The organism is Arthrobacter sp. UNC362MFTsu5.1, from assembly GCF_000685965.1.
In the GTDB taxonomy this organism is placed as follows: Bacteria; Actinomycetota; Actinomycetes; order Actinomycetales; family Micrococcaceae; genus Arthrobacter.
The window spans coordinates 1-114,173 of sequence record NZ_JMLE01000002.1 but is presented as its reverse complement, the minus strand read 5'-3'; the positions used below and the strand labels follow the sequence as shown (position 1 = coordinate 114,173).

101 protein-coding genes and 1 tRNA gene (1 of these 102 running past the window's edge) are annotated in these 114,173 nt (G+C 65.8%); 66 read left to right on the top strand and 36 right to left on the bottom strand.

The features are described 5' to 3' along the window. Together BS38_RS0103255 and BS38_RS0103250 are read left to right on the top strand one after the other, a co-directional pair. Positions 1-809: the end of a glycoside hydrolase family 3 N-terminal domain-containing protein gene (locus tag BS38_RS0103255; protein ID WP_081818803.1), read on the top strand. It extends 856 nt beyond the left edge of the window; the window shows 809 of its 1,665 coding nt (coding positions 857-1,665); its start codon lies off the left edge, out of view; its stop codon occupies positions 807-809. A 57-nt stretch (positions 810-866) separates the two neighbouring features. Further along, positions 867-1,697, top strand: coding sequence for a shikimate 5-dehydrogenase (locus tag BS38_RS0103250; protein WP_269319485.1), 831 nt, complete (start codon positions 867-869; stop codon positions 1,695-1,697). Positions 1,698-1,723: 26 nt separating this feature from the next. Here BS38_RS0103250 and BS38_RS0103245 read toward each other — a convergent pair whose 3' ends face one another. Further along, positions 1,724-2,959, bottom strand: a complete 1,236-nt coding sequence (locus BS38_RS0103245) for a class I SAM-dependent methyltransferase (RefSeq protein ID WP_028269511.1) — start codon at positions 2,957-2,959, stop codon at positions 1,724-1,726. 55 nt (positions 2,960-3,014) lie between these two features. Between BS38_RS0103245 and BS38_RS0103240 the strand changes: the two genes are divergently transcribed. From BS38_RS0103240 to BS38_RS0103215, 6 genes are all read left to right on the top strand, one after another. After that, positions 3,015-3,413 carry a hypothetical protein gene (locus BS38_RS0103240; RefSeq protein WP_028269510.1) on the top strand — a complete coding sequence of 133 codons (399 nt, stop codon included), beginning with the start codon at positions 3,015-3,017 and terminating at the stop codon, positions 3,411-3,413. A gap of 206 nt (positions 3,414-3,619) precedes the next feature. Next, positions 3,620-3,913 carry a co-chaperone GroES gene (groES, locus tag BS38_RS0103235; protein ID WP_003805290.1) on the top strand — a complete coding sequence of 98 codons (294 nt, stop codon included), beginning with the start codon at positions 3,620-3,622 and terminating at the stop codon, positions 3,911-3,913. A gap of 84 nt (positions 3,914-3,997) precedes the next feature. Further along, positions 3,998-5,608, top strand: a complete 1,611-nt coding sequence (gene groL, locus BS38_RS0103230) for a chaperonin GroEL (RefSeq protein WP_028269509.1) — start codon at positions 3,998-4,000, stop codon at positions 5,606-5,608. A gap of 221 nt (positions 5,609-5,829) precedes the next feature. After that, complete coding sequence (locus BS38_RS0103225; RefSeq protein WP_028269508.1) at positions 5,830-7,470, top strand: response regulator transcription factor; 1,641 nt, start codon at positions 5,830-5,832, stop codon at positions 7,468-7,470. Between the two features lie 94 nt (positions 7,471-7,564). Next, on the top strand, positions 7,565-7,930 hold the full coding sequence (locus tag BS38_RS0103220) for a hypothetical protein (protein WP_028269507.1): 366 nt from the start codon (positions 7,565-7,567) through the stop codon (positions 7,928-7,930). Continuing rightward, positions 7,927-9,042, top strand: coding sequence for a flavin-containing monooxygenase (locus tag BS38_RS0103215; RefSeq protein WP_028269506.1), 1,116 nt, complete (start codon positions 7,927-7,929; stop codon positions 9,040-9,042). Before BS38_RS0103220 ends, BS38_RS0103215 begins: the two co-directional genes overlap by 4 nt. Before the next feature lie 37 nt (positions 9,043-9,079). On the opposite strand, the gene BS38_RS0103210 is transcribed toward BS38_RS0103215, so the two are convergent. Next, entirely contained in the window at positions 9,080-10,048 is a 969-nt protein-coding gene (locus BS38_RS0103210) for a DUF389 domain-containing protein (RefSeq protein ID WP_028269505.1), read from the bottom strand. A gap of 211 nt (positions 10,049-10,259) precedes the next feature. Here BS38_RS0103210 and BS38_RS0103205 point away from each other — a divergent pair, with 211 nt between their 5' ends. From BS38_RS0103205 to BS38_RS0103190, 4 genes are all read left to right on the top strand, one after another. Continuing rightward, positions 10,260-12,314 carry an acyltransferase family protein gene (locus tag BS38_RS0103205; protein ID WP_028269504.1) on the top strand — a complete coding sequence of 685 codons (2,055 nt, stop codon included), beginning with the start codon at positions 10,260-10,262 and terminating at the stop codon, positions 12,312-12,314. Continuing rightward, a complete protein-coding gene (locus tag BS38_RS0103200; RefSeq protein WP_081818798.1) occupies positions 12,311-14,395 on the top strand; it encodes an acyltransferase family protein in 2,085 nt (694 codons plus the stop codon). Before BS38_RS0103205 ends, BS38_RS0103200 begins: the two co-directional genes overlap by 4 nt. Before the next feature lie 210 nt (positions 14,396-14,605). Continuing rightward, a complete protein-coding gene (gene guaB, locus BS38_RS0103195) occupies positions 14,606-16,117 on the top strand; it encodes an IMP dehydrogenase (RefSeq protein ID WP_028269502.1) in 1,512 nt (503 codons plus the stop codon). A gap of 133 nt (positions 16,118-16,250) precedes the next feature. Then, positions 16,251-18,110 carry an ABC transporter ATP-binding protein gene (locus BS38_RS0103190; RefSeq protein ID WP_028269501.1) on the top strand — a complete coding sequence of 620 codons (1,860 nt, stop codon included), beginning with the start codon at positions 16,251-16,253 and terminating at the stop codon, positions 18,108-18,110. A gap of 120 nt (positions 18,111-18,230) precedes the next feature. On the opposite strand, the gene BS38_RS0103185 is transcribed toward BS38_RS0103190, so the two are convergent. Beyond that, on the bottom strand, positions 18,231-20,153 hold the full coding sequence (locus BS38_RS0103185; RefSeq protein ID WP_043437549.1) for a S8 family peptidase: 1,923 nt from the start codon (positions 20,151-20,153) through the stop codon (positions 18,231-18,233). A 218-nt stretch (positions 20,154-20,371) separates the two neighbouring features. Here BS38_RS0103185 and BS38_RS0103180 point away from each other — a divergent pair, with 218 nt between their 5' ends. The 6 genes from BS38_RS0103180 to guaA all read left to right on the top strand — a co-directional run bounded on the left by BS38_RS0103180 (position 20,372) and on the right by guaA (position 27,203). Continuing rightward, positions 20,372-21,508: a GuaB3 family IMP dehydrogenase-related protein gene (locus BS38_RS0103180; RefSeq protein ID WP_028269499.1), complete on the top strand. Its 1,137-nt coding sequence runs from the start codon at positions 20,372-20,374 to the stop codon at positions 21,506-21,508. 143 nt (positions 21,509-21,651) lie between these two features. Next, entirely contained in the window at positions 21,652-23,403 is a 1,752-nt protein-coding gene (locus BS38_RS0103175; protein WP_028269498.1) for a glycerol-3-phosphate dehydrogenase/oxidase, read from the top strand. Positions 23,404-23,454: 51 nt separating this feature from the next. Next, entirely contained in the window at positions 23,455-23,943 is a 489-nt protein-coding gene (locus tag BS38_RS0103170; RefSeq protein WP_028269497.1) for a PTS sugar transporter subunit IIA, read from the top strand. A gap of 134 nt (positions 23,944-24,077) precedes the next feature. After that, positions 24,078-24,992 (top strand): SURF1 family protein, encoded by a 915-nt coding sequence (locus tag BS38_RS0103165; protein ID WP_028269496.1) that lies wholly within the window; start codon positions 24,078-24,080, stop codon positions 24,990-24,992. Further along, the gene (locus BS38_RS0103160; protein ID WP_028269495.1) at positions 24,989-25,516 is read left to right on the top strand and encodes a DUF3817 domain-containing protein; all 528 of its coding nucleotides are present in this window, start codon (positions 24,989-24,991) and stop codon (positions 25,514-25,516) included. The genes BS38_RS0103165 and BS38_RS0103160 overlap by 4 nt, the downstream gene beginning before the upstream one ends. 97 nt (positions 25,517-25,613) lie before the next feature. Then, on the top strand, positions 25,614-27,203 hold the full coding sequence (guaA, locus tag BS38_RS0103155) for a glutamine-hydrolyzing GMP synthase (protein WP_028269494.1): 1,590 nt from the start codon (positions 25,614-25,616) through the stop codon (positions 27,201-27,203). 3,798 nt (positions 27,204-31,001) lie between these two features. Here guaA and BS38_RS27875 read toward each other — a convergent pair. From BS38_RS27875 to BS38_RS0103135, 4 genes are all read right to left on the bottom strand, one after another. Further along, entirely contained in the window at positions 31,002-31,544 is a 543-nt protein-coding gene (locus tag BS38_RS27875) for a pentapeptide repeat-containing protein (RefSeq protein ID WP_331280038.1), read from the bottom strand. Between the two features lie 136 nt (positions 31,545-31,680). Then, on the bottom strand, positions 31,681-32,409 hold the full coding sequence (cpaB, locus tag BS38_RS24240) for a Flp pilus assembly protein CpaB (RefSeq protein ID WP_081818797.1): 729 nt from the start codon (positions 32,407-32,409) through the stop codon (positions 31,681-31,683). Between the two features lie 145 nt (positions 32,410-32,554). After that, on the bottom strand, positions 32,555-32,794 hold the full coding sequence (locus BS38_RS0103140; RefSeq protein ID WP_028269492.1) for an FmdB family zinc ribbon protein: 240 nt from the start codon (positions 32,792-32,794) through the stop codon (positions 32,555-32,557). 138 nt (positions 32,795-32,932) lie between these two features. Beyond that, on the bottom strand, positions 32,933-33,529 hold the full coding sequence (locus BS38_RS0103135) for a 5-formyltetrahydrofolate cyclo-ligase (RefSeq protein ID WP_156037051.1): 597 nt from the start codon (positions 33,527-33,529) through the stop codon (positions 32,933-32,935). A 112-nt stretch (positions 33,530-33,641) separates the two neighbouring features. Between BS38_RS0103135 and galU the strand changes: the two genes are divergently transcribed. From galU to BS38_RS0103105, 6 genes are all read left to right on the top strand, one after another. Beyond that, positions 33,642-34,547 (top strand): UTP--glucose-1-phosphate uridylyltransferase GalU, encoded by a 906-nt coding sequence (gene galU, locus BS38_RS0103130; protein ID WP_028269490.1) that lies wholly within the window; start codon positions 33,642-33,644, stop codon positions 34,545-34,547. A gap of 6 nt (positions 34,548-34,553) precedes the next feature. Next, positions 34,554-35,171: a GNAT family N-acetyltransferase gene (locus tag BS38_RS0103125; RefSeq protein WP_028269489.1), complete on the top strand. Its 618-nt coding sequence runs from the start codon at positions 34,554-34,556 to the stop codon at positions 35,169-35,171. A gap of 128 nt (positions 35,172-35,299) precedes the next feature. Next, positions 35,300-36,265 carry a hypothetical protein gene (locus BS38_RS0103120; RefSeq protein WP_231511018.1) on the top strand — a complete coding sequence of 322 codons (966 nt, stop codon included), beginning with the start codon at positions 35,300-35,302 and terminating at the stop codon, positions 36,263-36,265. Positions 36,266-36,470: 205 nt separating this feature from the next. Then, positions 36,471-36,543 (top strand) — tRNA-Ala (locus BS38_RS0103115). 104 nt (positions 36,544-36,647) lie between these two features. After that, on the top strand, positions 36,648-38,240 hold the full coding sequence (locus tag BS38_RS0103110; protein WP_028269487.1) for an ABC-F family ATP-binding cassette domain-containing protein: 1,593 nt from the start codon (positions 36,648-36,650) through the stop codon (positions 38,238-38,240). A gap of 181 nt (positions 38,241-38,421) precedes the next feature. Further along, a complete protein-coding gene (locus tag BS38_RS0103105; protein ID WP_028269486.1) occupies positions 38,422-39,258 on the top strand; it encodes a S1 family peptidase in 837 nt (278 codons plus the stop codon). Here the strand turns inward: BS38_RS0103105 and BS38_RS27005 are convergent. Continuing rightward, positions 39,239-39,622 (bottom strand): hypothetical protein, encoded by a 384-nt coding sequence (locus BS38_RS27005; RefSeq protein ID WP_028269485.1) that lies wholly within the window; start codon positions 39,620-39,622, stop codon positions 39,239-39,241. The two genes, BS38_RS0103105 and BS38_RS27005, sit on opposite strands and share 20 nt — an antisense overlap. Positions 39,623-39,776: 154 nt before the next feature. Between BS38_RS27005 and BS38_RS0103095 the strand changes: the two genes are divergently transcribed. Continuing rightward, entirely contained in the window at positions 39,777-42,497 is a 2,721-nt protein-coding gene (locus tag BS38_RS0103095) for a PEP/pyruvate-binding domain-containing protein (RefSeq protein WP_028269484.1), read from the top strand. Here the strand turns inward: BS38_RS0103095 and zapE are convergent. The 3 genes from zapE to BS38_RS0103080 are packed head-to-tail and all read right to left on the bottom strand — an operon-like array spanning position 42,494 to position 44,484. Beyond that, positions 42,494-42,967 (bottom strand): AFG1/ZapE family ATPase, encoded by a 474-nt coding sequence (gene zapE, locus BS38_RS24235; protein WP_051628700.1) that lies wholly within the window; start codon positions 42,965-42,967, stop codon positions 42,494-42,496. The two genes, BS38_RS0103095 and zapE, sit on opposite strands and share 4 nt — an antisense overlap. 11 nt (positions 42,968-42,978) lie before the next feature. Next, entirely contained in the window at positions 42,979-43,974 is a 996-nt protein-coding gene (corA, locus tag BS38_RS0103085) for a magnesium/cobalt transporter CorA (RefSeq protein ID WP_028269483.1), read from the bottom strand. Between the two features lie 15 nt (positions 43,975-43,989). Beyond that, positions 43,990-44,484 (bottom strand): Lrp/AsnC family transcriptional regulator, encoded by a 495-nt coding sequence (locus tag BS38_RS0103080; protein WP_028269482.1) that lies wholly within the window; start codon positions 44,482-44,484, stop codon positions 43,990-43,992. A 178-nt stretch (positions 44,485-44,662) separates the two neighbouring features. On the opposite strand from BS38_RS0103080, the gene BS38_RS0103075 reads away from it, so the two are divergent. The 3 genes from BS38_RS0103075 (at position 44,663) to BS38_RS0103065 (ending at position 47,034) form a co-directional block, all read left to right on the top strand. Further along, positions 44,663-45,904 carry an MFS transporter gene (locus tag BS38_RS0103075; RefSeq protein ID WP_028269481.1) on the top strand — a complete coding sequence of 414 codons (1,242 nt, stop codon included), beginning with the start codon at positions 44,663-44,665 and terminating at the stop codon, positions 45,902-45,904. Between the two features lie 162 nt (positions 45,905-46,066). Beyond that, a complete protein-coding gene (locus tag BS38_RS0103070) occupies positions 46,067-46,798 on the top strand; it encodes an ArsR/SmtB family transcription factor (RefSeq protein WP_231511016.1) in 732 nt (243 codons plus the stop codon). Then, complete coding sequence (locus BS38_RS0103065) at positions 46,795-47,034, top strand: hypothetical protein (protein WP_028269479.1); 240 nt, start codon at positions 46,795-46,797, stop codon at positions 47,032-47,034. The genes BS38_RS0103070 and BS38_RS0103065 overlap by 4 nt, the downstream gene beginning before the upstream one ends. Positions 47,035-47,054: 20 nt before the next feature. Here the strand turns inward: BS38_RS0103065 and BS38_RS0103060 are convergent, their stop codons facing one another. After that, positions 47,055-47,558 carry an Lrp/AsnC family transcriptional regulator gene (locus BS38_RS0103060; RefSeq protein ID WP_028269478.1) on the bottom strand — a complete coding sequence of 168 codons (504 nt, stop codon included), beginning with the start codon at positions 47,556-47,558 and terminating at the stop codon, positions 47,055-47,057. A gap of 133 nt (positions 47,559-47,691) precedes the next feature. On the opposite strand from BS38_RS0103060, the gene BS38_RS0103055 reads away from it, so the two are divergent. Beyond that, entirely contained in the window at positions 47,692-48,855 is a 1,164-nt protein-coding gene (locus tag BS38_RS0103055; RefSeq protein WP_028269477.1) for a trans-sulfuration enzyme family protein, read from the top strand. Here BS38_RS0103055 and BS38_RS24230 read toward each other — a convergent pair. After that, the gene (locus BS38_RS24230) at positions 48,852-50,141 is read right to left on the bottom strand and encodes an MFS transporter (RefSeq protein WP_051628712.1); all 1,290 of its coding nucleotides are present in this window, start codon (positions 50,139-50,141) and stop codon (positions 48,852-48,854) included. The genes BS38_RS0103055 and BS38_RS24230 overlap by 4 nt on opposite strands. Before the next feature lie 97 nt (positions 50,142-50,238). On the opposite strand from BS38_RS24230, the gene BS38_RS0103045 reads away from it, so the two are divergent. After that, a complete protein-coding gene (locus tag BS38_RS0103045) occupies positions 50,239-51,222 on the top strand; it encodes a LysR family transcriptional regulator (RefSeq protein ID WP_028269476.1) in 984 nt (327 codons plus the stop codon). Positions 51,223-51,300: 78 nt separating this feature from the next. Here the strand turns inward: BS38_RS0103045 and BS38_RS0103040 are convergent, their stop codons facing one another. Further along, positions 51,301-52,350 (bottom strand): nitronate monooxygenase, encoded by a 1,050-nt coding sequence (locus tag BS38_RS0103040; RefSeq protein ID WP_028269475.1) that lies wholly within the window; start codon positions 52,348-52,350, stop codon positions 51,301-51,303. Positions 52,351-52,386: 36 nt separating this feature from the next. On the opposite strand from BS38_RS0103040, the gene BS38_RS0103035 reads away from it, so the two are divergent. After that, positions 52,387-53,364 (top strand): BadF/BadG/BcrA/BcrD ATPase family protein, encoded by a 978-nt coding sequence (locus BS38_RS0103035; RefSeq protein WP_028269474.1) that lies wholly within the window; start codon positions 52,387-52,389, stop codon positions 53,362-53,364. 78 nt (positions 53,365-53,442) lie between these two features. On the opposite strand, the gene BS38_RS0103030 is transcribed toward BS38_RS0103035, so the two are convergent. Beyond that, the gene (locus BS38_RS0103030; RefSeq protein ID WP_028269473.1) at positions 53,443-54,534 is read right to left on the bottom strand and encodes a pirin family protein; all 1,092 of its coding nucleotides are present in this window, start codon (positions 54,532-54,534) and stop codon (positions 53,443-53,445) included. A 354-nt stretch (positions 54,535-54,888) separates the two neighbouring features. On the opposite strand from BS38_RS0103030, the gene rsgA reads away from it, so the two are divergent. The 7 genes from rsgA to BS38_RS0102995 all read left to right on the top strand — a co-directional run bounded on the left by rsgA (position 54,889) and on the right by BS38_RS0102995 (position 62,133). Continuing rightward, the gene (rsgA, locus tag BS38_RS0103025; protein WP_028269472.1) at positions 54,889-56,049 is read left to right on the top strand and encodes a ribosome small subunit-dependent GTPase A; all 1,161 of its coding nucleotides are present in this window, start codon (positions 54,889-54,891) and stop codon (positions 56,047-56,049) included. 247 nt (positions 56,050-56,296) lie between these two features. Then, positions 56,297-57,397, top strand: coding sequence for an ABC transporter ATP-binding protein (locus BS38_RS0103020; protein WP_028269471.1), 1,101 nt, complete (start codon positions 56,297-56,299; stop codon positions 57,395-57,397). Continuing rightward, complete coding sequence (locus tag BS38_RS0103015; RefSeq protein WP_028269470.1) at positions 57,397-58,107, top strand: ABC transporter permease; 711 nt, start codon at positions 57,397-57,399, stop codon at positions 58,105-58,107. Before BS38_RS0103020 ends, BS38_RS0103015 begins: the two co-directional genes overlap by 1 nt. Continuing rightward, positions 58,104-58,850, top strand: a complete 747-nt coding sequence (locus BS38_RS0103010; protein WP_028269469.1) for an ABC transporter permease — start codon at positions 58,104-58,106, stop codon at positions 58,848-58,850. The genes BS38_RS0103015 and BS38_RS0103010 overlap by 4 nt, the downstream gene beginning before the upstream one ends. Next, positions 58,847-59,803: an ABC transporter substrate-binding protein gene (locus BS38_RS0103005; RefSeq protein WP_028269468.1), complete on the top strand. Its 957-nt coding sequence runs from the start codon at positions 58,847-58,849 to the stop codon at positions 59,801-59,803. The genes BS38_RS0103010 and BS38_RS0103005 overlap by 4 nt, the downstream gene beginning before the upstream one ends. A 154-nt stretch (positions 59,804-59,957) precedes the next feature. Then, complete coding sequence (locus BS38_RS0103000) at positions 59,958-61,178, top strand: pyridoxal phosphate-dependent aminotransferase (RefSeq protein ID WP_028269467.1); 1,221 nt, start codon at positions 59,958-59,960, stop codon at positions 61,176-61,178. A gap of 100 nt (positions 61,179-61,278) precedes the next feature. Beyond that, positions 61,279-62,133, top strand: coding sequence for a polyphosphate kinase 2 family protein (locus tag BS38_RS0102995; protein ID WP_028269466.1), 855 nt, complete (start codon positions 61,279-61,281; stop codon positions 62,131-62,133). An 8-nt stretch (positions 62,134-62,141) separates the two neighbouring features. Here the strand turns inward: BS38_RS0102995 and BS38_RS0102990 are convergent, their stop codons facing one another. Both BS38_RS0102990 and xseA read right to left on the bottom strand, forming a co-directional pair. Next, complete coding sequence (locus tag BS38_RS0102990) at positions 62,142-62,372, bottom strand: exodeoxyribonuclease VII small subunit (protein WP_028269465.1); 231 nt, start codon at positions 62,370-62,372, stop codon at positions 62,142-62,144. A gap of 54 nt (positions 62,373-62,426) precedes the next feature. Beyond that, complete coding sequence (xseA, locus tag BS38_RS0102985; protein ID WP_028269464.1) at positions 62,427-63,713, bottom strand: exodeoxyribonuclease VII large subunit; 1,287 nt, start codon at positions 63,711-63,713, stop codon at positions 62,427-62,429. A 186-nt stretch (positions 63,714-63,899) separates the two neighbouring features. Here xseA and BS38_RS0102980 point away from each other — a divergent pair, with 186 nt between their 5' ends. Both BS38_RS0102980 and BS38_RS0102975 read left to right on the top strand, forming a co-directional pair. After that, positions 63,900-64,769 (top strand): hypothetical protein, encoded by an 870-nt coding sequence (locus BS38_RS0102980; protein ID WP_028269463.1) that lies wholly within the window; start codon positions 63,900-63,902, stop codon positions 64,767-64,769. 9 nt (positions 64,770-64,778) lie between these two features. Continuing rightward, positions 64,779-65,858 (top strand): 4-hydroxy-3-methylbut-2-enyl diphosphate reductase, encoded by a 1,080-nt coding sequence (locus tag BS38_RS0102975; RefSeq protein ID WP_028269462.1) that lies wholly within the window; start codon positions 64,779-64,781, stop codon positions 65,856-65,858. 58 nt (positions 65,859-65,916) lie between these two features. On the opposite strand, the gene BS38_RS0102970 is transcribed toward BS38_RS0102975, so the two are convergent. Then, positions 65,917-67,128 (bottom strand): DNA recombination protein RmuC, encoded by a 1,212-nt coding sequence (locus BS38_RS0102970; protein ID WP_028269461.1) that lies wholly within the window; start codon positions 67,126-67,128, stop codon positions 65,917-65,919. Between the two features lie 114 nt (positions 67,129-67,242). Here BS38_RS0102970 and ychF point away from each other — a divergent pair, with 114 nt between their 5' ends. Further along, positions 67,243-68,328, top strand: a complete 1,086-nt coding sequence (gene ychF, locus BS38_RS0102965) for a redox-regulated ATPase YchF (protein ID WP_028269460.1) — start codon at positions 67,243-67,245, stop codon at positions 68,326-68,328. Between the two features lie 54 nt (positions 68,329-68,382). On the opposite strand, the gene BS38_RS0102960 is transcribed toward ychF, so the two are convergent. Next, on the bottom strand, positions 68,383-69,423 hold the full coding sequence (locus BS38_RS0102960) for an LLM class flavin-dependent oxidoreductase (protein ID WP_028269459.1): 1,041 nt from the start codon (positions 69,421-69,423) through the stop codon (positions 68,383-68,385). 397 nt (positions 69,424-69,820) lie between these two features. Here BS38_RS0102960 and BS38_RS0102955 point away from each other — a divergent pair, with 397 nt between their 5' ends. The 3 genes from BS38_RS0102955 to BS38_RS0102940 all read left to right on the top strand — a co-directional run bounded on the left by BS38_RS0102955 (position 69,821) and on the right by BS38_RS0102940 (position 74,418). Continuing rightward, positions 69,821-71,599 carry an ABC transporter family substrate-binding protein gene (locus BS38_RS0102955; RefSeq protein ID WP_028269458.1) on the top strand — a complete coding sequence of 593 codons (1,779 nt, stop codon included), beginning with the start codon at positions 69,821-69,823 and terminating at the stop codon, positions 71,597-71,599. Positions 71,600-71,779: 180 nt separating this feature from the next. Continuing rightward, on the top strand, positions 71,780-73,321 hold the full coding sequence (locus BS38_RS0102945; protein ID WP_028269457.1) for an ABC transporter permease: 1,542 nt from the start codon (positions 71,780-71,782) through the stop codon (positions 73,319-73,321). Beyond that, positions 73,318-74,418, top strand: coding sequence for an ABC transporter permease (locus BS38_RS0102940; RefSeq protein WP_028269456.1), 1,101 nt, complete (start codon positions 73,318-73,320; stop codon positions 74,416-74,418). The genes BS38_RS0102945 and BS38_RS0102940 overlap by 4 nt, the downstream gene beginning before the upstream one ends. Before the next feature lie 24 nt (positions 74,419-74,442). Here BS38_RS0102940 and BS38_RS0102935 read toward each other — a convergent pair whose 3' ends face one another. Then, positions 74,443-75,072, bottom strand: coding sequence for a PH domain-containing protein (locus BS38_RS0102935; RefSeq protein ID WP_028269455.1), 630 nt, complete (start codon positions 75,070-75,072; stop codon positions 74,443-74,445). 77 nt (positions 75,073-75,149) lie between these two features. Between BS38_RS0102935 and BS38_RS0102930 the strand changes: the two genes are divergently transcribed. The 5 genes from BS38_RS0102930 (at position 75,150) to BS38_RS0102910 (ending at position 82,655) form a co-directional block, all read left to right on the top strand. After that, entirely contained in the window at positions 75,150-76,985 is a 1,836-nt protein-coding gene (locus BS38_RS0102930; protein ID WP_043437543.1) for an ABC transporter ATP-binding protein, read from the top strand. A 238-nt stretch (positions 76,986-77,223) separates the two neighbouring features. After that, complete coding sequence (locus tag BS38_RS0102925) at positions 77,224-78,912, top strand: peptide ABC transporter substrate-binding protein (RefSeq protein WP_028269453.1); 1,689 nt, start codon at positions 77,224-77,226, stop codon at positions 78,910-78,912. Between the two features lie 134 nt (positions 78,913-79,046). After that, positions 79,047-79,976 (top strand): ABC transporter permease, encoded by a 930-nt coding sequence (locus tag BS38_RS0102920; RefSeq protein WP_028269452.1) that lies wholly within the window; start codon positions 79,047-79,049, stop codon positions 79,974-79,976. Then, complete coding sequence (locus tag BS38_RS0102915) at positions 79,966-80,916, top strand: ABC transporter permease (RefSeq protein WP_028269451.1); 951 nt, start codon at positions 79,966-79,968, stop codon at positions 80,914-80,916. Before BS38_RS0102920 ends, BS38_RS0102915 begins: the two co-directional genes overlap by 11 nt. Before the next feature lie 11 nt (positions 80,917-80,927). Beyond that, positions 80,928-82,655, top strand: coding sequence for an ABC transporter ATP-binding protein (locus BS38_RS0102910; RefSeq protein ID WP_028269450.1), 1,728 nt, complete (start codon positions 80,928-80,930; stop codon positions 82,653-82,655). A gap of 170 nt (positions 82,656-82,825) precedes the next feature. Here BS38_RS0102910 and BS38_RS0102905 read toward each other — a convergent pair whose 3' ends face one another. Then, on the bottom strand, positions 82,826-83,770 hold the full coding sequence (locus tag BS38_RS0102905; RefSeq protein WP_028269449.1) for an SGNH/GDSL hydrolase family protein: 945 nt from the start codon (positions 83,768-83,770) through the stop codon (positions 82,826-82,828). Between the two features lie 273 nt (positions 83,771-84,043). On the opposite strand from BS38_RS0102905, the gene typA reads away from it, so the two are divergent. Both typA and BS38_RS0102895 read left to right on the top strand, forming a co-directional pair. Continuing rightward, positions 84,044-85,972: a translational GTPase TypA gene (gene typA, locus BS38_RS0102900; protein ID WP_028269448.1), complete on the top strand. Its 1,929-nt coding sequence runs from the start codon at positions 84,044-84,046 to the stop codon at positions 85,970-85,972. Positions 85,973-86,020: 48 nt separating this feature from the next. Further along, a complete protein-coding gene (locus BS38_RS0102895; RefSeq protein WP_043437540.1) occupies positions 86,021-86,383 on the top strand; it encodes a hypothetical protein in 363 nt (120 codons plus the stop codon). 19 nt (positions 86,384-86,402) lie between these two features. On the opposite strand, the gene BS38_RS0102890 is transcribed toward BS38_RS0102895, so the two are convergent. Then, entirely contained in the window at positions 86,403-86,648 is a 246-nt protein-coding gene (locus BS38_RS0102890) for a putative acetyltransferase (RefSeq protein ID WP_028269446.1), read from the bottom strand. A 170-nt stretch (positions 86,649-86,818) separates the two neighbouring features. Between BS38_RS0102890 and fdxA the strand changes: the two genes are divergently transcribed. From fdxA to BS38_RS0102875, 3 genes are all read left to right on the top strand, one after another. Then, positions 86,819-87,145 carry a ferredoxin gene (gene fdxA / locus BS38_RS0102885; protein WP_028269445.1) on the top strand — a complete coding sequence of 109 codons (327 nt, stop codon included), beginning with the start codon at positions 86,819-86,821 and terminating at the stop codon, positions 87,143-87,145. A gap of 10 nt (positions 87,146-87,155) precedes the next feature. Then, positions 87,156-88,304, top strand: a complete 1,149-nt coding sequence (dapC, locus tag BS38_RS0102880) for a succinyldiaminopimelate transaminase (RefSeq protein WP_028269444.1) — start codon at positions 87,156-87,158, stop codon at positions 88,302-88,304. Positions 88,305-88,563: 259 nt separating this feature from the next. Then, the gene (locus tag BS38_RS0102875) at positions 88,564-89,847 is read left to right on the top strand and encodes a citrate synthase (RefSeq protein ID WP_028269443.1); all 1,284 of its coding nucleotides are present in this window, start codon (positions 88,564-88,566) and stop codon (positions 89,845-89,847) included. 81 nt (positions 89,848-89,928) lie between these two features. On the opposite strand, the gene galE is transcribed toward BS38_RS0102875, so the two are convergent. Beyond that, positions 89,929-90,942 (bottom strand): UDP-glucose 4-epimerase GalE, encoded by a 1,014-nt coding sequence (galE, locus tag BS38_RS0102870; RefSeq protein WP_028269442.1) that lies wholly within the window; start codon positions 90,940-90,942, stop codon positions 89,929-89,931. Between the two features lie 81 nt (positions 90,943-91,023). On the opposite strand from galE, the gene BS38_RS0102865 reads away from it, so the two are divergent. Both BS38_RS0102865 and BS38_RS0102860 read left to right on the top strand, forming a co-directional pair. Beyond that, the gene (locus tag BS38_RS0102865; protein WP_028269441.1) at positions 91,024-91,662 is read left to right on the top strand and encodes a TetR/AcrR family transcriptional regulator; all 639 of its coding nucleotides are present in this window, start codon (positions 91,024-91,026) and stop codon (positions 91,660-91,662) included. Between the two features lie 58 nt (positions 91,663-91,720). Next, entirely contained in the window at positions 91,721-92,332 is a 612-nt protein-coding gene (locus tag BS38_RS0102860; RefSeq protein WP_028269440.1) for a hypothetical protein, read from the top strand. Between the two features lie 29 nt (positions 92,333-92,361). Here the strand turns inward: BS38_RS0102860 and BS38_RS0102855 are convergent, their stop codons facing one another. Continuing rightward, the gene (locus tag BS38_RS0102855) at positions 92,362-93,213 is read right to left on the bottom strand and encodes a hypothetical protein (RefSeq protein WP_028269439.1); all 852 of its coding nucleotides are present in this window, start codon (positions 93,211-93,213) and stop codon (positions 92,362-92,364) included. 55 nt (positions 93,214-93,268) lie between these two features. Further along, entirely contained in the window at positions 93,269-94,300 is a 1,032-nt protein-coding gene (dapD, locus tag BS38_RS0102850; RefSeq protein ID WP_028269438.1) for a 2,3,4,5-tetrahydropyridine-2,6-dicarboxylate N-succinyltransferase, read from the bottom strand. 50 nt (positions 94,301-94,350) lie between these two features. Here dapD and dapE point away from each other — a divergent pair, with 50 nt between their 5' ends. Further along, positions 94,351-95,475, top strand: a complete 1,125-nt coding sequence (dapE, locus tag BS38_RS0102845; protein WP_028269437.1) for a succinyl-diaminopimelate desuccinylase — start codon at positions 94,351-94,353, stop codon at positions 95,473-95,475. A gap of 76 nt (positions 95,476-95,551) precedes the next feature. Here the strand turns inward: dapE and BS38_RS0102840 are convergent, their stop codons facing one another. The 4 genes from BS38_RS0102840 to BS38_RS0102825 form a co-directional block, all read right to left on the bottom strand. Beyond that, complete coding sequence (locus tag BS38_RS0102840) at positions 95,552-96,391, bottom strand: amino acid ABC transporter permease (protein WP_028269436.1); 840 nt, start codon at positions 96,389-96,391, stop codon at positions 95,552-95,554. Continuing rightward, positions 96,388-97,038 (bottom strand): amino acid ABC transporter permease, encoded by a 651-nt coding sequence (locus BS38_RS0102835; RefSeq protein WP_028269435.1) that lies wholly within the window; start codon positions 97,036-97,038, stop codon positions 96,388-96,390. Before BS38_RS0102835 ends, BS38_RS0102840 begins: the two co-directional genes overlap by 4 nt. Before the next feature lie 94 nt (positions 97,039-97,132). Beyond that, the gene (locus BS38_RS0102830) at positions 97,133-98,017 is read right to left on the bottom strand and encodes a glutamate ABC transporter substrate-binding protein (RefSeq protein ID WP_028269434.1); all 885 of its coding nucleotides are present in this window, start codon (positions 98,015-98,017) and stop codon (positions 97,133-97,135) included. Positions 98,018-98,086: 69 nt separating this feature from the next. Then, positions 98,087-98,842, bottom strand: a complete 756-nt coding sequence (locus BS38_RS0102825; RefSeq protein ID WP_028269433.1) for an amino acid ABC transporter ATP-binding protein — start codon at positions 98,840-98,842, stop codon at positions 98,087-98,089. A gap of 164 nt (positions 98,843-99,006) precedes the next feature. Here BS38_RS0102825 and BS38_RS0102820 point away from each other — a divergent pair, with 164 nt between their 5' ends. From BS38_RS0102820 to BS38_RS26635, 4 genes are all read left to right on the top strand, one after another. Next, positions 99,007-99,834 carry a TIGR00730 family Rossman fold protein gene (locus tag BS38_RS0102820; RefSeq protein WP_028269432.1) on the top strand — a complete coding sequence of 276 codons (828 nt, stop codon included), beginning with the start codon at positions 99,007-99,009 and terminating at the stop codon, positions 99,832-99,834. Between the two features lie 23 nt (positions 99,835-99,857). Continuing rightward, complete coding sequence (locus tag BS38_RS0102815) at positions 99,858-100,217, top strand: DivIVA domain-containing protein (protein WP_028269431.1); 360 nt, start codon at positions 99,858-99,860, stop codon at positions 100,215-100,217. A 68-nt stretch (positions 100,218-100,285) separates the two neighbouring features. After that, on the top strand, positions 100,286-101,497 hold the full coding sequence (locus BS38_RS0102810) for a hypothetical protein (RefSeq protein WP_051628698.1): 1,212 nt from the start codon (positions 100,286-100,288) through the stop codon (positions 101,495-101,497). 265 nt (positions 101,498-101,762) lie between these two features. After that, positions 101,763-101,930, top strand: coding sequence for a DUF3117 domain-containing protein (locus BS38_RS26635; RefSeq protein WP_009357720.1), 168 nt, complete (start codon positions 101,763-101,765; stop codon positions 101,928-101,930). A 45-nt stretch (positions 101,931-101,975) separates the two neighbouring features. Here the strand turns inward: BS38_RS26635 and BS38_RS0102800 are convergent, their stop codons facing one another. Continuing rightward, positions 101,976-102,608, bottom strand: a complete 633-nt coding sequence (locus BS38_RS0102800; protein ID WP_028269429.1) for an O-methyltransferase — start codon at positions 102,606-102,608, stop codon at positions 101,976-101,978. Between the two features lie 300 nt (positions 102,609-102,908). Here BS38_RS0102800 and sigE point away from each other — a divergent pair, with 300 nt between their 5' ends. The 3 genes from sigE (at position 102,909) to BS38_RS0102785 (ending at position 105,106) form a co-directional block, all read left to right on the top strand. Then, the gene (gene sigE, locus BS38_RS0102795; protein ID WP_028269428.1) at positions 102,909-103,538 is read left to right on the top strand and encodes an RNA polymerase sigma factor SigE; all 630 of its coding nucleotides are present in this window, start codon (positions 102,909-102,911) and stop codon (positions 103,536-103,538) included. Positions 103,539-103,750: 212 nt separating this feature from the next. Continuing rightward, positions 103,751-104,623, top strand: a complete 873-nt coding sequence (locus tag BS38_RS0102790; protein WP_051628697.1) for a hypothetical protein — start codon at positions 103,751-103,753, stop codon at positions 104,621-104,623. Between the two features lie 81 nt (positions 104,624-104,704). Next, positions 104,705-105,106, top strand: coding sequence for a protein translocase TatA (locus BS38_RS0102785; protein ID WP_028269426.1), 402 nt, complete (start codon positions 104,705-104,707; stop codon positions 105,104-105,106). Between the two features lie 76 nt (positions 105,107-105,182). Here BS38_RS0102785 and BS38_RS0102780 read toward each other — a convergent pair whose 3' ends face one another. The 3 genes from BS38_RS0102780 to BS38_RS0102770 are packed head-to-tail and all read right to left on the bottom strand — an operon-like array spanning position 105,183 to position 108,302. Continuing rightward, positions 105,183-106,310 (bottom strand): Mrp/NBP35 family ATP-binding protein, encoded by a 1,128-nt coding sequence (locus BS38_RS0102780; protein ID WP_028269425.1) that lies wholly within the window; start codon positions 106,308-106,310, stop codon positions 105,183-105,185. Between the two features lie 11 nt (positions 106,311-106,321). Then, on the bottom strand, positions 106,322-107,038 hold the full coding sequence (locus BS38_RS0102775) for a DUF1003 domain-containing protein (RefSeq protein WP_028269424.1): 717 nt from the start codon (positions 107,036-107,038) through the stop codon (positions 106,322-106,324). Further along, complete coding sequence (locus tag BS38_RS0102770; protein ID WP_028269423.1) at positions 107,019-108,302, bottom strand: magnesium transporter MgtE N-terminal domain-containing protein; 1,284 nt, start codon at positions 108,300-108,302, stop codon at positions 107,019-107,021. Before BS38_RS0102770 ends, BS38_RS0102775 begins: the two co-directional genes overlap by 20 nt. A gap of 76 nt (positions 108,303-108,378) precedes the next feature. On the opposite strand from BS38_RS0102770, the gene BS38_RS0102765 reads away from it, so the two are divergent. Next, the gene (locus tag BS38_RS0102765; RefSeq protein WP_197024886.1) at positions 108,379-109,260 is read left to right on the top strand and encodes a general stress protein; all 882 of its coding nucleotides are present in this window, start codon (positions 108,379-108,381) and stop codon (positions 109,258-109,260) included. A 76-nt stretch (positions 109,261-109,336) separates the two neighbouring features. Here BS38_RS0102765 and BS38_RS0102760 read toward each other — a convergent pair whose 3' ends face one another. Further along, the gene (locus tag BS38_RS0102760; protein ID WP_028269421.1) at positions 109,337-110,923 is read right to left on the bottom strand and encodes an aminopeptidase P family protein; all 1,587 of its coding nucleotides are present in this window, start codon (positions 110,921-110,923) and stop codon (positions 109,337-109,339) included. Positions 110,924-111,030: 107 nt separating this feature from the next. Here BS38_RS0102760 and BS38_RS0102755 point away from each other — a divergent pair, with 107 nt between their 5' ends. Next, positions 111,031-111,879, top strand: a complete 849-nt coding sequence (locus tag BS38_RS0102755) for a PHP domain-containing protein (protein WP_028269420.1) — start codon at positions 111,031-111,033, stop codon at positions 111,877-111,879. Between the two features lie 71 nt (positions 111,880-111,950). On the opposite strand, the gene BS38_RS0102750 is transcribed toward BS38_RS0102755, so the two are convergent. Next, on the bottom strand, positions 111,951-112,823 hold the full coding sequence (locus BS38_RS0102750) for a DNA-methyltransferase (protein WP_028269419.1): 873 nt from the start codon (positions 112,821-112,823) through the stop codon (positions 111,951-111,953). Between the two features lie 8 nt (positions 112,824-112,831). Next, positions 112,832-114,173, bottom strand: a 1,342-nt coding sequence (locus BS38_RS0102745) for a DEAD/DEAH box helicase (protein ID WP_028269418.1), incomplete at its 5' end; no start/stop codon positions are given.

The window sequence follows — 114,173 nt, the reverse complement described above, 5'->3', positions numbered from 1 at the left end:
AGGACTGGAAACCGTTCCAGGCTGCCATCGATGCCGGCCTGCCCATGGTCATGACCGGCCACATCTCCGTGCCCGCCCTGGAGCCGGGCGTGCCGGCGTCATTGTCCAAACCGAGCTACGCTGCCCTCCGGGGCATGGGATTCAAGGGTGTTGCCGTGACGGATGCACTCAACATGGGCGCGGTGCAGAAGCGGTTCCCCGGGGAGTCCGCCGCACCGCTGGCACTTGCTGCCGGGGCGGACCTGCTGCTGATGCCAGGGGACGTGGCAGCAGCGCATGCCGCGGTGGTCAGCGCCGTCAGCACCGGCGCCCTCCCGCCACAGCGCCTCGACGAGGCTGCGCAGCGGGTGGTGACCATGATGATGTGGCGGGCCCGCACCCCTGCACCCCCGCCCGCCGCGCCCGGAAGTGGCTCCGCCCTTTCCCAGCGGGTCTCAGCAGCAGCAGTCACCGTCCTGGCCGGACCGTGCCACGGACCGATGGTGCCCGGCAGTGTGCGGGTGGCCGGCGGCAACGAACAGGACCGCGCACGTTTTGCGCAGGCCGCCCGCGCGGCCGGCATGACGCTCGGCGCCGGACCGCTTGTGACGCTGATCGGCTACGAGGGGCCCCCGGCCCAAGGCGACGTGGTCGTGGCGCTTGATGCGCCGTGGCCGCTGGCCGGCTCGGCTGCCCCCGCCAAGGTGGCCCTCTACGGCCGTAGCCAGGAAGCGTTCAACGCCCTGGTGGCCGTGCTCGCGGGCAAGGCGCCCGCGCCCGGAAAGCTGCCGGCCGCCGTCGGACCTTATGCGCCCGGAACTGGTTGCTGACGCGTCGCTCCGTGGCGTAACAGTGCTGTCCGGGCTTCCGGGGCGTTTAATGGACCCGTGCCAATTCTGAATAAAGACATGACCCTGTGCATCTCGCTATCGGCCAGGCCGAGCAACAACGGGACCCGCTTCCACAACCACCTCTACGACCAGCTGGGCCTGAACTGGATCTACAAGGCTTTCGCGCCCACGGACCTTGGCCAGGCGATTGCCGGCGTCCGGGGCCTGGGTATCCGGGGCTGCGCGGTGTCCATGCCGTACAAGGAGGACGTCATTGCGCTGGTGGACGTGATGGACCCTTCGGCCAAGGCCATCGATTCGGTCAACACCATCGTGAACGACGGCGGCAAGCTCACCGCCTACAACACGGATTACACGGCGATCGAGCAGCTGTTGCAGCGCAACGCCGTTCCCGCGGACTACTCGGTGCTGCTCAAGGGTTCCGGCGGTATGGCGAAAGCGACGGCCGCGGCGCTCCGTGACGCAGGCTTCCGCGACGTCACCATCGTTGCCCGCAACGAGGCGTCAGGTAAGCCGCTCGCGGACCTCTACGGATTCAAGTGGAGGGCCGAACTGCCCGCGGCGGACGCCGGCGGCACGGCGGACATGATCATCAACGTGACGCCCGTTGGTATGGCCGGCGGTCCCGACGCCGACGCACTGTCCTTCCCCCCGGAGGCGGTGGACGCCGCGAAGGTGGTGTTCGACGTCGTGGCGCTGCCGGCCGAGACGCCCCTGATCAAGGCTGCCCGGGCTGCCGGGAAGACGGTCATCACCGGTGCCGAAGTGGCCACCATCCAGGCACTGGAGCAGTTTGTGCTGTACACCGGCGTCCGGCCCACGGACGAGCAGGTCCGCGCGGCCGAAGACTTCATGCGGGCCCAGTAACAGGGAATGCCCGGTAACGGGACAGGCTAAACCTTGGGCTGAACCGGCTCCACGGAAATGGCCACCCGGTCCTCGCCGATCCTGGTGAGGACCAGGGTGGCTGTCTTTTTGCCCTTGGACCCCTTCCCGCCCCCCGCGAGGAGCTGCTTGCGGAGCTCCTCCGGAGTGACCGACGTGCCGCGCTTCTTGATGTCCAGGACGCCGATGTTGTGCTCCTTCACCCAGGCTTTGAGGGCCTTGACGTTGAACGGCATGACCTCCAGGACCTTGTAGGCCCTGGCAAACGGGGTGTCCACCAGCTCCGGCGCGCAGATGTAGGCAATGTGTTCGTCCACGAGGTGGCCGCCCAGCCGTGCCGCGACATCCGCCACAAGCCCGGCGCGGATGACAGCCCCGTCAGGCTCGTACAGGTACCCCTCCACCGGGCCCACGGGGGCCACCGGTCCGCCGTCGAACCCTTCCGCGCTGGTGATTTCGGCAGCGCCCTGCGGGCCGAGCAGCAGGGCGGCGCGCCGGACGCCGGGGCGGCTGACGGCGTTGAACCAGAGCGCGACTTCGGTGACGTCGCCGCCCACCGAGACCCACTGCGCCTCGCAGCCGGCAGGGACTGATTCGTGCGGCATGCCGGGCCCCATCTTCACGCCCACCGCGCGGCCGGACTCGGCGAGGGATTCCACGAAGGACAGCGGCGGCGAGAATTCCTCCGGATCCCAGATCCGGCGCGTGCCCGAGGTGGAGGTGGTGCGGCGGGCGGGATCCAGCCAGACGCCGCCCACGCCGTCCAGCGGGACGGTGGTGGCATCGGAGTGGACCACGCTGGCGTGCGGGAAGGGAATCAGGTTCATGGTGGCGCAGGCGGCGGTGGTCTCGTCCATTTCCACTGCCGTGACCCGGATGTCCATGGAGGCCAGCGCCATGGCATCGGCGCCCAGCCCGCAGCCGAGATCCGCCACGTGCTCGATCCCCGCGGAGGCAAACCGTTCGGCGTGCCGGGCGGCGACATTGAGGCGCGTGGCCTGTTCGAGGCCCGCCTGGGTGAAGATCATCTGCCGGGCGAATTCGCCGAATTTGGCCTCAGCCTTGGTCCGCAGCCTGGACTGGGTGAGGACTGCCGAGACGAGCGCGGGGGAGTGGCCTGCTTTCCGGAGCGACTCATTGAGCCGGAACGCATCGTCCTCCCGGTACGGGCCCAGCGACGCCAGCAGCTCCCAGCCTTCGCTGGTCAGGAGCGGAGCGATCAGGTCCTGCGGTGCGTCAGCCATGTCATCAAGCCTAATCGAGGCGGCGGACACCCGCGGTGCCGCTAGGGTTGGAGGCATGGAAGACAGCGCAGGGCCGCAGCCACCCGTAGAAGACCAACGCAATGACCACCACCAGCCCACGGGCCTTGCCAGGTACGCCCGCCCCGCGCTGATCGCCGGTGCCGCCATCGCCGTCGTCTGCCTGGCGCTCCTGGTGATCATCTTCTTCCTGGACTCCTTCAACGCAACCGTTTACTCGGTGGGCGGCAAGAACATCCAGGACGACACCGACGAGGCGCGGCAAATCCGCGAGTCGTACGCCGCTGTCCGCGCAGGCGGCCTCGTGTTCCTGATCGCCTCGGTTGCGACGGCGCTCGCTGCCGCCGTCGTGCTGTACCGGAACCGCAACGTTACGAACGACGACGACACGGACGATGGCGACGACGTCGACTTTGATGACCTGGCGGGTCGCTAGGCGTTCACCGGTGACGAAATTCTGGCACTCGCCTTGACCGAGTGCTAACGACTACATAGAGTCTTCATTAGCACTCTCCCTAGGAGGGTGCTAACACATGGAGAACTGCCAGCCACGCTGCTGCCGGCACCGCGACGACGGTTTGCACGCACAGGCGCAACGGTTTTCCAGTCCATGAATTTGCTGACGTAGAAGGAGAGGTCCGAGTGTCGGTCTCTATTAAGCCTCTTGAGGATCGTATTGTTGTCCGCCCGCTCGAAGCAGAGCAGACCACGGCTTCCGGCCTGGTAATCCCGGACTCCGCACAGGAGAAGCCGCAGGAAGGCGAAGTTGTCGCAGTAGGCCCCGGCCGCTTTGAAGACGGCAACCGCGTTCCCGTCGACGTTGCCGTTGGCGACGTTGTTATCTACTCCAAGTACGGCGGAACCGAAGTCAAGACCGGCGGCACCGAGTACCTCGTGCTGTCCGCCCGCGACGTCCTGGCGATCGTCGTAAAGTAACTCTTTGACCCCGCGCCGCCGATCCGTCTGATTCATTTCTGACTGGTCAGCGGCGCGGGGTTTCTGTCTCGAAAGGACACAACCATGGCAAAGCAGCTTGCGTTTAACGACGCTGCCCGCCGGTCGCTTGAAGCCGGCATCGATAAGCTCGCCAACACTGTCAAGGTGACGCTTGGCCCGCGCGGCCGCAACGTCGTGCTGGACAAGAAGTGGGGCGCTCCCACCATTACGAACGACGGCGTGACCATCGCCCGCGAAGTCGAACTGGATGACCCGTTCGAGAACCTTGGCGCGCAGCTGGCCAAGGAAGTCGCCACCAAGACCAACGACGTCGCCGGCGACGGCACCACCACCGCCACCGTCCTGGCGCAGGCACTGGTCAAGGAAGGCCTGCGCAACGTTGCAGCCGGCGCAGCTCCGGGGCAGATCAAGCGCGGCATCGAGGTCTCGGTTGAGGCCGTCGCAGCACGCCTGCTCGAGAATGCCCGTCCCGTCGAGGGCACCCAGGTTGCGAACGTTGCAGCCATCTCCGCCCAGAGCGATGAGATCGGCGAGCTCCTGGCCGAGGCTTTCGGCAAGGTCGGCAAAGATGGTGTGATCACCATCGAGGAGTCCTCCACCACGCAGACCGAACTGGTCCTCACCGAGGGCATGCAGTTCGACAAGGGCTACCTGTCCCCGTACTTCGTCACTGACGCGGAACGCCAGGAAGCAGTCCTCGAAGACGCCCTCATTCTGATCAACCAGGGCAAGATCTCCTCGGTGCAGGACTTCCTGCCGCTGCTGGAAAAGGCGCTGCAGAGCTCCAAGCCGCTGTTCATCATTGCCGAGGACGTTGAAGGCGAAGCCCTCTCCACCCTGATCGTCAACCGCATCCGCGGCACCCTGAACGTCGTTGCCGTCAAGGCACCCGGCTTCGGCGACCGCCGCAAGGCCATGCTGCAGGACATCGCGACGCTCACCGGCGCACAGGTTGTTTCCCCGGAACTCGGCCTGAGCCTGGATTCCGTTGGCCTCGAGGTGCTGGGTACGGCCCGCCGCATCACGGTCACCAAGGACAACACCACCATCGTTGACGGCGCCGGATCGGCCGAGGACGTTGCGGCACGCGTTGCCCAGCTGCGGGCTGAACTGACCCGCACCGACTCGGACTGGGACAAGGAAAAGCTCCAGGAGCGCCTGGCCAAGCTGGCCGGCGGCATCGGCGTGATCAAGGTTGGCGCAGCCACCGAGGTTGAGCTGAAGGAAAAGAAGCACCGCATTGAGGACGCCGTGTCTTCCACCCGCGCTGCCCTCGAAGAAGGCATCGTTGCCGGTGGCGGTTCCGCCCTCATCCACGCCCTGAAGGCGCTGGACGAGGACCCGTCGGTCACCGCACTCGAAGGTGACGCAGCAGCAGCTGTGGGCATCGTGCGCCGCGCCCTGGTCCAGCCTGTGCGCTGGATCGCCCAGAACGCCGGCTTTGACGGCTATGTCGTCGCTGCAAAGGTGGCGGAATCCGCCATCCACCATGGCTTCAACGCCAAGACCGGCGAGTACGAAGACCTCATCGCGGCCGGTGTCATTGACCCCGTCAAGGTGACCCGCGCAGCCCTCCGCAACGCCGCCTCCATCGCAGCGCTGGTTCTCACCACCGAGACCCTCGTTGTCGAAAAGCCGGCCGACGAGGACGAGCACGCAGGCCACAAGCACTAGCGTGCAGTCAGCGCTGTACTAGCGCAGCAAAAATAGGCCGGTCCGGCCAGGCGGTTCCCAGGAACCGCCGACGCCGGGCCGGCCTTTTCGCGCCCATTTTGAACCCCTGCACATCCCGCTCTTACACCCCGGTTCGGCGCTTTCTGCCCGAGCTTGTGCACTCGGCACCCCCGGCGTACCGTGGCGCTTAGATGGAGCTTGGAACGGTGCGGGGAGGCATCATGGCAACGTCTGAAGCCGGCCTGGACAGAGGCCGTTCCGCCTTCGAGGAGCATCGCTGGACCGACGCCTTCGAGCACTTCCTCGATGCCGACCAGCACGGCGGGCTCCCCGCGGCAGACCTCGAGCGCCTTGCCACGGTGGAAATCCTGACCGGCAAATCCGACGCCGGAATCGAGACCCTCACCCGCGCGCACGAGGAGTACCTCGTCGTCGGCGACGTGGTGGGCGCGGCCCGCTGCGCCGGGTGGATCGGCATCCATCTGATGAACTCGGGCCAGCCGGCCCGGAGCGCGGGATGGTTCGCCCGAGCCGGACGGCTGGTGGCAGAGCTGAACGAACCCTGCGCAGTGGAGGGCCTGCTGCTGATTCCCACGGCACTGGGCATGCTGTTCGGGGGCAACCCCGAAGGTGCCCGCCGGGGGTTCACGGACGCCCTGGCCATCGGGGAGAAGTTCCAGGACCGGGACCTCATCTCGCTTTCGCTGCTGGGAACGGGCCAGGCCTGCGTGGCGCTCGGTGACATCAGCACCGGCGTCGGGCTCTTTGATGAGGTGATGGTCGCGGTAACCGCCGGAGAGCTCTCGCCTGTCCCCTCCGGGATCATCTACTGCGCCGTCATCGGCACCTGCCACCTGGCCTTCGATCTACGCCGCGCCCTGGAATGGACGGCCGCACTGGACCGGTGGTGCGGCGGACGGCCGGACATGGTCCTGTTCAGCGGCCAATGCCAGGGCCACCGCGCCGACCTGTACCGGCTCCACGGGGCCTGGGATGACGCCGTCAGCGCCGCGAAGGACGCGCAGCGGCTGTCCGCGGCGGGAGATTACCAGGCACTTTACGGCGGCTACTACCAGCAGGGCGAAGTGGAACGGCTGCGGGGTGAGTTCGTGGCGGCCGAGGAATGCTACCGGCAGGCGGCGCGCAGCGGCTATGAGCCCCAGCCGGGACTCGCGCTGCTGAGGCTGGCCCGTGGGGACGTCCCGGCCGCCCAGACCCTCATCCGCAGGTCAGCCGACGCCGCCGACCTGGCCACCCGCCGCCACCTGCTGCCGGCGCTCGTGGAAATAGAACTGGCTGCGGGTGACACGGCCGCTGCGCGCCGGGCCGCCGACGAACTGGCATCCGTGGCGCAGGACTGCGGGATGCCGATGCTGCAGGCTGCCTCCTGCCAGGCCACCGGGGCCGTCCTGCTCGCCGAAGGAGAACCCGCCCTGGCGCAGCCGGTCCTGCGACAGGGGTGGACGCTCTGGCGGGAACTGGGCGTTCCGTTCGAAGCCGCGCGCTGCCGCACCCTTGTGGGCCAGGCCTGCCGCGCATCCGGCGACGACGACTCGGCGGAGATGGACTTCGAGGCGGCACACGCTGAATTCCTTGCCCTCGGTGCTGCCCCCGCCGCTGCCTGGGCAGCCTCGCTCCAGTACACACCGGCGCACGACGCGCGGCCCGGACCCCTGACGCCGCGCGAACTTGAAGTACTCCGGCTCGTGGCCTCCGGGATGGCCAACCGGGCCATCGCCGGGGAGCTCTACCTGAGTGAAAAGACCGTGGCCCGGCATGTCAGCAACATCTTGCTCAAGCTGGGGCTGCAGTCCAGGGTGGCCGCCACCAAGTATGCCTACGACCACGGGCTCACACAGTAAGCCGCGGGCTGCATAGAACTGCCCAGCCCCGCCCGGGGCAAGATACATACTTCTGCCGACGCGGAGCGCAAGGACGCGGACCTAGTGTCGAACTATGAACCTTCCCGTCCTGGCCGGCACATTCTCGACCGTGCTGTTCGCCCTTGGCCTGCTGCCGATGCTTCTCAAGGCAGCACGGACCAGGGACCTGGCGTCCTATAGCCTCAGCAGCCTGGTCCTGAGCAACGTGGCCAACGCTGTCCATTCCGTGTACGTCTTCCACCTCCCGGCGGGCCCGATCTGGCTGCTTCACGCACTCTACGTGCTGGCCTCCGCGCTGATGCTGGTGTGGTGGCTGCGCTACCGGACGGAACGGCGCGGTGCGGAGGCCCTTCGCGGTCCGGAGGCCCTGCGACCGGGAAGCGACCGGGAGGGTTCATCGACTGAATCCATAGCGGTTGAACAGGAGGCACTGCAATGAGCAACAGCAACGACGACGCGGCGGCAGTCGAAGTGCTTGACACCCTGGTCATCGGAGGGGGCCAGTCCGGCCTTGCCATCGGCCACTACCTCAAGCGCCAGGACCGGAAATTCCTCATCCTGGATGCGAATCCGAGAATCGGTGACGCCTGGCGGCAGCGCTGGGACACCCTGAAGCTGTTTACACCGGCGAAGTACGACGGCCTTCCCGGCGTGCCGTTTCCGGGAGACAGGTTGTCCTTTCCCCGCAAGGACGACCTCGCCGACTACCTTGAAAACTACGCTGCCACCTATGACCTTCCGGTGCGTACCGGGATCCGGGTGGAGAGGCTGTGGCGGGAACAGGGGCGGTTCGTCGCGGTGTCCGGCGGCCGCCGGTGGGAGGCCGGCAACGTCGTTGTGGCGACCGGCTGCACGCAGGCGCCCAGGCTGCCGGACTTTGCGTCCGGGCTGGATCCGTCCATCGTCCAGCTGCACTCCAGCGAATACCGGAATCCGGGCCAGCTCCAGCAAGGCCGCGTCCTCGTCGTGGGACTGGGCAACTCGGGAGCGGAAATTGCCCTGGAAGTGAGCAGGACGCACCCCACGGTGGTGGCAGGGAAGCCGAGCGGAGAGCTGCCCGTGCGCCACGGCAGGAACGCCGCACGCTTCGCCCTGCCCGTGGTGCGGTTCCTGGGGATCCACGTGCTCACCGTCGACAACCCGCTGGGGCGTAAGGCCGCACAGCACAAACTGGCGCATGCCGACCCCCTGATCAGGACCAAACGCAAGGACCTTACTGCCGCCGGCGTCGACATTGTGCCCAGGGTGACCGGAGTGCAGGACGGGCGGCCTGTTGTCGCGGGCAGCCCCCTCGACGGTGTGTCCAACGTGATCTGGTGCACGGGCTACCGTGAGTCCTTTGACTGGATCGAACCGCAGGTATTCGACGACGGCGGGCGGCCCCGGCAGCGCCGTGGCGTGGCCACCGACCTGCCCGGCCTGTTCTTCCTCGGCGGGGAATTCATGTACGCCGCCACATCGGCGACCCTCATCGGTGCGTGCCGGGACGCCCGGTACCTGGCGGGAAAGATCCCGGCGGCAGCTTCGTTGGCCGCGCGGTCGTTGGCCTAGTGCCCTGCCTTGGCCCGTGAATGCCTTGGGCCGGAGGCTAGCTCTGGGCGCGCAGCGCCTGGCGCCTCAGCCTCCGGGCCATTCCGTCCGGCAGCCGTTTGGTGATGATGCGGTAGAAAATGAGCACGGCAAGCGCCGATGCCACGATGCCCACAAGGTTGAGCAGCAGCTGCAGGGCGGACCCCGCAGCTTTCTGGTACTCGCCAAGGACGAGCGCCACGGCCACGAACCCTGCGGCGGGAACGGTGGTCACGGAAATGAAGACCCCGATCAGGGCGGCCGAGCGCCGGCTGATGACGGAGAGCATCCCGGCGGCACCGGCCAGCACGGCAACGATCAGCGAATAGGGTCCGGGGTGGTAGATGAACTCGACGGCGGACCCGGTGTCGAGGGTGTTTGCGGGGAAGAGCCCCAGCGGCACGGACAGCCAGGCCGTCAGTGCAGCCAGGAGCATGGCCACGGGAAAGCCGACTCCCAACGCAACGGCGGCACTACGTCCCAGTTTCCATTTGCGCTGGGCGATGGCGACCGCAAGGGCTGCGAGCGGTCCGAATTCCGGTCCAACGGCCATGGCCCCGACGATGGCGATGGTGGAATCCGTGACAATACCGATCGCGGCCAGCTGCGTTGCCAGGACCAGGAATGCCAAATAGCTCCACGTGAGCCGTGAATCCTCCCCCGTCTGGCGCGTCACCTCGTCCCAGATCATGGCGTCGGCGCCGTCTCCCGGCGCTGCGGCTTCAGCCCGGTCGGCGCGCCGGGAGAGCATGAGCTCCGGCATGGAAATGGCAATGGAGCCAAGCTCCTGGACCTTCAGGACATGCAGCTTTTCCAGCAGCTCCTCGACTGCTTCCCGGGCCACGTGGACCACCACCACGTCGCCCGGCGGCTGGATGGACGCGCCCCTGTGCACGGCTACTTCCGCCGCACCGGTCTGCTGGGTGCAGCTTTCAACCACCAGGTCGGAGAGCTCAGCGGGAATGCACATACGCACCTGAACGATCACTTGGCCACTCCTCGCGTTTCCGGGTTCCAGCACCCGCTTCGTCACCAGCCTAGTTTCCCGGCCGCCGTCCGAAGGCGCCCTCCTCTGGAAACTCCCAGCTAGGAGTGCCTTAATGGAAGGCGGGGGTTCTTTTCGCCTGCTTCGGCGATTGGCGATGAAAGTTACGATTCGGTAACATGGATGCTTTGGTTATCCGCTTGAGGGGTTTTCTATGTCTGTGGCGAGAGCCCTAGCCTCGCCGCGCCGCAGTGGCGCCGGAGCTGAACCGAGCCGAAAATCAAAGTTCCGGCCTGAAATTCAAGGCCTGCGATCCTTGGCTGTGCTGATGGTTGTCAGCTATCACGTCTGGTTCGGGCGGGTGTCCGGCGGGGTGGACGTGTTCCTGCTGATCTCGGCTTTCCTGATGACCCTGCAGTTTGTGGGCAGGTACGAGCAGGGGAGGCCGATGGCGCTGTTCAGGCATTGGCTGCACCTGTTCCGGCGCCTCTTGCCGGCGGCGGTCACGGTCATGGTCGCTGTCCTCGCGGCGAGCTTCCTCCTCCTGCCCCGCACGCGCTGGCTGGATATCATCGCCCAGGGCTGGGCCTCCCTCTTCTATGTGGAGAACTGGCTCCTGCAGTCGCAGGCCACCGACTACTACGCAACCGACCACAGCCTGGCCAGCCCGTTCCAGCACTTCTGGTCCCTCTCCATCCAGGGGCAGGTCTTCATCCTCTGGCCGCTGATCTTTGCCGGCGCAGCGCTCGTGGCCAAACGGTACCGGCTGCACTACCGCATCCTGTTGTGCTACATCTTTGCCGCAGTATTCCTGGTGTCGCTGGTCTACTCGATCATCTTCACTGTGACCAACCAGGCCCAGGCCTATTTCGACACCGGGGCGCGGCTGTGGGAATTCGCCCTGGGCACCCTGGTGGCATTGATCCTGCCCGGCCTCCGGATCCCACGGGCCGGACGCATTGCCCTCGGCTGGTTCGGCATCGCGGCCATGCTGAGCTGCGGCATACTGCTCAACGTCCAGGCGGCGTTTCCGGGAGTGGCCGCACTGTGGCCCACGCTGGCTGCCGCGTGCGTCATTGCTGCCGGGCAAACCGGCAGCAGGTTCGGCGTTGACAGGATCCTGAGCACAGGGCCGCTGGTCCGGCTCGGGGACAACTCCTACGCCCTGTACCTGTGGCACTGGCCCATCCTTGTCATCGCCCTGGCCGCAACCGGCCGGGACCACGCCGGGCCGCTGTCCGGGACTGTCATCATCGTCGTGTCGATGGGCCTTGCCTACCTCACCACCCGGTTCATCGAGAAACCATGGCGCGAGTGGAAATGGCCGGAGGTCAAGCGTCGCCGGGCAGTCATCGCAGTCGCCGCCGCTGTAGCCACCGCTGCCGTTCCGCTCGCCGGCTGGCAGTTCCAAATCACCAGCGCCACGGCCGCGGCCGCCAGCCAGGCCTGGGCCAACAACCCGGGTGCACGGGTGCTGGATCCCGAGTACGTGGATGCCGCCGACAAGTCCGCTCCGCTGCTTCCCAGCCTCACCACCGTGGCCGAGGAATGGCCGAAATTCCAAGGCGGCTGCACCACCAACGACGCCGAGCTCATCAACGTGTGCACCAACGGAAAAGACGATGCAGACAAGACCATCATGGTTATCGGCAGCTCCCACGCCCACGTCTGGTCCACGCCGCTGCTTAACCTTGCAGACAAATACGGCTGGAAAGTGGAAGCCATCACCAAGGGCTACTGCCCGGTGACGGAGACCGACGCGCCTGAGCTCTCGGACGGCTGCGTCGACTTCAACAAGGAGACCATGAAGAAGGTCCTGGAGATGAAACCGGACCTTGTGGTCACCACCAGCACCCGGACGGACCCGAACCCGAACAAGACGGAATTCATGGACCCCGCGTGGCTCCCGGAGATCAAGGAAATCAACGACGCCGGGATTCCCGTCGTCGCCCTCCGCGACACCCCCCGCATGCCCGAGGCGGTGCCGGACTGCCTGGAACAGCACCAGGACGACTACGCGGCGTGTGCCTCGAAGACGGCCGAAAGCTATCAGCCGGCGTCCCCCGCCGCGGAAATAGCGGGCCAGGTGCCCGGCACGAAGTTCCTCGACTTCACGCCGTTCTTCTGCCCGGACGACACCTGCCCGGCGGTCATCGGCAACGTCATGGTCTACAAAGACGACAACCACGTCACCAGGACGTACATGGACAGCATCACCCCCTACTTCGAGAAGGAGTTTCTGGCAGCAACCGGCTGGAACAACGGATGACGACGACCCCCACAGAGCACCCGACGACCCCCGCAAAGCAACCGACGAATACTACGAAAGGCACGGACAAGGCAGCCGGGAAGGCGTACCGCCCCGAGGTCCAGGGGCTCCGGGCACTCGCCGTCCTGATGGTGGTCACGTACCACGTCTGGCTGGGCCGGGTGTCCGGCGGCGTGGACATCTTCCTGCTGATCTCCGCGTTCCTGCTGACCCTCTCGTTCGTGCGCAAGGTGGAAAGTGGCAGTCCGCTCAAACTGGTCAGCCACTGGCTGCACCTGTTCAAACGGCTGCTGCCGGCCGCCGTCGTCGTTATCCTCGGTGTCCTGGCGGGCACCTGGGCCATCCTTCCCCAAAGCCGCTGGCCGGACGTCCTGGAGCAGGCGTGGGCCTCCCTGCTGTACCGGCAGAACTGGTTGCTCGCGGATTCGGCGGTCGACTACTACGCCCAGGACCACTCGGGGGCGAGTCCGCTGCAGCATTTCTGGTCGCTGTCCATCCAGGGGCAGGTCTTTGTCCTGTGGCCACTGGTGTTTGCCGGAGCGGCCGCGCTGCACCGGATCCTGCGGCGCCCGGCCGTCAGCTACCGCCTGCTGCTGGCCGTTGCCTTCGGCGTGATCTTCGCGGCGTCGCTGGCCTACTCCATTGAACAGACCGGCACGAACCAGGCCTACGCCTACTTCGACACCCGCACCCGGCTCTGGGAGTTCGCGCTGGGATCCCTGCTCGCACTGGCTTTGCCTTACCTGAAGCCGGGAAAGCTGCTTCGCGTCATCCTGGGGTGGGCCGGCGTGGCCGCCATGGTGTCCTGCGGCCTGCTGCTGACAGTGGACCGGTCCTTCCCCGGCTTTGTGGCGCTGTGGCCCACGCTGGCGGCTGCGGCGATCATCGTGGCCGGCCAGAGCGGCAGCCGCTTTGGTGCGGACCGGCTCCTGAGCTGGAAACCCCTCGTGAAGCTGGGCGACAACTCCTACGCGCTGTACCTCTGGCACTGGCCGCTGCTGGTCCTCGCACTCGCCGGCACCGGTGTTGTCTCGCCCAACCTCGTCCAAGGGCTGGCCATCGTGGCGGCCTCCGTGGTGTTGGCCGTCCTCACAACCCGGTTCGTGGAAAAGCCCCTGCGGGAATGGCACTGGCCCCAGCGGCGGGTCTGGCGGAACGCCGTCGTTATCGTGGCGTGCGGAGCGCTGCTGGCCGGGCCGGTGTCCCTGTGGCAGACCAAACTGACTGCAGAGGAAGCGGCAGCCGCCGCGCAGCCCAGGGAACTGACTCCCGGCGCGGCCGCCCTGACCCCCGAAAACGTCGGAAAACCGACGCCGGAAGCGAAAATCATTCCAGCGCCGGCTGCCATGAAGAATGAGTGGGCGGATATTGACGGTCTCTGCACTGACGGAAATGTGCCGGACGATCCGCTGCTCTCCGGCTGCCTGCAGAACAGCAAGCCGGAGGTTGTCACCAAGCGGATCGTGGTGCTTGGCGATTCGCACGCGCAGCAGTACATGGCGGCGCTGGGCCCGATCGCCAAGGAACACGGCTGGGAGGTGGTCACGCTGCTCAAGGGCAACTGCCGCTTCGGTGCTGAGTCCACAGAGCGTGACGCCGAGTGCAACGCCTTCAACAAAGCAAGCGCAGAATATGTGCTGGAGCATCAGCCCGATGCGGTGTTCACGGTCGCGTCGCTGACCCTCAAGGATGCGCCGTTTGAGACGGAAGTTCCCGGCTACCTTGAAGGCATCAAACCGTTCACCGACGCCGGAATGGACGTGGTGGGAGTCCGCGACAACCCGCGGTTCGGGTTCAACATGCCGGAATGCGTACAAAAGAAGGGCGCAGACGCAGCTGACTGCAACCCGCCCCTGGGTGAATCGCTCGCGGATTCGTCGCCCCTGGACGCTTACCGCGGCAAGGTGGACGGGCTCCATTTGATGGACCTGAGCGACTTCATCTGCGCGGACGGAATCTGCCCGGCCGTGGTGGGCAATGTATACGTCTACAAGGATGACAACCACCTGACCAAGACCTACGTGCAGAGCATGATTCCCATGTTCGAGCAGCGGTTGCTGGCCGCCACCGGCTGGACCTGAGGCCAGATGCCGGGCCCGGCCCGGAGGAGGGCGTGCGGTTCCTCACATTGCCGCAGCGGAATATGGGGATCGCCGCCGAGGTTCTAGAATTTATTCAACACTTCCGCACCAAGGCATCACCATCTGCACAGGCCAGTCCCGTAATGACGGGCTGGTCATCAGCTGCAACCCCTACCCGTGAACCCCGGAATTAAGGTAAGAGGCGCACTTATGACCCAGCCCGAACACAACCCGTTCGGCTTTATCGGCCTGACCTACGATGACGTGCTGCTCCTGCCCGGGCACACCGACGTCATCCCGTCGGAGGCAGATACGTCCTCGCGCATTTCCAAGCGCATCTCCGTCCACACCCCGCTGTTGTCCGCTGCCATGGACACCGTCACCGAATCGCGGATGGCCATCGCCATGGCCCGCCAGGGCGGGCTCGGCGTGATCCACCGCAACCTGTCCATCCAGGACCAGGCCGACCAGGTTGACCGTGTGAAGCGCAGCGAATCCGGGATGATCACCAACCCGCTGACCATCGGGCCGGAAGCGACGCTGGCCGAACTGGACGAGATCTGCTCGCAGTACCGCGTCTCCGGCCTGCCGGTTGTGGACGAGGGCATGCGGCTGCTGGGCATTGTCACCAACCGCGACACCCGCTTCGTTCCGGAAGCGGATTTCCCCATCCGCCTGGTCAGCGACGTCATGACCAAGATGCCCCTGGTCACGGGCCACGTCGGCATCAGCCGCGAGGAAGCCTCGCACAAGCTGGCCACCAACAAGATCGAAAAGCTTCCGCTGGTTGATGACCAGGGCCGGCTCAAGGGCCTCATCACCACCAAGGACTTCACCAAGGCGGAGCAGTACCCGCTGGCCACCAAGGACGACGAAGGCCGCCTGCGCGTTGGCGCCGCAATCGGCTTCTTCGGTGACGGCTGGGAACGCGCCATGGCCCTGATCGACGCCGGCGTGGACGCGCTGTTCGTGGACACGGCCAACGGACACTCCCAGGGCGTGCTGGACATGATCCGCCGCCTGAAGTCCGATCCTGTCGCCGCCCACGTGGACATCATCGGCGGCCAGGCAGCCACCCGGGAAGGCGCCCAAGCGCTGATCGACGCCGGCGCCGACGGCATCAAGGTGGGCGTGGGTCCGGGATCAATCTGCACCACCCGTGTTGTGGCCGGTGTGGGCGTTCCGCAGATCACCGCCATCTACGAGTCCGCGAAGGCGGCCATCCCGGCCGGCGTTCCGCTGATTGCCGACGGCGGCCTCCAGTATTCGGGCGACATCGGCAAGGCGCTGGTTGCCGGCGCCGACACCGTGATGCTCGGCTCCCTGCTGGCCGGTTGCGACGAATCGCCGGGCGAGCTCATCTTCGTGAACGGCAAGCAGTTCAAGAGCTACCGCGGCATGGGCTCCCTCGGGGCCATGCAGACCCGCGGCAAGAACACGTCCTACTCCAAGGACCGTTACTTCCAGGCCGACGTCTCCGGCGACGACAAGCTGATCCCGGAAGGCATCGAAGGCCGCGTGGCCTACCGCGGCCCGCTGGCATCCGTTGCCTACCAGCTGGTGGGCGGCCTCCGCCAGACCATGTTCTACACCGGTGCGCCGACGGTTGCCGAGCTGAAGGCCCGGGGCAAGTTCGTCCGCATCACCCCGGCCGGCCTCAAGGAATCGCACCCGCACGACATCCAGATGACGGTGGAAGCGCCCAACTACGGTTCGCGCTAGCCCCCAGCGCCGCCCTGACCTGGCTTCGCTGCGGCCAGGGAACCCGGGCGCCGTGGGCCACCCTCTTCAAGCAGGCCGCGGGGAACTGACCCCGCGGCCTGTTTGTGTCTGTGCGCGGGATTAGGCTGGAGCCATGTCCGAACCACGCCACCCCGCCGAACTAAACCCGAAAAGGGAACCCCAGCGGCGGCTGGCCCTCAGGCCCTATGCGCGGGCCGTGGCGCAGGTGCTGCGAGTCAGCTTCCGGGCCTCTCCTGCCGCCGTCGTGATGAAGGTCGTGGGCTCGCTCATCTCGGCCCTCCTGCCCCTCGTCACCACCTACTTTGCGGCGCTGACCACCACCGCCCTGGCGGCCGCGTACGCCGGCGATGCCGCCGCCGGCCAGCAGGCGATTGTCTATGTCATCATCACGGCCGCGCTGGGGCTGTTCTGGGGCGCCTTCAGCAGCGTTGACCGGTACATCCAGCAGCTCATGAGCTTCCGGGTGGGGGCCATTGTGGGAGACCTCATGTATGAGCGGTTCCTGGCACTCGAGTTCTGGCGGTACGACGACAAGGAAACGGTGGACCTGTACGACCGCGCCAAGCGGTTTTCCGATTCCTATGCCCGGGTCCTTGACCGGATCGCGGCGATCTTCACGCAGCTTGTCTCGGTGATCCTTGCGGTCGGTGCACTGCTGCTGGTCAGCTGGTGGATCGCCGTGATCGTCCTGGTGGCCATCGTCCCGAGCGTCTACCTGCAGTTCAAACTCTCCCGCGAACAGATTGCCCACTGGAACACGCAGGTGGACTCCCGCCGCCAGCGCCGGATGATCGAAACGAACCTGCTTCGGCCGCAGCACATTGCCGAGATGCGCCTGTACGGAATCGTCGGGTACCTCATGGGGCTTCGCTCCCTGCTCCGGGACGCCGATGAGAAACGGCGGCTGGACTTCCAGAAGCGCTATATCCCCAAGCAGCTGGCGGCGGACGCCCTGCAGTACGGCGCCGAGGTCGTTTCGCTGATCTGGGTGGTGGGCCAGATCATCGCCCGCGCCCAGCCGGTGGGGCAGTTCCTTTACGTCCAGCAGATCGTCAGCAGGGCGCTCTCCACGGCCAACAACCTCGTTTCCTCGTTGAGCTCCATCGACGAGGACCTGGCGAACCTCAAAGACTACGAACTGTTCATGGCGATGCCGGTGCACACGGACCACGCCCCGCCGCTGCTGCAGGCTCCGAAAACCGTGGAGCTGCGGGACATCCGCTTCACCTACACAGGCAGCGACATCGAGGTGATCCGCGGCATCAGCATGACCATCCGCGAGGGCCAGCACATCGCCATCGTGGGGGAGAACGGTGCCGGGAAGTCAACGCTGATCCGGATTCTGGCGGGACTGTACCACCCCGATTCCGGCCAGGTACTGCTCGACGGCGTCGACCTCGCCGCCGTCGACGTCAAGTCCTGGCACCGGCACCTGGCGGTCCTCAGCCAGGAGTTCCTCAAGTACGAGTTCGCCACGGCGGCAGAGAACATTCTCTTTGGCGACATAGATTCGCCGCGGGACGAAGACCGGATCCGGCGGGCCGCGTCCGACGCCGAGGCCCTCGAGTTCATCAACAAACTGCCGAACGGCTTGGACAACCACGTCAGCAACTGGATGGAGGATCCGCGGGGCCGGAAGGGAAGCGGTTTGAGCGGCGGCCAGTGGCAGCGGCTGGCGATGGCCCGGAACTTCTACCGGAACGCATCCTTCATGGTGATGGACGAGCCGACGTCGGCGATTGACGCCCTTGCGGAGCACCGGATCTTTACCCGGCTTTTCGCCGACCGCAGCAGCACCATCATCGCCATCAGCCACCGGCTAGCCACCATCGAGAAAGCTGACATCGTCTACATGCTTGAAGACGGCCGGATCGTGGAACAAGGCACGCACCGCGAGCTTGTGGCGCTCCGTGGCCGGTACTTCCGGATGTTCGAATCCCAGCTCACCGTGGACGAAGCCGAGGGCATCTGACGCGTGCAGGACCGGCCGCGCCGCCGGGGACCCACGCCCGCACAGGGAACCGCCGTCCGCGCAGCATTGCGCGGACGGCGGTTCCGGACTTGGCTATGCCAGAAGCTGATATGGCGGATGCTAGGAAGTGGTCACGGCAGTGTCATCGAGGAAGAAGTACGTCGACAGCGATGAATCCTCGACGCCCAGGAAGCGCAGGGTCACGCTCTTCCCCTTGTAGGCGGAAAGGTCCAGCTGCTTCTGGACGTAGCCGGTGGACTCGTTGAGGTTGGAGTACGTGGCCAGCGTGGTGGTGGTGCCGCCGCTGATCACCTGGACTTTCAGGGTGTCATAGGCCGAGCTTGCGGTGGTCTCGTCCGACTGCACTTTGAGGTAGAAGGACAACGACGCGGCTGACACGGTGGAGGGGACTGCCAATGCCTGGTCCAGCTTGTAGGAGGTGGCCTGGCCCCAGCCGTTGAGTCCCGCGAAACCGGAACCCGTCCGAGCGTTCGTGCCGGTCTCAAAGGTATCGGCGTGGTCAGAGGTCCAGGAAGCTGCGCCCTCTTCGAAACCCGGGTTCAGCAGGAGGTTGCCCGACGGCGGGGGAGTGGTGCCGCCCAGCAGGCCCATGGTCTTGGTCGCGTCCGAGAGTCCCGCGCCGCAGCCGGTGGTGCAGCCGCCCGGCATGGCCCGGGTTCCCTGCTTGAGGGTGGATTCAACCTGGGCCGGGGTGAGCGAGGACGTCTTGGATTTCATCAGCGCGGCGAGTCCGGCCACGTGCGGAGCGGCCATGGACGTGCCCTGGTAGTTGGCGTAGCCGGCCGCGGACGGTGTGGTGGTGCCGGTGTTGATGGTAGAGAGGATTCCGCCGCCGGTTACCCTGACATCGCCGCCCGGCGCGGTCAGGTCAACCGAGGCGCCGAAGTTGGAGTAGTAGGAGAGGGTGCCGCTCGGATTGCTTGCGGCCACGCTCACCACGCTGTTGCAGTTGGCGGGACGGAAGCCGGAAGCATCCTGGTTGCTGTTGCCGGCTGCCACCACCACCGTGGCCCCGCGCGAGACGGCCGAATCGATGGCCGCCTGGTAGGTGCTGCCGCAGGCGCCGGAACCGCCCAGGCTCATGTTGATCACCTTGGCCGGGTTGGCGTTGGCCGGGATGCCCGAGACGGTGCCGCCGGCTGACCAGATAATTGCATCGGCAATGTCCGAGAGCGAACCGCCGCACTTTGCCAGGACACGGACCGGCACCACTTTTGCGTTGGGCGCGACGCCGGCCACTCCGGTGGCGTTTCCCGTCACAGCGGAAATGGTCCCGGCGACGTGTGTTCCGTGCCAGGAACTGTTGCCGGCCGTCGTCTGGCCGCATTCGCCGGCTGCGTACCAGTCGCCCTGGTCCTGGGCACTGGCGTCCCGTCCGTTCCCGTCCCGTGCCGCGGTGGCGTCCGAGACAAAGTCATAACCGGGGAGCACATTCGCATCCAGGTCCGGGTGGGCGGTGATGCCGGTGTCGATCACGGCCACCGTCACGCCGGTTCCGGTTGCAACGTCCCACGCACCGGGGATCCGCATCCCGTTCGTGGCCGTGAAGTCCCACTGTTCGCCGTAGCGCGGATCATTGGGCGTGAGCGCCACGGTCATCCGGGCGTCAGGCTCGACGGATTCGACTGCACCCGACGCCGCAATTTCGGCCATGAAGTCCTCGGCAGCCTGCCCGGACAGTGCCTTGTCCGCCTCGATCAGCGTTCCGCCGGTAGCCAGGGTGCGCACTTCCTTCACGGTCACGCCCTGTGACTTGGCCGCCTTGCCCCAGGCATTGGCGCGGCCGTTCGGGGTGGCATTCGCCGCACTCTCCTTGTAGTCCACGATGAACTTCGTATAGGCCTCGCCGGCGGCCACGCCCGGCACCGGAGAACTCTGGACCGCGGCTGGCGCGGATCCTTCCCCGGCTTCAGTCGTGGCGAACACCGGTGAGCTGGCGAAGGCCAGGGTACCGACTGCTGCGGCGAGCGACAGGGCCAGGACGCGGTGGCGCCTGATGGATGCACTAGCTGATCTTCCCAAGGGATCTTCTTTCTCGGATCGGGCACAGGGTGGCCCGGATGATGGAGTGATGGATGGTCACGTAGTGGATCAGGTGGTAACCGAGAGTAAACGTAAGGGTATTTTCTAGACTTGTAAACAGTTGACAAAAGTGGTCAATAAAGTGTGGACTATCAGTTTCCGGACCGTCTTGCGGGAGCCGCCCCGCCGTATCCCGCGTGGTCAAGTAAAGTGGTCACGTGACTTATGAGATTGAGATTGGCCGTGGCAAGCGTGGGCGTCGTGCCTACTCCCTGGATGACATCGCGATCGTCCCCAACCGTCGGACGCGTGATCCCAAGGACGTCTCCGTCGCGTGGCAGATAGATGCCTACAAGTTCGACATGCCCGTCATTGCGGCCCCCATGGATTCAGCCATGTCGCCCGAGACCGCCATTGCGCTGGGCCGCCTCGGCGGACTCGGCGTGCTGGACCTGGAAGGGCTGTGGACCCGGTACGAGGACCCCCAGTCCGTCCTCGACCAGATCGCGGCCCTGGAGGATGAGACCAACAGCCCCGCCGTCACCCGACGGATGCAGGAGCTGTACCAGGCGCCCATCCAGCCCGAACTGATTACCTCCCGCCTGGCCGAAATCCGTGCAGCCGGGGTGACCGTTGCCGGATCGCTGACGCCGCAGCGCACGCAGGAACACTACAAAACCGTCGTCGCAGCCGGCGTGGACATTTTCGTCATCCGGGGAACCACCGTCTCGGCAGAGCACGTCTCGAAGGACCACGAGCCGCTGAACCTCAAGCAGTTCATCTATGAGCTCGACGTCCCCGTGATCGTGGGCGGCGCCGCCGGCTACACGCCCGCGCTGCACCTCATGCGCACCGGCGCGGCCGGTGTTCTGGTGGGCTTCGGCGGCGGTGCCACCACCACCACCCGCCGGGCGCTGGGCATCCATTCGCCGATGGCCTCCGCCATCTCCGACGTCGCCGCCGCGCGCCGTGACTACATGGACGAGTCCGGCGGCCGCTACGTTCACGTTATTGCCGACGGCGGCATGGGATCCTCCGGTGACATCGTCAAGGCCATCGCCATGGGCGCTGACGCCGTCATGCTCGGCAGCGCGCTTGCCCGCGCCGAGGAAGCACCGGGCAAGGGCTGGCACTGGGGCCAGGAGGCACACCACCTCGAACTCCCGCGCGGCGACAGGGTCAATGTCGGCACCGTCGGTCCGCTCGAGGAGGTCCTCTTCGGGCCCGGCCACCACACCAACGGCACGTCCAACCTGATCGGTGCCCTGCGCCGGTCGATGGCCACCACCGGCTATTCGGACCTGAAGGAATTCCAGCGGGTCGACGTCGTCGTATCCCCCTACTCGGGAAACTGACGCACACTCCTGCTGAAGGCACCGTGGGTGCCGGTCCCGGGCCCGGAACCGGCACCCATAGTGCCTTAAGCGGGGCCTGCCCATCCGCATGCCTAGGAAGTAGTCTGGTGAACTACGAGGTTTGATGCGGATGGAGGCGTGAAATGAACAGTTCTTCCGGAGGTTCGTCCTTTGCCCAGGGGGCGCTCGGCCCCGCAGCCCGGGAGGCGTCAATGGCGGCGCTCAAGGCAACAATGGAGCCGGGCAAGGAACTCGACATCCTCATCGTCGGCGGTGGCATCGTGGGTACGGGCGCCGCCTTGGACGCCGTCACGCGCGGCCTGAGCGTAGGCATCGTGGAGGCCAGCGACTGGGCCGCGGGTACGTCGTCGCGCTCGTCCAAGCTCATCCACGGCGGTCTGCGCTACCTCGAGATGCTGGACTTCGGGCTGGTCAAGGAGGCGCTTCACGAACGCGGCCTCCTGCTGTCGGAGATCGCACCCCACCTGGCCCGGCCGGTGCCGTTCCTCTACCCCCTGACCAAGCCCTTCCTGGAGCGGCCCTATGTGGGCGCCGGAATTGCCCTCTACGACGTCATGTCCATCTCCAGCGGCCACCAGCGGGGCGTGCCCTTCCACAAGCACCTGAGCCGCCGCGGGACCCTGCGTGCGGCGCCAAGCCTGAAAGACGATGCATTTGTCGGGTCCATCCGCTACTACGACGGCCAGGTGGACGACGCCAAATACGTGGCCAACCTGATCCGCACGGCCGCGTACTACGGCGCCCACGCGGTCAACCAGACGGCTGTGGTCGACTTCCTGCGCGAAGGCGAGCGGGTGGTGGGCGCCAAGGTGGTCAACCGCGAGGACGGCTCCACGTTCAGCATCCGGGCCAAACAGGTCATCAACGCCACCGGCGTGTGGACCGATGAAACCCAGGCAATGGTGACCGACCGCGGGCAGCTGAAGGTGCGTGCGTCCAAGGGCATCCACCTCGTGGTGCCGCGCGACCGGTTCCAGTCCACCGTCGGCCTGATCCTGCGGACCGAGAAGTCGGTGCTGTTCGTGATCCCGTGGGGCCGGCACTGGATCATCGGCACCACTGATACCGACTGGCACCTGGACAAAGCGCACCCGGCGGCGTCCAGCAAGGACATCGATTACATCCTTGAACACGTCAACAAGGTGCTGAAGCGGCCGTTGACCAGGGAAGACGTGGAAGGAGTCTACGCCGGGCTGCGTCCGCTCCTTGCCGGGGAGAACGACTCGACCGCCAAGCTGTCCCGCGAACACGTGGTGGCCCACCCGGTGCCCGGCCTCGTGGTGGTGGCGGGCGGAAAATGGACCACGTACCGCGTCATGGCCAAGGACGCCGTCGATGAAGCGACGCGAAGCATGGACGAACGTGTCGCCCCCAGCTGCACCGATACGATTCCGCTGCTGGGTGCCAGCGGGTTCAAGGCGGCGTGGAACCGCCGGAACCGGACGGCCGAAGAGTACGGCGTGCACGTGGCCCGGATCGAGCACCTCCTCAACCGTTACGGATCGATGGCCACGGAGGTCCTGGCGCTCATCAAGGAGAACCCGGCCCTGGCTGAACCGCTGCCCGGCGCCGACGACTACCTGCAGGCCGAGGCCGTCTATGCGGCCACGCACGAAGGCGCGCGTCATGTACACGACGTTTTGACCCGCAGGACGCGCATTTCCATCGAGTCCTGGGACCGGGGTGTGTCCGCTGTCCCGGTAGTCGCTAAGCTGATGGGAGAAATTCTTGGCTGGAGCGATGCGCAGCGCGAAAGCGAAATCAAGCATTACCTTGCCCGGGTGGAAGCTGAACGGCTGAGCCAGGAGCAGCCCGACGATGAATCTGCCGACGCCGCGCGGCTGGGTGTGGAGGACATCGTCCCGTTGCGCTGACACAAGGCGGATGACTGACCCGCGCCTCCTGCCTCACTGAAGGGACAACTCTTGGCGGAACCACTGGACCGGTACGATGCCGAACTCACCACACCGGAAATGGTGATTCTTGAGCTTGATGCCAAGGACAAGACGGATGCGGCCACCCAGCTTGCTGAACGGCTCTACGCGGCCGGCCGCGTCTCGGACCTCGACGGCTTCCTGAAGCACGTCAACGCCCGGGAGCACCAGCTGGCCACGGGGCTGCCCGGCGGAGTCGGGCTGCCGCACGCACGCAGTGAGTTCGTGTCCCGGACGTCGATTGCCGTTGGCATCACCAAGTATGGACATGCCTTGGACTTCGGGGCGGCTGACGGGCCGGCAACGGTCATCCTCTTGATTGCGACGCCGGCAAGTTCCTTCTCGGACCACCTGGAAGTACTTGCCACGCTGGCCCGCTCGCTGTCCAAGGAGTCGTTCCGCGAATCCCTCCGCCGGGCCTATGACCCCGAGGTCATCGCCGAACTCATCAACTCCAGCCTGGTGTTCTTCGACCACTAGAGATTGGGGCAGGCCCTTTCGTGTCGACTTCGTCGCCACGTAGGGACCCGGCTGCCCCACTCTAGGGCCCGCAGCTGTCCGCTCGCGCAATCCGCGGTTCGTTGTTCTACACAAGGACGAAGTACGGTTAATGGGTGTTGAAAACTGCCCTCAAACCCCGCTGGATCGCAGGCCTGGTGTTTGCGATCGTCATTTCCGGGGTTTTTGTGCTGCTGAGCCAGTGGCAATTCGGCCGGTCAACCCAGCCGGAAGCACCCGTTTCGACCGGCACCGAAGAGAGCAAGCCGCTCACCACAGTGCTGCAACCGGGTGACTTCTTTCACGGCTCAGTGGCGGACCAAATGGTCACCGCCAAGGGATCCTACGACCCCGACAAGCAAGTGCTGGTCCCGGGACGGCTTTACGACGGCGCCACGGGCTACTGGGTGGTGTCGGCATTTTCGGTCCAGGACGCCCCCGTCCTCAACGGCGTCGGGGCGTCGCCCCAAACGTGGATCCCGGTGGCCCGCGGATGGGTGGAGGACCCCGCGGAAGCCGGCACGCCGCCGTCGGGCATTATTGAACTGACCGGACGGCTCCTGCCGTCCGAAGCCCCGCTGCCCAACATTGCCCCCGAAGCCGGACGCGCCACGGCAGTCTCCGTGGCGGAACTGATCAATGTCTGGGAAGTCAGCAGCTATCCGGGGTTCGTGGCAGCCACTTCCGAGCTGGCGGGAGGCACGGACGTCAGCCCGGCGGCTGTCAGCAGTGAACTGAAACCCTTGCGCATTGGTCCGCAGCCCCCGGCCCAGCAGGTGAACTGGCTCAACCTCTTCTACTCCGTGGAGTGGATCGTTTTCGCCGGCTTCGCGTTGTTCATCTGGTGGCGCATGGTGAAGGACGACTACCGCCGCGACCTTGAGGACGAGCTCGACGACGAACACGACGAACACGACGACGGGCCTCCGCCGGCCGAGCCCCACGCCAGCACAGCGGAAAATTCCAGCCCGCCTGAACAACCCAGCCCGTCTGAACAACCCAGCCCGTCTGAACAAAAGGTACAGCCATGATCGATCCCAAGCCGGCCATCCAGCCACAGCCAACCGAGACCAGCGGATCAGGCACCGCAAAAAAGGGCACCGTGAAGAAGCGCAGGTTCGGCGGAACGGAAGCCCAGATCCGGTCCGCACTCAAGTTCTACAAGGTCCTGGCGTACATGACGGGCGGAATGCTGCTGCTGCTCTGCGCCGAACTGATTGCGCGGTACGCCTTCGGCCAGTACCTGTTCGCCGGCGGAACCAACGCGGTGACGGGCCAGCCGTTTGGCTTCGGGTTCGCCGATGCCGAGCCGCAGGGCGTCCTCGGGGGAGTGAACCTCTCCGTGGCCGTGCTCATTGTGCACGGCTGGATGTACGTCGTGTACCTGATGTCCAACTTCCGCCTGTGGTCGCTGATGCGGTGGCCGTTCGCGAAACTGATCATCCTCGCACTGGGCGGTGTGGTTCCGTTCCTGTCCTTCTTCGTGGAGAAGAAGTTCCACGCAGAGGTGGAAGCGGAACTCGCAGCGAATCCGCAGGCGTCCAAGCGCTACTGACCCGCGCCGGTGTGAGATCCCTAACGCGGGAGTGGTTTTAGGCCGCGGACAGCCGTCTCAAGGTGCGACGGGGCAAGCGCCCAAGTAGTCTAGGACGGTGACTACTCCCACTGCATCCCAGACTTCCCAGAAGCCGGTGCTGGTTGTTGACTACGGTGCCCAGTACGCGCAGCTGATTGCACGCCGCGTCCGGGAAGCAAACGTGTATTCGGAAGTGGTTCCGCACACGTACAGCACCGAGCAGCTCCTGGCTAAGAACCCCGCTGCCATCATCCTTTCCGGTGGCCCTTCCAGCGTGTACGCGGAAGGTGCTCCAAGTGTGGGTGCCGACCTCTTTGAAGCCGGGATCCCCGTCTTCGGCATTTGCTACGGCTTCCAGGCCATGGCCAACGCCCTGGGCGGAAAGGTCGACAAGACCGGCCTGCGTGAGTACGGTTCCACGCAAACCACCCTCCTGGGAGAGGGCCGCTCGGTCCTCGAAGGAATGCCGCAGCACCAGAACACCTGGATGAGCCACGGCGACTCCGTGCACGAGGCGCCTGAGGGCTTCGAAGTGCTCGCGACGACGGCTGGCGCCGAGGTTGCCGCCTTCGCCAACGAAGAGAAATGCCTCTACGGCGTGCAGTGGCACCCCGAGGTAAAGCACTCGGCTTACGGCCAGCAGGTGCTCGAGAACTTCCTGTTCAAGGGCGCCAAGCTGGAACCGAACTGGACCACGGGGAACATCCTCGAGGAACAGGTGGACCGCATCCGCAAGCAGATCGGCGATGCCAGGGTCATTTGCGGCCTTTCCGGCGGCGTGGATTCGGCTGTCGCGGCTGCCCTGGTCCAGCGTGCCGTGGGCGACCAGCTGACCTGCGTGTTCGTGGACCACGGGCTGCTGCGCGAGGGCGAGGCCGAGCAGGTTGAACGCGACTTCGTGGCAGCCACGGGCGTCAAGCTCTACGTTGCCAACGAGCAGGAGCGGTTCCAGGCGGCACTGGCCGGGGTCAGCGATCCGGAGACCAAGCGCAAGATCATCGGCCGCGAGTTCATTCGCGCCTTCGAAGAAGCCGAACTGGCCATCATCGCCGAAGCCGCTGCGCACGGCGAAAAGATCAAGTTCCTCGTCCAGGGCACCCTGTACCCCGACGTCGTCGAATCCGGCGGCGGAGAGGGTGCTGCAAACATCAAGAGCCACCACAACGTGGGCGGCCTGCCGGAAGACCTGCAGTTCGAGCTCGTTGAGCCGCTGCGGGCCCTGTTCAAGGACGAGGTCCGCGCCGTGGGCGCCCAGCTGGGACTGCCGCAGGAAATCGTCGGCCGCCAGCCTTTCCCCGGCCCGGGGCTCGGCATCCGCATCGTCGGCGAAGTGACCAAGGAACGCCTTGACCTGCTGCGCAAGGCTGATGCCATCGCCCGTGCCGAGCTGACCGCGGCCGGCCTGGACAACGAGGTATGGCAGATGCCGGTGGTGCTGCTGGCGGACGTCCGCAGCGTCGGCGTCATGGGCGACGGCCGTACCTACGGCCACCCGATCGTTCTCCGTCCCGTGTCGTCCGAAGACGCCATGACCGCCGACTGGTCACGGCTTCCATACGACCTGCTGGCGAAAATCTCCAACCGCATCACCAATGAGGTGGAAGGCGTCAACCGGGTAGTGCTCGACGTAACCAGCAAGCCGCCGGGAACCATCGAGTGGGAATAGCAGTGTGAGTGGCCGGTCTCAGCGATGAGGCCGGCCACTTTGCTTTATTCTCGCTTTATCCGGCTCAATTTTGGCCCGCTCCAGTGTTGCGGACCCTCACTGGGCCCTGATTCGGGCTACGCTCGAAAGTATGCCGGTATGGTCCAGGGCGTCACGTGCAAGCGCAGAAAAGAAGGCAGTAGTGTCAGTTGGTCAAGGCCTCCCAGAGGGCTCCGAGGAGCTCAGGAAGTGGCTGTCCGGGCTTAAGCCGGTCACCGGAGCAGACACAATGCTTCGTTTCACCAAGACCCCGGAAGGCTCCATCGACCTCACGCATGCGCATCCCTCCGGACTGGCGCAGCTCATGGCGGGGCGGCGCACCCGCCTGTCCACGCTGATCCGCGACCACGATCAGTACGTGGTGGCCGCCCGGGCCTCGCGCAACCTCCGCTCCAAGATTTTCGAGCTCAGCAACGACCGCGGCATCGATGCCGGGTATTTTTCGGCCGGTACGGTGTCCTGGACGTCGGCGGTGGGCGGAAAGCCGCAGCGGGTGTCCGCTCCTGTGATGCTCACCGCCATTTCGCTGACCGTCCGTCCGGGCGAGGACGACTACGAACTCCAGCTCACGGAGCAGGCGCAGATCAATCCGGCGCTCATCCGGCACCTGAAGACCATCCACGGCATTGTCTTCGACGTCAACGCTGTGACCCGGATGGCCTACAGCACGGCCCGGTTCGACCCCCTGCCGGTCCTGGACCGCCTGGGCACGCTTATCAAGCCCATCCACGGGGCCGAGGTGGAGCACAACCTGCTCGTTTCAACGTTCGCGGACCTGTCGGGGAACCTTGAAGACCCGTGGATCAACCAGAACAACGCCCTCGTCGCTGCCCTGGCCCGTACCGCCGCCGGCGAGGCCGTGGACGTGGCCGAACTGGCGGAGGACCGCTTCCAGGACATCGACCAGCGCGACCCGGCCCAGGAACTGCTGCTTCTCGACGCCGACTCGGACCAGCAGTACGTGGTGGACGCCGTGCGCGCCGGGGACTCCCTCCTCGTCAGCAGCCCGCCGGGAACGGGCCAGACCCAGACTGCCATCAACACCATCGGCGCCCTGGTGGACGAAGGCAAGACCGTCCTTGTGGTGGGTGACCGCCGCGCCAGCCTCAGCGAGATCGGGGCCCAGCTTGAGACGCTGGGCCTGGAGTCCATCCTGTTTGCGCTCTCCGGAACGGTCACGCCCCTGCAGCTCAAGGGACAGCTGGTCCGGTCCATTATGCGGAACGAAAAGTCCCTTCAGCCCCAGCTGGAAAACCTGCACACCACCCTTGCCGAGCACCGCCACGCTCTCATGGACCATGTGGACTCCCTGCACAACGTCCGCCAGCGGTGGGGTTGCTCGCCCTACCAGGCCATGCAGTCGCTTGCTGAGCTGACGTCCATCCAGCCTGCTCCCGCCACCACAGTGCGCCTCAAGCGAAGTGTCCTGGACAATATCCGCGACCGTGAGGAACTGGCCGGCCGCCTTCACCGTGCGGCCGAACTGGGCAGTTTCAGCCGGGCCGCGACTGCCAGCCCCTGGCACGGAGCGCGGCTCCTGACCCGCAAGGAAACCGAGGAAGCGCAGGACGTTGCGCGTACGGTTGAGAAGAACCTCCCCGTGCTGCGTCACCGGATGAACGACGTGGCAGAGCACGCACAGATCCGCCTGGGTGCGACCTTCTCCGAATGGGGTGCCCAGCTCGAGTTGCTGATGGCAGTCAGGGAGAGCCTGGACAAGTTCACCCCGGACATCTTCGACCGTCCGGTCCACGACCTCATCTCCGCGACGGCCACCTCCCCGTGGCGCCGCGAACGCAACATCGAGATGCCCTCCATGCAGCGGTCCCGCCTCCGCCGCGTGGCCAAGGAATACGTCCGTCCCGGCGTGCACATCGCCGACCTCCACAGCTCCTTGGTGCTTGTCCAGGAGCAGCGGGCGCTCTGGGCGGACTACGCCACCACGCAGCGTCATCCGGCAGTGCCTTCCGGCCTGGGCGAAGTGAACGTGATGTACCGCAGCCTGGAACGCGAGCTGGCGCAGCTGGGTGCCGCCGTGAAGCACACGGCAGCAGGCGGGGACCTCCAGAACACTCCGTACGAGGAACTGATGGAACGCCTGGAGCGGCTTGTGGCCGACACCCGGACGCTCAAGACCCTCCCGGAGCGCACGCTGCTCATCGAGAACATGCGCGAGCACGGGCTCGGGGAACTGCTCGCCGACCTGGCGGATCGTGAAGTGCCCGCGGAGTCCGTTGCCTCGGAGCTGGAACTCGCCTGGTGGCAGTCGGCCCTCGAAGCAATGATCAGCGGCGACGACTACCTGGCAATGTCCGACGGCGATGCCCTGCGCCAGCTAGAAGCCGAATACCGCCTGGCGGACAATGCCCATATCGCCAGCGGTGCTGCCCGGCTGCGGTGGACACTGTCGGAGCGGTGGCGCGCCGGCATTGCCGAGAACCCGCGGCAGGCGGACCTGCTCCGCAGCCTCCTGAAGGACGGCCGCGTCACGTTGGCCGCCCTCACGGCGCAGGCCCCGGCACTGGTTCCCATGCTGGTGCCCGTGTGGTCCGTGAGCCCCTACCTCATGACCGGATTGCTGCCGGCGGAGCAGAAGTTCGACGCCGTGGTCATCCTCGACGCCGAAGCGACCTCCCTCCAGGCAGTCCTTCCGGCAATCGCCCGGGCCAAGCAGGTCATTGCCTTTGGCGACGACAAAATCGCAAGCCCGCGCACGTTCACGGTCGGCGTCGAGCGGCTCGCTGCCGGGGAGACCGCCCATCAGGCGGTGGAGAGTGCCTACACGGCGTTGTCCTCGGTGCTGCCGACCCGGCGCCTGACCTCCGCGTACAGGGCAGTGGACGAGGAGCTGGTGCTGCAGCTAAGCAAGAGTTTCTACGACGGCCGCCTTCACCGGCTCCCCGAGGGGCAGACGGCCACCGGGCTTGACCGCGCGTTGCTCGTGGAATACCTGCCGGATGGCACCGGCCTTCCGAGCGCCGACCAGGAGGGCGTGGAATCCGCTGTGGCCGAGGTCAACCGGGTGGTGGGCCTGGTCTTCGAGCATGCCCGACTGCGCCCGCGGACGTCCCTCGCAGTAGTCACGGCCAGCCTCCGCCACGCAGCCCGGATCGGCGAGGCCATCCGCCTTCAGCTGCCCAACTACCCCCTGCTGGCAAGCTTTTTCAGCGCCGGACCCGAATCTTTCCGCGTGGTGGACCTGGAACGGGCACAGGGCCTGGTCCGGGACCACGTGATCTTCTCTCCGGGTTACGGCCGCACACCGCACGGCCGCGCGCTGCACAATTTTGGTCCGTTGTCCGCCGAGGGCGGCCGGGCGAAATTCGCACTCGCCATGACCCGTGCCCGGCGTTCACTGCATGTGCTGACGTGCTTCAAGCCGGAGGACCTGGACGTCACGCGCCTCAGCCACGGCGCCCTCGACTTCTATGAACTGCTGAACCGCGAGATTGCCGGCAATACCGACCTGGGGACGCCGGCGTCCCGCGCAGCAGCGAGCGAGCAGGCACTGGGCGCCGATCCCCTGGTGGCAGACCTGGGTGACAGGCTGCGCGCCCGCGGAGCCCGGGTCTGGCACCAGTACGACGGCGTGCTTGACGTGGCCGCGGCCGCGGACCCGGTGCATTCCATCGGCCACGACGAAGCCGACATCCCCCGGCCGGTGGCCATCGAGTCAGACGGCACGGAGCAGTACCGGCGGATGAGCGTCCGTGAACGGAGCAGGCTCCGCCCACAGCTGCTGGAACGATTGGGCTGGCGCTACATGCCCTTGTGGACCATCGAGGTGTTCACGGACCCGTCCGCATGCGCGGACCGGATCGGCGGGTACCTGGGGCTGGAGAAGCCGGCTGTCACGGGCTTCACCTCCTCGTCGCAGGCGTTCTTCGAGGACGACGTGGACAACCTGACCTTAAACAGCGCCGACCGGCGCAACGGGGACGCAACGGCAGCCCGTTCCGGCAGCGGCGACTCCGGCAGCGCTGGCAGTCGAGAGCCGGGCGATTCCGGCGAATCCGCCGCTCCGGACGGGCACTCGGTATCCTTGGAACAGGGCGGCAACGACCCGGAGGAGTCCGTCAGGACCCGCACTAATGCAGTGGAAAATATCAAGGACAACGGCATGGACACGAACAACAGCGCAGCGGACAGCCAAGGCGCTCCGCACCGTGAGGCGGACAATTCCGCGCCCGGCAATTCCGCGCCCGGCAGGACAGCGCCCGACAGAACGGCACCCGAGAGGGTAGCGCCTGACCGGACCCCGCAGACGGCAGGCGCCGGCGTTCCCTCGGGAGTGCTGCCCAACAAGGCTTCCGAGGATGACCCGAAGCGCTGGGGCGATCAGGGCTCTGACTACGACCACGATGCCTGGCTTCAGGAACAGAAACCGCCGCACTGGGGCTGATTTCCCCTCTGGGGGAGTGTGCCGGTCCGGACGCAGCTAGCCCTGTGCTCCGACCATGACGAAAAAGAGTTTGCCCTGCGTTGACGAGCCGGCGAGTGCTCGTGCCTGGTCCGGATCCGCTGCAACCACAATGAGCCCCTCTGTTTCGCCGGTCCCCGGCCATGGTCCGGTTTGTCCGCCCTGGCCCGATGTCCAGAGAACGGGAACCGAGGCCGCCAGGACCTGCGATTCGGCGGCCTTGCCGTAGTCGCTGCCGTTCGTCATGACGATGTTGACGAGTTGGCCGGGTGCCACGAGCTGGATGGATGAAGGGTCCGCCATTCTCAGAGGCACGGCCGCCGATCCCGGGGGAGTGCCGGCCAGCAGGCCCGGGCCGAGCAACTGCGTATCGGAGATCAGCTGGCCTTTGCGCAGCGGTCCGGCCAACTGCTTGCCCACAATGGCGGCGGTGTCAGCGAACGCTCCTGCGGGCACCATCCCTGGCGGGACCTCGACCAGCACCACTTCGTTGCTTGAGAGGGCAGTGCCGGCGGGAAGGTCACGGGCGGAGGCCAGGGCAGTGACGGTGCGGGCAGGGGCCGGCGTCAGTTGCTGGACGGAAATGCCGGCAGCAGCGCACAGCAGAAGCGCGACCAGCAGCCTGCGATTGCGGTTGAGCCATGACGGGAATCGCTGCACGCCGGACACGCGCTGACGGCCGGGACGTCCCGACCGAAAGCCGGGCCGCGGCGAGGAAGGTCCGTTGTTGCGGAAGGTGAATGGCATGCCGTCAGGCTACGGTGGCGCCGTGTCGCGGTGACAGCCCGGGGAGGTCCTATGTGGAAAACCGCTAGCCGCAGCGCAGCTTCAGTGGCGGACCAACGCTGATGGCGCTCACGCGCCGGATATGGCGGCGGACGCCGGGTTTAGGTCAGCTTGCAGCTGCGGCAGCGGGAACGGCCGCCGGAGCGGCAGAGACGCTGCTGCCCTTGCTGTCGCGTGAGTCGGTCCGGTAAAAGCCGGAACCCTTGAAGACGACACCGACGCTGTTGAACTTCTTGCGCAGGGTCCCCTCACATTCGGGGCAGGAGGTGAGGGAGCTGTCGGTAAACGACTGCACGATCTCGAAGGCGTGGCTGCAGTCCTTGCAGGCGTATGCATACGTGGGCACTGGTAATCCTCCTCTGGGACAAACGAGCAGGTCCCGTGCTGCCTGGCAGGAATCGCCGCCGATTGTTCCTCGGCAGGTTCCTTCCCTTAGCAGTCGCAGGGCCTGAGTGCCAATTCTATCATCCGCGGCGAGCCGGCTTCACATCAGCTGCGCGAGGCGTGACGGTGTGACTGCCACCGGGATTTTTCGGTCGAAGGATTCAGCGGGGATACTGCCGGCGGGAAGGACTTCGTCGTCAAAGACCACCGCAGCGGCGGGCACCGGCAGGCCCTCATCTTCGAGACTCGCGAGGAACTTGTCGTAGTAGCCCCCGCCCTGGCCGATCCGGTTGCCCGATAGGTCTACTGCCGTGGCAGGGACGAAGATCCCTGCCGCTTCGCGCATGGCCTCGTTGCCGTGCTGTTTTCCGACCGGCTCATCGATGGGGGCGTAACTGCTGCGGATGAAGTCGGTCACCGGGGTCCAATAGACCCAGGAGAGTGTCCGGTCGGGTTGGCAGACCGGCAGGAGAACGCGGTGCCCTGTTCCGTGAAGCGCGGCAATGAGCGGCAGCGTGGGGGGCTCGAAGCCCACGCCCAGGTACACGGCAAAAGTGCTTCGTTCGCCGGCGGCAACCATGGTGGCCCACTGGAGGCCGTGGCGTGCAATACCGGCTCCGGCGGCTTCCAGGCCGACGGGAGGGATAGCTGCACGCCGGGTGCGGTGGGCTGAGCGGATCTCGTCCTTGGATGGCATCAACGCCCGTCCTTCCATGTCAGCAGGCCCGCCGGCGGAGGCCTTGGTGAGGGCCATCCGGGGCGGTCAATGCAATTACCCAATGTTTGGTCCCTGACGCTAGATTAGTCCAGTGACTACCACCAATACTTCCGTCCGCAAGGCTGTCATTCCTGCTGCCGGACTCGGCACCAGGTTCCTACCGGCCACCAAGGCCATGCCCAAGGAAATGCTGCCGGTCGTGGACAAGCCCGCGATCCAGTATGTCGTCGAAGAGGCCGTCAACGTTGGCCTCACCGACATCCTGATGATCACCGGCCGGAACAAACGCGCCCTCGAAGACCACTTCGACCGGGTCCCGTCACTGGAGTCAACCCTCGAAGCAAAGGGCGACACCACCAAGCTCGAAGCCATCCAGGCCGCCAGCAACCTCGGTGACATCCACTACGTCCGCCAGGGCGACCCGATGGGCCTTGGCCACGCAGTGCTGCGCGCCAAGCAGCACGTCGGCTATGAACCTTTTGCGGTGCTGCTTGGCGATGACCTGATCGATGCGCGGGACGAGCTGCTCAGCAAAATGATCGAAGTCCAGGCCAAGACAGGCGGCTCGGTGGTCGCGCTGATTGAAGTGGAGCCTTCCCAGATCAGCGCCTACGGTTGCGCCGACATCGACGAGACCGACATGAACGGTTTTGTGCGGATCCGCAAGCTCGTGGAAAAGCCCGACGCCGCGGAAGCACCGTCCAACCTGGCCGTGATCGGCCGCTACGTCCTCCACCCCGCGGTCTTCGATGTCCTCGAACGCACCGAACCGGGCAGGGGCGGGGAAATCCAGCTGACGGACGCCCTCCAGGAACTGGCTGCCGGAGAAGGCGAAGGGTACGGCGTCTACGGCGTGGTATTCCGCGGCCGCCGCTACGATACCGGCGACAAGCTCAGCTACCTCAAGGCCTGCGTCCAGCTGGCCTGCGACAGTGAGGACCTCGGCCCCGGCCTGCGCGAGTGGCTGCCGCAATTCACCGCTTCACTGGCCAAGTAACGTCCCATGCGGGGCAGCATCTGGCCGGCGACGCTGGAATGCGGCGATATTGTGCTGCGCCCTATCCGGTACCGGGACCGCAAGGAGTGGATGGCGGTCCGATCCCGGAATTCTGAGTGGCTGGCTCCCTGGGAGGCCTCGAATCCGGCCCCCGGAGGGGCGCTCCCCGACTACCGGCAGATGGTCAGGTCCCTCAACGCCCAGGCTGCGCAGGCCACGGCGCTGCCCTTCGTCATCACGGAGCGGACACCGGGCCAGCGGGATCCGGTCATCGTCGGACAACTGACGGTGTCATCGATCATCTGGGGCTCCGCCATGATGGCCACGCTTGGATACTGGGTGGACAAGTCGTGTGCCGGCCGGGGAATCGCTCCCACGGCTGTTGCCATGGCCACGGACTATTGCTTCGGCAGCCTCGGTCTGCACCGGATGGAGATCAACATCCGGCCCGAAAACGGGCCCAGCCTCCGGGTTGTGGAGAAGCTTGGTTTCCGGGACGAAGGCTACCGGCCACGGTTCCTGCACATCAACGGCGAATGGGCGGACCACCGCTCGTTCGCCCTGACGTCCGAGGAAGTTCCCGAGGGGCTGCTGGCCAGGTGGCTGAGGAGCCGGCCGGCCTGACCCCGCCCGGCGTTGCCCCGACATTCTCCAAGTGTTTTCCGTCATAAATCCATTGAATTGCCACCTGCCCTGCGACACACCGGAGCGAATGCCAGAGCTGTCGGCTAATTGCTCATACGGTTTTGAATGTGGACTTCCCCCTTAGCAGCTCAGTGATCCTTGTTGTCGCTGTCGCGCTCTGGATTGTGTGGGTGGCCCCGTATGTACTGAGAAACCGCCAGCATCAGCTCCAGCCCGCAGCCGAGTTGATCTCCGAAATCAACTTTGCCGAACCCGCAGACCCCCAAGCCGGAAACGTCATGAAAATGGCCGCCCAGCAGGAGAACTCAATGGAAACCAAGCAGGCCACCGGATCCGCGCAGGGATCCCGGACACCCGCCGTCGGCCCGGGGGCGGCGACGGCGCGCCCGGGCGCACTGAGGATCCGGTACGGACGATGTGCGCTCGCGCTGGTGGGACTGGTGTCGCTGCTCACCGGGCTTGTGGCCGGCGTCTTCCTCATGTTCGGGATGGGCTCGTCCTGGCTGCCTGTCGGGGCCCTCTTGGCTGCTGTAGCGTCCGTCGCCTGGCTCCGGCGGCTGGCTGTGCGGGACCGGCGCGCCCGAATGAACGCGGCCTTCCGCGCAGCCATGACTGCCCCCGAGCGGCAGATGCGGGTTGCCGTACCTCGTCCCAGCCGGGAACCGGCCGTGGACGCCCCGGAAAGCCAGCTTTTTGATGCCGAGGCGGGAACTAAACCAAAGGTCAAGCCGCTGACGGCCCAGGAACTGCGTGAAGCTGCCCTCGCCGAAGCCAGGGCCTCGGGCGACACCGCCTTGAGGACTGCCGCAGCACCGGGATCGGCTGTCAACGCCGAAGCCAAATGGGAACCTGTCGACGTTCCCAAGCCCATTTACGTGGAAGCCGCCAAGGCCGAACGGGCCGCCCCGGAGCCGCTGGACCTGCCGGAGGCTCCGAAAGCAGTTGGCAAACCGTCCCTCAAGCAGGGTCCGGCCGCGGCACCGGCAGCCAGCGGAAGCGCTCCCAAGACCCTGACCAAGGCTCAGAGCGCCCTGAGCAACCTGGACGACGTCCTGCAGCGCCGCCGAGCCTAGCCAGCCTCTCCGCCCCGGGCAGCCGATTGCTGCCCGGGGCTTTTTATGCCCAAAACGCGCGGACGGTGGCCGGGACCTGGTTCCCGAGCAGCCGTTCGGAAGCGAGACATTCCGGAGCTGGCTGGCGAAGCGCGCCGATAGTTTGTAGCCTAGGGACACCGGTTTGCCTGTTCCCGAAGTTGGTCCGAGGGAAGGGCAGCTGCCCGGGGCTATAGCTCAGTTGGTAGAGCGCTTCGTTCGCATCGAAGAGGTCAGGGGTTCGAATCCCCTTAGCTCCACAGAATAAGCTCCCTGATCCGGCGCCACCGCCGGGTGAGGGAGTTTTCTTGTTGCCGGTCCGGCACCACGCGCCCACGAACCACCCCTCGAGAGGACAGCAGCAATGAGCCTTGTCCGGCTGCATGACGTCAGCGTGCGATTCGATAACACCATGATTTTGCGGGAGGCGTACTTCCGTCTTGAGCCGGGCGACAGGGTGGGGCTCATCGGCAAGAACGGGTCCGGCAAGACCACCATGCTCCAACTCGTCCTTGACCGGATTTCCCCGGAATCCGGAACCGTTACGGTGGATCCGGGAACAAGGATCGGCTACTTTTCGCAGTTCTCCGAACTCAACGGGGAATCAACCATCACCGAGGTCCTGGACGGGCTGTTCTCTGGCATCAAGGCGGTCGAGGCCGAACTGGCGTCCATCGACACGGCCATCGCAGCAGACCCGGGCGGTGCAGAACTTGACCGGCTCATCACCCGGCAGGCCGAACTGTTCGAGGACATGGACCGCCTCGACGGCTGGGACTATCCCCGGCGGATCGACAAGGTCCTGACGACGCTGGGCTTCAGCGAGGCCCACAGGGTCTGCGCCATTGACGAACTGTCCGGCGGCTGGCGCAACCGGGCCGCCCTGGCAAAGATCCTCCTTGAGGACCCCGATGTGCTGCTGCTGGATGAGCCCACCAACTTCCTGGATGTGGCCGGCGTCGAATGGCTTGAAAGCTGGTTCCGGGATTTCAAGGGTGCCGCAATCATCGTCTCGCACGACCGGAAGTTCCTCGACGCCGTGGTCACCCGGATCATCGAAGTGGAGAACTTCCACCTGCATGAGTACCCCGGCAACTTTGGCGAATACATCGTGCAGAAACAATTCCGGCTCAAATCCCTGGAACAGCAGTTTGTGCACGAATCCGAACTGCTGGCCTTCGAGGCTGAAGGGATCGCCGACCGCCGCGAAGCCGCCAAGGCCGCCAGCCGCGGGCTGGGAAACCAACTGGCCAAGATCAAGAAGTCACGTACGCCCCGCCCGGTGGACCAGATCGTCACCGAGATCTACGGCGGCCTGCACGTCAAGGACGTACTCTGCCGCGTGGAGGGGTTGGCCAAGTCCTACGGTGACAAAGCACTCTTCAACGACCTTGGCTTCGAGATCAGGCGCGGGAACCGGATCGTGGTGCTGGGCGCGAACGGCAGCGGAAAATCCACCCTCCTGAAAGTGCTGACGGGTGAGGAAGAAGCAGACGCCGGCGTGGTCTCCTGGGCAAAGGGTCCCGGCTTCGTTTCCTACAACCGGATGCTTGAAGAGCTCGACGACGCCGACACCGTTTCGCACGCAGTCAACGCCCTGCCGGACAGCCTGGCTTTCAGCGCCACCAGAAAGTCTGTCAACCGGTTCCTGGCAATGTTCCAGTTCTCCGAAGCGGATCTCAAGCAGAAAATCGGGAACCTCTCCGGCGGCCAGAAAGCCCGGGTCGCGATGGCGCAGTGCCTGCTGTCCGGCGCGTCGGTCCTGTTGCTTGACGAACCCACCAACCACCTGGACCTGTCCAGCACCCAGGTCATGGAACGGGCCCTGATGCATTTTCCAGGTGCCGTGGTGGTGGTCAGCCATGACCGGTTCTTCAGTGAAAAGATCGCCAACCGTTACCTGGTCTTCGGTGCCGACGCGGCCCTGCCTGGTGAGGTCGAGGTGCGTGCCGCGTAGCTGTCACCGCCCCGGTATTTGAGGGCCCGCATCCAATCGCGCTTGACGGCCGCTTGCGGGGAGGAGCAGAGTTATGGTGCTGCGACTGGGGGGCAGATGTGTGATCTCCGGGGACCTGGGTTCGTTCCGGTTCCTTCACCACATCCGCAAATAGCTTCAGGCACTGATGAGGAGCAACCTCATGCGCAACAGAATCCCCCCGCAGACCACGCCCCGCGAAGGCGGAATATTCCTGGATTCCGAACGGCGGCACCGGCGCGTCGTGGCCAGGCTGCTGTCGTCGGTCTTTGCAGCAGTCCTTGCGGCCGCAACGGCCGCGCCGGCCCAGGCCGTTTACAACGGAAGCAGGGCGGACTCGGACGACTATGCGTGGGCCGCCAAGGTCCAGCTGGCCTACCCGGAAGGGATTGCTTCCTGTACGGGCTCCCTGATCAAGGAAGACGTGGTGGTCACGGCGGCGCATTGCATCAGCAACAACGGACGGAGTCCGTCCGCCATCGACGTGACATTCCACTTCGGCCAAAAGCGTTCCGCATACACCGTGGGGGTAACAAGGGCCGTTGCTTCGCCGCACTACAACCCCGCGCTGATCAAGGACGACATTGCCCTGCTTTTCCTGCAGTCTGCGGTCTCGGAGCCCACCGTTCAGCTGGCCTCCACGCCCGCTCCCGTCGGGGAGGAAGTAACGGTGGCCGGTTACGGCTGCACCGGGGACCCGTTCAACGCGGCAGAACCGTGCGACCCGGCGCGCCGGCTTATGGAAACCCAGCTCACGACAGTTCCTGCCGAATCTTGCCCGGACATTGCGGGACCCTGGCAGTTCTGCACGTTTTCGCCGCACACCACAGCCAACCGCGGCGATAGCGGTGGTCCCGTCGTCTGGTCCGACCACGGTGAACAGAAGCTGGTGGGTGTAACGAACGCCATCGAACTGCCGCCGTCACCGGCCTACCTGAACCTGTCGGCCTCGATTCCGTACGAGCTGGACTGGATCAAGGCTACCGCCGGCCTGCGCTGACCGTCTTGAGCACCCCGCGAACGGACATTCCCACGGCACATACCACCGGGACCAGTCCCAGCAGAAGGGTAAGCGTGTTGGCGCGGAACACCACCCGGCCCTGCGCGTTCGTCGTGTAGGCGCCGAGCGGGAGGACGAAGCCGCCTCCTCCGCCGCCTTCCGCGCCGCCGGCGCCCGTGGGAGCGCTTGCGACGGCGGGACTGCCTCCGCCCGTGGTACCGGAGTCGCCGCCGCCGCCGAACCCGAAGGACACCAGCGCCACGGGAACGAGTTCCTCACCGCCCACCTGTACCGGAGCGCCGTAAGCCCTCGCCACACCCACGTTCCTGAATGCCTCCACGAGGGAGGAAAATGCATCAGCCATGGACCCACCTTAGGGACCCGGGCCAGGCAGCGGAAGGGCCTCGGATCAGCTCCCCTTCCGGTGGCGTCGGGCCATGGCATGACGCCTCCCCACGTGCCAGTATGTTGTGAATCAGGGGCTGTGTGGCCCCCGCCGGACAGGAGGCGCCGCCGTCATGGACTACATCGATGATTTCAGCGAGGTCGGCAGGAGCGATGTCCCGACGGCGGGGGGCAAGGGTGCCGGGCTCGGCGAACTGGTTCGGGCAGGATTTCCCGTACCGCCGGGATTCCTGCTCAACACGGCCGCCTACGAGCTGTTCGTCCACAGCAACGAGCTGGCCGAACGCATCCAGGAGTACGCCGCGTTGCCGCCCTCCGCGAGCGCCCAGGACTACGAGGACGCCTCGGCACGGATCCGGGGGCTGTTCGCCGGCGGAATGATCCCGGAAGCGATAGCAGCCGAACTCCGCGCCGCCTATCACCAGCTGGGCCCCGCCCCGGACTCCGGCCCTGCCCCGGACTCCGGCCCCGGCCCTGGCGAGGGCGCCGGCCTTGGCGAAGGCACGGAACCGGCGGTGGCGGTACGGTCGTCGGCCACCGCCGAAGACCTCGCCTCGGCCAGTTTCGCCGGCCAGCAGGACACGTTTCTCAACGTGCGGGGCGCCGACGCCCTGATGGAGGCGGTCATCACCTGCTGGTCTTCCCTCTGGACCTCCCGCGCCATGGCCTACCGTTCGCGGGAGGGCATCCGGCCGGACCAGGTCCGGTTGGCTGTGGTGGTCCAGCAGATGGTGGACGCGGATGCCGCCGGCGTGATGTTCACTGCCAACCCCGCCACCGGTCGCCGCGACCAGATCGTGATCGGTGCCGCGTGGGGCCTGGGCGAATCCGTGGTGAGCGGAGCCGTTTCCACCGACGACGTCGTCGTCGAGGCTGCGACAGGGACGGTGGTTTCCCGCCGGACGGCCGACAAGGAAGTCATGACGGTCTATGCCGGCCGGGGCACGCGGGAGGAGCCCGTGCCGGCGTTCCGCAGGCATCAACCGGTACTGGACGATGCCGCTGCGGCCACCCTGGCGGGTTACGGGGCACGCATCGCCCGGCACTTCGGTTCCCCGCAGGACATCGAGTGGGCGCTGGTGGGCAACGAATTCTTCATCCTGCAGTCCCGGCCCATCACTGCGCTGCCCGAGCCGGCCGGGGAGACCCCGCGCGACTGGAGCGTGCCCTACCCCAAGGGGCTCTACTTCCGGGCCAGCATCGTGGAGCAGCTGCCCGATCCGCTCTCGCCCCTGTTTGCGGACCTGATCGATGGCTCGGTCTCGCGGTCCCTGAACGCCCTGATGGACGAGGCGTTCGGCAAAAGCAGCCTCCGCACCGGCGATCTGGGCCTTCCCGCGATCAACGGCTACGCCTATTATTACTACCGCACGGCGGCCTTATGGCGGCTGATGGGGAAAACGCCGGCCGCTGTCCGCGCCCTCATCCGGGGCGAAGCCCACATGGGGATCCAAGGCTGGCGAGACTACTCGCACCCGCGCTACGTGCGCGTGGTGGAATCCTGGTCGGCCAAGCCCGTTGCAGACCTCACCGGGCAGGAGCTCCTCGAGGGGGTGTCGGCCCTCCTGGATGCCGGAACCGTGTACTACACAGCAGTACAGTCCATTATTCCGGTCGCGACATCCAGCGAACTCGCCTTCCAGAAGTTCTACGACAGGTTCGTCCGGCAGGACGGCGACCCGACTGCGCCGGCGTTCCTGCTCGGCTACGACAGCGAACCCATCCGGGCGGAAAAGGCACTCTTCGACCTCGCCCGCTGGTCGCGCACAGTCCCTGGGCTCGCCGAAGCCATCCTGGGGACGCCAACCAAATCCCTCGCCCGGGCACAGGCTTCGGGGACGACTCCGGAGGAGATGGATCCAGGTCTGTGGGGGCAGTGGCAACACCGCTTCCAGCTGCACCTGGACCACTACGGGCACACGGTCTACAACCTTGACTTCGTCAACCCCGTGCCGGCGGACGACCCGTCGCCGCTGCTGGACACGCTGAAGTTCTACCTGCGCGGGCAGGGCAACGACCCCCACCGCCGGCAGGCGCTCGCTGCCGGCCGGCGCGAGGACAGCACCGAAACGATACTTTCCCGGCTGCACCCGGCCCGCAGGTCCGTCTTTGTGCGTTTGCTCCGGTGGGCGCAGGGGGCGGCGCCGATCCGCGAGGACGCCCTCGCCGACGTCGGACTCGGTTGGCCCCTGATGCGGCGCATGCTCCGCGAACTGGGGCACCGGCTGGCAGCCGCCGGACTCATCGCCGAGCCCGGCGATGTGTTCTGGCTTCGGTACGGGGAACTCAGCAGCGCCGTCGAATTCGGCCTTGCCGCCGCCAGCAGCCCGGCGGCCATCACCGGTGCCGGCCGGCCCGTCCTGGCGGAGGCAGTCGCGGAGCGCAAGATGCGGTGGCGGGGTCAGCGCAATGCGTCTCCGCCGCAAATGCTGCCCGAGATCCGGTGGCTGCAGAAATCCCTCGCGGGGATGATGCCGGAAGGGTCCCAGGACCAGGAAGGGAACACCATCAAAGGAGTGGGCGCCAGCCAGGGCCGGGTCAGCGCTCCGGCCCGGGTGCTGGCCGGTCCCGAAGACTTCTCCCGGATGCAGCCGGGGGAGGTTCTGGTGGCGCGCATCACCACTCCCGCCTGGACCCCGCTGTTTGCCATGGCATCCGCCGTGGTGACGGACGTTGGCGGGCCGCTGAGCCACGGCTCCATTGTGGCCAGGGAGTACGGCATCCCGGCAGTGCTGGGCACCGGGGTGGCAACCCGCCGGATCGCCAGCGGACAGCAGATAGAGGTCGACGGCGGCGCCGGCACCGTGACGCTCGTTCCGGCCGCCCGGGGCTAACTTCCGGACGAAGGCCCTTCCGGCAGGTCTTCGTCGGATGCAACGCGAAGCAGGAGGGACAGCGGGCTGCCGGCGCCGAAATCCGGGAGCGCCGCACTGACAACGAACAGCGTGACGTCCGCGGCAAACAGCAGCTCCACCACGTCGAGGAAAAGGCGCCACTCCGGCGTTCCGCCGGCAACAGCCTGGGCCGGGATGCCGTCCACCACCCACTCGCCGAACCGGGCAGCCAGCGCGGCAAAGTCCCCGGCGGACGCCGGTACGCCGGTGAGTTCGCCGAAGCCGACCCACAAGAGGTCGCCTTCGGCGCTTTTCACGGCCAGCGGCTTGCCGGCCACGTCAAGGGTTCGCCGCTGGCCGGGCGCGGGTTCAAACAGGCCGAACGTGCCCAGCTGGCGGGCTGTGCCGGGAATGAGCAGCCTGCCCGGCCGGTAACGGGGCTGCTGTCCGGCATCGAATGCATCCGACATGCCGGTGGCTCCTAGAGCCAGCCCTTCCGCTTGAAAATGGCGTACATCAGCGCGGCGGTGGCCGCCATCATGGAGATCGCCAGGGGGTATCCGAGCGTCCAGTGCAGTTCCGGCATGTGGTCAAAGTTCATGCCGTAGACGCCTGCCACGAAGGACGGCGCGAAGAAGATGGCCGCCCACGACGAGATCTTCTTGACCTGCTCGTTCTGCTGGGCGCTTGCCTCGTTCTGCCGGTTGGCGGTCAGGGTGCCGTCCAGGGTGAGCGCATTCTGGAGGATGTCCCGGAAGGTGTCGGCACGTGAAATCAGCCGCTCCACGTGGTCCTCGACGTCGCGGAGGTGGTGCTGCAGGTCCGTGTTGACTTCGTACTTGTCGAACCCGCGCCGGAGCAGCTGCATCATTCCCGGCAGCGGATGGATAGCCCGCTGGAACTGGATCACTTCGCGGGCAAGCTCGTAGATGCGCCGGGAGACCGCGGAGTCCCCGCTGAACAGCTGGTCCTCGATCTCGTCAATGTCGTTTTCCAGGCCCGCAACCACGGGTACGTAGTCGTCCACCACCCGGTCCATCAGGGCGTAGAGCACGGCCTCGGGCCCGTGGGACAGGAGTTCCGGGCGGCTCTCCAGCCGTTGCCGTACCTGGGCCACGCCGGCTGTCTCCGCGTGCCGGACCGTGATCACGAAGTTCTTGCCCGTGAAGACGTGCAGTTCGCCGAACTCCACCGTTTCCGTTTCATCGAGGTACCGCGCCGGGCGGAGCACAGTGAAGAGGACGTCGTCATAGCGTTCCAGCTTGGGCCGCTGGTGGGCCGAAATGGCATCCTCCACTGCGAGCAGGTGGAGGCCGAACTCCTCTGCCACTGCAGACATTTCGGCCTCGGTGGGCCGGTACAGCCCGATCCAGGCCATGCCGCCATGGTCCGCCAGTGTCTCAAAGGTCTGCTCGAGGTTGTACGGCTCTGCGGTCCGGTGGCCGTCCACGTACACGGCGTTGTCAATGATGGTCACGAGTCATTATCCCAGTCACTTGCGTGGTGTCGCCTCAGCCCGGCTCTGCGCGAGCCGGCTGATGAGCGGTTCCGTCCGGTAGGGGATGTGCGTATGCAGCGCCAGGACGGTCTCCGTGCGGATCACGCCCTTGATCCTGAGGATCGAGCGCAGCGCCGTTTGCAGGTTGTGGGTATCCGTTGCCACTACCCGGCACCAGACGTCTCCGCGCCCGGAGATCTCGTGGACCTCCAGGACCTGCGGGATCAGGCGCAAGGCGCCCACCACTCCGTCAAGTTCCCGGTGGCTGACTTCGATCGTCACGAACGCGACGACGTCGTACCCCACCGCCTCAAGGTCAATTTCCCGTCCGCCGTCGTGCAGCAGGCCGGAACGGAGCATCCGGCGGACCCGCGACTGCGCCGTGTTGCGGGCGATGCCCAGGGATTCGCTCAGTTCGCCGATCTGCACCCGGGGGTCGCGGATCAGTTCGAGCAGGATTCTCAGATCCGTGTTGTCCAGGCTGTTCAAATCATCACTCCGGGTTATATCCGTCAGGCATCATTGACTATTTTGATCAATATTGGCACGAATATTGATAGCCAGGGTCATGAGTAGACCATCCTGTAGGTAACAATTTCTTTCGCCCGGCCCGCGGTGTTCCCACAAGGAACGGCCCGGGGCAGGCACTGCAGGCAAAGGCACGTAGATGACTGTCTTCAGCGAACTCCGCATGCGTCCGGCCACCGCCGGGGGCTGGGCATGGGACGCTTCCACTACGGCACGGCTGGTCATGGCCGGCGTGGTGATCTTCACGCTCCTAGTTGGCGCGAACCTCGCGACCCCGCTGTACCCGTTGCTCCAGGCGAATCTTGGCATCGGGTCCTTCGGAATCACCGTGGCCTTTTCCGCCTACGTCCTGGCCCTGGTGTCCACTCTCATGCTGGCAGGGCACTGGTCCGATCACATCGGCCGCCGGGCGGCGCTGCTCCTCGCCGTGGTGGTCGGCCTGTTCGGCGGAATGATCTTTGCCAACGCGGACAGCCTGGCGATGCTGTCCGCCGGGCGCGCCTTCCAGGGTGTCGCCGTTGCCCTCGCCACCGGCGCAAGTTCAGCGGCGCTGCGCGAACTGCTACCCACGCGCCCCGACTGGGCTTCACGCTTCACCCTCCTGGCATCCGCCGGGGGAGTGGCGGCCGGTCCGGCCATCGGCGGAATCCTGTCCCTCCTGCCGGGACCGACCTCCACGCCCTACTACCTTCATTCGGTGGTCCTCATCGCCATGCTGGTGCCCCTGTACCTGCTCAAGGCGCGGCCGGCCATCACCTCCGTCTCGGGGCCGCAGCCGCTGAAGGTACTGGCACCCCGCCGCCCGTCCGTTTCGCGGGAAGCCCGCGGTGCCTTCTGGCTGGCCTCCGCCGTGGGGTTCCTGAGCTTTACCGTTTTCGGATTCTGCTTGTCGCTGGCTCCGGGCTATTTTGCCCAGATCGTCGGCGCCGACTCCCGCCCGCTGATCGGCGTGCTCGCCGGATTGACCCTCGGCGCTTCCGCCCTCAGCCAGCTGCTTGCCGTCCGCGGGAGGTTTGTGGTGCCTGCCGGCCTGGCTGTACTGGCGGTATCGGTGCTGCTGATTGCCGCTGCCGCCGCCTGGACCAGTCCGTGGCTGCTCATTGCGGCCAGCCTCGCCGCGGGTGTTGGCCAGGGCGTGGCCTTCCGGACCGTGTTCAACGACGTGGCCGGAAAAGTCGAAGCATCACGCCATGCCCAGATCATCAGCACGGTCTACGTGATCACCTACCTCGGCAGCGCTCTCCCGGTGATCGGGCTGGGACTTGCGACGGCCGCCTACGGGCTGCAGGCGGCCGTGACGGGCTTTGTGGTGCTCTGCGCTGTCGCGGCGTTCGCCCTGGCCGCCGTGACGCTGGCTGCCGCACTCCGCCAGCCGGCCTGAGCCACCCGCCGGGCGTCCGGGGCTGCGGCGCCACGGCTAGTCCCCGGCTGGACAGGGCTGCACCGGCCTGCAGGCAAACAAGATGTTGCAAAGAAATGCTTGCAAAGAAGTAGTTGCAAAGAAACCCTTGCAAAGGTTTCTTTGCAAGCGTATTTTTGACGTATGAAGAGTTCACCCGATGCGGCATCAGCTGCAGCCGTGACCGCCGAAGGCGCAACGGATGAGGATCCGCCGGCCGGGCAGGAGCCGCCGTTCCCGGTGCGCCGGGTCGATACCGCATCGCTGAAGGCGCTGGCGCATCCGCTGCGGGTGCAGATACTCGAGATGCTCTCCCGCTACGGGGCACAAACGGCCTGCAGCCTGGGCGAACTGCTCAACGAGTCCAGCGGATCCACCAGCTACCACCTGCGCCAGTTGGCGAAGCACGACTTCGTCCGTGAAGTCGAAGGCAAGGGCACGGCGCGGGAGCGCTGGTGGGAACGCCCCCGCGGAGCCATCCAGATCACATCGCCGGAGCTGGCCACGTCCCCGGCGACCGAGGAAGCCTCCCGGCTGGTCACCCGCGAGTTTGAACACAGCAGGCAGGCCGTCCTGGCGGACTTCATGGCCCACGGCAGCGAAAGCCTTGATGCCGAATGGCTGCACGCCGCCCTGATCAGCACAGCAAATGCGAGGCTCACGGCGGACCAGCTGGCGAGGTACACCACCGCCCTGGAAGCCTACGGCCACCGGCTGCTGGAGGACATCAGGAACGAAGGCGAGCAGGAAGGCGCCCGACCGGTCCAAATCCATCTCAATGCCTTCCCCATCCTCGGCGTTCCCGCATCGGCCGGCAGCAGGGGCCATAGTTCACGGAATCAACAATCAGCAAGTCCTGAAAGGAACGTGCCATGAGCGCATTATCCGCCGCCGGTTCGACTGCCTGCGGCCCGTACCGCCGGCCCACCTTCGTCGAATCGGCTGCAGCCGCGTTGGGTGCCGCACTGGTCCGTTGGGCGGAACGCCGGCGGGTCATCCTCTCCGACTGGGCCGTGCATGAGCGCGAGGCGGCGCTCCGCCGGGAGCAGCTGGATGTCCTGCGGAGTGACATCATGGGCGCCGCGCATTCGGGGCTCTATATCTGGCACTGACGCCGGGACCCGGGGCAGGCTTAGTCGGGCAGCGGCCCGTGGTTGCCCTGGATGTGTTCGAACACCAGCGTGGTCTCGGTGTGGCCCACCACGGGATCGGTGGCGAGGTTGTCCAGGACCCAGTCGCGCAGGTCTTCAGTGGTCGCCACGGCAATGTGCAGCAGGTAGTCCACTGAACCCGAGGTGTGGAACGTGGACAGCACGGCCGGAAGCCGGGGCACCCGTGACGTGAACCGGTCGATTTGTTCGCGGTCGTGGGCCCGGAGCCTTACAGCGATGAGCGCCTGGACGGACCGTCCGATGGCGGACAGGCTCAATTTCGCTTCGAATCCCTGGATGATGCCGCGTTCGGACAGGGCGCGCGTGCGCATGAGCGCCGTGGACGGGGCAATGCCCACGAGCTCGGCCAGCTGCTTGTTTGAGATCCGGGCGTCTTCCACGAGGGCGGCAAGCAGCCGCTCGTCGATGGCGTCCAGCGGTTCGGTTCCGGCTCCGAGCCGAATATTCTTCGCACCGGTACTCACAGCGCCTCCTCAAAGTGTTATGAGTTCATCATAAACTCCGGTTTCCGACAGTTCCATTCGTTAGGCCTGTGAAACTCCGAATTATTGCCAGATACTTGCCGGATTCAATGGCGAATAATTCAAAAGGAGTCCCGTGTTTTCACCCGATTCACTGGCTGTCCATGCAGGCCGGAGCGGCCTGACCGAACAAGGCGTGCACGCCGTGCCGATCGACCTGTCCACCACAGCACCGCTTCCTTCAGTCCACGACGGAGGGCAGGCGTACGAACACATGGCCACCGGCGGCATGCACCAGGAAGGCCAGAGCACGGTCTACCAGCGCCTGTGGAACCCCACCGTTGCCCGCTTCGAGCAGGGCGTGGCCCTCCTTGAGGGCGCCCCGGAAGCAGTGGCCTTCGCCACCGGCATGGCGGCCCTGTCGGCCGTGCTGCTCGCAACGGTGGCTGCCGGGAACAAGCACGTGGTGGCGGTCCGGCCGCTGTACGGCGGAAGCGACCACATCCTCGCCTCGGGCCTCCTCGGCACCGAAGTGACGTTCACGACGGCGGACGGGGTGCGGGCCGCACTGCGTCCGGATACGGGACTGGTGATGGTGGAGACACCCGCCAACCCCAGCCTCGAGCTCGTGGACATCGCGCAGCTTGCCCGTGACGCTGACGGCGTCCCGGTGCTGGTGGACAACACTTTCGCGAGCCCCGTCCTCCAGCAGCCCCTGGCTCACGGCGCCGCCCTGGTGCTCCACAGTGCCACCAAGTTCCTGGGCGGACACGGGGATGCCATGGGCGGGGTGGTGGCGGCTTCGCCGGAGTGGACCACCAGGCTGCGCCAGGTCCGTGCCGTGACCGGCGGCATCCTGACTCCCTGGCCGGCCTACCTGCTGCACCGCGGCCTGGCCACGCTTCCGGTGCGCGTGCGGGCGCAGCAGGCAACCGCACACAAGGTTGCCGCGGCCCTGGCCGGGCACGGACTGGTGAAGGCGGTCTATTACCCGGGGCTCCCGGAGTGCGACCCGATGGGCCTGGTGGGGACGCAGATGTCGGGCCCGGGTTCGCTGCTGGCTTTTGAACTGGGCAGTCCCGAACAAGCAGAGCGGATCCCGGCGGCGGTCCGGATGATCACCCACGCCGTGTCCCTGGGCGGCATAGACACCCTCATCCAGCATCCCGCCGGCCTGACGCACCGGCCCGTCGCCGCCGAGGCGAAGCCCCATGCCAACCTGCTCCGGTTGTCCGTGGGGCTGGAGGACGGCGCCGATATCGTGGAAGACCTGGTGCAGGCCATCGAGGGAACGCGCTAGCAGGCCTGCTTCGCTTCCCCGGGACCCAGCTGTCCGGGTCCCAGCTGTCCGGGGTTCGCCCGCCCGGCGCCGGACCCGGGATGCACGACGGCGGTGATCACCGCCGTCGTGCATGCCAGCCCGATGACGGTCAGGGCCAGCGCCGTCCAGCCGAACGACTGGAAAACCAGGCCGCCGGCCCACCCGATGGCACTGGAGCCCAGGTAGTAAGCAAGGTTGTACAAGGAGGACGCCTGTGCACGGCCCGTCGTGGCGATCCCCCCGGTCCAGCCTGCCCCGATGCTGTGGGCCGCAAAGAACCCGCCGGTAAACACCAGCAGGCCGGCGAGGATCAGCACCAGCACCTGCGTCAGTGTCAGCGCCAGGCCCGCGGCCATCAGCAGGATGCCGGCCAGCAGGATGGTCCGGCGGCCGAACCTCAGCGTGAGCCCGCCGGCCAGCCGCGAGGTCACCGTCCCGGAAAGGTAGGCCACAAAAATCAGGCTGATCACGGTGGCCGGCAGCCCGAACGGGTCGCCGGACAACCGGAACCCGAGGTAGTTGTACACCGCTACGAAGCCTCCCATGAGCAGGAACGCCTGCACGTACAGGGCCAGCAGGCGGGGATTGCGCAGATGGCCCCCCAGCGTCCTCGCCGCCCCGCGGAATCCGCTGGCGCGTGCGGGGGTGAAGCCGCGGGCCTTGGGGACCAGGATCAGGAACAGGACGGCGGCGGCCGCGGCAAGGCCGGAGACGGCAAATGCGGCCGCCCGCCATCCCCACAGTTCTCCCACGGGACCCGCAACAAGCCGTCCCGCCAGCCCGCCCAGCGTGGTTCCTGCAACGTAGGTTCCGGCGGCGAGGGCGGCGTGCGCCTTGTGGACCTCCTCGTTCAGGTACGCAATCGCGATGGCCGGTATCCCGCCAAGTGCCATGCCCTCGAGCAATCTGAGGCCCAGGAGGATGGGGAAGGTGGCGGCCAGGGGCGCCAGCAGTCCAAGGACGGTCGCGGCCGAGATGCCCAGGGTCATGGCCCGTACACGGCCGATCCGATCTGCCAGGAATGACCACGGGATAACCGTGATGGCGAGCCCCACCGTGGCCAGTGAGATGGTGAGCGCCGCTTCAGCCGCCGTGATCCGCAGGTCCGTTGCCATGATCGGCAGCACGGCCTGGGTGGAGTACAGCTGCGCGAACGTTGCCACCCCGGCGAACGCCAGGGCAACCAGCAGCCGTCGGTAGGCTGCCGAGCCTTTCGGGTGGCCCGCCCACAGTCCGGATTGTGACGTGTCCTGCGTTGGCAGCATGTGCATAACTCCAGCCTAAATCGGCTGCTGACATGCTTCCAATGCATGATTTACATAGAATAGATGCTGAAATCGGATCAGTTACCGGGAGGCCCGGATGGACATTGAGCACAAACAGCTGGCGCAACTGTTGCCGCTGCTCCCGGTCCTGTCCGAACTGGGGCGGACTCAGCACGTCACAGAAACAGCGGAACTGCTCGGGATACCGCAGTCCACCGTCAGCCGGGCGCTCGCCCGCGCCAGCGCAGTGGTGGGCACTGAACTGCTGATCCGCGACGGCAGGGGAGTCCGGCTGACCCCTGCGGCCAAGGCGCTGCTGCCCTATATCGACGCAGCACTCAACGAGTTCCGGACCGGGCTGGACCTGGTGCGGCACGAATCCGAGGTGGTGCGCGGCCGGATCGCGGTCGCGTTCCAGCACACCTTTGGCGAGGCGACGCTGCCGTTGCTGATCAATGCCTTCCACCAACGCCACCCGCAGACCGCCTTCGACTTCAGCCAGGGGGCACGTGACGGCTGCCTGGCCGAACTCTCGGCCGGGACCGCTGATCTTGCCCTGACAGCGCCCGTCGCCACGGCGGGCCGGGGCATCGGCTCAGCCGCGCTGTACCGGGAGCCGCTGCGGCTGGTGGTGCACCATGAACACCCCCTGGCCGGCCGGAAAAGCGCCCGGCTCGCGGACATCAGGCAGGACCCGTTTGTGGCGATGGGGCACGGCTACGGCATGCGCTCGCTGACGGACGCCTTGTTCCGCGAAGCCGGGTTCCGCCCGCGCATTGCCTTTGAAAGCCAAGACTCGCATACCGTCCGCGGGCTCGTGTCCGCGGGGCTGGGCGTCAGCATCCTGCCGCCCGGCGGGCGGGCCCCGGGCCGGACGGTGAGCCCGCACACCGGCAACCTCGGCTGGGTGGAGGTTCCACTGGAGTCCGGACTGGCGTTCCGGGAAATCGGGTTGGCGTGGCGCGAACGGCGAGGAGGCCAGGAAGCCGAGCCGGACCAGGTCAGGCTGTTCCGGGAACTGGTCCTGACCGAGGGCCCGGAGCTGCTGGCAGGACTCATCCGGGCGCGTTCGGAGGGCTGACCGGCGCGGGATGCGGGATGCGCGGGCCGCCCAGCTGACTGCGGCAGGGAAGCCTGTCTGCGTCCGGAGTCGGGACGATCAGGAACGCGAGGATCCGGCGAGCAGGCCGGCCATGATCTCGGGGACGGGCCGGGCTGCCGCCTGCCGCCATCCGGTTCCCGCCCAAAGGTTCAGCCGTTCCGGGTCGCCTGCAGCTGCCGCTGCCGCGCGGATCGGAGCGGTGAGATGGTGAATGGCAGGGTACCCCTCCGGTGCGTCACCGTGGTCCCGGACGAAGGCATTGACCAGGGCCCGTGCCTGCCTGCCGGTGAACGCACGGGTCATTTGTGTCTCGCTGATATCGCGGCTTGCGAGGGCATCCTTGTGGAGCTGGCGCGCGCCGCTTTCGTCGCTGCGGAGAAAGGCCGTGCCCAGTTGGGCCGCGGTTGCGCCTGCGGCAAGCACCGCGTCGAGGCCTGCTGAATCCATGATCCCTCCGGCGGCCACCAGGGGAACGCCGACGGCGGTGCGCACCGCGGTGAGCAGCTCAGCCGTGGTCGCGGGGCCGGGGGAGTCCGTCGTTCCTGCCCGGGCCAGGAAGGCCCCGCTGTGGCCACCCGCGCTCCCGTGCTGGACCGCCAGGATGTCCGCTCCCCGCTCCACGGCAAGCAGCGCTTCAGCCACGCTGGTGACGGTGGCAATCAGGGTGGACCCTGCACGCTTGAGCGCCTGGACTTCAGCCGGCTCCGGGAGGCCGAACGTGAAGCTGACAAACTCCACCGGATCCGCCAGCAGGGCGTCGATCTTGTCCTGCCATGCATCATCGTCGTCGAGCCGCAGCCCGGGAAGTGTGACTCCGTAGCGCCGGGCGTCCGGCTCGAGGCTCCGCCGGTAGTCCTCAAGCTGCCGGCGGACGTCGGCGGGCGGATCGAGCTGGGACCGGTCGGGAACGAAGACGTTCATGCCGAAACCCGCCCCGGCAGACCGGACCTCGCGCATGTCGGATTCCATGGCCGCCGCGGTCTTGTAGCCCGCGGCGAGGAAGCCCAGACCGCCCGCCAGATGCACGGACTCCACGAACCGGGGCGTGGAGGTGCCCCCGGCCATTGGCGCCGCAATGATTCGTGTACCGAAAATGGCACTCGTCATGACCTGCTCCCTGTAGCGACTCAGTAGTCTGTTCACGTGACTAATTCTGACAACTTGCCAGCAACGGATTCTGTTCCTTCCACCGGCGGGCTCCACGCGGCCCCCGTTCAGGCAGCGCCCGGCCAACCAGGGCCAGGCGCCGTGATCGGCCTGGACATTGGCGGAACCAAGACGCGCGGCGTCCGTTTCGAAAACGGACAAGCCGTGGCCGATGAATCCGTGGGCAGCTCAAACGTGCAGAATGTCAGCCGCGATGAAGCGGCACGTCACCTGGCAGAGCTGTTCGCCAAGATCGGCGGCGGGGTGATTGCCCAGGTCTACGCCGGTGCCGGCGGAATCGACACGGATGAGGACGCGGCCGCGCTGGCGGCCCTGATCGCCCCCCATGTTCCCGGCGCGAAGATCACGGTGGTCCACGACTCCCGGCTGTTGCTGGCCGCCGGAGGGGCGAGCACCGGCGTCGCCGTCATTGCCGGCACCGGTTCCGCCGCCTGGGGCAGGAATGCCAGCGGCGAAGAAGCCAGGGCCGGCGGCTGGGGCTACCTGCTCGGGGACGAAGGCAGCGGCTACTGGCTGGGCCGGGAAGCGGTCCGGCACAGCCTCCGCCGCATGAACCAGGGCCTGGAACCCGACGAACTCACTACGGCACTCCTGCAGTCCTGCACCATCGATGACCCCAACAAACTGATTGCCCTTTTCCATTCGCCGGACACGGGCCGCCGCTACTGGGCACAGCGGGCCCGCCTCGTGGTCGAGGCTGCGGACGCCGGGCACGCGCCCAGCCAGGCGCTTGTTGAACAGGCAGGCAGGGACCTTGCCGGACTGGCCGCGCAGGCCCTGCGGAAACTGGGCATCAAGGGACCGGTGATCCTGGGCAGCGGGCTCGGGATGAACGTGGCGAGGCTGCAGGAGTCCTTCAGGCGCAGCCTTGCTGCTGAAGGCGTGACCGATGTCCGGGTCCTGGAGAAGGACCCCGTGTTCGGAGTCCTGCAACTGGTGGCCGAACAGGGGTAGCCTTTCGGACCGCGGACCGCGGACCCCCGGGCCTCGGACCTTGGGCCCTGCGCGCACCCGTTCCTGTCCGGATGCCTGTCAGGAACGGGTGCGCGGCCGGAGCCGGACGCCCGGTAACGGGGGAGCAGGAATGCGCCCGGCTTCGGCTCCCGCAGCAGGGCCGTGTCCCTGGACCAGCCCGAACCGGGAACCCCCGGACTCCTGGTCCGGCAGATCGGCCTGGTCCTCCCAGTCCTGGCGCGCCTGGGCCACTTCATCGTGGGTCCTGCCCACGAAGTTCCACCACATCAGCAGCTCCTCCTGGAACGGTTCCCCGCCCAGCAGGATGAAGCGCGTGCCGGGGGCCGCCTCGATTTCCAGGAAGCCGCGGCCGGTGCCGAGGTAGCCCAGCGGACCCGGCGGCACATCCTGCCCGTCGAGGGTGATGCCGCCGTCGAGCACCAGCACCGCGTGCTCGAACTCCGGGTCCAGCGGCAGGACGACGGATCCGGCGCAGGAGATGTCCGCACCGACGATCGGGGAATACATCGTGGCCGGCGCCTCCACTCCGGCGAAGGTTCCCACCATCACGGTTGCTCTGAAACCATCTCCGGTCACTTCCGGGAGGTCGCGGTGCTGCTCGAACGCCGGGGCACGGTGGCGCTCGCCGTCCGGAAGGGCCACCCACAACTGGAGGCCCCGCTGCAGCGGCACTTCCGTGCCGGCGTCGGCGGTCCCAGTGTCGGCCGTCCCAGAGTCGTCCGTCCCTATGTCGTTCGCCCCGGTGCGGGACGCCCGGTCCGGCAGCACAGCGAACTCGGAGTGGGAGACCCCGTGGCCCGCGGTCATGATGTTGAGCTCGCCCGGACGCACGATGACGTCGCTGCCCACGCTGTCACGGTGCCGGATGTTGCCTGCGAGCGGCCAGGTCACGGTCTGCAGGCCGGTGTGCGGGTGCGGCAGCACGGACATGGCCACCCGGTCCGGACCGAAACTGTCCAGGAAGCACCACGCGCCCACCGTGGGGAGGCCACGCTGCGGAAGGGTGCGGAGGACATTCATTGCCCGGACCCCGCCGAGCGGGACTTCCCGGGCCGGCCACAACTGCAGGCACGGCCCGGTTCCGGCGGAGCCTCCGGGCTGTCCTGCCGGGCACAGTTCTTCCTTGGGGCTTACTTCGAGGTTCGTCACAGGATCAACTCTAGGGTCAATGGCGGAATACGGGCAGGTCCGGACTTTGGAGCCGGGACCCCTAGCCAATCCGTGGCCGGACGGCTTACCCTTGAAACGCCGCCGGCAAAAGCGTCCGGCGAAGCGGACGGACCGACGTCGAACTGGTTCGACAGTTGGCATGGCAGAAGCGGGGAGGTGGAGACGATGACTGCAATATTCCTGCGCGCCCGGCGCGCCAGCAAAGTCATTATTCCTGCCCCGGCCAAACGCACGTCCTGATTCGCACTGCCTGAATCAAGCACTGCCTTAATCAAGCAGCGCCTGAATCACGCACCCGTGTCCGTGCCTACGGGGCCTCAGCAGAGGTTTCCAGTGAAAACAACAGCAAATTCAACAACCACCAACTCAGCTCCACCGCTGGCCGGTCCCGTGGATTACGGTTTCACGGCCCGGACGGCAGCACTTTTTGACGCCCATCCCATGCCCGGCGGGGAGGAACCGGGGCGGGTGGTCCGCGTGGACCGGAACAGGGTGCTCATCGCCGCCGCGGCGGAGCTGTGGCATCTGCCCTACCCGGCCCGCGGCGAGGTGCCGGCCACCGGTGACTGGGTATGGCTCGGTGCCAACGCAGCAGGGGAGCCCGCCGTCATCGGTGTGCTGCCCCGCGAGTCGGCGCTCAGCCGCAAACGCGCCTTCGAGGCGTCTTCGGAAGCCCAGGTCCTCGGTGCCAACGTGGACGTCGTGGGAGTGGTGGTCCCCGTGGACCGGCCCCTTACCCACAACCGCTTGGAGCGGACGCTCGTGGCCGCGTGGGATTCGGGGGCCACTCCGCTGGTGATCATCACCAAAGCGGATCTTGCCGACATCGCGGACGACGTCGTCGGAAAAGTAATCCTGCAGGCAGCAGGCGTTGCTGTGGTCACCACCTCGGCGGAACAGGGCGACGGCCTCGACGAAGTGCTCGGACATGTGCCGGCGGGCGGAACGCTCGTCCTGCTGGGACCCTCGGGCGCCGGAAAGTCCACGCTGATCAATGCCCTTGCCGGGCACCATGTCCAGGACGTCGGGCCGGTACGGTCCGGCGACGGCAAAGGCCGGCACACCACCACGGCGCGCGAGCTCGTCCCGCTGCCGGGAGGAGCGGTTCTCATGGACACCCCGGGCGTGCGCGGCTTTGGGCTCTTTGACGCGGACGACGGAATGGACGAGATGTTCGGCGACCTCGAAGGGCTGTTCGGCCGCTGCCGCTTCGCCGATTGCGCCCATGACCGGGAACCGGGCTGCGCTGTCCAGGCCGCGCTCGCCGACGGAGCCCTCGAGATGCGCCGGTGGGAAAGCTACCTCAAGCTCCAGCGCGAGTTGGCGGCACTCAACCGCCGGCACGACGCGGCAGCCCGGCGGGCCTACCAGCGGGAGTGGCACCAGAAGGTGGTGGTGGCGGGCAAGAGCCAGCGGGCAGCCGAGCGGTACGGACAGGAAATGGCCCGCGAACGCACCGTCGGGGACGGAAAGGGGAAACGGAAGCGCCGTTGACGCACGGCGGTTGACCGGCGGGGGAGGGTCGGCGGCGGGGATTGAGCGCGGAATCACAGTCCGGTGCCGCCGCCGCCCATCCAAACGGCGTAGGTTACCGAATGCTTACGGTAGCCGCGGCACCGCTGACTTTGCCGGGGCCGCTGGTTACGCTGTCTATTAACTGCTTTACTGCCGAATATCAGTAACCTTATGATCTTTGGCCTGACCGTCCGATGTTGCCGCCAACAGTTAGGTAAGCCCGGAAATGGCTGAAGCCATGATCGAATTCCAGAGCGTCACCAAGCAGTACCAGAGCGGGCAGCCGGCCGTGGACAACCTGACCATGTCCATCGACAAAGGCTCCATCACGGTTTTTGTGGGTCCGTCGGGCTGCGGGAAGACCACTTCCCTGCGGATGATCAACCGCATGGTGGAGCCCACGTCGGGCACCATCACGGTGGACGGGAAGGATGTCACGTCAGTGCCTGCCGCGCAGCTGAGGCGGTCCATGGGGTATGTGATGCAGTCCTCCGGCCTGATGCCGCACCGCTCAGTGCTGGACAACATCGCCACGGTCCCGCGGCTCAACGGGGTCTCCAAATCTGAGTCGCGCAAGCGCGCCGAGGAACTGCTCGACGTCGTCGGGCTGGCTTCGGTGCTGGGAAAGCGGTACCCGTCGCAGCTGTCCGGCGGCCAGCAGCAGCGGGTCGGCGTGGCCCGGGCTCTCGCGGCAGACCCGCCCGTGCTGTTGATGGACGAACCGTTCAGCGCCGTGGATCCCGTGGTGCGCGACGAACTCCAGCAGGAGCTCCTCCGGCTGCAGCGGGACCTGGCCAAGACCATCGTTTTCGTCACGCACGACATTGACGAAGCCACCGTGCTTGGAGACAAGGTCGCTGTTTTCGCCACCGGCGGCAAACTGGCGCAGTACGCGACGCCGGAGGAGATCCTCCGCGCCCCTGCCAACGACTTCGTGGCCTCCTTCGTGGGTAAGGACCGGGGGTTCCGCCACCTGGCGTTCAGCCCGTCCGATGCCGTTATCCTCCATGAGGTTCCAACGGTCAGTCACAGCGCCCTGGAGTCCGGAACGGCCGGACTCGAAGGCAGTGATTGGGCGCTCGTGGTTGATGCGGATTCCCGGCCGATGGGCTGGACGAGTCCGGGGTCCGGTTCCGTGCTCATCCCCGGCGGCTCGCTGTTCCGGAAAGGGGAGACGCTCCGGCGGGCTCTTGACGCGGCGCTGTCGTCGCCGTCGGGCTTGGGCGTCGCAGTCGACGCGGACGGCAGGCTTGCCGGTGTCCTCCGCGCGGACGAAGTGCTTGCTGTCATCGAATCGGCACGGCTGGTCCGGCAGGGTGCCCTCTGATGGAATGGTTCCTGGCCAACAGCGGGAGGGTGTTCGAACTGGCAGGTCAGCACCTGGTGCTGGCCATCCTGCCCATGGTGTTCGGTTTGCTGCTCTCCATCCCGCTGGCACAGTTTGCCCGGCAAAACCGGACCCTGCGTTCCGTGGTGGTGACGGCGACGTCCCTGCTCTACACGGTCCCGTCCCTTGCCTTGTTCATCATCCTGCCCTCAATCCTGGGGACCAGGGTCCTGGACCCGCTGAACGTGATCGTCGCCCTGACCATCTACGCGGTGGCGCTGCTGGTGCGGGCCGCACTCGACGCCTTCGACTCCGTGGATGAAGACCTCCGCCAGGCGGCCGTTGCGATGGGGTTCAAGCCCGCCGCGCGTTTCCTGCAAATTGACCTGCCGTTGTCCCTTCCGGTGCTTTTCGCCGGCCTGAGGGTTGTGTCCGTCAGCAACATCTCGCTGGTAAGCGTGGCCGCCCTCCTGGGCATTGGAAACCTCGGGATGCTGTTCACGTCCGGCCTCCAACGGGGCTTTATTACCGAGGTGCTGGTCGGGATCATTGCCATCCTGGTGCTGGCACTGGTGATGGATGCCTTTCTGGTGCTCCTGGAGCGACTCCTGACGCCGTGGACCAGGGCCGTGGCCAAAACGGACAAAGCAGGCCTCCCGTCGGCGGCCGAGCGGCTGTCGGATGTCCGGACCGGGGGTGCCTCCGCATGAGCAACGTCTTCACCGACACTTTTGCGTGGCTGGGCGATCCCCTGCACTGGTCCGGAAGCACCGGCATTCCCGTCCGGCTGGCCGAGCACCTCCAGTACACGGGTCTCGTGATGCTCATCGCCACGGCGATAGCCGTCCCCATCGGCCTCTATGTCGGCCATACCGGCCGCGGCCGGGTGGCGGTTGTCGCGCTGGCCGGGGCTCTCCGGGCACTGCCCACCCTCGGCCTGCTGACACTCTTCGTCCTCCTGGCCGGCATCGGACTGATGCCTCCCATCTGGGCCCTCGTGATTCTGACCGTGCCTCCGCTGCTCGCAGGCACGTATGCCGGCATTGCCAGCGTGGACCGGAACGTCGTGGATGCGGCCCGCGCCATGGGCATGACCGAACTGCAGGTGCTGTTCCGCGCCGAATTTCCCAATGCCCTGGCCGTGATGTTCGGCGGCTTCAGGACCGGCGTGCTCCAGGTCATCGCCACCGTTTCAGTGGTGGCGTACATCAACCTCGGCGGCCTGGGCCGGTACCTCTTCGACGGCCTGGTGCTCTCCGATTTTCCGCAGATGCTCGGCGGCTCGCTGCTGATAGCAGCACTGGCCATTGCCGTCGATCTGCTGCTCGCTGTTTTCCAGAGGCTCTTCCTGTCCCGGGGATCCTCTGACACGCCACGCCGGAGCCAGCAGGCACCGGCTGATCTCACAGACCCCGTGTCCGCGGAGCCTGTTGTTCAAGGAGGTAGATCATGAAGGAAACCCACCCTAGTATTCTGGGCCGCCGCGCGTTCGGCGGCCTGGCCGTCGGCGTCGGACTTGCCCTGGCGCTGTCCGCATGCGGCGGCGGATCCGATCCGCTGGGAAGCGCGCCCGCGACGGGCGGTTCGGGCTCTGGTTCCGCACTGGTGATCGGATCCGCGGACTTCCCGGAGAGCCAGATCATCGCGGAGGTGTATGCCGGCGCGTTGAACGCAGCCGGCGTCACCGCAAGCACCAAGCCCAACATCGGCTCGCGGGAGGTGTACTTCAAAGCGGTCCAGGACGGCTCCGTGGACATCATTCCCGATTACAGCGGCAACCTCCTGCTGCATGTGAACAAGGGCGCCACCGAGGTCTCGGCGGAAGACATCTTCAAGGCGCTTCCGGGCAAGCTGCCGGAGGGACTTGCGGTCCTGGAGCCGTCCAAGGCTGAGGACAAGGACGCCATGGTGGTGACCAAGGCGACGGCGGAAAAGTACCAGCTCAAGTCCATAGAGGACCTCGCCAAGGTCTGCAGCGAACTGGTCGTGGGAGCTCCGGCCACCTTTGCCGAGCGCGCCTACGGCCTGCCCGGGCTGAAGAAGAACTACAGCTGCGAGCCCAAGAAGCTGGAACCGTTCAGCGACGGCGGCGGACCCATCACCGTCAAGGCACTCCTGGAGGACCAGGTCCAGGTCGCGGACATCTACACCACCACGCCGGCCATTGCCGACAATGACCTGGTGGTCCTGGACGACCCGAAGAACAACTTCATCGCCCAGCAGGTACTGCCGCTGTACAACAAGGCCAAGATGACGGACAAGGCCAACGAAGCGCTCAACTCGGTGTCCAAGATCCTCACCACGGAAGACCTGATCAACCTCAACCGTGCGGTCAGCGGCACCCAGAAGCAGAACCCGAAGGACGCAGCAGCGGCCTGGCTCAAGGACAAGGGCCTGGTCAAGTAACACCGGCCGGGTAACAGCAGTGAAGTAACGCAGGCTGAACAGCCCGGCCCGACGGCGGCTGCCGGACCTCACAAGGTCCGGCAGCCGCCGTCGTTGTTCCTTGTGTGAGTCAAGTCTCAGCTGAAGTACATCCTCCATATGGCATATTTGATGGATGGCAGAATTCAAGCAGTCCACCAAGCTTCATAATGTCCTCTACGACATCCGTGGACCGATTCTTCAGGCCGCCCAGCAGATGGAGGCAGAGGGTCACCGCATCCTTAAACTGAACATCGGAAACCCGGCCCCGTTTGGGTTTGAAGCGCCGGACGCCATCCTGGTGGACATGATCCGCCACCTGCCGCACGCCCAGGGCTACAGCGACTCCCGCGGCATATTTTCCGCCCGGACCGCAGTGTCGCAGTACTACCAGACCCGCGGCATCCAGAACATCCACGTGGACGACATCTACCTCGGCAACGGTGTCAGCGAGCTCATCACCATGTCGCTCATGGCCCTCCTCGACGACGGCGACGAGGTTCTGATCCCCACACCGGACTACCCGCTGTGGACCGCCTCCGTGGCCCTGGCCAGCGGACGGCCGGTGCACTACCTCTGCGACGAGGAGTCCGGCTGGCAGCCGGACCTGGAGGACCTCGAATCCAAGATCACCCCCCGGACCAAGGGAATCGTGGTGATCAACCCGAACAACCCCACCGGCGCGGTGTACCCCGAGGAAACCCTCAAGAAGATCGTGGCCTTGGCTGAAAAGCACGGGCTGGTGCTTTTCGCGGATGAGATCTACGAGAAGATCCTGTACGAGGACGCCGTTCACGTGAACCTGGCAGGCCTTACCGGCGACGACGTTCTGTGCCTGACCTTCAGCGGCCTGTCCAAGGCATACCGTGTCTGCGGGTACCGCGCCGGCTGGATGGCGATTTCGGGACCCAAGAAGGATGCCGCCGACTACCTTGAAGGCATCAGTCTGCTCGCCAACATGCGGTTGTGTGCCAACGTGCCTGCCCAGCATGCCATCCAGACTGCACTGGGCGGATACCAGAGCATCAACGATCTGATCCTGCCCGGCGGACGGCTGCTGGAACAGCGGAACAAAGCTTATGACATGCTCAACGCCATCCCCGGCGTCAGCACCCAGCAGGCCAGGGGCGCGCTGTACCTGTTCCCGAAACTGGATCCGGAGGTCTTCCACATCCGCGACGACGAAAAGTTCGTCCTGGACCTGCTCCGAGAGCAGAAGATCCTCGTTTCCCACGGACGTGCCTTCAACTGGGTACGGCCGGACCACTTCCGGATGGTCACGCTTCCGAACGTGAAGGACATCGAAGAGGCTGTCGGGCGCATGGGGGACTTCCTGAGCAGGTACCAGGGGAACTAGCCTGATGGCAGCAGCTGCCCGTGAAGAGCGGGCGGCTGCAGCCGGACGGGCGCAAGGATGCGGCCCTCCGGACTCGCGGCACATCGGCGGAAGGCTTCTCATGGCAAACATCGAAACGTTCGACGAACACCCGTCCGGGACCCTGGCGGCCGGTGACGGGTTCAAGCTGGCGGATGTGGACCCTGATTCCACGCCGGGATACCCGGGTGGCAAATCCGACGGCCGGGCACTCCTCGAGGAACTCGACGGAAAACTTGCGGCCCTCCAGGAGCAGCTGTTCGCCGAAGCCAAATTCGGCGGGACCAAGCGTGTCCTGCTGATCCTCCAGGCCATGGACACCGCGGGCAAGGGCGGCATCGTGGCCCATGTGGTGGGTGCCATGGACCCTCAAGGTGTGCAGCTCAAAGCGTTCAAGGCGCCCACGGACGAGGAAAAATCCTACGACTTCCTCTGGCGGATCGAGAAGGAAGTCCCGGCAGCCGGCATGGTGGGCGTCTTCGACCGTTCGCACTACGAGGACGTGCTCATCCACCGCGTCCATGGCTGGGCCCCGCCGGAGGAACTGGAGCGCCGCTATACGGCGATCAACGAGTTTGAAGCCCGGCTGGCCGCCTCCGGCACCCGAATCGTCAAGGTGATGCTGAACATCAGCCGCGACGAACAGAAAGCCCGCCTGCTCGCACGGCTGGATGATCCCTCAAAACACTGGAAATACAGCAGCAGCGACCTCAAGGAGCGCGCTTTCTGGGACGACTACATGGCCGCCTACCAGGCGGCATTCGACAAGACCCACACCGAGGTTGCCCCGTGGCACGTGGTGCCGGCGAACAAGAAGTGGTACGCCCGCATTGCCGTCCAGCAGCTGCTGCTCCAAGCGATGGAGGACCTCAACCTTAAGTGGCCCGCGGCTGAGTTCGACGTGGCTCTGGAACGCAGCCTGGTGGAAAGGTCCTGACGGGCCCCCTACGACTCGGGCCCGGCCTGGTTCCGGGCGGCGGCCAGCCGCTTGCGGGCCCCTTCCAGCCACTCCTCACAGCGCTTGGCCAGGGCCTCGCCCCGCTCCCACAGTGCGAGTGAGTCCTCCAGGCTGGCGCCGCCGGCTTCCAGCTTGCCCACGACGGCCACGAGCTGCTCGCGGGCTTCCTCGTAGCTGAGCGCTTCGATGTCGGCGTTCGGTTTCTGTTCTGCTGCCATGGTGGTGCTCCCTGCTGGTTGTCAGTGGATGAACGGGGCCGGTACGCGACCGGGTCAGCCGTCGGATATCTGGTGGCCGCCCGTGGACCGGGCGGAAAAGCTGCCGCCGGCCACCCGTACGAAAAGGTCCGCGCCCTCCGGGGCCTGTGACGGATGCCGGACTACTGCCGGCGGCGCGTCCGCTGCGTGGTCTGTGCCGGCAACCTGCACCACGGCATAGCCACGGTCCAGCGTCTGTTGCGGCGAGAGGGAACGGACCTGGTTGCGGAGATGCACGATCTGGTCCGCTGCCCTCAGCACCGCCGTGCTGATTGCCGCGCGGGAACGGCTGCTGAGCCGCGCCACATCCTCGGCGCGTGCACTGACCATCGTCTCCGGTGCGGCCAGCACCGGCCGTGAATGCAGGGACGCCAGCCGGTCGGATTCCCGTTCCACGAGCCGGTTAACCCCGCGCCGGAGCTGGTCCCGGGCCTGCCGGACCCTGGCGAGTTCTTCCACAACGTCAGGAACGATTCTCTTCGCGGCATCCGTGGGCGTCGAGGCCCGCAGATCGGCGACGTCGTCGAGGATGGGGCGGTCTGCCTCGTGGCCGATCGCGCTGACCACCGGCGTGGACGCATTGGACACAGCCCTGATCAGGTCCTCGTTGCTGAAGGGGAGGAGGTCCTCGAGTGCGCCGCCGCCACGGGCGATGACAATGACGTCGACGTGCGGGTCAGCATCGAGTTCCCGCAGCGCGGCCATGATCTGCGAAACGGCAGTGTTTCCCTGGACGGCAACTTCGCGGACCGCGAATTCGACGGCGGGCCAACGGAGTGCGGCGTTGCGCAGCACATCCTTCTTGGCGTCGGAATCGCGTCCGGTGATCAGCCCGATCCGGTGGGGGAGGATCGGCAGGCGCTTCTTCCGGGAATCCGCGAAAAGTCCTTCCAGGGAGAGCGCGTGGCGGAGCCGCTCGATCCGCGCCAGCAAGTCGCCGAGCCCCACCGGCCGGATGTCCTTCACGGACATGTTGAGGCGTCCGGTCTTGAGCCAGAACTCGGCCTTCAGGAGCGCCACCACCCTGGACCCGCGTTCCAGGGGAACCTCCTGGCGATCCAGCACGGTCGACCAGATGGAAGCGGGCAGGGAGATTTCGGCGTCGACATCCCGGAGCGTCATGAAGGCACTGCCGCCACGGCGGTTCAGCTCAATGACCTGGCCCTCGACCCATGCCGAGGGCGTCCGGTCGATATGGGCCTTGAGCTTCTGGGACAACAGCTGCAGCGGCCAGGGATTGTCCGGACTCGTTTCGGCAGCCGTGGCAGGAACCGTGGTGGCCGCGGGCAAGTTGTCAGGCATGGGCGGGCCGTGACGGGGAGGGAGCCTTGGGCATGGGAATCCTTTGCAGATGGCGGTGCATCAAAACGGAATGGCATCAAACCGAATCAACTCTATCCATAGCTCTACCACTGTCCGCCGACATTTTTGCTTCCCGGCCGGCGCCCCTAGGATGGCAGTACCGCCCAACCACAACCGAGGAATCCCTTGCGCACTTTTGTCTCCGCTGCCGCCGTCATCCTTGGACTGCTGCTGGCCGCCGTCTCCGTTCCTGCCATCTGGGTGGACCGGAACATTGTGCAGGAGGATGGCTTTGTCTCCCTCGCCGCCCCGCTGGGCAAGGACACCGTCTTCCAGCAGCGGCTGGCCTCAGCGGCTGTCGGGAGCATCGACCCGACCGGACAGATTCCCGAACCATTCGCCCAACTGGTGCAGCCGATCCTGGACTCCGCCGCCAAATCCCTGACGACGCTGCCCGGCTACCCTGCGGCCTGGGAAGAAACGCTGCGGAGGAGTCACCGGCTTAACTTCCCGGCCGCCGGGGACGGAACGGCGGCAGCTGACCCGTCCACGTCCCTCACCCTGGATGTGGCGCCCCTGGTTGGACTGCTGACCAAGCAGATTTCGGAGGCCACCAACATCCCGATTGAAGCGCCCGGCCAGACGCCCATTGACATCGGACAGCCGAGCCACCGTCAGCTCGTTGACCAGGTTGCGGCCTATGCCCCCCTGGGGTACGCGTTGGCTGCCGGCTCGGCCATCGCCCTCCTGCTGGCCCTCATCGCCGCCCGCCGGCGCTGGATTGTGCTGGTAGGTACCGGTGCAGGGGCATTGGTGCTCGCCGCGGCGTGGAAGCTCGGATCTGATGCGGCCGGCCTGGCGGTAGGCGGGACGGCCAGCGGGAATGAGGTGGCGGACATCTTCAAGAGCGAATTCGTGGCCGCATCCTCCGAGCGGTTCGGACAGTGGATCCTGGCGGCTCTCATCGCCGGTGCCGTCCTCATTGTGGCCGGTGTCCTTTTCCGCGTCGTTGCCGGTGCCGCTGCCGGAGCCGGACGCGACCAGCATTCCCGGTAGCATTGAACAATGACCACCTCAGCAGTCTCCATCCCCATGCCGTCAATTCCACGCAGGCGCCGTTCGCCTGAGGACGTGCTGGCTGCGGCCCCGGTCTCAGGTCCCAAAAAGGTGCTGCTCGCGGCTCCCCGCGGCTACTGCGCCGGTGTTGACCGGGCCGTCATCGCCGTGGAGAAGGCACTGGAACACTATGGTCCGCCCGTCTATGTGCGGAAGCAGATCGTCCACAACGTCCACGTTGTGAGCTCGCTTGAGGAGAAGGGCGCCATCTTCGTCGACGAGACCGATGAGGTCCCCGAAGGCGCCCTGGTAATTTTTTCTGCCCACGGAGTTTCGCCGGCCGTCGTACAGTCCGCCGAGGACCGCGGCCTTCGCACCATTGACGCCACCTGCCCGCTCGTGACCAAGGTCCACCGCGAGGCGGTCCGTTTCGCCAAGGACGACTTTGACATCCTCCTCATCGGCCACGACGGTCACGAGGAAGTGGAAGGAACCGCCGGCGAGGCCCCCGACCACATCCAGATCATCAACGGACCGCACGAAGTGGACAAAGTTACCGTGCGGGATCCGGAAAAGGTCATCTGGCTGTCACAGACCACCCTGAGCGTGGACGAAACGATGGAAACCGTCCGGCTCCTCAAGGAACGCTTCCCGACTCTGCAGGATCCGCCCAGCGACGACATCTGCTACGCCACCACCAACAGGCAGGTGGCCATCAAGAAGATCTCCCCGCAGGCTGATCTGGTCATAGTGGTGGGCTCCGCCAACTCCTCCAACTCCGTCCGCCTCGTTGAGGTTGCACTGGAATACGGTGCCAAGGCGTCCTACCGCGTCGATTTCGCCAACGAAGTGGACGAGGCCTGGTTCGAAGGCGTCGCCACAGTGGGCGTCACCTCGGGCGCGTCCGTTCCGGAAGTGCTGGTCAAGGATGTGCTCCGGCTCCTGGCGGACTACGGCTACGGTGCCGTGGAAGAAGTGGTTACGGCAGAGGAAGACCTGCTCTTCTCCCTGCCCAAGGAGCTGCGCGCCACCCTCAAGAAGTCGGGCGACGTGACCCGCGCACTGGGCGGACGGGGAGCGCGGAACTGACCCCTTCGCAGTCAGGAGCGTCCGGCCTCCGCGGAGGCCGGACGCTCCTGACCGTGGCCTAGGCGGCCGACTCCTCCGACTGCAGTTCGGGAGCTGCCACCGACCGGGGAGTCACCTCGATCGCAGGCGGTGTGGTCAGCCCCTCGGCTTCCAGGGCGTTGAGTTTCCGCGCCGTCGGAAGAACCCGCGCCTCCAGCGTTCCGACCATTGAGTTGTAGCGGTCAACGGACGTCTTCAGCGACGACCCCAGCTTGGTCACATTGTCGCCCAGTGTGCCCATCCGTTCGTAGAGCTGCCGCGCCAACTCAAAGAGCTCCCGGGCGCTGTCCGTGAGCACGTCCTGGCGCCAGGTGAACGCTACCGACTTCAGCACGGCCAACAAGGTGCCGGGGGATGCCAGCACCACATTCTTGTTCAAGGCGTAGTCAAGCAGCCCGGCGTCCGCAGCCAGTGCGGCCGCCAGGATGGATTCCGCCGGCAGGAAGCAGATGACGAGTTCCGGCGAATTGCCCGGGATCTCCCAGTACTTCTTGTTGCTCAGCGCGTCCACATGGGACTTCAGGGCCTTGGCGTGGGCTGCCAGCAACGCGTTCTGGCCGTTGAGGGCAGGCCCCTGCTGCTGGCGTCCCGCTGAGGATCCCAGGTCCTGGGCCTCTAGGTAGGACCCCAGGGGGACCTTCGCGTCAACCACCAGTTGCTTCCCGCCCGGGAGCTGGACCACGAGGTCGGGGCGGACAGCGTTTCCCCCTCCGGTGCTGTGCTGTTGTTCGTGGAAATCCACATGGCGGAGCATGCCGGCGGCTTCAACGACCCGGCGCAGCTGGACCTCGCCCCACTGGCCGCGGGCGCTATTGGACCGCAGGGCGGACTCCAGGGCATGGGTTGAGCGCAGCAGCTGCTCGTCGGAGAGCCTGGCCTCCTGCAGCTGCTGGGCCAGCTGTCCGTACTGCTCCAGCCGGTCGCGTTCCAGCAGGGACACCTGCTGTTGGACCGCCGTCAGCTTTTCCGCCACCGGGGCCAGGGCCCGGAGGACGCTGCCGTCCTGGTTGCGAGACTCGCCCAGTTCCCGGTTCTGTGCCGACAGAAGGCGCCGCTCGGCGTCGGCCGCCGCGAACTGGGCGCTGACCTCCGAAAGGCGCGCCGAGACGCCGTCGAAATCCTGTTCCAGGGCCACGCTCCGCCGGCGGAGCGCCACGTAGGTGAAGGCGGCGCCAATCACGGCGCCGAGAATCAGCATCAGCAGGGCAAGTATCAGTGCAAAAGCGTCCATGTGTTCACTTTGGCATGGGCCACCGACATTTTTGACGCAGGCGCACGCCGCCTGCGGAGACCGGGAACGGACCACCGCATGGTTCGCGGCCGGTTACCGGTAGAATTAGTGCTCGTGGCTCTTACTATTGGCATCGTCGGACTGCCCAACGTCGGCAAATCAACCCTTTTCAACGCACTGACCCGTAATCAGGTGCTGGCTGCGAACTATCCGTTCGCCACCATCGAGCCGAACGTCGGTGTGGTCAACCTGCCGGACCCGCGGCTCGCCAAGCTGGCCGCCGTCTTCGGCTCCCAGCGCCTGCTCCCTGCTCCCGTGTCGTTCGTCGATATCGCCGGGATTGTCAAGGGTGCATCGGAAGGCGAAGGCCTGGGCAACAAGTTCCTCGCCAACATCCGCGAGGCCGAGGCCATCGCACAGGTTGTCCGCGTGTTCGATGACCCGGACGTCATCCACGTCGACGGCAAGGTGGATCCGCGCTCGGATATGGAGACCATCAACACCGAACTGATCCTGGCTGACCTCCAGACCATCGAAAATGCGATTCCCCGGATCGAAAAAGAAGTCAAGATCAAAAAGCGCGACGCGGCTGAACTGGCCGCCATCAAGGCAGCGCAGGCCGTGCTTGAACGTGGCGACACCATCTTCTCCTCGATCAAGAGCGACAAGCTCGAGATGGAGCACCTCAAGGAGCTGGGCCTGCTGACAGCCAAGCCCTTCATCTACGTCTTCAACTCGGACGAGGGAATCCTGGGCAACCCCGAGAAGCAGGAAGAGCTGCGGGCCATGGTTGCTCCGGCGGACGCCGTCTTCCTCGACGCCAAGCTGGAATCCGACCTCGTGGAACTGGACGAGGAAGAAGCCCGCGAGATGCTGGAGATGAACGGCCAGGACGAATCAGGCCTCGACCAGCTGGCCCGCGTCGGCTTCCACACGCTGGGACTGCAGACCTACCTGACGGCCGGTCCCAAAGAAACCCGCGCCTGGACCATCCATCAGGGCGACACCGCCCCGCAGGCCGCCGGCGTCATCCACTCGGATTTCCAGCGCGGCTTCATCAAGGCCGAAGTTGTGTCTTTCGACGACCTTATCGAGGCCGGATCCATGGCCGAGGCCAAAGCCCGCGGCAAGGTCCGCATCGAAGGCAAGGAATATGTCATGGCCGACGGCGACGTGGTGGAGTTCCGCTTCAACGTTTAGGCTCATCTGCGAAGATCGCGTCCTGGCACAGCCGGGGCGCGATTTTCGTCTTTCTCAACGTGCCGGAGTCCATCCCAAAGCGGGACCCAATCTGGTGGCGATGTCGGTGAGGATCTGGATGTAATCCCCATGGTCGAAGCTGAACGGCAGCGCGAACGCCACTTCGTCGACCTCGCGGAACCCCGCGTGTGCGTACAGTTGCTCGGCGATTTCATCGCTGGTGCCCATGAGGTCCGGGGCGAACAGCATGCCCTTTGGTCCCTGCGGCGACCGGGTGCGGGGCGTGCGTTCATCGACGTATCGCCTGTACTTTTCCCGCTGTTGCGCTGAAGCCGAATCGGTCGGGATGACCACCAGGCCTTGCGAGACCCGGGCTGGTCCGTGCGACTGGCCTGATGCCGCGGCTGCTTCACGGTAGGCCCGGATCTGGGACTGCTGGATTTGGGCAAACGCCGGTTCCTCGTCCGTTTCGGGGAAGATCACACTGCTGGAGAGCAGATTGAATCCGTTCGCCCCCGCCCAGATGGCCGATTTCCGGCTTGCCGCCCCGTACCAAAGACGGGCACGCAGCCCGGCGGAGTGCGGCTCCACGCGATTGGAGAATTCCTCGACGACACCCTGCTTGCCGGAAAATTCCCGGACCGGTTCCCCCGCGATCAGGCGCGCAAGCCGGTCCAGGCGTGCATATCCGAAGTCCTCCAGTTCGGCGGAATCCGGGTACAACTCGTGCTTCACCGTCTCGTAGTGCATTGGTTCGCCCACGCTCAGGCCCGGATTGATTCGTCCGCCGGCGAGCAGATCCACGGTGGCCAGGTCCTCGGCAAGGCGCAAAGGGTTTTCCCAGCCCATCGGGGTCACGGCGGTTCCAAGCTCGATCCGGGAAGTGCGCTGGCTGGCCGCCGCCATGACCGCAATGGGCGAGGAGATTCCGAACTGCAGATGGCGGTGGCGCAGCCATGCGCTGTCGAATCCAAGCTGCTCGCCCAGTGCGATGACCTGCAAGGTCGATTCGTGCCCCGCGGCTGGCTCCGCGGGGTCGAACAGGCCAATAGTGAGGAATCCGAGCTTGCGTAACGGTTGTGAGGAGTCGGGCATGGGATTCCTTCAGGGATCGGTGTACAGCTGATCCTCATAATATGCGGGGTGCACGTGCTGCTCCGGGGGAGAGAACAAAGTTACCCCCCAAGTCAGTAATTGTTCATTAACGGTGTTAGCCCCGATTCCTTTGAACCGGGGCTTTTGTCGGGGGTTGGACCCGCTCCCGTGCGGGTTTTCCCGCCCTGCCTTCTCCGTGATAAACCCCGTCCGCAAATCCATTGTTGCAGCTCGGTAACAACCTTTACCCATGGGCAACTTTGGTCCCATTGGCTTTCTTTTCGGGTCTAGGCTACTGCTCATGTGAGACTAGCCACATTCTCACTGGGGGAATGGGCGGTCTGGCCGGCGCCTACAGCGGCGGTCTTTTCAACACCACAGAAACATAGGAGGCGGAATGCGCTTAGGTCGTATTTCCAAAGCGGTAGGCGTCGCGGCAGCTGCCGCGCTAGCTCTCAGCGCCTGCGCCGGCAACAGCGGCGGGACCACCCCGTCCAGCGCTACTGCCGGCAAACAGGGTGGCTCAGCCACGGTGGTCGAGGTGAACGCGTTCAACACGTTCAACCCGAACACCGCCGACGGCAACACGGACATTAACTCGAAGATCAGTTATGCCACCCACTCGGGTTTCTACTACATCGACAACCAGCTGAACGTTGTACGCAACGAGAAGTTCGGCAAGATGGAAAAGACTTCCGATGACCCGCTAACGATCAAGTACACCGTCAACGAAGGCGTGAAGTGGTCCGACGGCACACCCGTGACGGCGGCCGACCTCCTGCTGCAGTGGGCGGCCTTCTCCGGCTACTACGATGATGCCGACTCCGAGGCGAAGACCGGCACGCAGTACTTCTCGTACGCCGGCGACCCCACCGGCCTCAAGCTCACTGACTTCCCGGAGCTCGGCGACGACAACCGCTCCATGACCATCAAGTACTCCAAGCCTTTCGCTGACTGGGAAACCGTTCTTGGGGGACCGGGCATCGACATTGCGGCGCACGTGCTGGCCAAAAAGGCCGGCCTGAGCGACGCCAAGGCGCTCGTGGATTACCTGAAGGAAAAGCCCAAGGGCGATCCCAAGGCTCCGAAGCCGGCCGACGAGAAATTGAAGGCCATGGCTGACCTCTGGAACACAGGCTTCGACACGAAGACCCTGCCGTCCGATCCCAGCCTTTTCCTTTCCAACGGTCCGTACATCGTCAAGAGCGTCACCCAGGACCAGTCCCTCACCATGGTCCGCAACAAGGACTACAACTGGGGACCGGAAGCCAGCCTGGACGAAATCACCGTCCGCTACATCGGCTCAGCTCCGGCACAGGTGCAGGCACTGAAGAACGGCGAAGCTGACATCATTGCTCCGCAGGCCTCGGCAGACACCATCGAGCAGCTGAAGGCCCTCGAAGGCCAGGGCGTCACCGTGGAACAGGGCAACCAGCTCTCCTACGACCACATCGACCTGAACTACTCGGGTCCGTTTGCCGAGAAGAGCGTCCGCGAAGCGTTCATGAAGACGGTCCCGCGCAAGGACATCGTCGACAAGATCGTGAAGAAGCTCGATGCGGAAGCCAAGCCGCTGGATTCGCAGCTCTTCGTTCCGGCCCAGGCAGCATACGCGGAATCAGCCAAGAACAACGGCTCCTCGGCATACCAGGACGTGGACATTGACGGCGCCAAGGCGCTCCTTGCCGGCAAGACGCCCGAGGTCCGCATCATGTACAACAAGGACAACCCCAACCGTGTTGACGCCTTCTCCCTGATCCGCGAATCGGCCACCAAGGCCGGCTTCAAGATCGTTGACGGCGGACTGGGAGCGTCCGACTGGGGCAAGGCCCTCGGCGACGGCAGCTACGATGCCACCATCTTCGGCTGGACCAACCCGGGTGTCGGCGTATCCGGCGTCCCGCAGATCTTCCGCAGCGGAAACGGATCCAACTTCAACCAGTTCGCCGATCCGGAAGCGGACAAGCTGATGGATGAGCTGATCGTCACCACCGACCGCAGTAAGCAGGACGAGCTGACCAGGCAGATCGACAAGAAGATCTGGGAGTCCGCCTACGGCCTTCCGCTCTTCCAGTCCGTCGGAGTGGACGCCTACAGCGACCGCATCACGGGCGTGAAGTTCATGCCGAACCAGACCGGTGTCTGGTGGAACTTCTGGGAGTGGGCTGAGAAGTAGAGCCCCCGCTCAGCGAGTGAACAGCAGGAGAAGGCGCCGGGACAAATGCACCAACGTCCCGGCGCCTTCTCCGGCACCACCGGCATTCTGCCGGGTTTCCGCGCACCTCAGTCGGGAATCCGGATAGATTCTGCGATGGGCCCGGCGAGATCCCGGGCCCGGATATAGAGGCTTTCCACCATGGTGACGTACATCGTCCGGCGGCTGATCACTGCCGCACTCATTCTTCTCGGGGCTTCATTCCTCGTGTACCTCCTGACAGCGTCGTCAGGGGATCCACTGGAGGAATTCCGCGCCAGCAGCGCCCCGAACAAACAACAGCTCATGGACTCCCGCAGCCAGCTCCTTGACCTGGATACGCCCGCCCCGCTCCGGTACTTCAAATGGCTCAGCGGAGCCGCCAGGTGCCTGGTCCCCTTCGCCGGTTCCTGCGACCTCGGAAAGAATATTGCGGGACAGCCCATCACCGAAGCCCTTGGTTTCGCGCTGGTGCAAACCCTGACACTCGTCACAGGTGCCACGATCCTCGCCATCCTCATCGGTATTGCCCTGGGCATTATTACCGCACTGCGGCAGTACAGCGCCCTGGACTATGGCGTGACGTTTATGGCCTTCCTGTTTTTCTCGCTTCCGATCTTCTGGGTTGCCGTGCTGTTGAAGGAATACGGGGCCATCGGTTTCAACGATTTTCTCCGCAACCCCGAAATACCACTGCCCGTGGCATTGGGCATCGGCGCCGTTGCGGGCCTGATTGTTGCCGTTGCAGTGGGCGGAGCGGCCCGCCGCAGGCTTGTCTCGGGCGGCATCGTGTTCGTTGCAGTCAGCCTCATCCTGGTCTACTTCTCCCTCGTGCAGTGGTTCCGGAATCCCGGCCTTGGCCCGGTGGTCATTGCCATTGCCGGGGTGGGCCTGGCCTTCGCCGTGACACTCCTCGTGGCAGGACTCAAAAACAGGAAGGCGCTCCAGGCCTCACTCATCGTGGTGGCACTCGGCGTCGTCGCATATTTCGCTGTCCAGCCGCTCCTCAACCAGGCAACGGCGATCATGATCGTGTTGCTGGGCATCGCCACCATCGGAGTGGGCGTGGGAACGGGCTACCTGATGGGCGGCTACGACCGCGGACAGTCGATGCGGGCTGCCGGCATCACTGCCTTCCTGGTGGGCGGACTCATCCTGATGGACCGCTTCATGCAGGCGTGGCCCAGCTACTTCAGCAACAGCCGCGTCCGCGGCAGGCCGATCGCCACCATCGGTGCAGGAACACCCAACATCCAGGGCGACTTCTGGATCCTGACCCTGGACACCTTCACCCACCTGATTCTTCCCACCATGGCGCTCATCCTTGTTTCGCTGGCAAGCTACACGCGGTTCACCAGGTCGTCCATGCTGGAAATCATGAACATGGACTACATCCGGACGGCCCGGGCCAAGGGCCTCTCCGAACGGTCCGTGGTGATGGGCCACGCGTTCCGTAATGCCCTGATTCCGATCGCAACGATCGTGGCATTTGATATCGGGGCGCTCATCGGCGGGGCCGTCATCACAGAGACTGTGTTCTCCGTCCGCGGCATGGGGTTCCTCTTCCTGGACGGCATTGTGCACACTGACCCGAACCCCGTGATGGGAGTCTTCGTCTGCGTGGCAGTTACCGCCATGGTGTTCAACCTGATCGCAGACCTTGCGTATTCCGCACTCGATCCCCGCGTAAGGATTAAGGCATGAGCCAGCCAACCCAGCAGGAAGAATTCCTCGCCGAGCACGCACGTTCCCGGCAGCCCGGCTCATCCGACGAGCCGGAAGCGAAGGGGCTGAGCCAGGGGCAGATTGTCCGTAAGAGGTTCCTGGGGCACACCGGAGCCCTCGTCGGCCTGTTCATTTTTGCCGTCATCTTCCTGCTCGCCTTCACGTCCGTGGGCTGGGCGGGGATCCCGGGCTGGTGGAAATATGACCACCTGGATGTCTCGCCGCTGGTCAACGACGGCGTTCCGACGGCGTCCCTGTGGCCGCCCGCCTGGGGCGAACACCCGTTCGGGCAGGACCGGATCGGCCGGGACCTGTTCGCCATGACCATGCGCGGAGCCCAGCAGTCCATCATCATCATGCTCCTGATCGGGACGATCGCCGGCCTGCTGGGCACGGTAGTGGGCGGACTCTCCGGATACTTCCGCGGCTGGGTCGAAGCGGTGCTGATGCGGATCACCGACGTCATCATCATCATCCCCGTACTGCTCCTCGCCGCCGTCGTGGCCCAGAGCGTCAACCGCAGGGACCAGGGCGGCTGGTTTTCGGGCTTCGCGGCCAGCAACGGCATCCTGATCCTCGGAATCTTCCTCGGCCTCGTCAGCTGGGTGGGCCTCGCCCGGCTGATGCGCGGTGAGTTCCTCACCCTTCGCGAACGCGAGTTTGTTGACGCAGCACGCATCTCGGGAGCCAGCAATGCCCGGATCATCTTCAAGCACATCCTGCCCAACGCCATCGGCGTGCTGATCGTCAACGTGACGCTGACCATGTCCGCTGCCATCCTCCTGGAAACGGCCCTGAGCTACCTCGGTGTGGGCGTGAAATCCCCGGACACGTCGCTGGGCCTGCTCATCTCGCAAAACCAGGAAGCATTCTCCACCCGGCCGTGGCTGTTCTGGTTCCCGGGCATCTTCATCGTCCTGATCTGCCTGAGCATCAACTTCATCGGCGACGGGCTCCGGGACGCGTTCGACCCGAGGCAGAAGAAGTTCAACGCCAAGAAGGCCAAGGACACGCAGTTGTCCGGGGAAGCGGCCAAGAAGCCGGCTCCCGCAGCCGACGGGTCAGCGGGCGACTGAATGCGGCCAGTCCGGGCAGCCGCCCTAAGGAACTGCGACGGCCCAGCAGCTGGCGGCCAGCAGCACGGCGGTGGCTGCAACCGCCCCCCAGCGGAATGTCACCCTGACGGCGGTCGCATCGGCCATGCCGGCGTCCAGGGTGCCGGCTTCCACCAGCTGTTCCCAGCGTCCGCGTACCAGCCGGGCTGCCTGCCCCGAATCAGTGGTTTTCAGGTCACCGGGGCGCACGGACCTTCCCGGTCCGTACGTTGCGGAAGGAAGGCCCTTGAGATCCTCAGGGCGGGCGTTCCGGCCGCCCCAGATGCCCGGCGCCGGTGCAGCCCAGGAAACGTAGCTCCGGTCCGGCGTGACCAGCGTCAGGGCGTAGCGCGTATCAACATTGACCAGGGCAGCCCAGGGGACGAGAACGGAGCGGAACGGATTCTCCAAGGTGATGCCGCCGTCGTGAACCACCACCGAAGGCATCCAGAACAGCAGCCAGCCAAGAAAGCCGATCAGCAGCAGCGGGCCTGCCCCCAGCAGGGCGGCCGGGCCGCCGGCCGCGGCGGTGACCACGAGGCCAAGCGCTGCCACCAGCCAGGAAAGCCAAGCGAACCACTTGTTCGTAGGGGCTTTGAAGACTTCAACATTTCCGGCGTGCGGCACACTGCTCATGCCCCCAATAATTCAGGATTCCAGGCCGCAGCACTAATTTCCCGTGCAGCGGCGGCCTGGGCGGAAGGGAACACGTCATGACTGACAACATCACCCCCAACCAGGACACCGCGCCGGCGCAGGAACCCGCAAAGGGTGCTGTTGTCCTCGAGGTCCGCGACCTCAGCGTCGACTTCGGCGTGGACAAGAAATGGGTGCCTGCGGCCATCGGCCTGAACTATCAGGTCAGGGCCGGCGAAGTGCTGGCGATCGTGGGGGAGTCCGGTTCCGGCAAGAGCGCCAGCTCCATGGCCCTGCTGGGCCTCCTGCCCAGCAACAGCCGGGTATCCGGCAGCGTCCGCCTCTCCGGCAAAGAACTCCTTGGCGCCAGCGCGGCCAACATCCGGGAAGTCCGCGGCAAGGACGTGGCTGTGATCTTCCAGGAACCCATGACCGCCCTCAACCCGGTCTACACAGTCGGGGCGCAGATCGTGGAGACGGTGCGGCTGCATAATGAAGTTTCACCTGAGCAGGCAAAGGAACGTGCCCTGCGGATGCTGGAACTGGTGGAACTGCCGGACCCCGAGAAGGCGTTCAAGTCCTACCCGCACCAGCTGTCGGGCGGCCAGCGGCAACGGGCCATGATTGCGCAATCGCTGTCCTGTGACCCCAAGCTGCTGATTGCCGACGAGCCCACCACGGCCTTGGACGTCACTGTCCAGGCCGAGATCCTGGACCTCATGCGCAATCTCCGGAACAAGCTGGACAGTGCCATTGTGCTGATCACCCACGACATGGGCGTCGTGGCGGACCTCGCAGACCGGATCGCCGTCATGCGACGGGGCATCATTGTCGAAACCGGAACGGCTGAGCAGGTCTTCCGGAATCCCCGGCACGAGTACACGCAGGCCTTGCTGGCGGCGGTGCCGCACCTTGGCCAGGGCGGAGCGGAGCATGGCGAGGAAGTCGACGTTACCGCCGCGCTGGCAGCCGCCACCCATGCCGAGCTGGACTCCGTGGACCATGAGGAACTGGTCCGGCGCGAGCGGGAGAACGCTGCGGCGCTGGCTGCTGCGGCCGCGGAACGGCCCCAGGGCGAGCCGGTCCTCGAACTGACCGATGTGGCCATCGAATACCCCAAACAGGGCCGTGTGCCTGCCTTCAGGGCCGTGGAGGGTGCAAACCTCGTGATCTACCCGGGCCAGGTGGTGGGGCTCGTAGGCGAATCGGGCTCGGGCAAGACCACCATCGGCCGCGCGGCGGTGGGGTTGCTTCCCGTCGCGGCAGGCACAATGCGGGTGGTGGGCCAGGACATTTCAGCTGCCAAGAAGAACGGCAAGCAACTGCACCATGTCCGGCGGCACATCGGCATGGTCTTCCAGGACCCGTCGTCGTCGTTGAATCCGCGCCTTCCGATCGGCGAGAGCATCGGCGAACCCATGTTCCTCGCCGGGGAGGCCAAGGGAAGCGGGCTGCAGAAGCGGATCGAGGCGCTCCTTGACCAGGTGGAGCTGCCCAGGAGCTACCGCAACCGGTATCCGCATGAGCTGTCCGGCGGCCAGAAGCAGCGCGTGGGCATCGCCCGGGCATTGTCGCTCAAGCCGAAGCTGATGGTGGCGGACGAACCGACGTCGGCACTTGACGTGTCGGTGCAGGCAAAAGTACTTGAACTGTTCCAGAACCTCCAGAAAGACCTCGGCTTTGCCTGCCTGTTCGTGACGCACGACCTGGCAGTGGTCGACGTGCTGGCCGACCGCATCTGCGTGATGCAGCGGGGCAGAATCGTTGAGCAGGGCACACGGGACCAGATTCTGCGCAATCCACAGGAACCCTACACGCAGCGCCTGCTCGCTGCGGTGCCCCTCCCGGACCCCGAAAAACAGCGTGAGCGACGGGAGCTGCGGGCACAGCTGCTGGCGAGTGGAGTGGAGTAAGGTCCGTCACATCAGGTGTAGGCTACCACTGAGTAACGTGTGACTTGAAATACGCCGATGTTGACGCTAGTGGTCAAATTGTGACCGGGTTACAGTTTGGCAACAGAGTTCCATCATCTGGACATTTTGGGGTTAGGCTACTCACTTATGTATGCCACGTCACAGGACACCTCTGTGCCCGGCCTGCGGGGAAGCACAAGACTTTCCCTTCTCACTCCCACAACTCATAGGAGGCGGAATGCGTTTTTCGCGCACTTCCAAAGCACTGGGCATGGTTGCCATCGCGGCCCTTGCCCTGACCGGATGCGGTGCCGGCGGCGGCTCCACGAACGGTGGCAGCAGCCAGGCTGCCGGCGATCCCAACAAGGTCATCACGGCGTACAGCAATGAGCCGCAGAAGCCCCTGATGCCCGCCGATACCGGCGAAGTCTACGGTGGCCGCGTCGTCGAGCTTCTGTTCGAAGGCCTGCGGAGCTACGATCCGAGCGGCAAGTCCGTCGACGCCCTGGCCGAGTCCATTGAGTCCCCGGACGGCCAGAACTACACCATCAAGGTCAAGTCCGGCAGCAAGTTCACCAACGGCGAGGAAGTCACCGCCAAGAGCTTCGTTGACGCCTGGAACTTTGCCGCCCTGAGCACCAACGCCCAGAGCAACAGCAGCTTCTTCGAATCCATCGAAGGCTATGACGCGGTCAGCGCCACCAAGACCGAGAAGGGTGCGGACGGCAAGGACACCGACGTTCCGGCCCCCACCGCACAGACCCTCTCAGGCCTGGCCCTGAAGGACGATTCCACCATCACGGTCAAGCTGACCCAGCCTGAAGCAGACTGGCCGCTGCGCCTTGGCTACTCCGCCTTCATGCCGCTGCCTGCAGACGCCATCAAGGACCCGAAGAAGTTCGGCGAGAACCCGGTGGGCAACGGCCCGTACAAGATGGCCAAGGAAGGCGCCTGGCAGCACGACAGCCAGATCGAACTGGTCAAGAACGCTGACTACCAGGGTGCACGTGCTGCCAAGAACGGCGGCGTGACCTTCAAGTTCTACACCGACCCGGCTCCGGCTTACACCGACATCCAGGGCAACAACCTCGATGTCACGGACGTCCTGCCGACGGACGCCCTCAAGACCTACGCCACGGACTTCCCTGAGAACCACCTCAACAAGCCGTACGCAGGCAACTCCACCCTGAACATCCCGGGCTACCTGCCCGAGTTCCAGGGCGAAGCAGGCATGCTCCGCCGCCAGGCGCTGTCCATGGCCATCAACCGCGAAGAGATCACCAAGGTCATCTTCTCCGGCACCCGCATCCCGGCCAAGGACTTCACCTCACCGGCAGTTGACGGCTACAACGAAAATGTTGCCGGTTCCGAGGTCCTGAAGTTCGACGCCGCCAAGGCGAAGGACCTGTGGGCGAAGGCCGACGCCATCACCCCGTGGCCCGCTGACAAGACCCTGCAGCTTGCCTACAACACTGACGGCGGCAACAAGGAATGGATCGACGCTGTTGCCAACAACTTCAAGAACAACCTGGGAATCAAGGCCGAAGGCCAGCCGTTCGCCAAGTTCGCTGAAATCCTGAAGCTGCGCACGGCCAAGGACCTTCCCGGCCTGACCCGCGCCGGCTGGCAGGCTGACTACCCGTCGCTGTACAACTTCCTCGGCCCGCTCCTGAAGACCGGTGCCAGCGCCAACTACGAGGGCTACACGAACCCCGAGTTCGACAAGCTCCTCACCGAAGGCCTGGGCGCCAAGTCCACGGACGACGCCAACAAGAAGTTCACGGAAGCACAGGAGATCCTCTTCAAGGAACTCCCCAACCTGCCGCTGTGGTACTCCGCACGCCAGGCCGTCTGGAGCCAGAACGTCAGCAACGTTGACGCTGGCTGGAACGGTGTTCTGCAGTACTGGGCCATCACCGCCAAGTAGTCCGCAGAACAAATCCACGTCAAAAAGCTAATGGGGGTTCGGCCACAAAGCCGGGCCCCCATAGCCTTGGAACCGGCACGAAAGCTGTCCTACATGATCCCCCTTAGCCCCACAAACGCTCAGGAGACGCTGCTGTGATCCAGTACATCCTCCGGCGCCTGCTGCAGATCATTCCGGTGTTCATCGGAACCACCCTGCTCGTCTACTTCATGGTTTTCGCCCTCCCGGGTGACCCGATCCGGGCACTGTTCGGCGACCGACCGCCCAGCGAAGCCGTCATCGCGCAGCTCCGCCAGCAGTACAACCTCGACCAGCCGTTCTGGGTGCAGTACGGGCTCTTCCTCAAGAACCTGTTCACCTTCAACCTCGGCGTCGACTTCACCGGCCAGCCCATTGCGGCATCCCTCGGCCGGATCTTCCCGGTCACCGTCATGCTGGCCGTCGAAGCCCTCATCATCCAGACTGTCTTCGGCGTGACCTTCGGCCTCATTGCCGGGCTGCGCAAGGGGAAGTTCTTCGACGCCACCGTGCTCGTCGCATCCCTCGTGGTCATCGCCATCCCCACTTTTGTGCTCGGATTCGTCCTGCAGCTACTGATCGGTGTGCAGCTCGGCTGGGCCAAGCCCACCGTTGGAGCCAACGCGGACTGGGGCAACCTCATCCTGCCGGCCACCGTGCTGGGCCTGGTTTCCTTTGCCTACGTCCTGCGGCTGACGCGCGCGTCGGTGGTCGAGAACATGAACGCCGACTATGTGCGCACCGCCACCGCCAAGGGCCTCTCGCGGCCGCGCGTCGTGGTCACTCACATCCTGCGCAACTCCATGATTCCGGTCATCACCTACCTGGGCGCCAGCCTCGGCGGCCTGATGGGCGGTGCCATCGTCACGGAGAGCATCTTCAACGTCCCGGGTGTTGGCCAGAAGCTGTTCCAGGCCGTTATCCGCAGCGAAGGCCCCACCGTGGTCGCGATTGTCAGCGTCCTGGTGCTTGTCTTCGTTATTGCCAACCTGTTGGTCGATTTGCTGTACGCCTGGCTTGATCCGAGGATCCGTTATGAAAACTAATCGCGAAATCGAGCACTTTGTTGCCCCCGTGGAGGAGACCCCCCTGCTGGCAACGGACTCGCTCAAAGCAGACCAGGCTCCGCTGAGCCTCTGGGCCGACGCCTGGCGCAAGCTCCGCCGTCGCCCGCTGTTCATTATTTCCGCCGTGATGATCGCGCTGATCATCATTGTGGCCCTCTTTCCGGGCCTCTTCACCCAGGTGGCACCGAACGACAACTGCCAGCTGGCGAACTCCGACGGCGCTCCTTCGGCAGGGCATCCGCTCGGCTACACCTTCCAGGGCTGCGACGTGTACTCCCGCATCATCCACGGCACCCAGGCGTCGCTGATGGTCGGCGTCTTCTCCGTGATCTGCGTCCTTCTCATCGGTGTCACGCTCGGTGCCATCGCCGGCTTCTACGGCGGCTGGCTCGACGCCGTCATCGCCCGGCTCGGCGACATCTTCTTTGCCATCCCGCTCATCCTGGGCGCCCTGGTGGTCTCGCAGCTTCCGTTCATGCGCGATAACCGCGGCGTCTGGACCGTGGTCATGATCCTGGTGGTCCTCAGCTGGCCCCAGATGGCCCGCATCACGCGCGGCGCAGTCATTGAAGTGCGCAATGCGGACTTCGTGACGGCTGCCCGCTCACTGGGCGTCTCGCGCTTCGGTTCGCTCGTCCGGCACGTGCTGCCGAACGCCCTCGCGCCGATCATCGTCCTGGCAACCATGGAACTCGGTGTCTTCATCGTGGCGGAAGCCACGCTGTCCTTCATCGGCATCGGCCTGCCGGGCAGCATCATGTCCTGGGGTAACGACATCGCCTCCGCCAGGTCTTCCGTCCGCACCAACCCGGCCATCCTGCTGTATCCGGCCATCGCGCTGTCCATCACCGTCCTGAGCTTCATCATGCTCGGCGATGCGCTGCGCGACGCCCTCGATCCGAAAAGCCGTCAACGATGAACGAGGCAATCATGACAACTTCCGACGTCAGAATCAGTGAGGCGGGCGTGGCGGACACGCCCCTGCTGGAAATCCGCGACCTCGCCATTTCCTTCAAGACCGGGTCCGGAGAGGTCCAGGCCGTCCGGAACGCCCACCTGACCATCATGCCGGGTGAAACCGTCGCGATTGTGGGGGAGTCCGGCTCCGGTAAGTCGACCACGGCGCTGGCCGCCATCGGGCTGCTCCCCGCCAACGGCAGGGTCTCCGGCGGGCAGATCCTGCTCGACGGCGAAGACATCTCCCATGCCTCGGAAAAGCGCATGATCGAGCTGCGCGGCAATACGATCGGCATGGTCCCGCAGGACCCGATGTCCAACCTCAACCCGGTCTGGAAGATCGGCTACCAGGTCAAGGAAACGCTGCGGGCCAACGGCCGTCCCAGCGGACCCGCCGACGTTGCGAAGGTTCTCGCCGAGGCAGGCCTGCCCGACGCCGAACGGCGGGCCAAGCAGTACCCGCACGAGTTCTCCGGCGGCATGCGCCAGCGCGCGCTGATCGCCATCGGCCTCTCCTGCCAGCCGCGGCTGCTGATCGCCGACGAGCCCACCTCCGCGCTCGACGTGACGGTGCAGCGCCAGATCCTCGATCACCTGGAAAAGATGACCTCGGAACTGGGCACGTCGGTGCTCCTGATCACCCACGACCTGGGCCTGGCCGCCGAACGCGCGGACAAGGTGGTGGTGATGTACCGGGGCAACGTGGTGGAAGCCGGTCCGTCCCTGGAACTGCTGCAGAACCCGCAGCACCCGTACACGCAGCGCCTGGTGGCCTCGGCGCCGTCGCTCGCGTCCCGGCGCATCCAGGTGGCCAAGGAGCTCGGCGTCGAAACGGACGAGCTGCTCGCTCCCTCCAGCTCTGCCGGCGGGGCTGTCGTCGTCGAGCCGACCAAGACCGAAGACGTGCTCCAGATCCAGAACCTCCGCAAGGTGTTCAAGCTTCGCTCCGGCTTCGGAAAGTCCACCGACTTCGCTGCCGTTGACGACGTCTCCTTCAGCGTCAAGCGCGGGACGACGACGGCGATCGTCGGGGAGTCGGGTTCGGGCAAGTCCACCGTGGCGCAGATGGTGCTGAACCTCCTCCAGCCGACGTCCGGAAAAATCGTGTTCGACGGCGTAGACACCTCCACGCTGAACAGCAAGCAGATCTTTGCGTTCCGCCGCCGCGTGCAGCCGATCTTCCAGGATCCCTACGGCTCCCTCGACCCGATGTACAACATCTTCCGGACCATCGAGGAGCCGCTGCGTACCCACAAGATCGGGGACAAGGCCAGCCGCGAGAAGAAGGTCCGCGAGCTCCTGGACCAGGTGGCACTGCCGCAGTCCACCATGCAGCGTTACCCGAACGAACTGTCCGGCGGGCAGCGCCAGCGTGTTGCCATCGCCCGTGCCCTGGCCCTCGACCCGGAAGTGATCATCTGCGACGAGGCGGTTTCCGCCCTCGACGTCCTGGTCCAGGCACAGGTGCTGAACCTGCTCGCCGAGCTGCAGTCCAGGCTGGGCCTGACCTACCTGTTCATCACCCACGACCTTGCCGTAGTCCGGCAGATCGCGGACCACGTGTGCGTGATGGAGAAGGGCAAGCTGGTTGAGACCGGTTCCACGGACGACGTGTTCGACGCCCCGCAGAAGGACTACACGAAGGCCTTGCTCCATGCCATCCCGGGCGCGCGGCTGATGCTGCCGCCGGAAGTTGCCTGAGTAGAACCCGGGCAGATGTTTCCTGCATAGGTGCATCACGAAAGGAGCCGGTATCCGCCCACAAGGCGGATACCGGCTCCTTTTCTTATGTGAAGTGCCTGGTGCTGAAACGTCCTGCTGCTGATGCGGCTCTGTGCAGGAGGGACCGGCTCAGGGGAGCGCGGCTCCGCTCACCCGACCGGCAACGCCGAGGTGGCCGGCACCGCCGGCGCCTCGAGTCCCAGTTCCTTCAGCCTTGCGGCAAGGATGGTGCCGAGTGCCTTGTGGCCGGCACTGTTCATGTGCACGCCGTCGGCCAGTTCCTTGGCCAGGTTGTACTTAGTCAGCCAGTCGCCGGCGCTGACAAACGGGATGGCGTGTTTGGCGGCCACCGTGCTCAGCAGCGCGTCCACCTGTGACCGCCGCCCTCCGCCGTAGTTGATTCCGCGGGCCAGGGTGCCGATCATGGCAAACTTCGACCCCGGGTAGCGTTGCTTGAGCGAGGAGATCAGGCGGTCGGCGTTGGCCACGATCTGGGCATCCGTGGCTCCGCGGGCGGCATCGTTTCCACCGCCCTGGATGACCACCAGCGCCGGGGATCCATACGGGAGCTTCCAGTCGCCGCGCTGCAGTGCATCGATGTAGTTGCCGGTCTTACCGTTCGCAGCAACAAAGCCGGTGCCGCCGCGGCCGCAGAAGAAGACGTTGTAACCCATGGCAGCCAGGCCCTGGCGGGGCCAGCCGGCTTCAGGCTCGGACTGCGAGTCCCCGATCAGCACGGCGGTCCGCTTGATGTTGGCGACGATGACTTCGTTGCGGCCGTTTGCCGGGTTCAGGTAGACCGATCCGGGCGCCATCGATGCCGGATCGGATTCCGGGGCAAGCTTGGCCTTCCCCGCCGAGCCGGCGGCCACCGGTTCGCCCGGTGCAGCAGCCACCGGCGCGGCCGCCGACTTCCGCGGAACGGACTGGCCGGATGCAGACGCGGCCGGCTGTGATGCTGCCGTGCTGGCAGCCGGCGCGGCAGATTCCGGGGCCGCGCCCGTTGTCTGTGGGGCCTGCCCGCAGCCGGCCATCAGAACGCCGGCGGCGATCATAGGAGCGACGAAGCGGGTCAGAGCTGAAGCGTTTCGCATCTATGGTCTCCGGGCTTTGCTTGCTGTTACCTCCGTAATGATGGGGCATCGCAACAGGAATATCCAGTAACTTAAGCCACTATTCGTCCCATTCAGATGACGATCCAGTAACGGGGGCTGACGGACCCCGTTTTGGGTTTTTAGGCCAATAAATGACCTAGCGCTTAGAATGGTAGAAGGTGCCCTGTGCCAAAGGGTCTCATCCGTCGTGCGTTCCGGTTGGAAATGTCGCGATACCACAGCTGACTTCACCACTGAATCGAGCAATAACGCATGTCTGAAACCACCACCAACACCGCGGTAGCCACTGCATCGCGCAGTGACCTGCGCAACGTCGCGATCGTGGCCCACGTTGACCACGGCAAGACCACGCTGGTCGACGCCATGCTCAAGCAGACCAACTCCTTTGCCGAGCACAACCACCTCGAAGACCGCGTCATGGACTCCGGTGACCTTGAACGCGAAAAGGGCATCACCATCCTGGCCAAGAACACCACCGTGGCCTACAACGGACCGTCCTCGCAGGGCGAGACCATCACGATCAACGTGATCGACACCCCGGGCCACGCCGACTTCGGTGGCGAGGTGGAGCGCGGCCTGTCCATGGTTGACGGCGTTGTGCTTCTCGTCGATGCTTCCGAGGGCCCCCTGCCCCAGACCCGTTTCGTGCTCCGCAAGGCCCTTGCCGCGCACCTGCCGGTCATCCTGCTGGTCAACAAGACCGACCGCCCCGACGCACGGATCGACGAAGTCGTCCACGAGTCCATGGACCTGCTCCTGGGCCTGGCCTCCGACCTCGCCGACGAAGTTCCGGACCTGGACCTGGACAAGATCCTCGAAGTTCCCGTGGTCTACGCCGCAGCCAAGGTTGGCCGCGCTTCCCTTGAGCAGCCGGCTGACGGCACGGCTCCGGAGAACGAGGACCTTGAGCCGCTGTTCAAGACCATCATCGAGCACATCCCGGCACCCACGTACAACCCGAACGGTGTCCTCCAGGCGCACGTCACCAACCTGGATGCCTCCCCGTTCCTGGGCCGCCTGGCTCTGCTGCGCATCTACAACGGCACCCTGCGCAAGGGCCAGACCGTTGCCTGGGCGCGTGCCAACGGCGAACTGAAGAACGTCAAGATCACCGAACTGCTGGCCACCAAGGCCCTCGACCGCGTGCCGGCCGAGTCCGCAGGCCCGGGCGAGATTGTGGCCGTCGCCGGTATCGAGGACATCACCATCGGTGAGACCCTGACCGACGCCGAGAACCCGCAGCCGCTGCCGCTGATCACCGTGGACGATCCCGCGATCTCCATGACCATCGGTATCAACACCTCGCCGCTGGCCGGCAAGGTCAAGGGTGCCAAGGTCACCGCACGCCAGGTGAAGGACCGCCTCGACAAGGAACTGATCGGTAACGTCTCCATCAAGGTCCTCCCCACCGAGCGTCCCGACGCCTGGGAAGTCCAGGGCCGTGGCGAGCTGGCCCTGGCCATCCTCGTTGAGCAGATGCGCCGCGAAGGCTTCGAACTGACGGTCGGCAAGCCCCAGGTGGTCACCAAGACCATCGACGGCAAGATCCACGAGCCGATGGAGCACATGACCATCGACGTGCCCGAAGAGTACCTCGGCGCCGTCACCCAGCTCATGGCAGCCCGCAAGGGCCGCATGACCAACATGGCCAACCACGGCACCGGCTGGTGCCGCATGGAGTTCATCGTTCCGGCCCGCGGCCTGATCGGTTTCCGCACCAAGTTCCTCACGGACACCCGCGGCGCCGGCATCGCTGCCTCCATCTCCGAGGGCTACGAGCCCTGGGCCGGCCCGATCGAATACCGCACCAACGGTTCGATGATCGCCGACCGCGCCGGTGTTGTGACGCCCTTCGCCATGATCAACCTGCAGGAACGCGGCTCCTTCTTCGTGAAGCCCACGTCCGAGGTCTACGAGGGCATGATCGTTGGCGAGAACTCCCGCGCCGACGACATGGACGTCAACATCACCAAGGAAAAGAAGCTCACCAACATGCGTGCCGCTTCCTCCGACACCTTCGAGAACCTGACGCCCCCGCGCGACCTGACCCTCGAAGAGTCCCTCGAATTCGCCCGCGAAGACGAGTGCGTCGAGGTTACCCCGGAGTCCATCCGCATCCGCAAGGTCATCCTGGACACCAACGAGCGCGCCAAGGCCAACCGCGCCCGCGCCAAGGTCTGATCCGGGCACGTTCCGGTCATCACCCTCGTGAACAATAGAGCTGCCGGCATGGCAGGCGGCATCGCCGCCGCCGTGCCGGCAGCTCTTTTTGTAGCCGCTGCCGGTACGGCCCTGCACCGGCAGCAGTTGTTGCTTCCCGGCGTCGTCCTGCCCTGGGGTGCAGTGGCAGCGCTGGTGCTTCTCGGATCGGTCCAGCTGCTCCTCGGGGCGGCCTTCCGGTCAGTGATCCCGACGGCGGCCTGCGGCTTGCTGTGCTACGTGCTGGCGGGCCTGTGGTCGACGCTGGAGCCCGGCAAGCGGCTGATCGCCGGGGACTTTCCCGGGTACACCTGGATCTACGGCATTGCCGGGGTAACAGTGCTGATGCTCGTCTGGTGCCGGCGCTACCGGGTGCTCAGCCCGCCGGCCTGACGGCCGCGTGTGCCAGAGGCTAGGGTGCGGGCCGCGGGGCACGCCGTGCCGGCGCCGGCGGCACCGCTTTCGCTGCCACCACCAGGGCCAAAGGGATGACGACGTCGGTCCGCCGGGTGCGGACGGTGCATTCCACGGCGTTGATTCCCACCAGGTCCCCCAGGGCGTCCGTCATGCCCTCCGGGATCCTGTAACGGACCACCACCCTGGTGCCCAGCGGCGCGCCTTCCAGGAACAGCCGGGGTGCAGGGATCTGGGAATTCACCACTCCATCCTAGGACCCCGCGCTAGTATGACGCGGGGGAATGTATGACGCGACGCTAGGTTCGCGGGAACAGCCTGATAGATAATAGGCTCAGAAGTCAGCAGTCCGGCGCTCAGGCCGGAAATGATCACCGGCCGAATGCCGGAAACCAACGTGGAGAGGCAAGGGACGTGACGTACGTAATCGCGCAGCCGTGTGTAGATGTCAAGGACAAGGCATGTATTGAAGAATGCCCCGTCGATTGCATCTACGAGGGTGAGCGGTCCCTCTACATCCACCCCGACGAATGCGTCGACTGCGGTGCCTGCGAACCCGTCTGCCCCGTTGAGGCCATTTACTACGAGGATGACACCCCGGAGGAGTGGGCCGACTACTACAAGGCCAATGTTGAGTTCTTTGACGACCTCGGCTCGCCCGGCGGCGCTGCGAAGGTCGGCAACACCCACACCGACCACCCGATGATTGCTGCCCTGCCGCCGCAGAACCAGGATCACTGAGGCGCCTGGCGTGACATCCGCAGTACGCAGCTTCGGCCTCAGCCTGCCCGATTATCCGTGGGAGGCCATGGCACCCTACCTTGCCAAGGCTGCGGAGCACCCCGGAGGGGCGGTCAATCTTTCCATCGGCACACCGGTGGACCCCACGCCCGTCCTGATCCAGGAGGCGCTCCAGAGCGCCGCCGACGCCCCCGGGTACCCCACGGTGCACGGGACGCCGGCGCTCCGCACAGCCATTGCAGACTGGTTCGCCCGGCGCCGCGGCGTTCCCGGGCTGGATCCCCGCGATGTTATGCCCACCGTCGGGTCCAAGGAGCTGGTGGCATGGCTGCCGTTCCTGTTGGGACTGAAGCCGGGCGACGTCGTCGTCCGTCCTACGGTTGCGTACCCCACCTACGACATCGGGGCGACTTTCGCCGGCGCCGAACAGATCGCCGCTGACGACCTCGATGAACTGGATGACGAGACCCGGCAGCGCGTCCGGCTCGTCTGGGTGAATTCGCCGGCCAACCCCACCGGAAGCGTCCGTGACGTGGCGTCCTTGAAGCGGATCGTCGACCAGGCCCGCGGGCTTGGCGCCGTGGTGGCTTCGGACGAATGCTACGCGGAGCTTGGCTGGGGGGAGTGGGACGTCCAGCGCGGCGGCAGCCCCGTGCCCAGTGTTCTGGACCCGCGCGTTGCCGGCGGCTCCCACGACGGCCTGCTGGCGGTTTACTCGCTGAGCAAACAGTCGAACGTGGCGGGATACCGTGCGGCGTTCGTGGCCGGGGACCCGGTGATCATGGCCAACCTGGTCAACAGCCGCAAGCACGCCGGCATGATCGTGCCGTACCCGGTGCAGGAAGCCATGCGCGTGGCACTGGGCGACGACGCCCATGTCCAGGCCCAAAAGGACCTTTACCGCAGCCGGCGGGAGCGGCTGGTGCCGGCGCTCGAGGCGTTCGGGCTGACCATCCACGAATCGCAGGCGGGACTCTACCTCTGGTGCAGCGCCGGCGAAGCCACCTGGGACACCGTGGGCAGGCTGGCCGAGCTGGGGATCGTGGTGGGACCCGGTGTGTTCTACGGCGATGCCGGCAACGGGTTCATCCGCGTTGCGCTGACGGCCGCGGATGAGCGGATCGACGCGGCTGTAGCCCGGCTAAGCACCGGCGCCTAGCCGCCACGAACCCGCCACGGGTCCGTAACAATGATGTGACACGCAACACAACGGGGGCCTTTTTGGGGCATTTCGGCACTATCGGATTAGTGTCACCTTGCCTTGGAGCGGTACTTTTTAACTGACTATCAATGGTGGCTTTCTACAAGAAGGCAGCCCGACCGTTGGAAACCCTGCCACGCAGGCTCCTCGGGCGGCTCCACCGGATGTTGGATCAAGCTTTCTACAGAGAGGCCCTGACGCCTCATGAGGAGACTCCATGACTGAGACCACCAGCGCAACCCTGCGCCATGCGGGCGGCGAACTCGAACTCCCGCGCATCAAGGTTGTAGAAGGAAACGAAGGCTATGACGTTTCCAAACTGCTGAAGCAGACAGGCGCCGTTGCCTTTGACCCGGGATTCATGAACACCGCGGCCACCACTTCGGCGATCACCTACATCGACGGCGACGCCGGCATCCTGCGCTACCGCGGTTACCCGATCGAGCAGCTCGCCCAGCACTCGAGCTTCCTTGAAGTTTCCTACCTGCTCATCTATGGCAACCTGCCGAACGCCACCGAGCTGGAAGCCTTTGACCAGCGGATCCGCCACCACACCCTGCTGCACGAAGAGCTCAAGGGCTTCTTCAGCGGCTTCCCGCGGGACGCCCACCCGATGCCCGTGCTGTCCTCGGCTGTGTCCGCGCTCTCCACGTTCTACCAGGACTCGCTGGACCCGTTCAACGCCGAGCAGGTGGAGGTCTCCACGTACCGGCTCCTGGCCAAGATGCCGGTCATCGCCGCCTACGCCCTGAAGAAGAGCATCGGCCAGCCGATGCTCTACCCGGACAACTCCCACAACCTCGTGGAGAACTTCCTGCGCCTGAGCTTCGGCCTTCCGGCCGAGCAGTACGAGGTGGACCCGATTGTCGCCAAGGCGCTGGACCTGCTCCTGATCCTGCACGCCGACCACGAGCAGAACTGCTCCACCTCCACGGTCCGGCTGGTGGGCTCGTCCAACGCCAACCTTTTCGCCTCCGTTTCGGCAGGCATCAACGCCCTCTTCGGCCCCGCCCACGGCGGCGCCAACGAGGCCGTCCTGAAGATGCTCCGCCAGATCCAGGCCGACGGCACCAAGCCCGAGGACTACATGGAGAAGGTCAAGAACAAGGAAGACGGCGTCCGCCTCATGGGCTTCGGACACCGCGTTTACAAGAACTACGATCCGCGGGCCAGGATCGTTAAGGACACGGCACACGAGATCCTCACCAAGCTCGGCGGCAACGACGAACTCCTGGAGATCGCCCTGCGCCTCGAAGAGAAGGCGCTGAATGATGACTACTTCATCCAGCGCAAGCTCTACCCGAACGTGGACTTCTACACCGGCCTGATCTACAAGGCCATGGGCTTCCCGGAGAAGATGTTCACCGTGCTGTTCGCCATCGGCCGCCTGCCGGGCTGGATTGCCCAGTGGCGCGAAATGATCAGCGACCCCAACACCAAGATCGGGCGTCCGCGCCAGCTCTACACAGGTGAGCCGGAGCGCAACTACCCGGCCAGCTAGCCGTTAGATACAGCTAGCGGTTAGACAAAGAACGACGCCGGCTACGCACCCCAGGTGCGTAGCCGGCGTCGTTTTTCCGGTTTAGGAGTTGTAGCCCAGCGGGTTGTTCTTCTGCCAGCGCCAGTGGTCCTCGCACATCTGGTCAACGGTCTTGGTGGTGGACCAGCTCAGATCGGCCAGCGCGGAGGTGGCATCGGCCCAGAAAGCGGGGAGATCGCCCGCCCGGCGGCCGGTGATCTCGTAGGGAAGTGCGTGGCCCACGGCCTTTTCGAAGGAACGCAGTACCTCCAGCACCGAGGATCCCTTGCCGGAGCCGAGGTTCCAGCGGAACACGCCCGTGCGCTCGGCCACGTGGTTCAGCGCCGCAACGTGGCCTTCGGCCAGGTCCACGACGTGGATGTAGTCGCGCAGGCAGGTGCCGTCAGGGGTGTCGTAGTCGCCGCCGAACACCATCAGCTTTTCGCGGCGGCCCACCGCGACCTGGGCGATAAACGGCACCAGGTTGTTGGGGATCCCCTGGGGGTCTTCGCCGATCCGCCCGGACGGGTGTGCGCCCACCGGGTTGAAGTAGCGCAGGAGCGCGATGTGCCACCGGTTGTCCGCGGCGCCGAGGTCCGACAGGATGTCCTCGATCTGTTCCTTGGTGCGGCCGTACGGGTTGTTGGCGCCGATCTCCATCTTTTCAACGTACGGAATGGGGTTGTGCTCGCCGTACACCGTGGCTGAGGAGCTGAATACGAGGGAGCGGACGTCGTGCCGGTCCATCACCCGGATCAGGTTCAGGGTGCCCACCAGGTTGTTGTAGTAATACTTCAGCGGCTCCCGGACGGATTCGCCCACGGCCTTGAGCCCGGCGAAGTGGATCACCGCGTCGATCCGGTCCTGGGCGAAGACGGCATCGACTGCCGCCTCGTCCACGAGGTCCACGTTGTGGAAGACCGCTTCCTTGCCGCTGAGCTCGGCCACGCGGCGCAGCGACTCCTCGCTTGAATTGACGAGGTTGTCGATGACCACCACCTCATGGCCGGCTTCCTGCAGGGACAGAACTGTGTGCGACCCGATGTAGCCGGTGCCGCCCGTAACCAGAATTCTCATGGGCTCAACGCTATCCCACTTCGCCGGGCATCCGCCCGTGTTGCCCACAACTTGGCGGCACAACTGTGCTAAATAATAAGGGTGCCCAAAATCGTTGATGCCGCAGCCCGGCGACAGGAAGTTGTCGAAGCAGTCTTCAGGATCATCGCCATGGACGGGCTGGAACGGGCCTCACTGCGCGAAGTGGCCGACGAAGCCGGGCTGGCGGTGGGTTCCGTCCGCCATTACTTCTCCAGCAGCGAAGAGCTTCTGGCCCATTCCTTCGGGGTTGCGGTGGACAGGATCACCGGCAGGCTGGAGGCGGCCCGTGAGCACCTCAACCGGCAGGTCCCCGGCACGGCTGAGCACCGGGAAGGCGTGTTAACCCTGCTGGGCCAGTTCCTTCCCCTGGATGAGGAACGGGCGGTGGACGCATGCGTCTGGATGGCGTTCAAGAACGCAGCCCGGATCAGGCCCTTCCTGGCCGCCGAGGCCGACCGCAGCCACCGGGCCGTGGCCGCCGTCATCGGCTGGCTGATCATGGAACTGCGGGCCCCCGGGGAGTCAGTGGACGGCGACGGGCACCAGGGCCTGGTCACCGAAGCGGAGCGGCTGCTGGCCACCTTGGACGGCCTGACCATGCATGCCCTGCTGCAGCCGGAATGGATGACTGCCGAAATGTGCAGGGACGTTCTGTCGTCCCACCTGCACAGCCTGGGACAGTCTGAAACCACCCATTAACGTCAGTAGTCAACAGGATTAGACTGGGACAGTAAACAAGCCAAGGGAGGCCATTCGGATGCACCAAACAGGCGGTCCTGGCTGGCGAATCACCATGGACACATCAGGTCCCATGCTCATCGCACTTTACGTTCGCGACGCCGCCGGCCTCGACAGTGCCGGGCGTCCGGCACTGTGTCACATGGCACCCAAGATCCGTCCGGTGGACCACACCAACCTCACGTCCGAAGTAGGCGGGATCAGCGCCCTGAAGACTGAGTGGGAGGCCTGGTGGGAACAGCTGCTCAAGGCGCATCCGCAAATGACCCCCGACGTAACGCCCCCCGACTTTGAGGCCTTCGGCAACTCCCCGGCCCTCCAGCGCGTGCTGCAGGCGCACTTCGGCTCGGCGCTGACGTGGGCGCGGGAACGCCGCGCCGAGTATGCGGAGCTGGAAGCCGAACGGGAGGCCAGCGGCGCCCCGCAGCTCCTGGGCGACATGGTGGAGGACCGGCTGCTGGAGGTGGGCCGCGGTTCGAGGGACTTCACTTTGACCATCGTCGAACTTCCGCTGACGGAACCCCGGGCCTGGTACCTGGAGCCGGACAAGATCATCATGAGCAAGGAACTGCTGTCCCAGCCCGAGGTGTTCCGAAGCTACGTCCAGCCCGTCGTGGAACTGCTCGTCTGAGGCACTAACGTCACGGAGTTCCGGCAGCGTCAGGAAGTCCCGGCGGCCACCGTGATCGTGACCTGGCCGGAGGGGGCGTCCGAGGGCTGCCAGCCGTTCCTGGACGCCCGGTCCCAGCTGCTGCCCTCAACGCCGACCTCCGTCACGGACAGGGATTTCGCGTTGGCCACGGCCCACTGCGCCACGGCCCAGGCCTGGCTGCCGCTCGCCTCCAGCACCACGGTGCTGCCGTCGGCCGTTGCCGGTACGTTCCCGAACGCCGCTGTCAGTTCGTCGACGACCGTCTGGACGTCACCGGCCTGTTCAGGCGACTTGAGGGTGCAGTCCAGTGCTGCGGCAGACTGGCCGGTCAGGGCGGACGCGAAGACCCGGCCCATGTCCTCGTGTTCGGCGTAGGCCTGCGGGTACGCAGAACGCTGGACCTGCTGTGCGGCGGCGGTGATTTCCAGCGATTCGTACTCCGGGATCTTCACCAAGGCGTCGTAGAACGCCCCGCTCGCATAATACGGGTCCATCACCTGTTCCTCGGTGCCCCAGCCCTGCGAGGGACGCTGCTGGAACAGTCCGCGCGAGTCCGGCCCGGCATGGTCGCCGTGCCCGATGTTGCGCAGCTTGGATTCCTGCATGGCAGTGGCCAGGGCGATGCTCGCCGCCCGCGGGGGCAGCCCGCGGCGCACGGCGACCGCTGTTATCAGGGCCGCATTGGCCGCCTGGTCGGTGGCCAGGTCGGCTTTGCGCGACCCGACGGCGGCGGTGCACTTTTCGGCAATCAGCGTTTCCGAGCGTTGGATAAAGGCCACGGCCGTGTAAACGCCGCCGGCAATAAGTGCCAGAGCCAGCCCCAGCACTAGCAGGCGGCGCAGGCCACGTCTCCGTGACACGAAGTTACTCCCTCACGCCCTGGACGGGCCGGTTGACTTCTGCAGGCGGACGGAATCAGTTGGCGTGGAGTGCCTCGTTGAGTTCCACGGTCTGCCCCTTGCGGGGGAGTACCTCCACCGCACCGGTCGAGGAATTCCGGCGGAACAGCAGGTTGGGCACGCCGGAGAGCTCAACGGCCTTCACCACGCGGGTGGTGTCCTCGCCGTCGGCGTCCTTCGGACCGATCACGCGGACGCGCGTGCCGGCCGTGACGTACAGGCCGGCTTCGACCACGGAGTCGTCGCCGATGCTGATTCCGACGCCGGAGTTGGCGCCCAGCAGCACGCGCTGGCCGAGGGAGATCTTTTCCTTTCCGCCGCCGGAGAGGGTGCCCATGATGGACGCGCCGCCGCCGACGTCGGTGCCGTCGCCGGTGACGACGCCTGCGGAGATGCGGCCTTCCACCATGGAGGTGCCCAGGGTGCCGGCGTTGAAGTTCACGAAGCCCTCGTGCATGACCGTGGTGCCTTCGGCCAGGTGGGCGCCAAGGCGGACGCGGTCGGCGTCGGCGATCCGGACCCCTGCGGGCACCACGTAGTCCACCATGCGCGGGAACTTGTCCACGCCGTAGACCGTCACGGCGCCGCGCTTGCGCAGCTTGGCCCGGGTCAGCTCGAAGCCGTCGACGGCAGCCGGGCCGAAGTTCGTCCAGACGACATTGGGGAGCTTGCCGAAGATGCCGTCCAGGTTGATGGTGTTGGGTTGGACCAGCCGGTGCGAAAGCAGGTGCAGGCGGAGGTAGGCGTCCGCAGTGTCGGCGGGGGCTTCGTCAAGGTGCACCTGGACGAAAACGACCTGCTGCTCGGTGCCGCGGTCGGTGTCAGTGCCGGCTGCGGCGATCTCGGCAAGCACGGGATCCGCGCTCTCCACATTCCGAAGGGTGTCCGCTGCGGTTCCGAGGGACGGCGCCGGGAACCAGACGTCCAGCACAGTGGCCTCGCCGTTGCGGGTGGAAATGGTGGCCACACCGTAGCCGTAGGCGGAGCGGGCGTCGGCGGACGCGGAATTGTCAGCGGGCACGGCGGAAGCAGCAGCGGTTTCAGTCATGCCACCAGTCTATCGAGAGGGAGGCTCAGGTCTCGAACTAGACTGTCATCGTGACTGCTCAAACTGCCTCTGTCCGCCTGGATCTCCGCCAGGACGTCGCCCTCCTCACCGCTGCGCTCATCGACATCAACAGCGTTTCGGCCAACGAGAAGGAGCTGGCCGACGCCGTCGAACATGCCCTGCGGAAGATTCCGCAGCTTACCGTGGTCCGGGACGGCGACTCCATCATTGCCCGGACCGCCCTTGGCCGCCCTGAACGGGTCATCCTGGCCGGGCACCTGGATACGGTGCCTCTCCCCACCACCGAGGGGGCCCTCGGCACTGTTCCCTCGTTCTGGCCGTCCGGCGCACCCGGGGAAGGGCTGCTGTACGGCCGCGGCACCACGGACATGAAGGGCGGCGTCGCGGTGCAGCTGGCGCTGGCGGCCACAATGTTCGACGGCGGCGCGGAACCGGGCAAGGACGTCACCTTCGTGTTCTACGACCACGAGGAAGTGGAAGCGGTGAAGAGCGGCCTGGGGCGGCTGGTCCGCAACCACGGCGGCCTCCTGGACGGCGACTTTGCCATCCTGCTCGAGCCGACGCACGGAACGGTGGAAGGCGGGTGCAACGGCACCATGCGGTTCGAAGCAACCACCATCGGTGAAGCAGCACACTCCGCCCGGGCATGGATGGGAAGCAACGCCATCCATGCCGCCGCCCCCATCCTCGCCAGACTGGCCGCCTACGAACCGGCCACCATCAACGTGGACGGCCTGGACTACCGGGAAAGCCTCAACGCGGTGAAAATCAACGGAGGCACCGCCGGCAACGTCATTCCTGACCGCTGCGTGGTGGAAATCAACTACCGCTTCGCTCCGGACAAGACTCCGGACCAGGCCGAAGCCCACGTCCGCGAACTCCTCGACGGGTTCGACGTCGTCAAGACGGACAGCGCGGCCGGCGCGCGGCCGGGGCTGAACCATCCGGCGGCCGCATCCTTTGTGGCCGCCGTCGGTGCCGAGCCCAAGCCGAAGTACGGCTGGACCGACGTCGCACGCTTCAGCGAACTGGGTATTCCGGCGGTCAACTTCGGCCCGGGCGACCCCCTGCTGGCGCACAAGGACAATGAGCACGTTGACGCCGATGCGGTCCGCGAATGCCTGAGGGCGCTCCGGACGTGGCTGGCCAACTAGCCAGGACCAAGTCCCGGCAAGCAGGAAGGCCCTGATCTGTTGATCAGGGCCTTCCTGGTACTCGCCTTCGTTACTGCTATTTCACTTCGGCTTCAATCGGCTCAGGTTCCGCTTTGGCCACGCCGCCGGCGGCCTTCTTGGAACCGCGGCGTTCAATCCACACTGCGATCCGCGAAACGCAGATGTTGATTGCGATGTAGATCGCAGCGGCCACGAAGAAGACCGGGAACAGGAACTGCGTCCCCAGGAAGTCGGCCATGACCTGCACGGCCCGGAGCAGCTCACCGTACGCGACGATGTAACCCAGGGACGTATCCTTCAGCAGCACCACCAGCTGGGCCACGAGCGAAGGCATCATCCGGCGGACGGCCTGCGGCAGCTCAATGATCATGCGGGACTGGAAACTTGTCAGGCCAATGGTCAGGCCCGCTTCGCGCTGTCCCTTGGGCAGGGACTGGATGCCGGCGCGGATGATCTCCGCGAAGACGGCCGCGTTGTAGAGGACCAGGCCGGCCACCACTGCGATGAACTGGTTGGTGCCAAAGACCAGCAGGACGAAGAACATCATCAGGACGACGGGCATGCCGCGCAGGAATTCCAGCACGATCCGGGTGGGAATCCGGATCGCGGCGAGGTCGGAAATCCGAAGCAGGCACAGCAACAGCCCCAGGGGAAACGCGATGACGGCGGCCACGGCGGCCGCACTAAGGGTGGCGCCGATGCCGTTGCCGAGCAGCGTCCAGACGTCCGCGCGGGTGAAGATGGCCCAGCGGCGTCCCTCGAAGATGCCCTGCTGCGCCAGGGTGCTGACGATCCACGCCAACAGGCCAAGGATCAGCAGGGACCCGACTACGGAACCGATCAGTGAGACCCGGCGGGCTTTCGGCCCCGGGACGTCGTATAGAACTGAGCTCATCGGGCGATCGCCACCTTTCGTTCGACGGTGCTCGCCAGGATGCCCAGCGGAACAGTGATCAGCAGGTAGAAGAACGCCACTCCGAGGAGAACGGCCAGGACCTGGTCGCCATTGGAATTGGCGAGCTGGCGGCCGTAACCGAACAGCTCCAGGACGAAGAAGGCGCCGGCAACGGAGGAGTTTTTCACGAGCGCGATCAGGATGTTGATCAACGGCGGGATCACCGTCCGCAGTGCCTGCGGGAGAATGATCAGGGAAAGCACCTGGCCGAATTTCATGCCGATACTGCGTGCTGCCTCGGCCTGGCCGACGGGAACGCTGTTGACGCCGGAGCGCACGGCTTCGGCGATGAAGGCCGCGGTGTAGGCACTCAGGGCAATGATGGCCGCCACCTCAAACTGCTCGAATTTCACCCCGAGCCGGGGCAGGACGATTGCGGCAAAGAAGAAAGCAATGGTCAGGGGGGTGTTCCGCAGGATCTCCACGTAGGTCATGCTGAAGCCGCGGAGGGCGGCAACAGGGGAGACCCGGGCTGCGGCCAGCACGGTTCCCAGCAGGAGGGCGATGACTCCGGACACGGCGGACAGGAACAGGGTTCGGAGAAAGCCTTCCCAGTAGAGTGGCAGGTTTTCGATGATGACGTCCATAACATCCTTTGGCTGTGTGTCGCGGACGGGAGCGAAGATGGGAGGGCGGTTGCCGGAGGCGCGTTAAGCGGACTCCGGCAACCGCCGGCGTTACTTAGTAACGGTTGATGGCCGGGAGTTCCGGAGCCGTCTTGATGACGGAGCCGGCGGTGGCTTCCCATGCCTTCTTGTAGGAGCCGTCCTTGCCGAATTCCTCCAGCTGGTCGTTGATCCAGTTGCGGAAGACGGTGTCGTCCTTCTTCAGGCCGATGCCGTAGGGCTCCTTGGTGAAGGTTTCGTCCGAGGCCAGCTTGAAGGCTTCAGGTTCCTTGTCCACGAAGCCGGCAAGGATCACGTTGTCGGTGGTGATGGCCTCCACCTGCTTGTTGCGCAGCGGTTCGAGGCAGGCGGAGTATGTGGCCGCGGGAACGAGTTCCGCTCCGTACTTCTCCACGATGGTCCCGGCAGGGGTGGAACCGGTCACGGAACAGACCTTCTTGCCCTTGACGTCCTCGGGCTTCTTGATGGTGTCATTGTCCTTGTTGACCATGAGCGCCTGGCCGGCCTCGTAGTACGGCCCGGCAAAGCTAACGACCTGCTTGCGCTTGTCGTTGATGGTGTACGTGGCGATGACCAGATCCACCTTGCCCTGTTCGATGAAGGGCTCGCGGTTGGCTGAGACGGTCTCCGACCATTCGATCTTGTCCGCAGCAATGCCCAGCTTGGCGGCAATCAGCTTGCCCATCTCGACGTCGAAACCGATGGGCTTGCCGTCCAGGCCGACCTGGCCGAACAGCGGCTGGTCAAACTTTGTGCCGATCTTGATGGTGCCGGCCTTGGAGAGCTTCTCCATGGTGCTGCCTGCTGCAAAGGTGGGCTTCTCGGCCACTGACGGATTGCTGGTGGTTCCGCCCCCGCCGCCGCAGGCGCTCAGTGTCAGGGCGAGGGCTGCTGATGCTGCAACCACAAAGGACTTTCGTCGGGTCAAAAATGCCTTCATGACATTACCTTTCATTGGCGGCCACTGTGGTGGCCTGGGTGCGAACTGAGTAGGTGCGGTCTCGGGGAATCAGTGAGTGAGGAGCTTGGAGAGGAAGTCCTTGGCGCGGTTGCTCTGCGGGTTCGTGAAGAACTCCTCAGGCGTCGCGTCCTCGACGATCTGGCCGTCGGCCATGAACACCACGCGGTCGGCGGCCTTGCGGGCAAAGCCCATCTCGTGGGTGACCACGATCATGGTCATGCCTTCCTTGGCCAGCTGGATCATGACGTCAAGGACTTCATTGATCATTTCCGGGTCAAGCGCGGACGTGGGCTCATCGAAGAGCATGACTTTCGGCTTCATGGCAAGGGCCCGGGCAATCGCCACGCGCTGCTGCTGGCCGCCGGAAAGCTGCGCCGGGAGCTTGGGTGCCTGGTGTCCCACACCGACACGCTCCAGCAGCGCCATGGCGTCCTTGTCCGCCTGCGCCTTGGGCACACCCTTGACCTTGATGGGCCCCAGGGTGACGTTTTCCAGGATGGTTTTGTGAGCGAAGAGGTTAAAGGACTGGAACACCATGCCGACGTCGGCACGCAGTTTGGCGAGTTCCTTGCCCTCCTCCGGGAGCTCCTTGCCGTCGATGGCAATCTTGCCGTCGTCGATGGTCTCCAGGCGGTTGATGGCCCGGCAGAGTGTGGACTTACCGGAACCGGAGGGTCCGATGACCACAACAACTTCGCCCTTGCGGACGTTCAGGTTGATGTCCTTCAGTACGTGCAGCTGGCCGTAGTGCTTATTCACGGCTTTCAGGGAGACGAGAGCTTCGCCGGGCACTTGAGTAGTCATAAGAGAGAATCTAGCGAACATTAGCGGGATATGACGGCAATCACTCCAACTTCCTGCAGATCGTGATTCAAGAGATACCTGCAGGTCAGCGCCCCGGTTGCCCTCTGCAACTGGATCGGACGCGCCGGACAGTCGGGCTTGGAGAACCGCGCTAGCCTTGGTGGATGAGTACCGATCCGCACCCTTCTCCAACTCCAGTACCTCCCATTGCCACCCGTCACAAGGGTCCGCTGGAGCTGCGTCGAAAGCAGGCGGCAGTGGAGATGTCGGACCAGCACCTGCTGGACACGAAGGGGCCCGGCCAGTTCGTCCACACTGACCCGTGGCGGGTGCTCAGAATCCAGAGTGAGTTCGTGGAAGGCTTCGGTGCACTGGCGGACCTCGGGCCCGCCGTCAGCGTGTTCGGCTCCGCACGCACCAAGCCGGGCTCCGTCTACTACGAACTGGGCGTTGAAGTGGGCCGCAAACTGGCCGAAGCCGGCGTGGCCGTAATTACCGGCGGCGGGCCGGGTTCCATGGAGGCGGCCAACAAAGGCGCCGTCCAGGGCAACGGCGTCTCCGTGGGTCTCGGCATCGAGCTTCCCTTCGAACAGGGCCTCAACCAGTGGGTGGACCTCGGGATCAACTTCCGCTACTTCTTCGCCCGGAAAACCATGTTCGTAAAATACGCCCAGGGATTCATTGTGCTCCCCGGCGGCCTGGGCACCCTGGACGAGCTCTTCGAAGCCATGGTCCTGGTGCAGACCAAGAAGGTGACGTCCTTCCCCATCGTCCTGCTGGGCACCGCTTTCTGGGGGCCCATGCTCGACTGGATCAGGGGCACCCTGGTGGAAGACGGGATGATCTCCGAGAAGGACCTCGGGCTCATCCAGGTTGTCGATGAGCCGGCGCACGCGGTGGACCTCGTCATCCACGGTGCCATCCGTCCGTCGCCGGAAACCAGTGCAGCCAACGGCACTGGCGGGCCGAACGGTAACCAGCGGCCGGAATAGCGGGCGGGCCGGCGTCTGGCACGATGGATCCTGTGAGTTTCTTCCTGATATTCCTCGCCATCGCACTGATCGGCGCCGCGCTCTTCTTCGGAGCAGATTTTACGTCCGGCATCTTCCGGCGCCGGCATTCCGGAGGCCCTGCGCTGCTGGACGGATTCGACGAGCCGGTGGCCTCGCTGCCGCCGGTGCTGCTCCCTGCCGACGCTGCACCGGCCGACGTCGACCGGATCCGGTTTGCTTTGGGCCTGCGGGGCTACCGCATGGACCAGGTCGATCAGGTGCTGGATGAACTCCGTGACCAGCTGGCCGCGAAGGACCGTGAAATTGAGCGGTTGCGGGCGGAACTTCGCGCGCCGGCGCAGCCGGGGGAGAGCGGGCCTTGAGCAGAGCGGGCACTTCCAGCGGCCGCGTGGGGCAGGACCGAAACCCGGGACTGAACGGCCTGGTGCGAATGAAAGTTGCGTCCGCTGCCGCCCGCGCCAGCACCTGGCCGTGGTGGGCGCAGGTGGCAGGCGTCTACGTTGCGGCGCGGGCCGTCAGTGCCTGCATCTTCATGGCGGCCGCCCTGCATCAGGGCGCCAACCCGTGGTTACCCGCGAAACCCGACTACTGGAACTTCATTAATATCTGGGATGCCCGCTGGTACGGCGAGGTGCTCCGGAGCGGATATCCAAGCCAGCTGCCCGTGGACGAAAGCGGAAACGTCCAGGAGAACGCCTGGGCCTTCTATGGGCTGTTTCCGATGCTTGGGCGGGCGTTGTCGGCCATGACCGGGATGGACCCCGCACTGGCCCTCACGTTCATTGCAATGGCTTCCGGGCTGGGGGCCGCCCTGGTGGTGTACCGCCTTTTCCGGCAGAAAGCCGGCCACCGCACGGCCATGTGGGCCGTGGTCTTTTTTTCCACCTTCCCCGTCGCTGCCGTGCTCCAGGTTCCGTATGCCGAATCGCTGAACCTCCTGCTGCTGGCGTCGGCACTGCTCCTGGTGATGCAACGGCGGTATCTGTGGGCAATGCCGGTGGTGGTCCTCATGTGTCTGTCCAGGCCAACGGGGGTTCCGTTCGCGGCGATGGTGTGCGGGCTGCTCGCATACCGGCTGTGGCTGCGGAACCGTCCTGCCGCCCCGGGCAGCCAGGCGGCACGGCACAGTGCCCGGGACCTCGTTGCGTTGGCGGCCCTGGCCGCAGTCAGCGGGATAAGCGCCCTGATCTGGCCCGCCATCGCCTGGGCAGTGACCGGCGATCCCGCTGCCTATACCAAAACGGAGACCGTCTGGCGCGGCCACGACCTTGTGCCGTTCAAGCCCTGGTTCGACACGGGCATCCAGCTTTTTGGCCCGGTGCTGGGGGTGCTGGCTCCCTTTGTCTTTGTTGCCGTCTTCGGGCTTGCCATGACGTCCCCGCCCGTGGTGGCGCTGGGGGCTGAGCTGCGGCTCTGGTGCGTCTGCTACATGGGCTACCTGCTCGTGTTCCTGCACCCGCAGACCAGCACCTTCCGCATGCTGCTGCCGCTGTTTCCGCTGGCCCTGGGCGCAGCACTGCTATCCCGATCCCGGGCCTACCGGGGGACGGTGGTCACCATGTTCGTGCTGCTCCAGATTGTCTGGATCGTCTGGCTGTGGGCCTGGGCCGAACTGCCAGGCGGGGGAGACTATCCGCCGTGAGGCGGCCGTCAGCGGGCCATGGGCCGGGCACGGGTGCTATGACGCACGGCACAGCGGGCCGCAATTTTCCAAGCGATGAAGAAAATCCATCAATTAGCTACAGGCGGGTAATTACAGGATAATAGGGGTTAAGCATGAACAAATTGCATTCAGCACTGTTCAGCCATGGCGGTAGCTGGTAGGCCGCCATGGGGGCTTGATTGACGACGCGGCCACAGCCCGCCCGGGCTGGTAGGTCCTGGGACTATTGGAGGGGATTTTCCTCATGGCGGCTATGAAACCACGCACCGGCGACGGCCCTATGGAAGTAACCAAAGAGGGCCGCAGCTTGATTATGCGTGTGCCGCTCGAAGGCGGGGGGCGGCTTGTGGTCGAACTCAACGCGGCGGAGGCGGCAAACCTTAAGGAATGCCTCGTCGGCGTTACCGAATAGATTTGCTGGGGCGGGGTCCGCGGCCGTAAGGCTGCGGGCCCCGCCTTATTTTTTAACCGCTACCAGCAGTCCGTCGCCGGTGGGCAGCATTGCCGAAGCCAGGCGGTCGTCGTCGCGGATGGACTTGCCCACCTGGCGCAGCACCGCCGTGGTGGAATCGCGGGCAGCCGGGTTGGCCACCCGGTCCTTGTCCAGGGCGTCGTTGATGATCAGCAGCCCGCCGCGCTTCAGCAGCCGGATGGCTTGCTCGACGTACCCGGGGATGCCCGGCTTGTCCGCATCGACGAACACCAGGTCGTAGGCGCTGTCGGTCAGCCGGGGCAGGACGTCGCCGGCGCGGCCGGAAATTGTGCGGGTGCGGTTGGCAGGGCTTCCTGCTTCCTGGAATGCCTCCCGCGCCGCCCTGAGGTGTTCAACATCCACATCAATGGTGGTCAGCACCGCCTGGGGGCCGAGTCCGCGAAGCAGGCATACACCGGAGACGCCCGCCCCGGTTCCGATTTCCACTGCTGTCTGCGCCTTGGAGGCTGCCGCCAATACGGTGAGAACCGCTCCCACGCCCGGTCCCACCGGAGTCACGCCCAGCTCAAAGGAACGCTCCCGAGCATGCAGCAGTACTTCGTCCTCGGCAGGCAGATCTTCTGCATAGGACCAGCTCGTGGACTTATCGGCGCTCATGAGGATTCGCTTTCTGGGCGGCAGGGGATTGTTCCTATCAGCGTACTGTGTCAGGCGGTGCCGGGCCCGGAGGTGGCGGTGCGGCAGGCTGTGGCTTTCCGCCGATGTGACGGGAACCACCCTTTTCGGGCCGGCCGGTGGCGCGGGTGGTTCCGCCCAAGGCTGAAGCCCCGCAATAGTCAGGAAATTCCCAGCCAACTTTGAAATGATGGAAATCCGCTCATCCAGGAGGTGATCGGCGCCGAAGCACTGGTGTCAGCACCATCCAGGCGTTAGTTCCATCCACGAGGGGAGTGGACGATGTCAGCATCAGTTGTGGCACCTGTCCCGGCAATTGAAGATTCAGTGGCCCGGCCGGACGCCGAGTGGGTCAGGCCAACCTGGGAGGAAGTGGTCACGAACCACTCCGCCAAGGTCTACCGCCTTGCCTACCGTTTGACCGGCAATAAGTACGACGCCGAGGACCTCACCCAGGAGGTGTTCGTCCGGGTGTTCCGGTCGCTGGAGAACTTCAAGCCCGGCACGCTCGACGGCTGGCTGCACCGCATCACCACGAACCTCTTCCTTGACCAGGCGCGGCGCAAGAGCCGCATCCGCTTCGACGCCCTCGCTGATGACGCCGAATCGCGGCTGCCAGGCCGCGAGCCCGGTCCGGAACAGAGCTTTGAATTCAACAACCTGGACCTCGACGTGCAGGCCGCCCTTGAAGAACTGCCGCCGGACTTCCGGGCCGCCGTCGTGCTTTGTGACCTTGAGGGCCTGTCCTACGACGAGGTGGCCGAGGCACTGGGAGTCAAGCTCGGAACCGTGCGGTCCCGTATCCACCGCGGCCGGACCATGCTCCGCGAAAAGCTGGCCCACCGTGATCCCCGCTCCCGCCAGTCCCTCAAGCCGCGGCTCAAGCTGCCGCGCATCGCCGGCATCCTCTGATCGGCTCCATGGGTCAGCTGAGAAAACTGCTGCGTGGCCTTGGAGGCAACTGTACGCGCGGACTCCTGCCGCGAGGTAAGCGCGGCCGCAGCTCAAAGCACATAGAATCCTGCCCGGAATGCACGTCGATTCAGTGGCGTGAGCGCCAGTATCTTGAGCGCCTGCGCAGCGCGTCCATCCCGGCCGCGAGCGAGGACTTCACAGCCAGGCTGTTGGCCAGGACGCAGCAGCTTGCGTCCGAGCCGGCCGGTTCAGCTGCCGGCCATGCCGGGCACCGACGTTCGCCCGCGGGGTTCCCGGCGCTCCGCGCGCTGGGCATCGCAGCGGGCGGGGCCCTGGCCGCGGCCGGGGTGGTCACCGGCGCTGCGTACTTCCTGGCCGGTGACCCCCGCCCCGTCGCCGACGGCACCCCTGCCACGTGGTCCCAGCAGCACGAGGCAGCTTTCGGACTTCAACCGCCGGCCGGCAGCGCGTCCCCCGGGTCCGACGGCATGCTGACGTCCACAGACCTTGAGGGACTCCGCACGCAGGGGTGGTCGTGCCCGGAGCTTCGCGACATGGGGTTCCACGTGCTCTGGGCGCGGCACGAAACCGTCGCGGGACAGGCAGTCCTGGAATTGCGGCTCACTGACGGCACGCACTTTGCCACCGTCCTCGAACAGCATTCGCAGCCCGTGCCCGCTGACGGCGCACAACCCGCCGTGCCGCTGTCATCACCCACGAACATCCTGACAGGCCGTCCTGCCGAGGCCGACGGGTTCGTGCGTGCGCCTGGGGGCGCTGCTGCCGGCAATGCCGCAGGCGGAGCGGTGTGGATCAATGCTTCTGCCCCGTGGCGGGCCATTTACCAGGCTCCGGGCGTGACCTTCACCTACATCTCGGATCTTCCTGCTGACTCCGCCGATGACGGCGTGGCAGAACTGGTTCGCTCGGGTTCCACCACCCCAGTGCGCAGCCCCGGGGTCCCCGCGTCCGGAACGGCCGGCAGCGCCGTGCCCGGCACGGAAAGCGTGCCCGCCGCGGAAGGCCTGCCCGCCAGGCTGCAGCGCGGTCTCGGGCGCATCGTGGAGCTTTTTACCCCATGAGCCGTCCACCCGGAGCGGCCTTCGCTGTGCGGCCCGCGTCAGAATCGTCACCACTGTGCCGGAGAGGGTAATCTTCCTAAGGTGTTTGGAATCAACGGTCCGGAGTTTCTTCTTCTGCTGATCATCGGGGTCCTGGTGATCGGCCCCAGCCGGCTGCCCGAATACACCCAGAAACTGGCGAACCTGGTCAAGGAAGTCCGCCGGATGGCGTCCGGCGCCCGGGAGCAGATCAAGGACGAAGTCGGCATCGACATCGACGAGGTCGACTGGAAGAAATACGACCCCCGCCAGTACGATCCCCGCCGGATCATCAAGGAAGCCCTGCTCGACGACGACACCAAGCCTGTCAGTGCCGGGGCGCCGGCTGCGGTCGCGGCAGTTGCCTCCGCCTCCGCGGCATCCTACGCGGAAGAGCGGCCGGCGCGCGTCATCGAACGGCTGCCCGAGGGTGAGCCTGCCCCGTTCGACTCCGAGGCTACCTGAGCCGGGATTTCGACAGGCTCAATCAGCGGGCTCCATCACCGGGTTAGACACGTCTAATCACGGGGCACAGGCTCCATCACCTGGGCTGGAGGCCCAGCTTCATCCCCGTCAGGCCCCGCGGCTTTGCCGCCAGCTTGTCCGCGATTCCCGTCAGCGCCCTGGCCGCCGGGGTCTCGGGCCGTCCCAGCACGATCGGTTCGCCGGCGTCGCCACCTTCGCGCAACAGGATGTCCAGCGGAATCTGGCCCAAAAGCGGCACATCAGTGCCGACAGTCGCGCTCAGGCGCTCGGCGAGGACAGCGCCGCCGCCGCTGCCAAACAGTTCCATCCTGCCGCCGTCGGGCATTTCCAGGTAGGACATGTTCTCCACAATCCCGGCCACGGACTGGCCCGTCTGTGTGGCTATGGCACCTGCCCGTTCGGCGACGTCGGCGGCTGCGGCCTGGGGTGTGGTCACCACCAGGATCTGGGCCTTGGGAAGCAGCTGCGCCACGGAGATGGCGATGTCCCCGGTGCCCGGAGGCAGGTCGAGGAACAGCGCGTCCAGGTCGCCGAAGTAGACGTCGGTGAGGAACTGTTCAAGGGCGCGGTGGAGCATCGGCCCGCGCCAGGCCACCGGCTGGTTGCCCTTGACGAACATTCCGATGGAAATGACCTTCACCCCGTACGCGACCGGCGGCAGGATCATGTCGTCCACGCGGGTGGGGGCCTGGTCGATGCCCATCAGAGCAGGTACCGAGAACCCGTACACGTCGGCGTCGATGATGCCGACGCGGAGCCCCTGGGCAGCCATGGCGCAGGCGAGATTCACCGTGACGGAGGACTTGCCCACTCCGCCCTTGCCGCTGGCCACTGCAAACACTTTCGTGAGGGACCCGGGCTGGTTGAACGGGATGCCGCGCTGGCCGCCCGGTCCGCGGAGCTTTTCCTTCAGCGCGTCCCGCTGTTCCTGCGTCATGACTTTGAGCTCGACGTCGACGGCCCTCACGCCGGGGACCGCAGACAGCGCGGCCTCGGAGTCCGCGGTGATGGTGCCGCGCAGCGGACACCCGGAAATGGTGAGCAGCACGACGAGCCGGACCCGGCCGTCGTCGTCGATCTCCACCGAGTCCACCATGCCAAGTTCGGTGATGGGGCGGCGCAGTTCGGGGTCGATGACTGTGGCCAGTGCAGCGTCCACTGCCTGGGCCAGGGGGGTGCTCATGCGGTCAGTGCTCAGCTTTCGGGGGTGTTGAGGTGCGCGGGGTTGCCGGGCTTGTCCGGCTTGACCCGGGGGATCTGCTGGGTGCGGGGGTTGCGCTGCTTGTCGCGCCGCTCCTTCAGTTTCTCCTTGACTTTGTCCTTGGGGGATTCGTGGCTGCCCGCCCCGGAGGGATCGTGCGTGCGGAGTTCCTCCTGTGCCTCCAGCATGTCCTCCAGGAGGCTGCGAAGTTCGGCGCGGACGTAGTCGCGGGTCGCAACTTCGCGCAGTGCGATGCGCAGCGACGCCAGTTCCCTGGTGAGGTACTCGGTGTCGGACAGGTTGCGTTCCGCGCGCTGGCGGTCCTGTTGCAGCGACACGCGGTCGCGGTCATCCTGCCGGTTCTGGGCCAGCAGGAGCAGCGGAGCCGCGTACGAGGCCTGGAGCGACAGCATCAGGGTCAGCAAGGTGAAGCCGAGCTCCCGGGAGTCGAACTGCCACGTCAGGGGCGCCCAGGTGTTCCAGGCCAGCCACACCACGACGAAAATGGTCATGTAGACGAGGAACTGCGGCGTGCCCATAAAGCGGGCGAAGCCTTCCGTGGCGTGGCCGAAGGCGTCTGGATTGGGAGAGAACTTGGGCAGGATCCGCTGGCGTCCGCTCAGCGGCGTGTCCAGGCCGGCGGTGATCTTGGCTCCGGGACGGTGTCCGGGGTTCCTCGGTGAGCTGAGATCAGCCAATGCGGCCTCCAAGTTTCCTTATCGGGGCGTCATCATCGTGGGCCCGCCAGTCATCCGGGAGCAGATGGTCCAGCACATCGTCAACAGTCACCGCCCCGACAAGCCGGCCGTCGCTGTTGACGACGGGGAGTGAGTTCAGGTTGTAGGTGGCCAGGGTGCGGGCCACCTCGCTGATGTGCGCCTGGTCCGAGACAGGCTCCAGGTTCTTGTCCACCAGGTTTCCGAGCGGCTCGGGCGGCGGGTAGCGAAGGAGCTGCTGGATGTGGACCACACCGAGGAACCGCCCCGTGGGCGTTTCCAGCGGCGGACGGGCAATGAAGATCGACGACGCGAGGGCAGGTGAGAGCTCCTCCCGCCGGACGTGGGCGAGGGCTTCGGCCACCGTGGCTTCGGGAGGGAGGATCACCGGGACAGGCGTCATGAGTCCGCCGGCGGTGTCCTCGTCGTATTCCAGGAGCCGCCGGACGTCCTCGGCCCCTTCGGGTTCCATGAGCTGGAGCAGTTCCTCGGCCTGGGCCGACGGGAGTTCGGCGAGGAGGTCGGCGGCGTCGTCCGGGTCCATCTCTTCGAGGACGTCGGCGGCGCGGTTGACGTCGAGGGCGGACAGGATTTCCACCTGGTCGCCTTCGGGCATCTCCTGCAGGACGTCGGCGAGCCGTTCATCCTGCAGTTCGCTGGCCACTTCGAAGCGGCGTTTGTCGCTCATTTCCTGCAGCGCTTCGGCGAAGTCGGCCGGTTTCAGGTCCTCATGCGTGGCCACGAACTGGGTGGCGGCCTGGGGCTCCGTCCTGGCGCCCTGCAGGGCATCCGCCCAGTCGATGATCATGGTCTCGTTGCGGCGGAGCCGGCTCAGCGGCGAGAGGGAGTGGCCGCGGCGCACGAACAGTTTGCTGACGAACCAGTCGCCGGAACGGTGCCGGTCCATGGCGATGTCCTCGATGGTGGCGTCGCCGCTGCCGTCCGCCAGGGTGACGCGCCGGTCGAACATTTCGGCCACCACCAGCGTTTCGGCCCCGCGCTGTTCGAAGCGGCGCAGGTTCACCAGGCCGGTGCAGATGACCTGGGTCTGGTCGATTGAGGTAATCCTGGTCATGGGGACGAACACCCGCTTCTTGCCGGGTACTTCCACCACGATGCCCACCACGTGGGGAGCGCCCCTGGTGCCGCGGGAGAGCACAACGACATCGCGCAGCCTGCCCAGCCGGTCGCCCAGGGGGTCGAAGACATCCAGTCCGAGAAGGCGCGCAACAAACACCCGCGAAAGATTTGTGCTCACTTGTACAGGCTACCGAGTCTGCTCTCTTTTAGCTGAATTTCAGCTTGCACACAGCCGGATGGGCAAGAATGGAGGTATGTCAAACATTTTTGGTGCTCCCAAGGCCGGTGTCCCGAACGGGCCGGATGAATTCCGCACGGTTCCGGCCGGGGACACCGTCGGTTCGTACACCTCCTACTTGGACGCCCAGAAGGCGGTGGACTACCTCGCGGATCAGCAGTTCCCCGTCCAGCTGGTGTCCATCGTGGGCAACGACCTGAAAATGGTGGAGCGCGTTACCGGGCGGCTCAGCTACCCCCGGGTCGCGTTGTCGGGCGCGCTGAGCGGCATGTGGTTCGGCTTGTTCGTCGGCGTCATGCTGTCCTTCTTCTCGCCGACCGGCGGCTATTTCTCGATTGTGACCTCGGTGCTCATGGGCGCGGCGTTCTTTATGCTCTTCGGCATTGTTACGTACGCGACGCAGCGCGGGAAGCGTGACTTCACGTCCACGAGCCAGGTGGTGGCGACCAACTACGACGTCGTGGTGGCCTTTGAGGCTTCCCATGAGGCCCGGCGCATGCTGCAGCAGCTGCCCATGACCACCTCGGACGCGTCTGCCGGGTCTGCTTCCTACGGCCAGGGGGGCTATCAGAACCAGCCGTTCCAGCAGCCCGGGCACCAGCACGGTCCGCAGCAGGGGCCGCAGCGGCCCGCAGGCTGGAACGACCCCTACGGCCAGAGGACCCCGGAGGCTGGGAACCAGCCGGCCGCGGGCGCCCATGCGGCCGCCGGAGCGGCAACCCAGGGGCCGCAGGCCCCTTCCGAAGAACACCCCCAGCACCGGGCCGCGCCGCCGGCCGCGGTGCGTTACCCGGACCTCCCTGACGGCCGGCCGCAGTACGGGGTGCGCGTGACCGACGCGCCCCAGCGTGAGGGCGGCGCCAAGCACGAGCCGGCTGAGGGCGACACTCAGCACTAGCGCGGAAAAGCCAAAGGCCTCCGTCCGGACGATCCGGACGGAGGCCTTTGTGTCTCCGGCTTACGGCTTCTTGGGTCTACGCGTGGTCGGCTTCCTGGTAGATGCCCGCCATCCAGGACTCGACGTCGTCGGCCTTGCGGGGGAGCGCCGCGCTGAGGTTGACCGGTCCGTCTGCCGTCATCAGGATGTCGTCCTCGATCCGGACGCCGATGCCGCGGTACTCCGCGGGAATCGCGAGATCCTCGTTCTTGAAGTACAGGCCGGGTTCGATGGTGAACACCATTCCCGGCGTGAGGACGCCGTCCAGGTAGAGCTCCCGCTTGGCCTGGGCGCAGTCATGCACGTCGAGGCCCAGGTGGTGGCTGGTGCCGTGCGGCATCCAGCGGCGGTGCTGCTGGCCCTCGGGGCTGATGGCCTCCTCGACGGACACGGGCAGCAGGCCCCATTCGGCAAGCCGTTCGGCCAGTACGGTGGTGGCGGCCGTGTGGATGTCGCGGAACTTGGTCCCGGGCCGGGCTGCGGCGAAGCCGGCATCCGCTGCGTCCAGGACGGCTTCGTAGACCTTCCGCTGGATGTCGCTGAACGTGCCGTTGGCGGGCAGGGTGCGGGTGACGTCGGCGGTGTAGAGGGAATCAGCCTCAACGCCTGCATCCAGCAGCAGCAGTTCGCCGGCGTTGACTTTGCCCGTGTTCCGCGTCCAGTGCAGGACGGTGGCGTTGTTGCCCGAAGCGGCGATGGTGTCATAGCCGAGCTCGTTGCCCTCTTCCCGGGCACGGGCGAAGAAAGCGCCTTCGACGACCCGTTCGCCGCGCTGGTGCGTCAGCGCGCGGGGCAGCGCCTTGACCACCTCGGCAAACCCTTCCACCGTGGCCGCCACCGCAATCTTCATCTGCTCGATTTCCCAGGAGTCCTTGAGCAGCCGGAGCTCGGAGAGGGCTTCCGTGAGCTTCTCATCGAGGGCATCCAGCACGCCCAGGTCCAGGTTGTCCGGGTCCTTGGCCGTGTTGTAGCGGGCCGTGTCCACGAGGGCGTCGATGTTCTCGTCCACCTTGCGCACCAGGCGGATGGAAATGCCGCCGATTTCGGGGGCGCCCACGTTCTTGGTGATGGCGAGTTCGAGCTGGTCGATGTGGGCCGTGGCGAGGCCCAGCCTCCGCTCGAACTCAGCGAGCGTGGGGCGGGCGCCGATCCAGAATTCGCCGGAGCGGGAGTCTGCATAGAACTGTTCGGTGTCCCGGCCGGCCAGCGGCCGGAAGTACAGCGTGGCGCGGTGGTTCCCGCCGTCGTCGCCCTTTCCTTCTTCAACAGGTTCCAGGATCAGCACGGCATCGGGCTCATGGTCCAGGCCCAGGCCGGTCAGGTGCGCGAAGCCGGAGTGCGGCCGGAAGCGGTAGTCGCAGTCATTGGAGCGGACCTTCAGCGGCCCGGCGGGGACCACCAGGCGTTCGCCTTTGAACAGGCCCGAAATGGCGCGACGCCGGGCGGCGGCGTGGTCGGCCACGGCATCCCGATCGGGGAGCTCTTGTGCCGCGGGCGCCCAGTTGCTGGCCATAAAGGCCTTGAAGGCGTCGGAACTGGGCCGCTGCGAGCGGTTGTTGACGCGCTCTTCGAGGGGCTGGGTAGCTGTCGTTTCACCGTTGTAGGTGTTGTCTGCATCGTTCACCGTCCCATCGTCTCACCAGCGGCGTGGCCGGGGCCACCGAGCACTGCGCCGGCCACCGGCCGGTACCGCACCGGCCACCCGCGGCGGGCATCTACTAGGCTGGGCAAGTGAGGATTGATCTGCATGCGCACTCGAACGTTTCCGACGGCACGGAGCCGCCTGCAACGGTGATGGCGTCCGCCGCAGCGGCGGGCCTGGACGTGGTGGCCCTGACCGACCACGATTCCACCGACGGCTGGGCCGAGGCCTCGCTCGCGGCCCGGGCCGAAGGGATTGCGCTCGTGCCGGGCATGGAAGTCTCCTGCCGGACCGACGAAGGGATCAGCGTCCATCTCCTCAGTTATCTCCATGATCCGTCGCACCCGGGCCTGCTGGAGGAAATCACCAAGGCCAAGGACGCCCGCCTCACCCGGGCCGAACGCATGGTCACCCTCCTGGCCGAGGACTACCCGCTGACCTGGGACGACGTCATCCACCACGTAGCACCCGGCGCTACGCTCGGCCGGCCGCACATTGCCGACGCCCTGGTGGCCGCCGGAGTGGTCGCAGACCGGACCGAAGCCTTCGCCTCGATCCTGACCTCCCATTCCCGGTACTACGTCCAGCACTACGCCCCGCATCCGGCCGTCGCCGTGGCCCTGGTCCGGGCGGCGGGCGGCGTGCCGGTGTTTGCCCACCCGGTGGCGTCCGCACGCGGCCGTGTGGTGGGCAGGCGCACGTACCTGGAAATGATCGACGCCGGACTGGCGGGACTGGAGATCGAGCACCGCGACAATCCGGAAGACGGCCGGGCCTACCTCCGGACGCTTGCCGAGGAACATGGCCTGCTGATCACGGGCTCCTCCGACTACCACGGCACCGGCAAGCCCAACCTGCTGGGCGAGAACCTGACCTCGCCCGAGGTCCTGGCGAGGATCGAAGAGCAGGCGACCGGAACCGCCGTCGTGCGTCCGTGATGTGACCCGAGAATCCCAAGTAGGTAGCAGCAGGTGTCGTTTTGGAGGCTCAAAACGACACCTGCTGCGACCTAGTTGGGCGGGAAGGACGTGAACGTGGCCTGGGCGCTGAGGCGCTTGGTCATCACGTCGATGGCGGGCTGGTTCTGGTCCACGCAGACGAATTTCCGGCCGAGCTTGGCGGCCACCGCGCCCAGGGTGCCGGAGCCCGCGAAGAAGTCCAGGCACCAGTCGCCCGGCCGGCTTGAAGCAGCCACGACGCGGCGGATCAGGCCCTCGGGCTTCTGCGTCGGGTAGCCGGTCTTTTCCTTGCCGGTGGGGGAGACGATGGTGTGCCACCAGACGTCCGTGGGCAGCTTGCCGAGCTCCCGCTTTTCCGGAGTCACCAGCCCGGGCGCCATGTAGGGTTCGCGGTCCACTTCAGCGCTGTCGAAGTGGTACTTGGACGGGTTTTTGACGTACACCAGAATGTTGTCGTGCTTGGTGGGCCAGCGGAACTTGGCACGGGCGCCGTAGTCGTAGGCCCAGATGATTTCGTTCAGGAAGCATTCGCGGCCGAAGATGGCGTCCAGCATCACCTTGGCGTAGTGCACTTCCCGGTAGTCCAGGTGGAGGTAGAGGGTGCCGTCGTCGGCCAGCAGCCGCCACGCTTCCACGAGCCTGGGTTCCAGGAACGACCAGTAGTCGCTGAAGGCGTCGTCGTATTTGTGCAGGGCGCCTTTGATCGTGTCATAGGAGCGGCCCTTGAAACCCACGCGGTCGCCGCCGCCGTCCGCGTTCCGCACCATGGTGGTCTGCTGCCGGCTCTGGGCGCGGCCGGTGTTGAACGGCGGGTCGACGTAGATGAGTGTGAAGGCGCCGTCCGGCAGCGTGGGGAGGTACTCGGCGTTGTCCGCGTGTACCACCAGGTTGCTGCCGTCCGGCGCCCAGACGGTGTCAGTCATTGAGGGGGTTAGGCCTCGGCGCCGCTTGGTTGCGAGTCGCCGCCGGCAACCACCTCGCCGTTGCGGCGGCGGGTGCGGGTCCGGCGCCGGGCCCGGGTTGCCCGGTCCACCTCGGCCGGGGCGCTGGCTGAAGCTGCCCGTGCCGAGACGGGGGCCTGGGCCGGAGCCTCGGCCGGGGCGGCGGCGTCCGTTTCGGCGGGACGACGGCGGCGCTCACCCGAGCGTCCGCCGGCTTCGGCTCCACTGCGGCGCGGGGTCCTGCTGCCGGTGCGGCCGCTGTCGCGCCCGCCTCCGGTGTTTCCGCCACGGGCGGTGTCCCGGCCGCTGTCCCTGGAGCTGCTGCGCCCCGGCTTCTTGCCGGTCTCGCCCAGGTCCTCCAGGACTTCGGCGTCGACGCCGGCAAGGACGCGCTTGTCGCGGGGCAGGCGGCCCTTGGTGCCTTCGGGGATGTCCAGCTCTTCGTAGAGGTGCGGCGAGGAGGAGTAGGTTTCCACCGGCTCCGGGTAGCTCAGGCCCAGCGCCTTGTTGATCAGGCCCCAGCGGGGCATGTCGTCCCAGTCAACGAAGGTCACAGCAGTGCCCTTGTTGCCGGCGCGGCCGGTGCGGCCCACGCGGTGCAGGTAGATCTTTTCGTCCTCCACGCACTGGTAGTTGATCACGTGCGTGACGTCGTCGACGTCGATGCCGCGGGCGGCGACGTCGGTGGCCACCAGGACGTCAACCTTGTTGTTGCGGAAGGCACGCAGTGCCTGTTCGCGGGCGCCCTGGCCGAGATCGCCGTGGATGGCGGCGGCGGCGAAGCCGCGGTCCACCAGTTCCTCGGCCACCTTGGCGGCGGTGCGCTTGGTCTTGGTGAAGATGATGGTGCGGCCGCGTCCGCGGGCCTGCAGGATTCGGGCGACGACCTCGACCTTGTCCATGCTGTGGGCGCGGTAGATCAGCTGGCGGATGTCGCGCTTGGTGAGGCCCTCGTCGTCCGGGTCAGCAGCACGGATGTGGGTGGGCTGGGTCATGTAGCGGCGGGCCATGGCGATGACCGGGCCGGGCATGGTGGCCGAGAACAGCAGGGTCTGGCGGACGGCCGGGGTTCCGGCGATCAGCGTCTCGACGTCCGGCAGGAAGCCGAGGTCCAGCATTTCGTCGGCCTCATCGAGGATGACGATCTTGACGTTCTTCAGGCTCAGGTGCTTCTGCTTGTACAGGTCGATCAGGCGGCCGGGGGTACCGACAACAACTTCGACGCCCTTTTGCAGGGCTTCCACCTGCGGCTCATAGGCGCGGCCGCCGTAGATGGTGGCAATGCGGGCATTGCGCTTCTTCGCAGCATTTTCCAGGTCCTTGGCCACCTGG

What these genes read in the sequence shown, in the direction of transcription:
- BS38_RS0103125 (WP_028269489.1), top strand. Translation starts at nt 34,554, where the DNA reads ATGCGGGGCAGCATCTGGCCGGCGACGCTGGAATGCGGCGATATTGTG.
- BS38_RS0103205 (WP_028269504.1), top strand. Translation starts at nt 10,260, where the DNA reads ATGTCTGTGGCGAGAGCCCTAGCCTCGCCGCGCCGCAGTGGCGCCGGA.
- xseA (WP_028269464.1), bottom strand. Translation starts at nt 63,713, where the DNA reads ATGCCTGACAACTTGCCCGCGGCCACCACGGTTCCTGCCACGGCTGCC.
- BS38_RS0102895 (WP_043437540.1), top strand. Translation starts at nt 86,021, where the DNA reads ATGGCAGGCGGCATCGCCGCCGCCGTGCCGGCAGCTCTTTTTGTAGCC.
- BS38_RS0103190 (WP_028269501.1), top strand. Translation starts at nt 16,251, where the DNA reads ATGTCCGAACCACGCCACCCCGCCGAACTAAACCCGAAAAGGGAACCC.
- zapE (WP_051628700.1), bottom strand. Translation starts at nt 42,967, where the DNA reads ATGTCGGATGCATTCGATGCCGGACAGCAGCCCCGTTACCGGCCGGGC.
- BS38_RS0103010 (WP_028269469.1), top strand. Translation starts at nt 58,104, where the DNA reads ATGAGCAACGTCTTCACCGACACTTTTGCGTGGCTGGGCGATCCCCTG.
- BS38_RS0102910 (WP_028269450.1), top strand. Translation starts at nt 80,928, where the DNA reads ATGACAACTTCCGACGTCAGAATCAGTGAGGCGGGCGTGGCGGACACG.
- BS38_RS0103160 (WP_028269495.1), top strand. Translation starts at nt 24,989, where the DNA reads ATGATCGATCCCAAGCCGGCCATCCAGCCACAGCCAACCGAGACCAGC.
- BS38_RS0102860 (WP_028269440.1), top strand. Translation starts at nt 91,721, where the DNA reads ATGCACCAAACAGGCGGTCCTGGCTGGCGAATCACCATGGACACATCA.
- BS38_RS0102840 (WP_028269436.1), bottom strand. Translation starts at nt 96,391, where the DNA reads ATGAGCTCAGTTCTATACGACGTCCCGGGGCCGAAAGCCCGCCGGGTC.
- BS38_RS0102990 (WP_028269465.1), bottom strand. Translation starts at nt 62,372, where the DNA reads ATGGCAGCAGAACAGAAACCGAACGCCGACATCGAAGCGCTCAGCTAC.
- BS38_RS0103020 (WP_028269471.1), top strand. Translation starts at nt 56,297, where the DNA reads ATGGCTGAAGCCATGATCGAATTCCAGAGCGTCACCAAGCAGTACCAG.
- guaB (WP_028269502.1), top strand. Translation starts at nt 14,606, where the DNA reads ATGACCCAGCCCGAACACAACCCGTTCGGCTTTATCGGCCTGACCTAC.
- BS38_RS0102935 (WP_028269455.1), bottom strand. Translation starts at nt 75,072, where the DNA reads ATGAGCAGTGTGCCGCACGCCGGAAATGTTGAAGTCTTCAAAGCCCCT.
- BS38_RS0102975 (WP_028269462.1), top strand. Translation starts at nt 64,779, where the DNA reads ATGACCACCTCAGCAGTCTCCATCCCCATGCCGTCAATTCCACGCAGG.
- BS38_RS0102815 (WP_028269431.1), top strand. Translation starts at nt 99,858, where the DNA reads ATGGATCCTGTGAGTTTCTTCCTGATATTCCTCGCCATCGCACTGATC.
- BS38_RS24230 (WP_051628712.1), bottom strand. Translation starts at nt 50,141, where the DNA reads ATGCTGCCAACGCAGGACACGTCACAATCCGGACTGTGGGCGGGCCAC.
- BS38_RS0102905 (WP_028269449.1), bottom strand. Translation starts at nt 83,770, where the DNA reads ATGCGAAACGCTTCAGCTCTGACCCGCTTCGTCGCTCCTATGATCGCC.
- BS38_RS0102820 (WP_028269432.1), top strand. Translation starts at nt 99,007, where the DNA reads ATGAGTACCGATCCGCACCCTTCTCCAACTCCAGTACCTCCCATTGCC.
- BS38_RS0103240 (WP_028269510.1), top strand. Translation starts at nt 3,015, where the DNA reads ATGGAAGACAGCGCAGGGCCGCAGCCACCCGTAGAAGACCAACGCAAT.
- groL (WP_028269509.1), top strand. Translation starts at nt 3,998, where the DNA reads ATGGCAAAGCAGCTTGCGTTTAACGACGCTGCCCGCCGGTCGCTTGAA.
- BS38_RS27005 (WP_028269485.1), bottom strand. Translation starts at nt 39,622, where the DNA reads ATGGCTGATGCATTTTCCTCCCTCGTGGAGGCATTCAGGAACGTGGGT.
- BS38_RS0103045 (WP_028269476.1), top strand. Translation starts at nt 50,239, where the DNA reads ATGGACATTGAGCACAAACAGCTGGCGCAACTGTTGCCGCTGCTCCCG.
- BS38_RS0102970 (WP_028269461.1), bottom strand. Translation starts at nt 67,128, where the DNA reads ATGGACGCTTTTGCACTGATACTTGCCCTGCTGATGCTGATTCTCGGC.
- BS38_RS0103225 (WP_028269508.1), top strand. Translation starts at nt 5,830, where the DNA reads ATGGCAACGTCTGAAGCCGGCCTGGACAGAGGCCGTTCCGCCTTCGAG.
- BS38_RS0103220 (WP_028269507.1), top strand. Translation starts at nt 7,565, where the DNA reads ATGAACCTTCCCGTCCTGGCCGGCACATTCTCGACCGTGCTGTTCGCC.
- BS38_RS0102825 (WP_028269433.1), bottom strand. Translation starts at nt 98,842, where the DNA reads ATGACTACTCAAGTGCCCGGCGAAGCTCTCGTCTCCCTGAAAGCCGTG.
- BS38_RS0103095 (WP_028269484.1), top strand. Translation starts at nt 39,777, where the DNA reads ATGGACTACATCGATGATTTCAGCGAGGTCGGCAGGAGCGATGTCCCG.
- BS38_RS0102810 (WP_051628698.1), top strand. Translation starts at nt 100,286, where the DNA reads ATGAAAGTTGCGTCCGCTGCCGCCCGCGCCAGCACCTGGCCGTGGTGG.
- BS38_RS0102960 (WP_028269459.1), bottom strand. Translation starts at nt 69,423, where the DNA reads ATGCCCGACTCCTCACAACCGTTACGCAAGCTCGGATTCCTCACTATT.
- BS38_RS0102765 (WP_197024886.1), top strand. Translation starts at nt 108,379, where the DNA reads ATGTCAAACATTTTTGGTGCTCCCAAGGCCGGTGTCCCGAACGGGCCG.
- cpaB (WP_081818797.1), bottom strand. Translation starts at nt 32,409, where the DNA reads ATGCCATTCACCTTCCGCAACAACGGACCTTCCTCGCCGCGGCCCGGC.
- BS38_RS26635 (WP_009357720.1), top strand. Translation starts at nt 101,763, where the DNA reads ATGGCGGCTATGAAACCACGCACCGGCGACGGCCCTATGGAAGTAACC.
- BS38_RS0103175 (WP_028269498.1), top strand. Translation starts at nt 21,652, where the DNA reads ATGAACAGTTCTTCCGGAGGTTCGTCCTTTGCCCAGGGGGCGCTCGGC.
- BS38_RS0103005 (WP_028269468.1), top strand. Translation starts at nt 58,847, where the DNA reads ATGAAGGAAACCCACCCTAGTATTCTGGGCCGCCGCGCGTTCGGCGGC.
- BS38_RS0103105 (WP_028269486.1), top strand. Translation starts at nt 38,422, where the DNA reads ATGCGCAACAGAATCCCCCCGCAGACCACGCCCCGCGAAGGCGGAATA.
- BS38_RS0102835 (WP_028269435.1), bottom strand. Translation starts at nt 97,038, where the DNA reads ATGGACGTCATCATCGAAAACCTGCCACTCTACTGGGAAGGCTTTCTC.
- BS38_RS0102830 (WP_028269434.1), bottom strand. Translation starts at nt 98,017, where the DNA reads ATGAAGGCATTTTTGACCCGACGAAAGTCCTTTGTGGTTGCAGCATCA.
- typA (WP_028269448.1), top strand. Translation starts at nt 84,044, where the DNA reads ATGTCTGAAACCACCACCAACACCGCGGTAGCCACTGCATCGCGCAGT.
- BS38_RS0103015 (WP_028269470.1), top strand. Translation starts at nt 57,397, where the DNA reads ATGGAATGGTTCCTGGCCAACAGCGGGAGGGTGTTCGAACTGGCAGGT.
- BS38_RS0103110 (WP_028269487.1), top strand. Translation starts at nt 36,648, where the DNA reads ATGAGCCTTGTCCGGCTGCATGACGTCAGCGTGCGATTCGATAACACC.
- BS38_RS0102750 (WP_028269419.1), bottom strand. Translation starts at nt 112,823, where the DNA reads ATGACTGACACCGTCTGGGCGCCGGACGGCAGCAACCTGGTGGTACAC.
- sigE (WP_028269428.1), top strand. Translation starts at nt 102,909, where the DNA reads ATGTCAGCATCAGTTGTGGCACCTGTCCCGGCAATTGAAGATTCAGTG.
- BS38_RS0103135 (WP_156037051.1), bottom strand. Translation starts at nt 33,529, where the DNA reads ATGCCATCCAAGGACGAGATCCGCTCAGCCCACCGCACCCGGCGTGCA.
- BS38_RS0103070 (WP_231511016.1), top strand. Translation starts at nt 46,067, where the DNA reads ATGAAGAGTTCACCCGATGCGGCATCAGCTGCAGCCGTGACCGCCGAA.
- BS38_RS0103200 (WP_081818798.1), top strand. Translation starts at nt 12,311, where the DNA reads ATGACGACGACCCCCACAGAGCACCCGACGACCCCCGCAAAGCAACCG.
- BS38_RS0103040 (WP_028269475.1), bottom strand. Translation starts at nt 52,350, where the DNA reads ATGACGAGTGCCATTTTCGGTACACGAATCATTGCGGCGCCAATGGCC.
- BS38_RS0103065 (WP_028269479.1), top strand. Translation starts at nt 46,795, where the DNA reads ATGAGCGCATTATCCGCCGCCGGTTCGACTGCCTGCGGCCCGTACCGC.
- BS38_RS0102940 (WP_028269456.1), top strand. Translation starts at nt 73,318, where the DNA reads ATGAGCCAGCCAACCCAGCAGGAAGAATTCCTCGCCGAGCACGCACGT.
- BS38_RS0102930 (WP_043437543.1), top strand. Translation starts at nt 75,150, where the DNA reads ATGACTGACAACATCACCCCCAACCAGGACACCGCGCCGGCGCAGGAA.
- BS38_RS0103245 (WP_028269511.1), bottom strand. Translation starts at nt 2,959, where the DNA reads ATGGCTGACGCACCGCAGGACCTGATCGCTCCGCTCCTGACCAGCGAA.
- dapD (WP_028269438.1), bottom strand. Translation starts at nt 94,300, where the DNA reads ATGACTGAAACCGCTGCTGCTTCCGCCGTGCCCGCTGACAATTCCGCG.
- galE (WP_028269442.1), bottom strand. Translation starts at nt 90,942, where the DNA reads ATGAGAATTCTGGTTACGGGCGGCACCGGCTACATCGGGTCGCACACA.
- BS38_RS0102780 (WP_028269425.1), bottom strand. Translation starts at nt 106,310, where the DNA reads ATGAGCACCCCCCTGGCCCAGGCAGTGGACGCTGCACTGGCCACAGTC.
- BS38_RS0103215 (WP_028269506.1), top strand. Translation starts at nt 7,927, where the DNA reads ATGAGCAACAGCAACGACGACGCGGCGGCAGTCGAAGTGCTTGACACC.
- BS38_RS0102800 (WP_028269429.1), bottom strand. Translation starts at nt 102,608, where the DNA reads ATGAGCGCCGATAAGTCCACGAGCTGGTCCTATGCAGAAGATCTGCCT.
- BS38_RS0102955 (WP_028269458.1), top strand. Translation starts at nt 69,821, where the DNA reads ATGCGCTTAGGTCGTATTTCCAAAGCGGTAGGCGTCGCGGCAGCTGCC.
- BS38_RS0102945 (WP_028269457.1), top strand. Translation starts at nt 71,780, where the DNA reads ATGGTGACGTACATCGTCCGGCGGCTGATCACTGCCGCACTCATTCTT.
- BS38_RS0102915 (WP_028269451.1), top strand. Translation starts at nt 79,966, where the DNA reads ATGAAAACTAATCGCGAAATCGAGCACTTTGTTGCCCCCGTGGAGGAG.
- BS38_RS0102995 (WP_028269466.1), top strand. Translation starts at nt 61,279, where the DNA reads ATGGCAAACATCGAAACGTTCGACGAACACCCGTCCGGGACCCTGGCG.
- BS38_RS0102875 (WP_028269443.1), top strand. Translation starts at nt 88,564, where the DNA reads ATGACTGAGACCACCAGCGCAACCCTGCGCCATGCGGGCGGCGAACTC.
- BS38_RS0102925 (WP_028269453.1), top strand. Translation starts at nt 77,224, where the DNA reads ATGCGTTTTTCGCGCACTTCCAAAGCACTGGGCATGGTTGCCATCGCG.
- BS38_RS0103000 (WP_028269467.1), top strand. Translation starts at nt 59,958, where the DNA reads ATGGCAGAATTCAAGCAGTCCACCAAGCTTCATAATGTCCTCTACGAC.
- BS38_RS0103075 (WP_028269481.1), top strand. Translation starts at nt 44,663, where the DNA reads ATGACTGTCTTCAGCGAACTCCGCATGCGTCCGGCCACCGCCGGGGGC.